The sequence below is a fragment of the Luteolibacter sp. Y139 genome, assembly GCF_038066715.1.
Taxonomy (GTDB): domain Bacteria; phylum Verrucomicrobiota; class Verrucomicrobiia; order Verrucomicrobiales; family Akkermansiaceae; genus Haloferula; species Haloferula soli.
The window spans coordinates 519,043-634,385 of the sequence record NZ_JBBUKT010000004.1 but is presented as its reverse complement, the minus strand read 5'-3'; the positions used below and the strand labels follow the sequence as shown (position 1 = coordinate 634,385).

General features: G+C 63.3%; 94 protein-coding genes, 1 tRNA gene and 1 pseudogene (2 of these 96 only partly in view). 59 read left to right on the top strand and 37 right to left on the bottom strand.

The annotated features are described in order from the left end of the window. Together WKV53_RS13600 and WKV53_RS13595 are read left to right on the top strand one after the other, a co-directional pair. Positions 1 to 398 carry the 3' portion of a hypothetical protein gene (locus WKV53_RS13600; RefSeq protein ID WP_341405160.1) on the top strand. The gene continues 193 nt to the left of window position 1, outside the view, so the window shows 398 of its 591 coding nt (coding positions 194-591); the start codon falls outside the window, past its left edge; the stop codon is at positions 396 to 398. Positions 399 to 414: 16 nt separating this feature from the next. Next, positions 415 to 1,263, top strand: coding sequence for a hypothetical protein (locus WKV53_RS13595; RefSeq protein WP_341405159.1), 849 nt, complete (start codon positions 415 to 417; stop codon positions 1,261 to 1,263). Positions 1,264 to 1,334: 71 nt separating this feature from the next. Here the strand turns inward: WKV53_RS13595 and WKV53_RS13590 are convergent, their stop codons facing one another. After that, positions 1,335 to 5,204 (bottom strand): DUF6242 domain-containing protein, encoded by a 3,870-nt coding sequence (locus WKV53_RS13590; protein WP_341405158.1) that lies wholly within the window; start codon positions 5,202 to 5,204, stop codon positions 1,335 to 1,337. A gap of 317 nt (positions 5,205 to 5,521) precedes the next feature. Further along, positions 5,522 to 6,082, bottom strand: coding sequence for a hypothetical protein (locus WKV53_RS13585; RefSeq protein WP_341405156.1), 561 nt, complete (start codon positions 6,080 to 6,082; stop codon positions 5,522 to 5,524). A 506-nt stretch (positions 6,083 to 6,588) separates the two neighbouring features. Between WKV53_RS13585 and WKV53_RS13580 the strand changes: the two genes are divergently transcribed. Further along, complete coding sequence (locus tag WKV53_RS13580; RefSeq protein ID WP_341405155.1) at positions 6,589 to 7,497, top strand: hypothetical protein; 909 nt, start codon at positions 6,589 to 6,591, stop codon at positions 7,495 to 7,497. Positions 7,498 to 7,794: 297 nt separating this feature from the next. Here WKV53_RS13580 and WKV53_RS13575 read toward each other — a convergent pair whose 3' ends face one another. After that, on the bottom strand, positions 7,795 to 8,298 hold the full coding sequence (locus WKV53_RS13575) for a hypothetical protein (protein ID WP_341405153.1): 504 nt from the start codon (positions 8,296 to 8,298) through the stop codon (positions 7,795 to 7,797). An 18-nt stretch (positions 8,299 to 8,316) separates the two neighbouring features. Beyond that, positions 8,317 to 8,931, bottom strand: a complete 615-nt coding sequence (locus WKV53_RS13570) for a hypothetical protein (protein WP_341405152.1) — start codon at positions 8,929 to 8,931, stop codon at positions 8,317 to 8,319. A 181-nt stretch (positions 8,932 to 9,112) separates the two neighbouring features. Here WKV53_RS13570 and WKV53_RS13565 point away from each other — a divergent pair, with 181 nt between their 5' ends. The 4 genes from WKV53_RS13565 (at position 9,113) to WKV53_RS13550 (ending at position 11,568) form a co-directional block, all read left to right on the top strand. Beyond that, positions 9,113 to 9,595 carry a DUF3592 domain-containing protein gene (locus tag WKV53_RS13565; RefSeq protein ID WP_341405151.1) on the top strand — a complete coding sequence of 161 codons (483 nt, stop codon included), beginning with the start codon at positions 9,113 to 9,115 and terminating at the stop codon, positions 9,593 to 9,595. A 55-nt stretch (positions 9,596 to 9,650) separates the two neighbouring features. Beyond that, entirely contained in the window at positions 9,651 to 10,526 is an 876-nt protein-coding gene (locus WKV53_RS13560; protein WP_341405150.1) for a hypothetical protein, read from the top strand. 233 nt (positions 10,527 to 10,759) lie between these two features. Next, complete coding sequence (locus WKV53_RS13555; protein WP_341405149.1) at positions 10,760 to 11,050, top strand: hypothetical protein; 291 nt, start codon at positions 10,760 to 10,762, stop codon at positions 11,048 to 11,050. A 248-nt stretch (positions 11,051 to 11,298) separates the two neighbouring features. After that, the gene (locus WKV53_RS13550) at positions 11,299 to 11,568 is read left to right on the top strand and encodes a hypothetical protein (RefSeq protein WP_341405147.1); all 270 of its coding nucleotides are present in this window, start codon (positions 11,299 to 11,301) and stop codon (positions 11,566 to 11,568) included. 158 nt (positions 11,569 to 11,726) lie between these two features. Here WKV53_RS13550 and WKV53_RS13545 read toward each other — a convergent pair whose 3' ends face one another. Further along, positions 11,727 to 12,629 carry a fructose bisphosphate aldolase gene (locus WKV53_RS13545; protein WP_341405145.1) on the bottom strand — a complete coding sequence of 301 codons (903 nt, stop codon included), beginning with the start codon at positions 12,627 to 12,629 and terminating at the stop codon, positions 11,727 to 11,729. Positions 12,630 to 12,800: 171 nt separating this feature from the next. Here WKV53_RS13545 and WKV53_RS13540 point away from each other — a divergent pair, with 171 nt between their 5' ends. Next, positions 12,801 to 15,131: a hybrid sensor histidine kinase/response regulator gene (locus WKV53_RS13540; protein WP_341405144.1), complete on the top strand. Its 2,331-nt coding sequence runs from the start codon at positions 12,801 to 12,803 to the stop codon at positions 15,129 to 15,131. Positions 15,132 to 15,657: 526 nt separating this feature from the next. Here the strand turns inward: WKV53_RS13540 and WKV53_RS13535 are convergent. The 5 genes and pseudogenes from WKV53_RS13535 to WKV53_RS13515 all read right to left on the bottom strand — a co-directional run bounded on the left by WKV53_RS13535 (position 15,658) and on the right by WKV53_RS13515 (position 17,913). Further along, positions 15,658 to 15,879 carry a hypothetical protein gene (locus WKV53_RS13535; protein ID WP_341405142.1) on the bottom strand — a complete coding sequence of 74 codons (222 nt, stop codon included), beginning with the start codon at positions 15,877 to 15,879 and terminating at the stop codon, positions 15,658 to 15,660. A gap of 365 nt (positions 15,880 to 16,244) precedes the next feature. After that, positions 16,245 to 16,544, bottom strand: a pseudogene (locus WKV53_RS13530) (DUF1003 domain-containing protein); the annotation flags it as partial. An 18-nt stretch (positions 16,545 to 16,562) separates the two neighbouring features. Next, entirely contained in the window at positions 16,563 to 16,820 is a 258-nt protein-coding gene (locus WKV53_RS13525) for a hypothetical protein (RefSeq protein WP_341405141.1), read from the bottom strand. A gap of 76 nt (positions 16,821 to 16,896) precedes the next feature. After that, the gene (locus WKV53_RS13520; protein ID WP_341405140.1) at positions 16,897 to 17,235 is read right to left on the bottom strand and encodes a hypothetical protein; all 339 of its coding nucleotides are present in this window, start codon (positions 17,233 to 17,235) and stop codon (positions 16,897 to 16,899) included. A 6-nt stretch (positions 17,236 to 17,241) separates the two neighbouring features. After that, positions 17,242 to 17,913 carry a hypothetical protein gene (locus WKV53_RS13515; RefSeq protein WP_341405139.1) on the bottom strand — a complete coding sequence of 224 codons (672 nt, stop codon included), beginning with the start codon at positions 17,911 to 17,913 and terminating at the stop codon, positions 17,242 to 17,244. 217 nt (positions 17,914 to 18,130) lie between these two features. Here WKV53_RS13515 and WKV53_RS13510 point away from each other — a divergent pair, with 217 nt between their 5' ends. The 4 genes from WKV53_RS13510 (at position 18,131) to WKV53_RS13495 (ending at position 21,584) form a co-directional block, all read left to right on the top strand. After that, positions 18,131 to 19,060 carry a hypothetical protein gene (locus WKV53_RS13510; protein ID WP_341405138.1) on the top strand — a complete coding sequence of 310 codons (930 nt, stop codon included), beginning with the start codon at positions 18,131 to 18,133 and terminating at the stop codon, positions 19,058 to 19,060. A 181-nt stretch (positions 19,061 to 19,241) separates the two neighbouring features. Beyond that, complete coding sequence (locus WKV53_RS13505) at positions 19,242 to 19,853, top strand: LysE/ArgO family amino acid transporter (RefSeq protein WP_341405137.1); 612 nt, start codon at positions 19,242 to 19,244, stop codon at positions 19,851 to 19,853. A gap of 89 nt (positions 19,854 to 19,942) precedes the next feature. Then, the gene (locus WKV53_RS13500; RefSeq protein WP_341405136.1) at positions 19,943 to 20,509 is read left to right on the top strand and encodes a TetR/AcrR family transcriptional regulator; all 567 of its coding nucleotides are present in this window, start codon (positions 19,943 to 19,945) and stop codon (positions 20,507 to 20,509) included. A 58-nt stretch (positions 20,510 to 20,567) separates the two neighbouring features. Further along, positions 20,568 to 21,584: an SDR family oxidoreductase gene (locus WKV53_RS13495; protein WP_341405135.1), complete on the top strand. Its 1,017-nt coding sequence runs from the start codon at positions 20,568 to 20,570 to the stop codon at positions 21,582 to 21,584. Between the two features lie 41 nt (positions 21,585 to 21,625). On the opposite strand, the gene WKV53_RS13490 is transcribed toward WKV53_RS13495, so the two are convergent. The 3 genes from WKV53_RS13490 to WKV53_RS13480 all read right to left on the bottom strand — a co-directional run bounded on the left by WKV53_RS13490 (position 21,626) and on the right by WKV53_RS13480 (position 23,850). Next, complete coding sequence (locus tag WKV53_RS13490) at positions 21,626 to 22,747, bottom strand: PAS domain-containing sensor histidine kinase (RefSeq protein ID WP_341405134.1); 1,122 nt, start codon at positions 22,745 to 22,747, stop codon at positions 21,626 to 21,628. Further along, positions 22,744 to 23,538, bottom strand: coding sequence for an alpha/beta fold hydrolase (locus WKV53_RS13485; RefSeq protein WP_345789662.1), 795 nt, complete (start codon positions 23,536 to 23,538; stop codon positions 22,744 to 22,746). Before WKV53_RS13485 ends, WKV53_RS13490 begins: the two co-directional genes overlap by 4 nt. 90 nt (positions 23,539 to 23,628) lie before the next feature. Then, a complete protein-coding gene (locus WKV53_RS13480) occupies positions 23,629 to 23,850 on the bottom strand; it encodes a hypothetical protein (protein ID WP_341405131.1) in 222 nt (73 codons plus the stop codon). 115 nt (positions 23,851 to 23,965) lie between these two features. Between WKV53_RS13480 and WKV53_RS13475 the strand changes: the two genes are divergently transcribed. The 4 genes from WKV53_RS13475 to WKV53_RS13460 all read left to right on the top strand — a co-directional run bounded on the left by WKV53_RS13475 (position 23,966) and on the right by WKV53_RS13460 (position 26,413). Then, entirely contained in the window at positions 23,966 to 24,565 is a 600-nt protein-coding gene (locus WKV53_RS13475) for a hypothetical protein (RefSeq protein ID WP_341405129.1), read from the top strand. A gap of 80 nt (positions 24,566 to 24,645) precedes the next feature. Next, positions 24,646 to 25,353 (top strand): SHOCT domain-containing protein, encoded by a 708-nt coding sequence (locus WKV53_RS13470; protein ID WP_341405128.1) that lies wholly within the window; start codon positions 24,646 to 24,648, stop codon positions 25,351 to 25,353. 204 nt (positions 25,354 to 25,557) lie between these two features. Next, positions 25,558 to 26,061 (top strand): ferritin-like domain-containing protein, encoded by a 504-nt coding sequence (locus tag WKV53_RS13465; RefSeq protein ID WP_341405126.1) that lies wholly within the window; start codon positions 25,558 to 25,560, stop codon positions 26,059 to 26,061. A gap of 67 nt (positions 26,062 to 26,128) precedes the next feature. Then, on the top strand, positions 26,129 to 26,413 hold the full coding sequence (locus tag WKV53_RS13460; protein WP_341405125.1) for a hypothetical protein: 285 nt from the start codon (positions 26,129 to 26,131) through the stop codon (positions 26,411 to 26,413). A gap of 591 nt (positions 26,414 to 27,004) precedes the next feature. Here the strand turns inward: WKV53_RS13460 and WKV53_RS13455 are convergent. The 3 genes from WKV53_RS13455 to WKV53_RS28720 all read right to left on the bottom strand — a co-directional run bounded on the left by WKV53_RS13455 (position 27,005) and on the right by WKV53_RS28720 (position 29,852). Next, a complete protein-coding gene (locus WKV53_RS13455) occupies positions 27,005 to 27,220 on the bottom strand; it encodes a hypothetical protein (protein WP_341405123.1) in 216 nt (71 codons plus the stop codon). A gap of 79 nt (positions 27,221 to 27,299) precedes the next feature. Continuing rightward, positions 27,300 to 28,787, bottom strand: coding sequence for a glycoside hydrolase family protein (locus WKV53_RS13450; RefSeq protein WP_341405122.1), 1,488 nt, complete (start codon positions 28,785 to 28,787; stop codon positions 27,300 to 27,302). Between the two features lie 726 nt (positions 28,788 to 29,513). Further along, entirely contained in the window at positions 29,514 to 29,852 is a 339-nt protein-coding gene (locus WKV53_RS28720) for a DUF5808 domain-containing protein (protein ID WP_341405120.1), read from the bottom strand. 110 nt (positions 29,853 to 29,962) lie between these two features. Here WKV53_RS28720 and WKV53_RS13440 point away from each other — a divergent pair, with 110 nt between their 5' ends. From WKV53_RS13440 to WKV53_RS13420, 5 genes are all read left to right on the top strand, one after another. Beyond that, on the top strand, positions 29,963 to 31,123 hold the full coding sequence (locus WKV53_RS13440) for a hypothetical protein (protein ID WP_341405119.1): 1,161 nt from the start codon (positions 29,963 to 29,965) through the stop codon (positions 31,121 to 31,123). Positions 31,124 to 31,268: 145 nt separating this feature from the next. Beyond that, positions 31,269 to 31,622, top strand: coding sequence for a hypothetical protein (locus tag WKV53_RS13435; protein ID WP_341405118.1), 354 nt, complete (start codon positions 31,269 to 31,271; stop codon positions 31,620 to 31,622). Between the two features lie 96 nt (positions 31,623 to 31,718). Next, a complete protein-coding gene (locus WKV53_RS13430; protein WP_341405117.1) occupies positions 31,719 to 32,375 on the top strand; it encodes a response regulator transcription factor in 657 nt (218 codons plus the stop codon). Then, on the top strand, positions 32,372 to 33,805 hold the full coding sequence (locus WKV53_RS13425; protein ID WP_341405116.1) for a sensor histidine kinase: 1,434 nt from the start codon (positions 32,372 to 32,374) through the stop codon (positions 33,803 to 33,805). Before WKV53_RS13430 ends, WKV53_RS13425 begins: the two co-directional genes overlap by 4 nt. 82 nt (positions 33,806 to 33,887) lie before the next feature. Next, on the top strand, positions 33,888 to 34,409 hold the full coding sequence (locus WKV53_RS13420) for a PEP-CTERM sorting domain-containing protein (RefSeq protein WP_341405115.1): 522 nt from the start codon (positions 33,888 to 33,890) through the stop codon (positions 34,407 to 34,409). A gap of 273 nt (positions 34,410 to 34,682) precedes the next feature. Here the strand turns inward: WKV53_RS13420 and WKV53_RS13415 are convergent, their stop codons facing one another. The 3 genes from WKV53_RS13415 to WKV53_RS13405 form a co-directional block, all read right to left on the bottom strand. After that, on the bottom strand, positions 34,683 to 36,086 hold the full coding sequence (locus WKV53_RS13415; protein WP_341405114.1) for a phenylacetate--CoA ligase family protein: 1,404 nt from the start codon (positions 36,084 to 36,086) through the stop codon (positions 34,683 to 34,685). A gap of 122 nt (positions 36,087 to 36,208) precedes the next feature. Continuing rightward, positions 36,209 to 36,793 carry a 3-keto-disaccharide hydrolase gene (locus tag WKV53_RS13410; protein WP_341405113.1) on the bottom strand — a complete coding sequence of 195 codons (585 nt, stop codon included), beginning with the start codon at positions 36,791 to 36,793 and terminating at the stop codon, positions 36,209 to 36,211. A gap of 150 nt (positions 36,794 to 36,943) precedes the next feature. Then, a complete protein-coding gene (locus WKV53_RS13405) occupies positions 36,944 to 37,345 on the bottom strand; it encodes a hypothetical protein (protein ID WP_341405112.1) in 402 nt (133 codons plus the stop codon). A 380-nt stretch (positions 37,346 to 37,725) separates the two neighbouring features. Here WKV53_RS13405 and WKV53_RS13400 point away from each other — a divergent pair, with 380 nt between their 5' ends. After that, positions 37,726 to 44,370, top strand: a complete 6,645-nt coding sequence (locus tag WKV53_RS13400) for a lamin tail domain-containing protein (protein WP_341405111.1) — start codon at positions 37,726 to 37,728, stop codon at positions 44,368 to 44,370. After that, positions 44,367 to 47,195 (top strand): hypothetical protein, encoded by a 2,829-nt coding sequence (locus tag WKV53_RS13395; RefSeq protein WP_341405110.1) that lies wholly within the window; start codon positions 44,367 to 44,369, stop codon positions 47,193 to 47,195. The genes WKV53_RS13400 and WKV53_RS13395 overlap by 4 nt, the downstream gene beginning before the upstream one ends. Before the next feature lie 105 nt (positions 47,196 to 47,300). Here WKV53_RS13395 and WKV53_RS13390 read toward each other — a convergent pair. Further along, positions 47,301 to 47,384 (bottom strand) — tRNA-Leu (locus WKV53_RS13390). Positions 47,385 to 47,615: 231 nt separating this feature from the next. On the opposite strand from WKV53_RS13390, the gene WKV53_RS13385 reads away from it, so the two are divergent. From WKV53_RS13385 to WKV53_RS13375, 3 genes are all read left to right on the top strand, one after another. Beyond that, on the top strand, positions 47,616 to 50,666 hold the full coding sequence (locus WKV53_RS13385; protein WP_341405109.1) for a M16 family metallopeptidase: 3,051 nt from the start codon (positions 47,616 to 47,618) through the stop codon (positions 50,664 to 50,666). 385 nt (positions 50,667 to 51,051) lie between these two features. Then, positions 51,052 to 51,264 (top strand): hypothetical protein, encoded by a 213-nt coding sequence (locus WKV53_RS13380; RefSeq protein ID WP_341405108.1) that lies wholly within the window; start codon positions 51,052 to 51,054, stop codon positions 51,262 to 51,264. A gap of 10 nt (positions 51,265 to 51,274) precedes the next feature. Next, positions 51,275 to 52,051, top strand: coding sequence for an SMI1/KNR4 family protein (locus WKV53_RS13375; protein ID WP_341405107.1), 777 nt, complete (start codon positions 51,275 to 51,277; stop codon positions 52,049 to 52,051). A gap of 400 nt (positions 52,052 to 52,451) precedes the next feature. Here WKV53_RS13375 and WKV53_RS13370 read toward each other — a convergent pair whose 3' ends face one another. The 3 genes from WKV53_RS13370 to WKV53_RS13360 are packed head-to-tail and all read right to left on the bottom strand — an operon-like array spanning position 52,452 to position 54,288. Beyond that, positions 52,452 to 53,045 (bottom strand): hypothetical protein, encoded by a 594-nt coding sequence (locus WKV53_RS13370; RefSeq protein ID WP_341405106.1) that lies wholly within the window; start codon positions 53,043 to 53,045, stop codon positions 52,452 to 52,454. A 30-nt stretch (positions 53,046 to 53,075) separates the two neighbouring features. Continuing rightward, positions 53,076 to 53,528, bottom strand: coding sequence for a hypothetical protein (locus tag WKV53_RS13365; RefSeq protein WP_341405105.1), 453 nt, complete (start codon positions 53,526 to 53,528; stop codon positions 53,076 to 53,078). Then, positions 53,518 to 54,288 carry a YegJ family protein gene (locus WKV53_RS13360; RefSeq protein ID WP_341405104.1) on the bottom strand — a complete coding sequence of 257 codons (771 nt, stop codon included), beginning with the start codon at positions 54,286 to 54,288 and terminating at the stop codon, positions 53,518 to 53,520. The genes WKV53_RS13365 and WKV53_RS13360 overlap by 11 nt, the downstream gene beginning before the upstream one ends. Positions 54,289 to 54,841: 553 nt before the next feature. Between WKV53_RS13360 and WKV53_RS13355 the strand changes: the two genes are divergently transcribed. From WKV53_RS13355 to WKV53_RS13335, 5 genes are all read left to right on the top strand, one after another. Next, positions 54,842 to 55,246 carry a hypothetical protein gene (locus WKV53_RS13355; protein ID WP_341405103.1) on the top strand — a complete coding sequence of 135 codons (405 nt, stop codon included), beginning with the start codon at positions 54,842 to 54,844 and terminating at the stop codon, positions 55,244 to 55,246. Positions 55,247 to 55,356: 110 nt separating this feature from the next. After that, positions 55,357 to 55,650 carry an Asp-tRNA(Asn)/Glu-tRNA(Gln) amidotransferase subunit GatC gene (gene gatC / locus WKV53_RS13350; protein ID WP_341405102.1) on the top strand — a complete coding sequence of 98 codons (294 nt, stop codon included), beginning with the start codon at positions 55,357 to 55,359 and terminating at the stop codon, positions 55,648 to 55,650. A gap of 213 nt (positions 55,651 to 55,863) precedes the next feature. Next, complete coding sequence (gene gatA, locus WKV53_RS13345; RefSeq protein ID WP_341405101.1) at positions 55,864 to 57,285, top strand: Asp-tRNA(Asn)/Glu-tRNA(Gln) amidotransferase subunit GatA; 1,422 nt, start codon at positions 55,864 to 55,866, stop codon at positions 57,283 to 57,285. A gap of 276 nt (positions 57,286 to 57,561) precedes the next feature. Next, complete coding sequence (rplI, locus tag WKV53_RS13340; RefSeq protein WP_341405100.1) at positions 57,562 to 58,035, top strand: 50S ribosomal protein L9; 474 nt, start codon at positions 57,562 to 57,564, stop codon at positions 58,033 to 58,035. A gap of 279 nt (positions 58,036 to 58,314) precedes the next feature. After that, the gene (locus WKV53_RS13335) at positions 58,315 to 58,878 is read left to right on the top strand and encodes a hypothetical protein (protein WP_341405099.1); all 564 of its coding nucleotides are present in this window, start codon (positions 58,315 to 58,317) and stop codon (positions 58,876 to 58,878) included. A 140-nt stretch (positions 58,879 to 59,018) separates the two neighbouring features. Here WKV53_RS13335 and WKV53_RS13330 read toward each other — a convergent pair whose 3' ends face one another. The 3 genes from WKV53_RS13330 to WKV53_RS13320 all read right to left on the bottom strand — a co-directional run bounded on the left by WKV53_RS13330 (position 59,019) and on the right by WKV53_RS13320 (position 63,381). After that, positions 59,019 to 59,693 (bottom strand): 3-keto-disaccharide hydrolase, encoded by a 675-nt coding sequence (locus tag WKV53_RS13330; RefSeq protein ID WP_341405098.1) that lies wholly within the window; start codon positions 59,691 to 59,693, stop codon positions 59,019 to 59,021. Positions 59,694 to 59,758: 65 nt separating this feature from the next. Further along, complete coding sequence (locus WKV53_RS13325; RefSeq protein ID WP_341405097.1) at positions 59,759 to 59,995, bottom strand: hypothetical protein; 237 nt, start codon at positions 59,993 to 59,995, stop codon at positions 59,759 to 59,761. A gap of 26 nt (positions 59,996 to 60,021) precedes the next feature. Beyond that, positions 60,022 to 63,381, bottom strand: coding sequence for a hypothetical protein (locus tag WKV53_RS13320; protein ID WP_341405096.1), 3,360 nt, complete (start codon positions 63,379 to 63,381; stop codon positions 60,022 to 60,024). A gap of 108 nt (positions 63,382 to 63,489) precedes the next feature. On the opposite strand from WKV53_RS13320, the gene WKV53_RS13315 reads away from it, so the two are divergent. The 5 genes from WKV53_RS13315 to WKV53_RS13295 all read left to right on the top strand — a co-directional run bounded on the left by WKV53_RS13315 (position 63,490) and on the right by WKV53_RS13295 (position 68,132). Continuing rightward, positions 63,490 to 63,768: a hypothetical protein gene (locus WKV53_RS13315; protein ID WP_341405095.1), complete on the top strand. Its 279-nt coding sequence runs from the start codon at positions 63,490 to 63,492 to the stop codon at positions 63,766 to 63,768. Next, entirely contained in the window at positions 63,765 to 64,211 is a 447-nt protein-coding gene (locus tag WKV53_RS13310) for a periplasmic heavy metal sensor (RefSeq protein WP_341405094.1), read from the top strand. The genes WKV53_RS13315 and WKV53_RS13310 overlap by 4 nt, the downstream gene beginning before the upstream one ends. Beyond that, positions 64,189 to 64,800, top strand: a complete 612-nt coding sequence (locus tag WKV53_RS13305; RefSeq protein ID WP_341405093.1) for an RNA polymerase sigma factor — start codon at positions 64,189 to 64,191, stop codon at positions 64,798 to 64,800. The genes WKV53_RS13310 and WKV53_RS13305 overlap by 23 nt, the downstream gene beginning before the upstream one ends. A 163-nt stretch (positions 64,801 to 64,963) precedes the next feature. Further along, positions 64,964 to 67,015, top strand: coding sequence for a TonB-dependent receptor (locus WKV53_RS13300; RefSeq protein WP_341405092.1), 2,052 nt, complete (start codon positions 64,964 to 64,966; stop codon positions 67,013 to 67,015). 76 nt (positions 67,016 to 67,091) lie between these two features. After that, positions 67,092 to 68,132 (top strand): glycoside hydrolase family 43 protein, encoded by a 1,041-nt coding sequence (locus WKV53_RS13295; RefSeq protein ID WP_341405091.1) that lies wholly within the window; start codon positions 67,092 to 67,094, stop codon positions 68,130 to 68,132. Positions 68,133 to 68,308: 176 nt separating this feature from the next. Here the strand turns inward: WKV53_RS13295 and WKV53_RS13290 are convergent, their stop codons facing one another. Further along, positions 68,309 to 68,824 carry a DUF7716 domain-containing protein gene (locus WKV53_RS13290; RefSeq protein ID WP_341405090.1) on the bottom strand — a complete coding sequence of 172 codons (516 nt, stop codon included), beginning with the start codon at positions 68,822 to 68,824 and terminating at the stop codon, positions 68,309 to 68,311. A 571-nt stretch (positions 68,825 to 69,395) separates the two neighbouring features. On the opposite strand from WKV53_RS13290, the gene WKV53_RS13285 reads away from it, so the two are divergent. The 13 genes from WKV53_RS13285 to pelA all read left to right on the top strand — a co-directional run bounded on the left by WKV53_RS13285 (position 69,396) and on the right by pelA (position 93,764). Continuing rightward, positions 69,396 to 71,612 carry a GDSL-type esterase/lipase family protein gene (locus tag WKV53_RS13285; RefSeq protein ID WP_341405089.1) on the top strand — a complete coding sequence of 739 codons (2,217 nt, stop codon included), beginning with the start codon at positions 69,396 to 69,398 and terminating at the stop codon, positions 71,610 to 71,612. 22 nt (positions 71,613 to 71,634) lie between these two features. Further along, entirely contained in the window at positions 71,635 to 76,596 is a 4,962-nt protein-coding gene (locus tag WKV53_RS13280) for an autotransporter-associated beta strand repeat-containing protein (RefSeq protein WP_341405088.1), read from the top strand. Between the two features lie 293 nt (positions 76,597 to 76,889). Then, entirely contained in the window at positions 76,890 to 79,601 is a 2,712-nt protein-coding gene (locus WKV53_RS13275) for a beta strand repeat-containing protein (protein ID WP_341405087.1), read from the top strand. An 82-nt stretch (positions 79,602 to 79,683) separates the two neighbouring features. Beyond that, complete coding sequence (locus WKV53_RS13270; protein ID WP_341405086.1) at positions 79,684 to 80,400, top strand: hypothetical protein; 717 nt, start codon at positions 79,684 to 79,686, stop codon at positions 80,398 to 80,400. 300 nt (positions 80,401 to 80,700) lie between these two features. After that, entirely contained in the window at positions 80,701 to 86,655 is a 5,955-nt protein-coding gene (locus tag WKV53_RS13265) for a rhamnogalacturonan lyase family protein (RefSeq protein WP_341405085.1), read from the top strand. A gap of 152 nt (positions 86,656 to 86,807) precedes the next feature. After that, positions 86,808 to 88,343: an alpha-L-fucosidase gene (locus WKV53_RS13260; RefSeq protein ID WP_341405084.1), complete on the top strand. Its 1,536-nt coding sequence runs from the start codon at positions 86,808 to 86,810 to the stop codon at positions 88,341 to 88,343. A gap of 177 nt (positions 88,344 to 88,520) precedes the next feature. Continuing rightward, positions 88,521 to 88,865, top strand: coding sequence for a hypothetical protein (locus WKV53_RS13255; RefSeq protein ID WP_341405083.1), 345 nt, complete (start codon positions 88,521 to 88,523; stop codon positions 88,863 to 88,865). A gap of 45 nt (positions 88,866 to 88,910) precedes the next feature. Then, positions 88,911 to 89,375 (top strand): hypothetical protein, encoded by a 465-nt coding sequence (locus tag WKV53_RS13250; RefSeq protein ID WP_341405082.1) that lies wholly within the window; start codon positions 88,911 to 88,913, stop codon positions 89,373 to 89,375. A gap of 88 nt (positions 89,376 to 89,463) precedes the next feature. Further along, complete coding sequence (locus WKV53_RS13245) at positions 89,464 to 90,276, top strand: sialate O-acetylesterase (RefSeq protein WP_341405081.1); 813 nt, start codon at positions 89,464 to 89,466, stop codon at positions 90,274 to 90,276. A gap of 15 nt (positions 90,277 to 90,291) precedes the next feature. Next, positions 90,292 to 91,032, top strand: coding sequence for an SGNH/GDSL hydrolase family protein (locus tag WKV53_RS13240; RefSeq protein WP_341405080.1), 741 nt, complete (start codon positions 90,292 to 90,294; stop codon positions 91,030 to 91,032). Continuing rightward, entirely contained in the window at positions 91,029 to 91,739 is a 711-nt protein-coding gene (locus tag WKV53_RS13235) for a rhamnogalacturonan acetylesterase (protein WP_341405079.1), read from the top strand. The genes WKV53_RS13240 and WKV53_RS13235 overlap by 4 nt, the downstream gene beginning before the upstream one ends. Continuing rightward, positions 91,736 to 92,593 (top strand): alpha/beta hydrolase, encoded by an 858-nt coding sequence (locus WKV53_RS13230; RefSeq protein ID WP_341405078.1) that lies wholly within the window; start codon positions 91,736 to 91,738, stop codon positions 92,591 to 92,593. The genes WKV53_RS13235 and WKV53_RS13230 overlap by 4 nt, the downstream gene beginning before the upstream one ends. Positions 92,594 to 92,774: 181 nt before the next feature. Further along, positions 92,775 to 93,764 (top strand): pectate lyase, encoded by a 990-nt coding sequence (gene pelA, locus WKV53_RS13225; RefSeq protein WP_341405077.1) that lies wholly within the window; start codon positions 92,775 to 92,777, stop codon positions 93,762 to 93,764. Between the two features lie 34 nt (positions 93,765 to 93,798). Here the strand turns inward: pelA and WKV53_RS13220 are convergent, their stop codons facing one another. Beyond that, positions 93,799 to 94,398 carry a DinB family protein gene (locus WKV53_RS13220; RefSeq protein WP_341405076.1) on the bottom strand — a complete coding sequence of 200 codons (600 nt, stop codon included), beginning with the start codon at positions 94,396 to 94,398 and terminating at the stop codon, positions 93,799 to 93,801. Between the two features lie 82 nt (positions 94,399 to 94,480). On the opposite strand from WKV53_RS13220, the gene WKV53_RS13215 reads away from it, so the two are divergent. From WKV53_RS13215 to WKV53_RS13205, 3 genes are all read left to right on the top strand, one after another. Continuing rightward, complete coding sequence (locus tag WKV53_RS13215) at positions 94,481 to 94,855, top strand: winged helix-turn-helix transcriptional regulator (RefSeq protein ID WP_341405075.1); 375 nt, start codon at positions 94,481 to 94,483, stop codon at positions 94,853 to 94,855. Positions 94,856 to 95,012: 157 nt separating this feature from the next. After that, positions 95,013 to 96,527: a S10 family peptidase gene (locus tag WKV53_RS13210; RefSeq protein WP_341405074.1), complete on the top strand. Its 1,515-nt coding sequence runs from the start codon at positions 95,013 to 95,015 to the stop codon at positions 96,525 to 96,527. Positions 96,528 to 96,865: 338 nt separating this feature from the next. Then, entirely contained in the window at positions 96,866 to 98,092 is a 1,227-nt protein-coding gene (locus tag WKV53_RS13205) for an alginate export family protein (protein WP_341405073.1), read from the top strand. A gap of 146 nt (positions 98,093 to 98,238) precedes the next feature. Here the strand turns inward: WKV53_RS13205 and WKV53_RS28630 are convergent, their stop codons facing one another. Beyond that, the gene (locus WKV53_RS28630) at positions 98,239 to 98,406 is read right to left on the bottom strand and encodes an SEC-C metal-binding domain-containing protein (protein ID WP_345789656.1); all 168 of its coding nucleotides are present in this window, start codon (positions 98,404 to 98,406) and stop codon (positions 98,239 to 98,241) included. A gap of 199 nt (positions 98,407 to 98,605) precedes the next feature. Here WKV53_RS28630 and WKV53_RS13200 point away from each other — a divergent pair, with 199 nt between their 5' ends. Next, positions 98,606 to 98,893 (top strand): DUF6922 domain-containing protein, encoded by a 288-nt coding sequence (locus tag WKV53_RS13200; RefSeq protein WP_341405072.1) that lies wholly within the window; start codon positions 98,606 to 98,608, stop codon positions 98,891 to 98,893. Then, positions 98,848 to 99,267 (top strand): nucleotidyl transferase AbiEii/AbiGii toxin family protein, encoded by a 420-nt coding sequence (locus WKV53_RS13195; protein WP_341405071.1) that lies wholly within the window; start codon positions 98,848 to 98,850, stop codon positions 99,265 to 99,267. The genes WKV53_RS13200 and WKV53_RS13195 overlap by 46 nt, the downstream gene beginning before the upstream one ends. A 40-nt stretch (positions 99,268 to 99,307) precedes the next feature. Here WKV53_RS13195 and WKV53_RS13190 read toward each other — a convergent pair whose 3' ends face one another. Continuing rightward, positions 99,308 to 100,285 carry an archaemetzincin gene (locus tag WKV53_RS13190; protein WP_341405070.1) on the bottom strand — a complete coding sequence of 326 codons (978 nt, stop codon included), beginning with the start codon at positions 100,283 to 100,285 and terminating at the stop codon, positions 99,308 to 99,310. Between the two features lie 97 nt (positions 100,286 to 100,382). Beyond that, complete coding sequence (locus tag WKV53_RS13185) at positions 100,383 to 100,784, bottom strand: hypothetical protein (RefSeq protein ID WP_341405069.1); 402 nt, start codon at positions 100,782 to 100,784, stop codon at positions 100,383 to 100,385. 171 nt (positions 100,785 to 100,955) lie between these two features. On the opposite strand from WKV53_RS13185, the gene WKV53_RS13180 reads away from it, so the two are divergent. The 3 genes from WKV53_RS13180 to WKV53_RS13170 all read left to right on the top strand — a co-directional run bounded on the left by WKV53_RS13180 (position 100,956) and on the right by WKV53_RS13170 (position 103,460). Further along, entirely contained in the window at positions 100,956 to 101,114 is a 159-nt protein-coding gene (locus WKV53_RS13180; RefSeq protein WP_341405068.1) for a hypothetical protein, read from the top strand. A 19-nt stretch (positions 101,115 to 101,133) separates the two neighbouring features. After that, positions 101,134 to 102,411 carry an MFS transporter gene (locus WKV53_RS13175; RefSeq protein ID WP_341405067.1) on the top strand — a complete coding sequence of 426 codons (1,278 nt, stop codon included), beginning with the start codon at positions 101,134 to 101,136 and terminating at the stop codon, positions 102,409 to 102,411. Between the two features lie 62 nt (positions 102,412 to 102,473). Next, complete coding sequence (locus WKV53_RS13170) at positions 102,474 to 103,460, top strand: metallophosphoesterase family protein (RefSeq protein ID WP_341405066.1); 987 nt, start codon at positions 102,474 to 102,476, stop codon at positions 103,458 to 103,460. 124 nt (positions 103,461 to 103,584) lie between these two features. Here the strand turns inward: WKV53_RS13170 and WKV53_RS13165 are convergent, their stop codons facing one another. From WKV53_RS13165 to WKV53_RS13145, 5 genes are all read right to left on the bottom strand, one after another. Beyond that, a complete protein-coding gene (locus tag WKV53_RS13165) occupies positions 103,585 to 104,748 on the bottom strand; it encodes an AGE family epimerase/isomerase (protein WP_341405065.1) in 1,164 nt (387 codons plus the stop codon). 4 nt (positions 104,749 to 104,752) lie between these two features. Continuing rightward, entirely contained in the window at positions 104,753 to 105,688 is a 936-nt protein-coding gene (locus tag WKV53_RS13160) for a dihydrodipicolinate synthase family protein (RefSeq protein ID WP_341405064.1), read from the bottom strand. Positions 105,689 to 105,696: 8 nt separating this feature from the next. After that, positions 105,697 to 106,947, bottom strand: a complete 1,251-nt coding sequence (locus WKV53_RS13155) for an MFS transporter (RefSeq protein WP_341405063.1) — start codon at positions 106,945 to 106,947, stop codon at positions 105,697 to 105,699. Next, complete coding sequence (locus WKV53_RS13150) at positions 106,944 to 107,996, bottom strand: hypothetical protein (RefSeq protein ID WP_341405062.1); 1,053 nt, start codon at positions 107,994 to 107,996, stop codon at positions 106,944 to 106,946. The genes WKV53_RS13155 and WKV53_RS13150 overlap by 4 nt, the downstream gene beginning before the upstream one ends. Positions 107,997 to 108,103: 107 nt before the next feature. Continuing rightward, positions 108,104 to 109,648 carry a sialidase family protein gene (locus tag WKV53_RS13145; protein ID WP_341405061.1) on the bottom strand — a complete coding sequence of 515 codons (1,545 nt, stop codon included), beginning with the start codon at positions 109,646 to 109,648 and terminating at the stop codon, positions 108,104 to 108,106. A 127-nt stretch (positions 109,649 to 109,775) separates the two neighbouring features. Between WKV53_RS13145 and WKV53_RS13140 the strand changes: the two genes are divergently transcribed. Then, entirely contained in the window at positions 109,776 to 111,389 is a 1,614-nt protein-coding gene (locus WKV53_RS13140) for a GDSL-type esterase/lipase family protein (protein ID WP_341405060.1), read from the top strand. 104 nt (positions 111,390 to 111,493) lie between these two features. Further along, positions 111,494 to 112,576 carry a substrate-binding domain-containing protein gene (locus WKV53_RS13135; protein ID WP_341405059.1) on the top strand — a complete coding sequence of 361 codons (1,083 nt, stop codon included), beginning with the start codon at positions 111,494 to 111,496 and terminating at the stop codon, positions 112,574 to 112,576. Positions 112,577 to 112,843: 267 nt separating this feature from the next. Here WKV53_RS13135 and WKV53_RS13130 read toward each other — a convergent pair whose 3' ends face one another. Next, positions 112,844 to 115,343 carry the 3' portion of a beta strand repeat-containing protein gene (locus WKV53_RS13130; RefSeq protein ID WP_341405058.1) on the bottom strand. It continues 1,079 nt past the right edge of the window, so 2,500 of the gene's 3,579 nt are visible here — the last part of the coding sequence; its start codon lies beyond the right edge, outside the window; the stop codon is at positions 112,844 to 112,846.

The following is a 115,343-nucleotide window of genomic DNA, read 5'->3' as shown; positions in this document are numbered from 1 at the left end:
TGGACAAGGTGGAACTCCACACCAGCAGGGCCGTGTTCGATCTCGACGCCGCCTCGAAATGCTTCCTCCTCACCTACCGCTCATCTCTCTTTGGAGGAAACAGCAATCATTGCACCGTTCGCTTTGGAAAGTGGCGCAATCCCTCTTCCTCTCGGGGTCTCGACCTCACCGAAAACGTCGATCAGCACGAGGAAACCTATACGCCGAATGCGACCACCATCGTGCGCCACATCGACGGCGGCAACTATCGGATCGATTACATGGTCGAAGAAGTCTCCCGCGAAGAACTGAAAGCCATCGCCGGAGACGCACCAGAAGGTCAAAACGGTGAAAAGCTCGGAACCGATGATCTGAAGGAACCCCGCCCGGTCCCACCCGATCCCGAGCCCAGGAAATAGATGACATAGCCCCTCCATGCGTCCCCCTTGGTATCGCTCCCGCCTCTTCCTGTTAGGCCTCTTCGGCCTCGCCTTGTGGACGGGCGCATGGATGCAGTCCTACGCCCGCGGCAGAGGCGACGTGTGGAATTGGAATGGCCCCACCCGATTCTACTTCGTCTCCCATGGCGGCGGCTGGATGGGCCTCGGCACCGGTGAATCCATCTCCGTCCGCTATCCCGCCATCCTCCCGACGAACCGATGGGATCACCGGAAATGGGATCTCAAATACTCCGACCGGACCAGCTGGTTCCCTCCGGTCCAGACCAGGTTCGACCGTGAGGAGAAGAACCTGTGGATCCACTACAGCTTCTGGATCACCGCATGGTCCGTGGCATGGCTCATACCACTCGCCGCCCGCTACCTTCCCCGCCGCGCCCGACCTCCCCGCTTCCCTGGCACCCCACGCCGCTGGTTCACTTCGCCCTGGCTCTGGGGCGGACTCCCCGGAGCGATCGTATTGATCGCCCTCTGGATCGACTCCGCCACCTACCGCAGTTACGCCAGCATGCGGTGGACCCGCGCAGCCGAACCCGACTACGTCGGCCTCGGCGTCGAATCAAGCGCCGGCCACCTCGCCGCCTGGGCTGGCCGGCCCACGCAAGGCCTCTTCTCCCGCACCAAGCAAACCGGCTACTCCGGCTTCCGCCAAAAATCGCAGACACTCACCCCACCGCCCGCCACCGCTTCCAAGCCCGGCATCCGCCGCTTCCACACCACCTGGCTCACCCTCGCCTCCACCTACTTCATCCTCTGGCTCGCCCTCGCCGCCACCTGGCAATACCGCCAGTCCAAGCAACGCCCATCTGTTAGAGACACCTGTTAGAACAACCGGCGAAGCCCTGAGGAGGGGGGACACTCCTGTCCCCCCGTATCCAGATTACATCCGCCCCCTCCTCACGGCAAAACCGCCCTCACCCTGAAGAACCAGCTCCCCCCCAACCCAACCCCGGGAAAACCCGACACCGTCACCCGCACCCCACCACCCGCCAGCGGCGACTCACTCACCACCGCACGACCCGCCCCCGTCGCCCAACCCGCCGAATACTGCTGCAGCGTCATCCAAGACCCCGCCTCCAGATCCGGCGAAACCTCCACCGCATACGTCATCCCCGGTCGATACGACTCACGCAGCTCGAAGCTGAGCACCGGCCCCGCCTCACCATCCATCGACACCACCGGCAGCGCTCCACGATCCACCGTCGTCGCGACATCCACCGCCGGAATGCCAAACACATAGGCCATCAGATTGTCGATCCCATCTCCGTTCGCATCCTGCGCCGGCGCAGCACTCCCGCTCCCTGCACCTTCACCCGCGATCCACGCCTGATAGTCCCCCGCCGCCGCACTCAGGCCATCCGACACCACGATCTGCCCGTCGCTACCCACCGCCACCAGCAGCTGGTCATCGCCCGCGATGCCCGTCACGCCCCCCGGATTCACCGCGCTGTTGCCGATGCTCGTCCAGCTCGCACCATCCGCGCCGCACTGGAGCAGCGTGCTCCCTACGCCCATCGCCAGGAAGCGCGAACCCGTCCACACCACATCAGTCAGCGCGTAGCTCGCACCCGCTGCAAAGGGCGTCGCCGACGCTTGCCACGTCACCCCATCCAGCGACCACTGCATTTGGCTCGCGCCCGCCGCAGCCAGCCGGCTGCCATTCCAAGCCACCCCGTTGTAAAGCACATCCCGCCCGCCCTGCACCGTCTGCCACGCACTGCCATTCCGCGACAGCACGATCGTCCCATACTGCCCCACCGCCACGAATTCATTTCCGTTCGCCACGATGTTATCCAGCCACGGGCAATCATACACCCGCGAGGACTTCCAGCTATTCGCAGCAGTACCCGGCTGGATCCGGTGCACCCCGTCCGACGTCGCCGCGAAGGTCAGGAGACTCGCGTTCGTGTCCATGTCGTAAATCGACCCCAAGACGCTAGGCGATCCCGCAAAGGCCCACGCCGCCGTCCCCGTCGTGGAAAAGAAATTCACGCCCGCCGCCACGAATCGCGTGCCGATCTTCTCCACCGTCAGATTCGACCCCGGTGTTCCCGAGATGCTCTGCCAGGTGATGCCATCCGTCGAAGTCGCGGACGCATCGTTGCCTCCCGCCGCCACATACCGGCCATCCGCCCACGCCACATCCTCGAAGTCACGGCTAAAGCCCCCCGGCGGCGTCCCCTTCGTCCACGTGATCCCATCCGGTGAGTAGAGCACCGTGCTCCCGTGACCCACCGCCACCACCCGCGGCCCATTCGAGTTCACCGCCTGGATCCACGTCGTCGCCCCGCTCGTCCGCGGCGTCCACGTGATCCCATCCGGAGAAGTCAGGATCGCCCCGCTCTGCCCGCACGCCACCCACAGCGATCCCGTCCAGCAGATGCCCGTGAAGAAAGTCGTGCTGCCCATCGAATACCGCGTCCACGTCAGCCCGTCCGCGCTCGATACATTCGCATACGCCCCGCCCGTCCCGCTGGACAGCGCCACATAGTAGCTCCCGTTGAAAGCCACATCCGTATACGGCTGCGGCGTCACCAGCGTCCACGTCACCCCGTCCGGCGACTCCAGATAGGAGCTCCCGGAAAGCAGCGCTCGGAAGGTCGTTCCCATCGCCACCACGTTCCCGATCGTCACCGTCGTCGTGCCCGTCGCCTTCACCGACCAGCTCACGCCATCCTCGGAAGTCAGCAGCGTCCCGTTCGCCCCCACCACCGCGAAGCGCAGGCCATTGCACGCGAGATCTAGCAGATTGTTAGACGTCCCGCTCGTCCGCAGCGTCCACGTCACCCCGTCCGGCGAAGTCACGATCGTCCCGCTCGCCCCAGCCGCCACCCACAGCCCCCGCCCCTGCTTCACCACGCTCAGGGTGTTGGTCGTCGGGCTTACAACCGCATGCCACGCGTAGCCATCCGGCGATTGCCAGATCGCACCCCCGCTCCCCACCGCCACATAGCCGCCCGGCCCCTTCGCCACCGCGCCGAAGTCCGGTGCGGAAATCGCCATCGGCAGCTGCGTCCAGCTCACCCCGTCCGCCGTCTTCGCCTCCAGGCCGCTGCACGCCAGCTCGCTGCCGGTCCACACCAGCTCTGCCGCATTCGCGTTGATCGAAGTCGATTCCTTCACCCCCGGCACCACGCTCCACGCAATGCCATCCACGGATTCATACATCCCCTTGCTCGTCGCGATGAACCACTTGCCAAAGCGATACTCCACCGCGCTCACCGTCACCGCCGCGAAGCTCCGCGGCGTCCACGTCACACCATCCGGCGATCCCAGCAGCACCCCGCCATTCCCGCCCACCAGGAATTCATTCGCCGACGCACCCAGCGCATACAGCGCGCTCGTCGTCCCGCTCACCCGCTGCGTCCACGTGATCCCATCCGGCGACGTATGAATCATCCCCGTCGAGCCCACATTCAGGAACATCCCGCGCAGCCACTTCACCCGGTCCAGATGCGATGCCACCGTGGCAGTGATCGGCGTCCATGACGTCCCGTTCGTCGACACATGCACCCCGCTGCTGCTGAAGGCATACACCTGCGAGCCCGTCCACACCAGCCGCACCGTCCCCGTGAAAGTCGCCTGGCCCACCCGCGTCCACGTCACCCCGTCCGTCGACTTCAGCACCACCCCGTCTGCCCCCGCTCCCCCCGCTGCCAGCGCGAAGGACCCCGTCCACACCACGTTCGTGAGATTCGGGTAAAGGTTGATATCCCGCGTGCTCCACGTCTCGAAGTCGGCTGAGGTCGCCACATATCCATAGTAACCCACCGCGATGTAGCGGCTGCCGGCCCACACCGTCGCGGTGCCGATCGTGCGTCCACGGGTCTTCGTCCATTCGCGCCCGTCGGACGAAGTCTGCACCGTCCTCACGCCATCGCCCGCCACGAATTCCCCATTCAGCCACTTCACATACTTCGCACCATCCACGACCGAGTGCTCCGTCGTCCACGACTGCCCGTCCAGCGATCGCCATACCCGGTTCGACGCGCCGATCGCCACATAGCTGGACCCATTCCACTCCACATCCACCATGTCCTGCGGAGGAAAGGTCACACCCGTCAGCGTCGCCGGCGTCCACGTGATCCCATCCAGCGAGGAATAGATCTCATTGCTCGGCCCCACGCTGATCAGCCTCCCATTGCACTTCCGCACCGCCGCTGGCAGATGGTTGTTAGAGAGCGCGAGCACCTGCGTCCACGTCGTCAGATCCGTCGACCGCGCGATGCCGAAGGTATTCCGCAAATACGTCGCCCCGTCGTAGTACTCGATTCCGTAACTCAAGGCCTGGACCGGGGTCACCGCGAATCGGCTCCACACCAGCCCGTCCGCCGACGTCGAAAGATAGAACCCGCTGTCCAGCGCGATGAACTGGCTCCCCGTCCACGTCACGCCCTTGTAATCGTACTCCACCGGCATCTCCACCCGTTGCCAATCCAGCCCGTTCGTCGAGCGCAGCATCGCACCTGACGACCCCACCGCTACGTAGTGCGTCCCGCTCCACACCACGCTCTTCAAATCCGCCTGGATCCCATGGAAGTGCTTCACCCACGACTTCCCATCCGTGGAAGTGCTGATCTGCCCGCCCGATCCCACACCCACCATCAGCGGCCCATTCCACGATACCGCAGCCATCTGCTCCCCATCCCCTGCATCCACCCGCCGCCACGAGTTCCCCACCACATCAGCGGTCGCCACCGCAGCCAGCCCCAGCCAAGCCGGAGCCATCGCCACCACCACCTTCATCCATGTCCAGGCCTTCATCATCCGATCGAAATTGAGGGGGAGTTATCAGCACCGGATCACCCGTCCACCGGATGAATCAACTCGTGCACCCCATCAGACTGACTCCCACCCACCCCTCTGACGAGTGGAATCACCCGCCCAATCTGGAAAGCACTGGCCCCCACCCTTTCGTGACACCTCCGTCACCATCCCCGCCCAAGCAGTCGAAGACCCGGACTGCGCGCAGCCCTGCTGCCGCTCAATGCCAGCAGCCCTGCTGCGGGGAAGCACCCCTGTGGCCTCGATTCGCCACCAAGAGCCCGAAGAAAAACGAAACCGAAAGCGCACCCCACGGAACATCAATCCTCCACCGTCACTTCTGTTAGATCCCTCTGCCTCCTCCACCGCCACCCGAGAAACAAAGCCCAAGGAACAGCGTACAAAAGCACCACAAACCACCACGCGAAGATCCAAGTCATACTATCAAGGCCCGCATTCCTCAAGATCTTCACCTCTACCTCGCGTTCTTCCACGGAAAGCTCTCTCCCCACCATGCGGGCAATCTCAGCCAGCGGATCCGCCCGCACGATCTCCGGCGGAAACCATCGCCGGTCAAACTCGACACGTTCTTCTGAACTGAACTCGAAGTGATGAAGCATTCTGCCGGAGAATGACTTCAGCGACGTTCGTTCGATCCCCATGCGTCCTCCGCTCAAATAAACGGTCCAGTACTTCGAGCCAATCCCCAGCTTCATCGTGTCGACATGATTCATCGACCTCACCCACGCCCACCCCAGGAACACCAACACCACCACCCCCAGCCAAAACGACTTCCACCGGTAAATCCGCCGCGCATTCATAAAGCAGATTCTGTTAGACGATTCATCCTTCTCCACCGCCACCCCAGAAACCCCGCCCACGGCACCAACATCCCCGGAAAAAACAGCCAATACGGCACGAACACCATCAGCTCTCCTCCATCCGCCACGATCACCGGACTGGCCACCGGAGACAGGGTTTCAGATGAAACGAAAGAGAGTCCCCGATGCGGCGCTACACCCGCGCCATGGACGATGCCCACATGGAGTCTCTGTGGCCTTTCGTCGTTGTAAGTCGTCCATCCAGCCGTCTTGAAGTGGTCAAAGCCGAGCACGAACCCACCTGCAGCCTGGATGCCGCCAAAATACGGCCCTCGCACCATCCGAAGAGCCCTCACCGAATTCCACCACCCGTAGCCCAAAAAAAACAACACCACCACCCCCAGCCAAAACGACTTCCACTTGTAAATCGCCCGCGGCCTCATTCCCGGAAATCATGCATGGCCGTCCCCTGGTAGGAAACACCTGAGTTATCGCCAAAGGAACGCCACCCATCGCACCCACTCCTCCACGCTTGCCTCCACGCTCCCTTTTCCCCAGCCTGTGCCATGATCCACCTCCGCCCACTCGTCACAACCGCAGCGCTGCTCCTCTCCGCGCCCATCGTCTCCGCGCAGGATAAGAACAAGGACAAGTCCGAGGCCATCCCCATGGACACCCACGTCCTCGCCACCCAGGGCGCAGCACCCGCACTCGGCACCACCTTCACCATCACCCGCATCATCGCCAGCGATGGCATGAGCATGAAGATGAGCTCCGGCGGCAAGCTCACCGAAGGCACCGTCGTCAAAAAGGAAACCACCGTCGAAACCCTCGAAGGCCTCGGCCCCGGGAAAATGCGCCGCACCCTCATGAGCACCGGCGATGAAGGCACCGTCACCTTCAATGGCCAGGCCAGCCGCCCGCCCCGCCGGCTCGATAGCCTGTTAGAGACACCCGTCATCCTCACCCGCGCCAAGGGCAGCTGGATCGCCGACCTCGAAAAAGGCCCCGCCTTCGAAAACCAGAAGCGCGCCCTCCAGCTCCTCGAACAAACCGTCAACCGCGACTTCGCCTTCACCGGCTACGGCAGCGCCCCGCACAAGCCCGGCGACAAATGGAATGCCAGCCTTGAAGCCTTCGGCCCCGAGCTCTTCGGCGAATTCGCCAATGCCAAGGACGTCAAAGGCACCTTCACCCTCGAGCTCACCGGCATCAAGCAACAGCTCGATACCCCCTGCGCCCAGCTCAAGGCCACCTTCGACCTCAAGGGCACCCCCAAGGGCGACCCCACCGGCACCTTCACCTTCAAGGGCGAGGGCGACATCCTCCGCTCCCTCCGCGACCAAGTCGACCTCGGCTGGAAATACACCGCCGTCATCGACGTCTCCGCCAAAGGCGCAGCCCCCGGCCAACCCTCCATGCAAGTCTCCGGCCCCCTCATCATCACCGGCACCACCACCGTCAAGCGCCCCTGACCCATCGTGGTCCGCACGCGCCGCGTGCGGAAACCGAAGCACCTCGCAACTCCACCGCACCACCCACCGCCGCGCCACCCTCACGCCCTGAGGAGGATGACACTCCTGTCATCCCGTTTCTTCCAAACTCCGCAAACGGACAAGCACACCTTCACCTCCCGCCACATCCCTTCCCCAAAGCACCAACGGTGCGCCATCCCTCAGCCCAGCCCATCGGGCTGGGTTTTTCATGCACCAAGCCCGGCGGCCTGAAGGGCCGCGATACGTGAAGGGAAACAACCCACCCACCACCTTCCATCACACGCCCACTGCCCGACCTGTTAGACGCCTAATCCTCCGCCACCGCCACGCCATCAGCAAACCCCACGGCACCAGAACCAGGAGCATGAAAAACCAGCAAGCAAAGCTCCACATCGCGCCGAAAATATTCCGCGTCTCAATGATCCGGATCATCTCCCTGCGTTGAGCCTCGGACAGCCTCTCATCCTCCTTTATCGCGGGAATAAGCTTTGTCTCCCGATCCATACGCTCGATCGCCGGCGGAAACCACGGATCGTCGGACCAACTGCGGTCATACGACTCATGGCTAACGCCATGAACCCAATCCGGGGAACTCTCCAATTCACATCCCGCCAAAGTGACCTTCCCCGACTCCAGTTCGATGCTCCAGCCGCTTCCACCCATCCCCACAATCGTCCTGTCGAAATACCCCATCGACCTCACCCACGCCCACCCCAAAAACCCCAGCACCATCACCACCAGCCAAAAGCTCTTCCAGCGATAAATCGGACGCGCACTCATCGCAGTAAAAACCCAACCCTACCTCTCCACCTTCGGCCCATACAGCCCCACCGCCTTCTCCGAAAAATCCGGCAACGCCCCCAAATCTAACAGCGCCTCATAATACCTCACCTTCCTGTCATCCCCCGACACCCTCACCCGCGCCCGCACACCCTCCTTCTCCTTCGCGATCAACTTCAGCACCGATAGCTTCCCGGCAATTTGATTCGCCATCACCAGCCGGTGCTTGATGCCACCCTCCGCATCCACCGTCACCGATAGCACATACCGCAGCCACAGCCCCACCCCGCGCGTATTCCACACCACCAGCGCCACCGAATCATTCGAAGTCCACACCACCGACCCCACGAAGTCCCCCGGTCTCAGCTGGAAATTCACCGGCTTCCCACCCGCATCCACCGTCACCTTCTCATTCCCCACGATCACCGCCGCCTTCACCGCTCGCGACCCCGCATCCACCGCCGCCTCGAAGCGCCCCGTCACCGGCTGTTCCCGCCCCGCCGCCTCGCTCCAGTTCTCCATCACCACCGCATCCTTCAGCACGATCTCTCCCACCGTCAGCTTCTCACCCTCCCCACGCGCACTCCACCCGACGCACATCCATCCAAGCACAGCGCACACCACGAATCTCATCGGCCACAAACCTATCCACCCGCCGCCCTTAATCAATCACCCAGTGCCTGTCGCCCCTCCCATCACCATGAAGCAGCGATCCTTCACCACGCAGCGACCATCGAGGTAAAATGGCATACCTTTTCCAACAGACAGCCACACCCCCGCGCCTCACCCTCTCGCCAAGAAAAGACAGGACCCCATGCCTCGCAGGAAAAGAAGCATAGGAGGAAGAAGAAGATGGGAATGGCTCTACATCATCCCCCTCGCATTCATCTCCATCACCCTCATCGGCACCGGCGTCTTCACCCTTCCTCGCACCATCGCCCTCGACCGCAGCCAGTCCGTCGTCACCGCCAAGGTCATCGCCGAGCAGAAGCGACCCGACTCCCGCACCGGCCCGTCGTATGACGTGAAGTACATCTTCTCTCCCGCACCCGGCCTCCCCGAAATCGGCCCATCGGATTTCCTCGGCCGCTCCCTCGTCTGGGTCTCGCTTCCCGAAGCAGCCTGGAACGAAGCGACAACCACCAAGACCCTCCAGGTCAAATTCGATCCCGCCAACCCGGCGAACAATGCCCCCGTCGCCAACCGCCGCGGCATCTGGGACAATATCGGCATGATCACTCTCGGCGGCCTCCTGCTGCTCATCACCATTTTCGCCGGACGCTCCGTCCCACCGTAGCCACACCCGAAAATCTCATCGCATCTCCCCGCCCCATGAGATAATCCACCCTCTAATGAAAACCCTCCTCCTTTCACTACTAACAGCCCTGGCCACCTCCAGCCTCGCGCAGACCGCCGCAACCTTTCCCACCCCGCTCCCCTGCGAAAAGGAAGGCAAGGTCATCCCCCAGTTCATCACCCGCGAGAACTACACCTTCACCAATTCCACCCTGCTCGCGAAGTACGCAGACGGCCTCCTCTTCCAGGTCGACAAGGCCGCACCGCCCGTCAATCAACCCTATGGCGGCATGGAAAACTGCCTGCTCATGATCCCCGAGCACTGCCTCCCGGATAACCTCCGCACCGCCGTCGGCGGCTTCACCACCGCCGCCGCCAAAGCCGCCACCGAACAACGCGTCGCCGCCCTCCAAACCCTCAGCAGGGAAGAGCAATTCCCCAAGCGCGACTCCGGCCACTGGAACGCCACCTGGTACGATGCCGATCAGGACCCCTTCCACGCCAAGCCCGGCCGCACCCAGACCTGGGAAGAATCCCAAGCCCTCCTCGCCAAGCTCAAAGCCGAGAATGGCGACGACAAGAACCCCAAGCCTGACGGCCCCGGCAAACCCATCAAGCCCGCCAAGCCGGACAAGGTCGTCATCATCGAAGACCTCGCCGGCACCAAATGGGACTGGGGCAGCGGCGGCGAACTCGAACTCCGCAAGGACGGCACCGCCCGCCACTCCCGCTGGAAGAACCCCGGCACCTGGGAAAAGCAAGCCGACGGAACCATCAAGCTCACCGACGCAAAAGGCGGCCTCTTCACCATCACCCTCTCTAACAACGGCACCGGCAAAGTCATCGCCTCCGGCGGCGCCCAAACCACCATCACCCTCACCCGCGGCGGAAAAAAACAGGAAGACCCCAAACCCACCGGCAAGCCCAAGTAAGCCAGGGAGCGCTCATCCTCTTCTTCGTAGCGGGACGACTGCGTCGTTCCGGCTGGGGAGAGCCCGCACCTTAAATCCGAAGCCCGGCTCATCACCCGCCTACCTTCCCCATGTAGCGGCGTGTCTATGACCGTCGCTGACTAGCGGCCACAAGCCGCATCCCTGTGAACCCGCTCCATCACATCTTCCCTCCCACCTTGGCAAGCCCACCGCTTTCACCTACACACCACCATGTGATCGCCCCTTGGAATATCCTCCGCCTGTTCTCCCTCATCGCCGCAATCCTCGGCATCTCCTTCCTCGCGCTCATCCTCTCCCGTGCCCACGTCCCCTACCAAGACCAAGGCACCTACAGTTGGACCACCCAAGACGGCACCACCACCACGGTCGCCCACATGGATGCCCCACTCGTCCACACCCTCCTCTCCACCTTCGCGTTCGTCACCTCCGGAGCCGCCTGGCTCCTATCACTCCGCGGCAGACCCACGAAGCACGCCGAAGCAACTGGCGACATCAAAATGTAGCGGCGTGTCTACCTGTCCTCCGTCGTGGCCGATCCTCTTGTAGCCTTGGCGACCGAGTGATGGCTAAGGAGGACCAACAACGGAAGCCGACGGCAACAAGCCGCATCGTGAGACTCCCGCTTCGTCTCCGCAGGAATACCGCAGATGCCGCCAACCTGCGACGACCTCCCCAACCCTGCAAATTTTTCGAGCCCCCGCTTCCTCCTTGAGCCCCCATTGCAAATAGCATCATCTGGGTTCCCCCCCACATGAAGATCCTTGCGGTTATCGAATTCTCCCCCGGCACCGGACCCAAGAAACGCGGCAGCTTCAGCACTGCCATGGCCGACTCCGGCTTCACCAGGCTCCCCGGCGTCTCCTCCTGCTGGATCGCCGATCGCAAATTCTCCGCCGTCGACCCCGCTCGCGAAGCCCTCGCCCAAGTCGCCGCCACCACCGAGGTCCGCGTCCACAAGGCCTACCTCGTCGAATACGGCGAGTTCCTCACCTTCCCGCCCACCCCGGCGCGCCGCGCTTAAAAAGACGAACGCGAGGCCCCGCGACAAATTTGTTAGGTCAGGATCTCTCCTGCCTTTCAAATTTCGCGTCTATTCGCGTTCTTTCGCGATTAAATAAAAACGTCGAAGCCACCCCAAGGCCCTCCTCATCAAAGGCGCCCCAATCGCCACGACATACCCTAAGTATTGGACGCCTCAAAGATACTCTCGATCGACTCCCCGATCACCGCATCAAATTCCGCATCGGACTGCTGCGCCGAGAGCCCCTCCGCCAGCGCCCGCGAAAAGCTCGCGATCACCCCGTGATTCCTCCGCAGCCGGTCGTTCGCTTCATCCCGCGAATACCCACCCGACAGCGCCACCACTCGCAAGACCTTCGGGTGCTTCACGAAGTCCGCGTAGAAATCATCCTGCTCCGGCAGCGTCAGCTTCAGCATCACCATCTGCCCCGCAGGCAGCAGCTCCAGCTGCCCTAGGATCGCCGCCTTCAGCAGCTCCTCCGCCTTGCCCTTCTCCGGGCAATGAATGTCCACCTCCGGCTCCACGATCGGCATCAGCCCCGCAGCCAGGATCTGCCCCGCCACCTCGAATTGCTGGCTCACCACCGCCTCGATTCCCACCGCGTTCGCCTGCTTGATGAGCGACCGCATCTTCGTGCCGAAGACATGCTTCGCCTTCGCCCGCTCCAGCAGCGCCCCCAGCCCCGGCATCGGCTTCATCACCTGCACGCCGTCGTTCTCCGCGGCCAGCCCCTGATCCACTTTCAAGAACGGCACGATCCGTTTCACATTCCACAGATAGTCCGCCGTCGCCTGCCCCTCGATCTCCTTGTCCATCGTGTTCTCGAACAGGATCGCGCCTAACAGCCGCTCCCCCGTGAAGCTCGGACTCGTGATCATCCGCGTCCGCATCTCGTGCACCAGCTTCAGCATCTCCTCCTCACTCGACCACGCTCCCTCCTGGATCCCGTACTGCGCCAGAGCCTTCGGCGTGCTGCCACCACTCTGGTCCAGCGCCGCGATGAAGCCCGGATCGCACTTCATCTTCCGCAGCTGTTCTTCGTTCAATCCGATCGGGTTCATAACATCACTCCTTCCACTCGCGATTTCACTCTGACGTAACCACGCCCTCCCGGAGGTGACGATTGGAAAATCGCCCTCCACCCTCACCCCGCGCGACGACAGCACCCTGCCGAGCTTTTACCTCGCGCCATCCGCCCTCTCCGCTTTAATGGCCAGCTGTCTGACGCACCCATGCCTCCCACCACGGCTTCCACCTCCCCGGATCGCCTGAAGGATCCCGAGGATCCCGGCCGCACCATCCCGCGGCGTCCCCCGATCCGGGCCCACCGGCCCGGACCCGCCGCCTCCATCGCCCTTGCCTTTGGCGCCGTCTTCTTCGCCACCATGTGCCGCTGGGCACTCGATCACCTGGTCGGGGACATGTTTCCCTTCCTCACCTTCTACGTCGCCGTCGCCCTGGTCACATGGTACGCGGGCCGCCTCCCGGGCTTCCTCGCGCTCACCCTTGCCGGTGCCTCCGTCCTCTATTTCTTCCTCCCGCCGCGCTTCTCCTTCGCCCTCACCTTCCCGGGCGTGGCGCAGGGCATGGTGCTCTACTTCATCTGCGGCGCCGTCCTCATCCTTCTCTTCGATACCCGGCGCCAGGCATGGCTCCACGCCGTCACCCAGACCGAGCTCCTCCAGGTCACCCTCGGCAGCATCGGGGATGGCATCATCACCACCGACCAGCGCGGCCTCATCACCCACATGAATTCCCTCGCCGCCCACCTCACCGGCTGGGATTGCGATGAAGCCGTCGGCCAGCCGCTCGAAAAAATCCTCTCCCTCATCGACGCGAACTCCCGCCAGCCCCTCGCCGGCACTTCTCTAACAACCGGCACGCCCATTCTCCTCCTCCATCGCGATGGCGGCCAGCACTGGATCGAAAGCAGCACCGCCACCCTCCCCTCCAAGTCCTCCCCCGCCGGCCACGTCATCGCCTTCCGCGATGTCACCGCGCGCCATCACGCCGAGCTCGAAGCCGAGACCTCGCTGAAGAAAGCACAGCTCCTCGCCGATGCCGTTCCGTCCCTCATCTCCTACATCTCGCGCGACTTCCGCTACCAGCTCACCAATCAAACTTACGAGATCTGGTTCGAGCGCCCCCGCCGCGAAATCAATGGCCGCACCATGGAGGAAGTGCTCGGCCCCGCCGCATGGGAAACCCTCCGCCCCTTTGTCGAGAAAGCCATCGCCGGCGAGCATGTCACCTACGAGACCGAGATCCCCTACCGCAGCCAGCGTGGCACCCGCTGGATCTCCGCCAGCTACACCCCGGACATCGGCGAGGATGGCACCACCCGCGGCTTCGTCGCCCACGTCACCGACATCACCGCCCACAAGCACGCCGAACAAGCCCTCCGCGAAAGCGAGGAACGCCTCCTCGAAACCGACCGCCGCAAGGACGAGTTCCTCGCCACCCTCGCCCACGAACTCCGCAATCCCCTCGCCCCCGTCCGCAATGCCCTCGCACTCCTCGATCGCGCCGACAGCAGCCACAGCGAACTCGCCATCAAAGCCCGCGCCACTCTCGGTCGCCAGGTCGATCACATGGTCCGTCTCATCGATGACCTCCTCGATGTCAGCCGCATTAATACGGGACGCCTAGTACTTCGCCGCGAGCGCACCGATCTCCGCGAGGCCGTCCGCCACGCCGTCGATGCCAGCCGCATCTTCATCGATCAACACCACCACGCCTTCCAGCTCCACCTTCCCGTCGAACCCGTCTGGGTCGATGCCGACTCCGTCCGCATCGCCCAGATCTTCAGCAATCTCCTCAACAACGCCGCCAAATACACCAACCCCGGCGGTGCCATCTCTCTCACCATGGAGCGCGAGCGCGATGGCTCCGAGGTCATCGTGAAAGTCCGCGACACCGGCATCGGCATCCCGCAAGAGAAGCTCGCCCACATCTTCGACCTCTTCGCCCAGCTCGATTCCTCCCTTGAGAAATCCGCCGGCGGCCTCGGCATCGGCCTCTCCCTCGTGAAGCGCCTCATCGAGCTCCACGGCGGCACCGTCACCGCCGAAAGCACCGGCCACGGCCACGGCAGCGAATTCACCTGCCGCCTCCCCTTAGCAGAGAAAGCCGCCATCCCCGCTTCCATCGCCCAGCCCGCCCCCGCATCCACCGCACCCCTCCGCGTCCTCGTCGTCGATGACAATCGCGACAGCGCCGACTCCCTCGCCATGGTCCTCACCCTCGATGGCCATGAAACCCGCTGCGCCTACGATGGCCTGCAAGCCCTCGATGAAATCGCCGACTTCGCTCCCCGCCTCATCCTGTTAGACATCGGCCTCCCCCGCATGAATGGCCATGACGTCTGCCGCACCGCCCGCCAGGCGAATGGCGGCCATGCCCTCTCCATCGTCGCCCTCACCGGCTGGGGCCAGGAAGACGACCGCCAGGAAACCCGCGCCGCCGGCTTCGACGCCCACTTCGTCAAGCCCGTCGACCTCACCGAGCTCAAGCAATTCATCGCCACCCTCGCGACCAACCAGACCCCGCCCACCCCTTCGTAAAAACCGATGGGACCCTTTGAAAATTCGTCTCTTGCGGGCGCTTGAAATGGGACGAGCTTCTAGCTGACCCAGACCATCTGGCGCGCACTGTCTCCGAACCCAAGACCCCGACCCAAACCCAACAGAGACAGAAGCGGGCTGGGCACTCCATCCAAGTGATGGAGTGCTCCATTTTTTGTACGCCTCCAGCATCTTCCAACTCGGAAGCGTCTCCCACTCGGAGTGCCTTCCACTGGGAGCGCCTTCCACTGGGAGCGCCTTCCACTGGGAGCGCCTTCCACTGGGAGCGCGGAATTCATTCCGCCCGAACGGTCCCTTACTGCTCGCCCCCAAGCGTACGTAGTCCCGCCTTCAGGCGGACTCGAACCACCCACCAACCCCGCTCCACCAAACACGCCCGCATCGCCTCCCCTGAGGAGGGGCGAGACTCCTGTCGCCCCGTCATCCCCGACCTCTCCCGAAACACTCAATCAATAGACCAAGGTCCCCACAACCGAAGTTCACATCGCCAGGATCAACACCGCATTCACCTCTCCACCATCTCCGTCCCCACCTCCACCGCCGGCCTCTCCACCGCCGCACCCCCCATCGCCCTCTCACTCATCCCTCGCAATAAAATCACCCCCACCGCAATCAGCGGCAATAAGGCCAGAGCGAAGATCAAAGCCATGCGAATGCAAATCCACAACAAGTGGGCTTGGCTACCATTCGCAGGACGCGGCGGCGACGACACGCGGGCGAGATTCATGGGTTACGTAACCTTGGCGGGAATCACTCCCCGCGTCTATCCAATTTGCGCACAAGCTTTAGCGCCGCCTTATCTGACCTCGCCAGCGACCAGCGCCCGGCGCTCACCAGCCCCAAAGGGGCGAAATCCCTAAGCCCAGGGCATCGCCCTGGGTTGGTATGTCCACATCACCCGGCGGCCTGAAGGGCCGCGAGAAGATCGAGCCCGCACCCCCCAAAAAGCTCTCCTCCCCTCGCACTCCGCCCAAGCGAAAGCCATCCACTCTTCACCCACTTCGATTGGTGATTGGAAGATTGGTGATTGGAAGATTGATGATTGGTGATTGGTGATTGGTGATTGGTGATTGGTGATTGGCCATCTCACCCTCACCCCACCCCATTCCTCCTCTTGATTTCCTCCAGCACCTCCGTCGGCTGCACATCCTTCATCAGCTCCTCCACATCCCCATCATCCACCGCCGGAACCCCGAGCCGCTCCGCCATCCCCACCACCATCTGCATCACCCGCGTCGACTCCCGCTCCGCCAGCAAGCTGATGTGCAGGTGCAGCTCCGCCCGCTCATCCGCGATCTCCCGGTTCCGGTTCTGGTTGAAAAGGATGCACGCCGAAAGGAACAGCGACTCCAGCGCCGCACACACCGACATCATTTCAAGATGCGGATCGAACCGCGAACGGAAGAACCATCACGCGCCATAAAACAACAGGTGCAGGTAAATGAAGCTCACACTCCCCACGAAGTCCGCGATCCTCCTCACCACCACCTGCGCCCTCGACCCCTTGTCCAGATCCCTCCGGTGCTGGTCCAGCAGCACCCGGATATTCTCCGCCAGCACCCCTGGCAGCGGCCCGCCACCGCTCTTCGCTTCTGATGATGACTCGCCCTCGCCCATCGCTTTCCAATCGTTAGCCGCAAACGATTCACCGGATCCCTCCTTCGGCAAGCGACGGAATCACCTCCCTCCCACGAGCTGTGCTCGAACACAAACACTGCCACCTCGTCGCGCTCTGGCGGCGGCCTCATCCCTCGGTGATCCGATAATACACGAGCGTACAGACGAGGCCAAAGCACAAGAGAACCATCGGAATCGTGCTGAAGCACCACGCCCACTCGCCCAGTTTCCGTATCCCTCGTTTTGACGAACTGCCTCGAAACGATCGCATCGCCAACGGAGCAAGCATCGTCCAGAACGCCACCCCACAGGTCCCGGTGAGGAGCACGATCGCGATCCACCACCCTCCTTTGTACATCCAGTTCCCGGATACGTAGTCACACCACAGAAGCAAACCCACCACCGCCCAGTAAACCCCGGTCATCACCGAGATCACCTTCGCCACGTTCGATTCCGTGATCGTCATCGTCCTTCACTTCTTCGCCACCACCACCCGGTAAACCGTGCTCCCCGAGTGCGCGTTGTGCACCGTCCCGGAGATCATGAGAAAGTAAGTCCCCCGGATCTCCACGTCATGCGTGTACGGCTTGTCCCGCGTGTGCTTGATGTTCGACTCGATCACCGTCTCCTCTCCCGAGATCGCCTTGTGCAGCAGCTTGATGTTGCACTCCTTCGTCCCCGTCTCATCCGGATTCACCATCGGAGAAGTCGGATACACGTTCCACGTCCCGCAAATATACTGCAGCTGGATGCGATCACCTTCCACCGCGCTGCCGATCTTCGTCAGCCCCGCGCTCGACACGTCCAGCAGCTTGCCTCCCATCAGCACCTCGCCGATCTTCGTCTTGAAGGACTCGTCCAACGTCTTCTTCAGCGCCTCCTCCTTCGCCGCATCCCCCGCCTTCTGCGCCGTCCCGGTCTCCGTGAACATCACCGGCAGATAGCGGGTCTCCAGATCCTGCACCGCCTTGCGATACTCCTTCTTCGTCTTCTCCTTGTCCCCGGCCTTCTTCGCCATCTCCGCCTCATTCTTCACATCCAGCTTCGTCTTCGCAGCCTTGAAGGCCGCGGCCGATTGGTCCGCCGCCGTCGTCTGCGCGTGAACGAGCGTCGCCGAAAGCAAGAGAAGGAGCAGGGATTTCATGGCACCGGGAGGGAAGGGTAGGGAGGGAAAGAAAGAACCAGACGTGTGGGATATTCACCCGCGGAAGACATCCGGAAAGACATCAACATGTCATATCCGACATCCTCACACACCCCCGACCACACCTCATGAAGCCGGAGTGAATTCCCCATGAATCCCTCCGTCAACCACACGCCCCGGCTTGACGCGCCCTCCACTTCTCCCCATCCCATGACCCATGAGGCACCCGTGGATCGTCCTACCCCTCGTCGCCATCGCCGCGTTCCTCACCGGCCGCTGGTCCATGGATCATCCCCCCGCGGATGAAGCCGCCGCTCCTCCCACCGCGACTGCAGCCAAGCCCACCAAGGCCAGCACCAGCGACTCCCGCGACGCCTCGGCCAAGCGCCCTCGCCCCGCCAACGCATCCTCCGACAAGCCATCCCTCCTCCCCACCGACCCACACTTCCAACCCGGCAAGTCCAGGGACTGGCTCCTCCAGCAAATCAAACTCAACGGCTGGGAAGACGATCCCTCCCTCCTCTTTCGCATGGTCCAGACCTACGCCGCCATGGATGAGGAAGAGATCAGCGAAATGGTCGCCACCTATCAGGAGATCATCCGCAACTACCCCTCCGCCAGCGATGCCGAACAAGCCGCCTTCCCCAAGGAATGGCTCTTCAAGCTCGGCCTCTTCCCCGCCCTCTGGCGCTACTCCCAGCTCAATCCCGATGCCGTCCTCGACATCGTCGAGGCCGATCCCAGGCTCAAGGATCAGGACTCCTATCAAATGGCCATCGCCAGCCTCGCCGCCATCGATCCCGATCGCGCGCTCGACCGCTACTCCAGCCTCGAAGGCCGCGCCCTCCAGAATGCCATGGAGCCCATCCTCGGCACCCTCTTCGCCACCGATCCCGATCGCGTCATCCAGATCCTCGATGACCTCCCCAATGACCCTGACCTCGACGGCGAACGCCGCAAGGTCGCCGAACGCCTCGCCGCCGATAACCCGCAAAAGGCCATCGACTACGCCCTCGCAAACATCCGCGCCGGCCGCAATCCCGACGTCCTCAAAGTCGCCTTCCAAACCTGGCGCGAAGCCCATCCCGAAGAAGCCAAACGCTGGGCCGCCACCTACACCGGCCCCGGCGCCGAGACGCTTAAGTAGCCGTCGCATTTCTCTTCAGCCCCAAAGGGGAGACCAGCCCTAAGCCTAGGGCAAGCAAAGCGCCGCCCTGGGTTCCCCCGCCCGACAACCGGTGCCCTGAAGGGGCACTAGACGTGTTGGCTGCTCTCCACCACCCACCATTGCCACCACCCGGATCCCGACTGAAACTCCGGCACGGCCAATGGACCCATCCACCTACATCGCAGGCATGACCATGGGCCTCGGCCTCATCGTCGCCATCGGTGCCCAGAATGTCTTCGTCCTCCGCCAGGGCCTGCGTCACGAACACGTCTTCGCCGTCTGCCTCGCCTGCGCCCTCTCGGATGCCATCCTCATCATCGTCGGCATCACCAGCTTCGCGAAGATCGCGATGATCCTCCCATGGATCAATCCCGCCATGCGCTACGGCGGCGGCGCCTTCCTCACATGGTATGGCGCGAAGAGCCTCCGCTCCGCCCTCCGCTCCCGCGATGCCCTCGTCGTCGAAAACACCAGCACTCCCTCCAGCCTCGCCCGCACCCTCCTCGCCTGCCTCGCCATCACCTGGCTAAATCCCCACGTCTACCTCGATACCGTCGTCCTGTTAGGCACCGTCTCCACCCAATTCCCCGGCAAGCAATTCTCCTTCGGAGCCGGTGCCGCCACCGGATCCTTCCTCTTCTTCTTCGCCCTCGGCTACGCCGCCAAGCAGCTCCGCCCGCTATTCGCCAAACCCTCTGCCTGGCGCATCCTCGAAGGCACCATCGCCCTCGTCATGTGGGGCATCGCCCTGAAACTGGCACTCGGCGCATAGATCGCAGCCCCGCGCCCTCCGAACCCGCCTCCGCACCGCGAAACAAAAATAATTGACTGGTCAGTCATTTAAAGCTCCCTTGTTTCCCGATGGCCCGTCCCAAGAGCAACGACAAGCGCACCGCGATCCTCGAGGCCGCGGTCCGCGTGATCGATCAGGAAGGCCTCAGCGCACCCACCGCCACCATCGCCCGCGAGGCCGGCATTTCCAATGGCTCCCTCTTCACCTACTTCGAGACCAAGACCGAGCTCTTCAATCAGCTCTACCTCGAATTGAAGACCCAGATGGGCACCGCCGCCGTGGAGGGCTTCCCGGCGAAGGCCGCCCTCCGCAAGCAAGCCCACCACGTCTGGTGGAATTGGATGCACTGGGCCGCCGCTCACCCGCCCAAGCGCCGCGCCCTCGCCCAGCTCGCCGTCTCCGAGCAGATCACCCCGGAGACCCGCGCCGCCGTCTACAAGAACATCGCCGGCCTGATCGATGTCCTGGAACGCATGCGCCTCCGCGGCTCACTGCAAAACGGAGCCACCAACTTCGCCAGTTCCATGATGACCTCCCTCGCCGAGACCACCATGGACTACATGATCAATGACCCCGCCAACGCCGACAAACACTGCACCGTCGGCTTCGAAACCTTCTGGCGCGCCACCTCCTAAGGACCCCTTTTTTTCGCTAAATACCTGAGTGACCAGACAGTCAATCCCCTAACAAGCCATGTCCACCATCACCATGAAAACCCTGTCAGCTCCGGAGGCCGCCAAGATCAGCACCCCGTGGACCACCGCCGACATCCCTTCCCAGAAAGGCCGCTCGGCCATCATCACCGGCACCGGCGGCATCGGCCTCGAGACCGCCCTGGAACTCGCCCGCGCCGGTGCCGAAGTCATCATCGCCGGTCGCAATCCCCGCAAGGGCGAGGACGCCATCGCGCGCATCATCGATGAAGCGCCCTCGGCCACCGTCCGCTTCGAGCAGGTCGATCTCGCCAGCCTCCAATCCATCGCCGACTTCGGCGCGCGGCTGCGCGACCAGCGCGACAGCCTCGATCTCCTCATCAACAACGCCGCCGTCATGATGCCACCGAAACGGCAACAAACCCAGGATGGCCTCGAACTCCAGTTCGCCACCAACTACCTCGGCCACTTTGCTCTAACAGCCCAGCTCATGCCCCTCCTCTGCGAGGGCGAAAAGCCACGCGTCATCTCGCTCTCCAGCGTCGCCGCCCGCGACGGCATCATCGACTTCGCCGACCTCCAGTCCGAGCACCACCACAAGCCCATGCGAGCCTACAGCCAATCGAAGCTCGCCTGCCTCATGTTCGCCTTGGAGCTTCAGCGTCGCAGCGCCGCCGGCCAATGGGGCGTCACCAGCATCGCCGCCCATCCCGGCATCGCCCGCACCGATCTCCTGCACAATGCCCCCGGCCGCTGGAGCGCCATCGGCACCGCACGCACTCTCCTCTGGTTCATGTTCCAGCCCGCCTCCCAGGGAGCGCTCCCTTCGCTCTACGCCGCCACCTCACCCACCGCGAAAGGCGGCAGCTACTACGGCCCCGCCAGCTTCAGCGAAACCCGCGGCGCTCCCACCACCGCCACCATCCCGAAACAAGCGCTCGATGCCGAAGCCGCCTCCCGCCTATGGGAAATCTCGGAACACCTCGCCGGAATCACCATCCCCGCACCTCGCGAAGCAAGGGACGTGACCCTCGAAGAGTTGGATGACCCTGAATGAGCCTTCCAAGGTAGCCCGCCTCGCCCATTCAGCCCGCCACCTCAGACCCCCACCACCACCGGCATCCGGAAAACAAACTCCGTCCCCTCCGAGCTCGACGCCGCCGTGAGCGAACCACCATGAGCCTTCGCCACCTCGGAAGCGATGTACAGCCCGAGTCCCAATCCATTCTGGCTCTTCCGCGCTTCCTCCCTCGTGAAGGGCTGGAAGAGCGACTCGATGATCGCCTCCGGAATCACCTCGCCCCGGTTGACCACCTGCAGCACCAGATCGCCTCCTTCCACCGTCGCCGTCACCTGCACCGGCTCATCGGAAGCGCCATGCGTCAGGGCATTGGCTAACAGATTCGAAAGGATCTGCGACAGCCGCGCCGGATCACAATCCACCAGCCCATCGATGGCGATGTCGCACTCGATCTGCCGGCCGAGATGCATCACCTGAAGCTCGGCGACCACCTCACTGAAACTCTTCTGCAAATCGGATGGCCTGCGATTCAGCACCACCCCGCCACCGAGCCGGAAGCGCGCGAAGTCCATCACGTTCTCGATCAGCTCGCTCATCCGCAGCGCACTCGACTCCATCGCCCCCACCAGCTTTCGGTCACGCGGACTCAGCTCGGACTCAGCCAGCAAGGCCGTGCCCATCGTGATCGCGCCCAGCGGATTGCGCAGGTCATGCCCCAGCACCGCGATGAATTGCTCGCGCAGCACTGCCGTCTCCTCGGCATCCATCAGCTTCGTTTCCGCCGTATCGCGCGCCTGTCTCAGGCTCGCCTCATACGCATGCCGCTCCACCGCCAGCAGCACCGTCAGCCGGGTGAAAATCATCCCGCCCTCGTCCGCCTCCTGCCTTCGCATCGCATTTACCAGCACCGGCAAGCGGCTGCCATCCCGGCACACCATCTCCAGCGAGACCTCCGAGTAGTGCCCCTGCATCTTCAGCAGCGGCGCCAGATGAGTCTCATGAAATACCTTCCCACCGATCGATAGCAGCTCGGCGAATCTCCGCCCCTTCAGCTCTTCCACCGTGTGTCCAAGCCAGCGCGCGAGCGGACCATTGCACAGCACGAAGCGATCTTCACCATCCAGGATCGCATATCCGCACAAGCTATTCTCGAAGAAGTCCCCGAAGTCGCGCAGCAGTGGATGATCCTCCCCGCTCATGACAGGAACTCGCGGATCGCGGCAATGGTTTCCTCCGGCGCACTCAGGTTCGGGCAATGCCCCGTCGCCTTCATCACCACCAGTTCGCTGTCCGGCATCTTCTCGTGCATGTAGCTTCCCACCGAAAGAGGAGCGATCACATCGGACGAGCACTGCAGGATCAGCGACGGCAGCACCGCATCATCCAGAATGTCCCGCACATCCGTCAGGAAAGTCGTCCGCGCGAAGTGCTTCGCGATCTCCGGATTGGTCCGGCAGAAACTATTGGCGAGCTCATCGCCCAGCTCCTTGCGATCCGGATTGCCCATGATCACCGGCGCCATGTTCATCGACCAGCCCATGTGATTCTTGTCGAGCGCATCCAGCAGCTCATCCACCTCCGCGCGCGTGAAGCCACCCGTGTAGTCCCCGTCATTCAGATAGCACGGCGACGGAGCCACCAGCACCAGCCTCGCAAACATCCCCGGCGCCATCGCCGCCGCGATCACGCCCATCATCGCGCTCACCGAATGCCCCACGAATACCGCATCCTTCAGCTCCAGCGCCCGCCCAATCTCGACGATATCCAGCGCGTAGCCATCCAGCGTCGCATACTTCTGCCGGTCAAACGCCGCATGATCCGAATGCCCCGCTCCCACATGATCGAACAGCACCACCCGGTGATCCTCCTCAAATGCCGGCGTCACCAGCCGCCACATGTTCTGGTCACAGCCGTAGCCATGAGCGAACAGCATCGTGGGCCCGTCCTCCCTACCTTTAACAATGACGTTGTTTCTCCGTAATACCGGCATGATTTCCACCTTCCACCGCGAGCGCCATCTTCTTCCGGTGTCGCTCCACTTCAAGGTGGATTCGCAAATTCCATCACTTGCTCTTCGCCCTCACTTGAGACCGGGCGAAAGCACCCTTACTGCGCCGACGCCACTCGTGGCCGCGTGGTGGTCGTCCAGCGCCTTCTCATTCGCCGTGCAGGAGGCACGGATGAACTCGACCGCCGCGTCCTCCAGCTTCCCGGAAGTAGGATAGTCCCCGCTGTGAAGCAGGATTCTCCTCCTCAAGCTGGAGCCGCCCGCCTCGTTCACCACCTCGATTGTCACCGTCATAGCGGCGACTCTCCGCCACGAAATTCAAGAAGCAAACGACGTTAGATCGCGACTGCAACCTGCCGCACCCGGATCGAAGATTGATGGCCCGGGATGAACCATGATAGCCCGGCACATGCCCAAAGGCAAAACCACACGCATCGCCGCCATCGCGCTCCTCATCCTCGCGCTTGGCCTCGCGTGGCGGTCTTTTCCAAATGCGGGCACTGCGGCCGACGACAAGAATCCCGACGCAGCCAACAAAACCACGGCGGATCCAGAGCTGCTTGCGGCCAGGAAACAACCGCCCGCTCAGGAGCCAAACGGCATCACCTCTCCATCCGATCTCGCACCTCCGACCAAACTCACCGAGCGCAAGGAAAGCACCAGCATCCGCGATCTCGAGAAATACGGAATCAAGGTGGAAGCCGAGCACGTCGGAAAGAACTCCGCCACCGGCAAGGTCAAGGTTACGGTCCAAGGCGGCATCGTCCTGGAAGCGGACAGCGCGAAGATGAGCTCCAATGGAATGCTCGTGGCAGAGGGAAACCCCACCATGGTGAACGGAGGCACCCGCATCGGCATGGGCCACGGCGAGAACACCGCCATGGCCATCTTCTTCGACGAGGAGAAACAGAGCGTCGTCATGCGGAGCGCTGCCGCCGACAAGGTCACGAAACCCCTCCCACCCGACTCCGAACTCCCCGCCCCCGAACGCAGCGACCCATCAAAGTAGCGAGCCTTCACCCCGTCGCTTCAGGCATCGCTCCGGGAAGGCATCCGGATTCTGGCACCCGTGCTGCGAAAGCATCTCCCATGCACTCTCTCACTCCACGCGGCCAAGCCTTCGTCGATCAATTCGCAGGCCGTCATGAACTCAGCCGCGAGTCCGTCATCCACCTTCTCGAAGCTCTCAACCAGGGCGGAGGAACGATGGCGCAGTTCCATTGCGCTGAGTTCGGCAGCGGCCAATGGATGCGGGGAGGCATGACCATGGTCGGCGACATGTTCAATCACTCGCTCAAGGCCCGCGTGAATGACGTGTGCTCCGCACTCTCCAGTGCCATGGGAAAGACGGAGTTCTTCTCACCCGTCACGGAAGCTAGCGGATCGGGCGTTCCATGGTGGCCGGCTGGCTTGGGCACTCCTTCGAGCACCGGCTCGCAGAATCGAATCCGCTACGCCATTTTCCCCCAGTCGAAGCGGCTGGCCATTGAGGAAGGTGGCAAGCTGACCATCTATGACACCGGCGATCACCGGATCGGCGGCATCAGCCAGCAGCAAGGCGGAGCCACGGCCGTTCAGTTCACCAGCCAGCACGGAAGCTTCCTCGCCCAGGGCTTGCCCGTCGTGAGGGAAAAAGCGGACTCGCCCGCTGAGGTTGCGGAGTCGTCACCGCCCCCCTCCTCTTCTGCGGTTGATGCAGCGCGCCTGATCAAGCAACTGGCGAGTCTCCACGCTGAAGGCATTCTCACCGATGAGGAATTCACAGCGAAGAAGGGCGAAATCTTGCGCCGCGTCTAACAGCTCATTGGAATTTCACACCGCAGTGCATTCCGTCCGCTTCTCGTGAAACTCCATGCAATGTGACCGCGCATCTTCTGAAGAAGATCATAGGACCTAGCCGCATTTCAGCCACCAGCCGTGATTCCAACTGCACGACATGCACGGCATCCTTCCTGCGAAGAGGCGGGCGGGCAATCACGCCCCCTCAACGCAACTCATCCCATGTCCAAACTCACGTCACTCGATGTCCTCCTGGTTCAAGAAATCAAGGACCTCTATAGCGCCGAAACCCAACTCGTGAAGGCCCTGCCGAAGATGGCGAAGGCAGCCGCGAATCCAAAGCTCAAGGAAGGCTTCACCAAGCACCTTGAGGAAACCAAGGGCCATGTCGCCCGCTTGGAAGAAGTTGCCGAACTCCTCGGCGCCTCCCCGAAAGGCAAGGTCTGCAAGGCCATGAAAGGTCTCGTCGAAGAAGGCGGGGAAACGATCGAAGAAGACGGCGATCCCACCATCAAGGATCTCGCCCTGATCACCGCCGCGCAAAAGGTGGAGCACTACGAAATCTCCGGCTACGGCTCCGCCCGCGCCTTGGCCGAAGCCCTCGGCCATGACGAGGTTGTTGCCCTGCTCCAGGCGACTCTCGATGAGGAAGGCACCACCGACAAAGCCCTGACGTCGATCGCGGAGAAATTGATCCCTCAAGCCTCCGCCGCAGCAGCCAAGTAACATCAGGCAAGATCGAATGGAGGACGCGTCCCGCTTGCCGGGGCCGTCCTTCCTTACACGAGAATCCATGATTCCATCCCCAGACCCGGCCTCTTCCTGGCCCTCCGACGGAGAAGCCACGCCGCCCCTTTCCGAGCATACTGCCGAGGTGCAGCGCGAGCCGGCAGATGAGGCGCTTCATCGCGCCCGCCAGCCACGCCCCTTCCCCGATCCCCTTCGCGGCGTCGCCGTGGAGGACCTCCAATCGGCCGTCGAAGGCTGGATCATCCGCCACCCTTACGTGGCGGTTGCGGTCTTCTTCGGTGCCGGATGCCTGGCGGGCCTATGCAGTGCCCGCAGCATCCGCGACTGACATCCTACCTTCCGCAAACTCACAACGAGCCGCATCTCCCTACGCGAGCCAAGCACTGACAAGCACAGCCTATTCTCAACCCCTGCAGAACTCCCCTTGCATTGTCAAAACCCGCCCGCAAGCTGGCGGCGTGTCTGTCGCTGCCATTGCCAATCATCCCCCCCTCTGCAGGTCGGTTCTGGTGGCGACAGTATCACGGGAAAGCGTAGCCCATCGCCGGAAAAAGGGAATGAACGGCTGGCTCCATCTCAGGCAGGCAAGCTCGCTTGAGTATTTGCCCTGATATTCACGAGCACCGCGCCCACGCCTTCACGTAGCCGCCGTAGAACTCGGCCGTGACCCGCTCAAACGCCCATGAAGGCTTCGCCGGATCCAGATCTTCCGGCCGGAACGGTTGCTCCCCATGGACCAGCTTCCACTCCGGAAGCCGTGCCGCGCAAACAAAGTCACCCAACTTGCAATCTTCCCTGCACTGGCGCCTCGCTAAAAATCGACCGTAAGCCATCCCGCAGGCTCATCGCGATCGCGCCTCATTCAATGGATATATTTTTATTTCGAGCGGCAGATCCCTCCTGCCGGACCTCGCGGTCTTCATGTGACCGGAGGCTCAAGACGCAAGGACCACCACTGGCCTGTGAAAGGCGTCTTGGGATCATCCCCACATTGGTAGTCCCGGTCATCCTCGGTATGGCAATAAAGCTCCCCCTCATCATGATGGACTTCCACCACCTTCCAGCTGTCGAACTCATGCTGGCGCCACCAGTACCAGCCGCAGCCGGGAGGCTGCTTCACGATGCTGCTCTCCATAAGACATCCTCCGTTTGCGTGGGATGAAAACAAGCGATGCTTCCCCGGTTGCAGGCACCCCTTGCTGTTTCGCTTCTCTTCACTGCACTTCACTTTCCACGAGCATGCTCAGGAGCGAATCGAGTTCGAACTGCGCGATTTCGATTTCCCGCCCTTGGACGGTGTAAGCGACAAGGAGGCGTTCGCGATGAATGAGCGCCCCATAGGACTGGAGTGCCACCGACAAAGCATTGGCCGCCGAGCTCGATGGGGATTCCATCAAGGGTTGCTTGAGGGCGCCGAGGATCTTGGACGGATCGTCGCGGTGGAGCAGCATGGCTCCGATCGCTTCGCGTCCCATCTCGCCACAGGCACGGTAGAGCACCAGCCAGCCGGCCACCGTGGCCATTGGAGCGCCGCAGGGCTGGATGCCCAGCGCTTCCCATGGTTCCTCCGGCGACTTCACCGGAAAGGCGGTTTCCCAGATCCCCGGATTCTTTGAATACATCAGGTAGAGCGAGTCATCACTGCGTCCGCAGATGGCGGCATGCCGCCCTGCGAACCTCTGGGGAAAGATCGCCATGCCATGGCTGCGGCTTGCTCCCCCGCTTAACAAGCTGACCTTGAAATTGACCAGATCGCGGCTCTCAAGCAGTAGCGGCAGGTCGCGGTAGCCATTGCAGGAGGTACAGGCGGCAAGATAGACAGGCTGGTCGCCATCGGCAGCTGTTAGAAGCGTGAAACAGCCCTTGTGAAGCCCCCCCGCCCCGGCCACCCCCAGCGGAAGAAGCACACGGTCGGAAAGGTCGGAGAGGGGATCGAATTCTATTTCATAGTTCGCACCCGCGAGCCACCTGAGGCACTTCATGCTTGCCTTGCTGTCATTGGAGAAGGTGCGTGTGGCCCCGCTCGCGGTGCCCATCGCGGATTCGAGGTCGGCGCGCGTGAATTCATCTCTCAGCGACTGCATCAGGCCGCGGGTCCACGCATTGTCGAACCCCAGGTCATGCAGTTGGCGAAAGATCAGGCCTCTGCTCATCACGGCATTCGTGACGGGCTCTGCGCCATTCGGTCGGCATCCCGACCCATGGAGATGGATGTGATAGTCACTGTCGATGACTGCCTCCCGAAAGATCATCGAGGACGTACGGTCCCCTCCCAGCCCGTCCACCACCAGCAGGAAGCGCGTGCTGCCCGCCGTCAATCGCGACTGGTCCGCATGAACACACAAGCCGGGGTTCAGGAGGCCGCCACTTTCAGTCGGAAACTCCTGGGAAAATAGCGATCCTATGTAGAGTTTCCTTTGTTCCGGCAGGCCGGAGCCATTCTCTGCGTGGAGCGCGACCTGGGAATAACTTCGCTTCCACGCCGCATTCATGGTGTTGCCACGACCCCCGAAATGCCCACGCAGGTACTTCAGCCGCTCCTCGACTTCTTCCTCGGAAAGCGCACAAGCCCACTTGATGATTCGCTGGAAGGAAGCCCGGTCCTCCGGCACCACGCACCGGGTGACCGAACGCGCGGGATTGGCCCTGAGAACGCCGCGGCTGATCGCAGCGGCGGACGATACTTGGAAAAAGGAATTCATGACTTGCGAACGAGCCCGGCTCTTGAGTTCGCGCATCAGGCCAAGGAAATCCCGCAAGGGACCTCATCAGGCGGGCAAACGTTGGAAGGCCGCCTACGAAAACATGGCACCCTATACCGGATATTCGCCGTGTCGAGGCAGAGAATCCCTACGGTGGCGGCCCCCGCGATAACGCCAAGCACGATACCTGATCGCAGGCCACCACCATGTAGAGGAAGAGCTACGCCCCTCTCCAACGTCGCAGCACGCGACGGCATCATCGACTTCGCCGACCTCCAGTCCGAGCACCACCACAAGCCGATGCGAGCCTACAGCCAATCGAAGGTTCACAACGACGTGAAACCCGCGGTCAATCAGATCGAGACCCATCCTTTCCATCAACAGGTAGAAACCCAGCGGCTCAAAACGCACGATCACCCCGCCACACATCATTCATCTTCCATCGTCCCTCTCACTGTCCTCTCATTCTCGGCGTGATAGCGTTCACCTGTCATGAGCACTTCCCTGCAGGGGAGATAAGGGCACCTTTCCGTCCCGCCAGGAAGGAAAGGTGCCCCAACCCCGCGGGAGTTCCGGCCGGCAGCTTCATCATGCGGTATCTTCAATGACACCGCATCCTTTGAGACCACGGAAAGTAAAACCACCACCCTCCGATGGCGTGCCCCGCGAAACACTCGAGCATCACGCCACCCCTTGGGATCCCTGGCGTCTCCAGCACGACCTCGATCACGGATCAACAGGGCGCCCCGACCTCGCCACCCACGCCCAGATCGCCAGCGTCACGAACAGAACCACTGAAGTGACCACCCATTTCACCGACTTGGAGACATCCAATTCAGCAAGCGTCGCAAGAGACACCCAGATGAACCCCAGCGTCCCCAATAGGAACGGGATCGCCAGCGGCCGCGCGAAGTTCAATGTCCAGCCCAGCGACCCGATTCTTTTTCGGACCACAAGCCGCGGATCGCGGCGCGAAAAATAGATCACACCGAGAACCCAGCTCTCGGGAGAATCGTGGATCCTTTCAAGATCACTCAGCTTCATGGCATTCAGACGCGCCTTCACCTTATCGCGGAATCGCCCGCGCCCAAGTGGGATCCGTGTCAGGCTGCCAGCGCGAATGAAAATGGCAAAGCGTCACGCTAGGGTCATCTTCGATCTGTAAGCATGATCCGATGAACCGGTCACTTTCCCTTTCCCTCGCAGCCGTCCTTCTCGCCGCGATCGCCTTCCTCGCCGGACGCGCCAGCATCAGCAAGGATGCCGCTGCGCCGGATGCCGCACCGAAAATCACCTCCGCTCCCTCCACCCGAAGCACCGTATCCAGCGAGCCCACCAAGTCCTTCCGCCCCGCCACCCCACCCGACGAGAGCGCGCAGGCCCTGCTGGACCAGCTCGCCCGCCTCTCCGCCACCGAGGGCGCCTCGCGCTCCATGCGTCCGATCCTGATGCTGCTGGAGCAGCTCGATCGCCTGGGCCCGAAGGCCCTGCCTCCCATCCACAAGTTCCTCCTCTCCGGCGAAGACGTAGCCTACGCTCCCGCCGGCGGACAACGCCTGCGCGACGTGGATGCCATCCTCAAGGCCCTCGTCCCGCCATCCCTCCGGATCGCCCTGTTCGACATCGTCGCCCATTCCGGCGGCAAGGATGCCGAGGCCATCCTCGCGGAAAATCTCACCCTCGCCCGCTCCGGCCTCGAAGTCGCCTGCCTCTCCGCGCTGCTGGAGCAGATCGCTCCCGGCACCTACAATGACGCCACCGTTGCCGCCGCCACCGCCATCCTCTCGAAGGGAAACACCGCCGACCGCAATCTCCTCTTCGAAATCATGCGCAAGCTCGGCGACACCTCCTTCGTCGCGAAGGCCCAGCAGCAGATGATCCAGCCCGATGGCAAGGTGGATCGCAACGCCGTCAACTATCTCCGCCAGGCCATGGGCGAAAAGAGCCTCGCCCTCGCCGCCCGCACCTATCAGGACCCGCGCCTCACCGAGCCCGGTGCCAAGGAACCCCTCGCCCGCCTCGCCCTCTCCTACGTCGGCGCAAATCCCCAGGCCCTCGAGCTGTATCACACCGCTCTGTTAGACCCATCCATCACGCCCGATCAAAAGCACGACCTCGTCGAAGACCTCAACCAGGACGGCATCATCGACCGCAAGAATCCCACGCCCGACGACCTCCAGGTCATCGCCAAACGCTACGAGCTCACCCAAGCCTATCTCCAGGAGCCCTACGTCCAAGGCGACAAAACCCTCAACGCCGCCTTCCACGAAGCCGACAAGGACCTCCGCAACATGCTCGACCGCGCAGCGGCAGCAGCAGCCACCCCGGCCCGCTAAGGCATGATCGGCCCCCATCAAATCTAACAGAAACACTTTTCTCCGCGCCGTCAGCATCCCGTCATCTTGCCTCTGCCACATTCGACACGTTGGCTGCCACGGTGGCAGTCACCAGACCTGAATCAAATCACCAAGCAAGCAACTCATGAAACATTATCCAATGCTGGCGATCGCCGCGCTGCTGCCCGCCATGGCCTTCGCGAAGGAACACGAGGAAGAAAGCAAGCTCACCCTGAACGACCTCCCCGCTCCGGTCGCCGCAGCCGTGCGCGCCGTGGCCGGACAAGCGGAAGTCGAACTCGAGAAGACCGACGCCAAGGCAGAAGCCCCCGCCACTTACGAAGCGGAATTCGCCACCGCCGAAGGCAAGCTCGAGGTCAAGTTCGACGCCAGCGGCAAGGAACTCTCCCGCAAGCTCGATAAGAAGGGCGACAAGGAAGAAGACGATGACGATGAGGAGGAGGACGACGATGATGCCCAGGGCGGCCAAGAGGACTGATCCATCACTGCCGCTTCGTTGACCCTGCCGCCATGTCCCGCATTGCCGGGCACATGGCGGCCACTGTATTGACGAGACGAGACCACTCACCAGCCCATGCGAATCCTGGTCGCGGAAGATTCCAAGAGCCTGCGCAATTCCCTGCGCCGGGCGCTCCAGCATGCGGGCCACGCCGTCGACCTCGCGGCCAATGGCATGGAAGGCCTCGCTGCCGTCGCGCTCCATGCTTACGACGTGATCATCTTGGACATCATGATGCCCGAGATCGACGGCCTCGCGATGTTGGCCGAATTGCGCGAACAACAAAACCCCGTCCACGTCCTGCTCCTCACCGCACGCGACACCTTGGACGATAAGATCGCCGGCTTCCGCGCGGGCGCGGACGATTATCTCGTGAAGCCATTCGCGCTCGATGAATTGCTCCTCCGCGTCACCGCACTCGGTCGCCGCGCCCACGGCATCAAGCAGCCTCTCCTCTCCATCGGCCCGCTCGAACTCGACCTCGGCGCCCGCATCGTCACGCGGTCCGGCACCCCGCTCGATCTAACAGCTCGCGAGTGGCGTCTCCTGGAATGCCTCGCCCGCCGCGTCGGAAAAGTCGTCCCCCGCTCCGAGATCGAGGAATGCATCTACGATGAACTCGTCGAGCCCATGAGCAATGTCGTGGACGCCGCAGTCTACGGCCTCCGCCGGAAAATCGGCCGCGACCTCATCCAAACCCGCCGCGGTCTCGGCTACGTCCTCTCACCATGAGATCCCTGCGATCCGCCCTCACGATTCGACTTCTGTTAGGAGGCACACTCCTCCTCGGCATGGCCGGCATGGGCTTCCAGTGGCGCTTGCGAAAGTCCCTCGTCACCGAGTTCGACTCCGGCCTGCTGGTCACCGCCCATTCACTCCAGGTCCTCATCGAAAACGAGAATGGCAAGATCCGCATGGAAACCGAAGCCGAGGGCATGCCCGAGTTCAGCCATCGCGGCGGCGCATCGGTTTACCTGCTCCACTACCCCGATGGCCGCGAAATCCAGCGCTCGCCATCTCTCGAAGACTTCAAGCTGGAAGCCCCTGCCCCCACCTCTTCCACCCCCGCATTCTCAGAAGTCACCCTGCCCGATCACCGGCGCATGCGCTGCGTCTCCCTGATCGCCCGCGTCGACGGCGGCGATCACAAGGGACGTGAAAAGCCCGACACCCTCATCCCCGTTACTCTCTCGGTAGGCCGCGACATCCAACCGCTCGAACACACCCTCCGCGAAATCCGGAATGCCCTCGCCGCCACCGGCGCACTCACCCTCGGTGCGCTTGTCCTCCTCCTCCTCTGGGGCGTCCGCCGCGGCCTCGCTCCCGTTGGAAAGCTCGTCGGCGACATTTCGAAAATCGACGGCCGCTCGCTCTCCACTCGCCTCGACCCCGGTCGCACGCCCTCCGAATTGGTCCCGGTCGTTGATCGCCTGAATGAATTGCTCGCCCGCCTCGAGCGCACCTTCGAACGCGAGAAGCGCTTCACCGCCGACGTCTCGCACGAGCTCCGCACCCCGCTCGCCGAGCTCCGCGCCCTCGCCGAAGTCAATCTCCTCGCACCGCCCGCCAGCGCGCACGAAAACTCCGACTGTTGGAGCGAAGTCCAGTCGATCGCCCTCCGCATGGAGTCCCTCTCCATCCACCTTCTCGATCTCGCCCGCGCCGAGCAACCGTACCGCATTCCACTCCGCGAAGCCGTGGACATGAATGCCCTGCTCACCCGCACCCTCGAGCGCCACGCCACCTCCGCCGCAGCCCACGACATCACCTTCGACGTCCACGCCCGCGAACCGGTCACACAGGAAAGCGACCCCGTGCTGATGGAACTCATCCTCTCGAACTTGATCGGGAATGTCACCCATCACGCCGTCCCCGGCAGCACCTGCACCATCGCCTTGGAACGCGGCACACTGAAGGTCTGCAACGCCGTCTCAGGCCTCTCCCCCGCCGACCTCCCGCATCTCTTCGACCGCTACTGGAAGAGCGATCGCTCGCGCACCGATGGACGCCGCCTCGGCCTCGGCCTCACCTTGGCAATGCAAGCCGCCACCCTCCTCGGCGGCACCCTCGAGCCCGCCTTCGATCCACAGCGATCCATCCTCACCTTCATCCTCCATTTCCAACACCCGGCCTCTCACCGCGACCCGAATCCGCTTGTCTGACCGCCGCCAGACCGCTATCTAACGTCCGGCTTCCTCCGTTGCGGAAGCACCGGAAACATCGGTGCCCGAACGCCCACACCCCATGAAATCGAAATTCCGCGCGGCAGCAACCCTCGGCCTCCTCCTCACCGCCAACAAGCCCGAGGTCAGCCAGGCAGCCACCACCGTCATCTCGGCGGGCCCGCAGGCAGCCAGCAGCAGCTTCGACCTCCTGTTTGCCACGCCGCTCACCAGCGTCCAGCAACTCGTTTCCATCGATCAAGGCTCGGTCAATACCGGCGAAGGCGCGGCCTTCACCATTAGCGCGATCCTCACCAGCAATCAGCTCGTGACCGTCTTCTCAAGCGGCACCGTTGCTCCCTTCCAAAACATCACGCTCGCTGCTCTGACCGGCAATACCTTCACCGCCTTCGGCTCACCACAGGATATCAAGGGCCTGCATTTCGAGTCGTTCAAGGTCGGGGGCTCCGGCTTCGCCGGCACCGTCGCCCTCCCCGCCGCGACCAACTTCACCTTCACTGTCGTCCCCGAACCGGCCACCTCCACCGGCCTCGCCCTAGGCGCCGCCGCCCTCGCCTTCGCCTGGCGCCGCCGGACAGCCTGAAGGCCGCAGACGAGGCGGATTCCTCTCAAACTCCGCCCAAGTCGTCGGAGACCCGGACTGCGTGCAGCCCTGCTGCCGCTCAAAGCCAGCAGCCCTGCTGCGGGGCAGCACCACTGTGCATTCCCCCCAAACCCACACCCTCTGCCCAGCCCACCACTGGGAGCGCGGGATTCATCCCGCCCGTCTTCCCATGTAGCGGCGCGTCTATGACCGTCGCCAACTAGCGGCAACAAGCCGCATCGTGAGACCCCGCCCCCATCAACACCAGCCCCTCTAACAACGCCTCTCAAACTCCGCAAACTTCCCCCCGGCCCCGCGCACAATCTCCTCCACATACTCAATCTCCACCACAAACCCCGCCCCCAGCGCATCCCCCGCGCTCTTCAGCACATGCGCCTCCTCCTCACCGGTCAGGGGCTGCACCACCACCAGCCGGAGACACACCCGATCCCGCGCCGTCTGGATCACCTGATGCTGCCGGATCGACCGCACCTGCATCACCGCGTTGTGCCCATAATAAGGCGGCCGCAATTCCCCTGACGGCAGCATCAGCAAGTCACGCGCCCTCCCGGGAATCGCCTCCAGCACCGGCAGCGTCCGACCACACACGCACGGCCCCTCACCCACCGTCGCCAGATCGCCGATCTCATACCGCAGCAGCGGCATCGCGAAATTGTGCAGCGGCGTCACGATCACCCGCCCCGTCTGCCCCGGCCCACACGCCCGTCCCTCCGCATCGATCACCTCGATGAATGACTTCTCCGCCTGCACGTGCCACCGGCCACCCTCCCGGCACTGATACGCCATCGCCCCCGTCTCCGCCGCCGTGTAGGTGCTGCACAGCGGCGCACCCCACACCTCCCGGCACAGCCCCGCCAGCTCCGGCGGACTCGCCTCACCCACACCGATCGCCTCCTTCAGCGGCGGCAGCTCGATCCCTTCCCCACGCGCATGCCGCAGGATCTCTAACAGCAGCGAGGGAAACGTGCACAGGTAGTCCGGCCGCACCTCACAGATCGTCTCCACCAGCCGCCGCACCGGCGCCCGATAGTCTAACAGAAAGCTCTTCCCCGTCGCCCACACCACCGACGCCGGCGGCCCCCAGTCCGCCATGCTCCGCAGGTGGACACTCTCATCGATCACCTTCCGGCTCTCATCCCGCGAGATCGTCAGGAACGTCCCCGCCACATCGCGCCCGCGCCACACATGCTCGCGCAGTTGGAACGCCTGCCAATAGAAGTAATCCAGCGTGCTCCGCGCGATCCGCACCGGCCGCCCCGATGAGCCCGAGGTCACGCTCTCGCCCACCACCCCATGCCCGTCCGGCAGCTTCGCCACCCGCAGCTGCGCCTCCAGCGATTGCACCTCCGCACGCGTCAGCACCGGCAGCGATGCCCACCGCGCATTCCACTCCGCCAGGCTCAGCCCCGCATTCTTGCCCGCCTCCACCTCAAATCCCGCCGCCTCCAAGCGCTTCCTCCAAAACGGCAACTGCCCCGCCGCATGAGCCATCAGCGCCTCCAGCTGCGGCCGCCGCGCCATCGCCAGCTCATCCGCCTCCATGCACTGGCTCTCCGCCAACTGCCCCAGCACCGCCAGCAACGCCGCCGCCGGCGTCGGCGGAATCGCCGGCCACACCGCCCCCGGAAATGCAGCATGAGGCGTCGGCAAAGGCATGCCCGACCTTACCCACCGCTTCTAACGGACACGATATTCTTTTCGGACACCGAAAGCCCGATCAACACATCGATGTCGATGAAAGGCGCGCTCCTCACGCGCCTCCCCATCCTCGGATCACCTCACTTCCCCGCCGCCTCGGTCTTCACCTCCAGCTTCCGGAATTCCACCGTCATCACCACCCCGGGATGCACCTGGAAGCCGATCGGCCCCTCCTCAAGCGCCGTCTCGGAAGTGTAATCCAGCACCTGCTTCCCATTCAGCGTCACCACGTAGTGCGGCCCCTTCGCCGTGATCACGAACTTGTTCCACTCCCCATCCTTGAAGATGTCCTTCACGTTCGCCTCCACTGGATACTTGCCCGTCTTCGCGATATACGGCGAGCACGTCATGTCCCGCTTCAGCGACCCGGAAATGCCGAATTGGATCTGGTCATTCTCATGCCGGATGAAGACCCCCGAATCAATCGGATTGGTGTAGCGGAACTCGCCCTCCAGCGTGAAGTCCTTGTACTTCGCCTTCGTCCACAGGATCGAGCCCTTCTTCTCCGGCACATTCTTCCCGGTGATCACCCCGTCCTGGATCGACCAGCATTCCTTCGGCCCCTTGATCTCGAAGAGATCCAGCTTGCCCTCCGGAGTGAGCGGTTCAGCGATGGCGAGCGAAGCGGAAACAATCAGCAGGATCGAGGATACGAGGGCTTTCATAAATCGAGGTTAGAGAAGCCAACCCTACTTCGCCAGAAAAAGGAATATTGCGAAAATCCAGCCACCTACCCGATTGTGTTACCACAGCCCAAGATCTCCCGGTCCCATCCTCTCCCATCGCCCCTCACTGGCACCGCCGTCATGGTGATGTCATCCATCCACTTTGGCAGGCTTGATGCCGCGAGCCGCCACCTCGTTCGGAAAGGTATCGAAGTAGAGCTTGCGCTTCCGCCCGTTCGATTGCTGGAAGGTCACCTTGTCGTGCATTCCCACCCGCTCCCGGTTCAGCACAAAGTCCGGCGCCACCGGGAACTTCGCCTTGATGTAGTCTCGTTCAAACCGGTCGATCCCCTTCAAGTTCTGTTCTCCCAGATAAGGAACGGCATTGAACATCGAGAACCCATCCTTCCCATGATAGCTGCGAGGATCCATCGCGATCAACGGAACCACCACCGGCGAAATCAGGACCATCGTCAGCTTCGAAGGCGCCGTACACGGCCCCATGCACCCACTCGCCAGCAGGCTCGAAAGCAGTAGCAGAAGCTTCTTCATACCGTGAGCCCGCCTACCCGTCGCAGGCGATCAATCGGGCCGCATCCTGAATGGATCCATCCGATTGACAACCCAACGCACACCATCTGCGAATCATCCGCTGCCCACGCCGCAACGGCGGTCTCCACGCTCCCAATCCTCCGCACCCTTTTCCTGCAGGAAGGCGAGCCCCAGCAAGAAACCCTCTCTTCGATTTCTTGCATTTTGCATCACCCCGCCTGATTACGGTCATCCTCATCATTTCTTAATCAGGCGACCGGTTTATTCGCAAACAGTCCCATTCCGACACGGGCCTCGGACCTTCTCATTTCCTTATCGGATCAAAATTCCCTGACCGGGCCGTAGCAACGTCCGCCTTCACACCCATTCCCTACGTATTGATGAAATTCCAGGCCCTTTGCCTCGCCTCGGCCTTGACGACCTCGCTCCCGGCTAACGTCGTGATCTCGGAAGTCATGTATCATCCCGCGTCCCATCGGGCCGATGAAGAATTCATCGAACTCTTCAATGATGGTGCCGCACCGGTCTCCCTGGCGGGATGGTCATTCACCAGCGGAGTGGACTTCACCTTTCCTGCCGGAACCACGATTCCCTCCGGCGGACGGCTGGTAGTTGCAGCGGATCTTTCCGCCTTCTCCGCGAAATACCCCACGGTGACCGGCGTCCAAGGCGGCTGGACCGGCAGGCTTTCGAATAGCGCGAATCACCTTGTCCTGGCCGACGCAGCGGGCGTCATGGTCGATGAAATCGAGTATGCCGACGACGGTGATTGGGGAACGCGGGTCAAGGACACGACTTCGGATTTCGGGCACTTCGGCTGGCATTGGGACAGCGCAGCCGATGGCGGGGGATCATCACTGGAACTGATCCAGACTCAGGCGGACAATTCAAGCGGTCAGAACTGGGCGCCCAGCACCATCGCCGGCGGCACCCCGGGAGCCGCCAATTCCGTGGCCACGGCTGACATTGCTCCATTCATCCGCGAGGTCGCCCACTTTCCCGTGGTTCCGTCTTCCAGTGACCCGGTCCATGTCACCGCGCGAATTACCGATGACCATGCAGCGCTTGCGCAAGCCACGGTGCAGTGGCGGGTGGACGGCGCTCCGGCCTTCCAAGCGATCACCATGGTGGATGACGGACTGCACGGCGATAGCTTGGCCTCGGATGGAATCTTCGGGGCCACCTTGCCGGTGCAGCCGCAGGGCACCATCATCGAGTTCTACGTCACCGCAGCGGATGGAGCATCGCATGTGCGCACGTGGCCGGCACCCGCACTGGGTCAGGGCGGAGTGCCCGAGCAGACGATGAACTGCCTCTATCAGGTGGACGATGCTCCCTACGCGGGCGCGATGCCCATCTACCGCATGATCCTGCGAGCGGTGGACCGCCAGGAGCTCACGCGGATCAATACCAATTCCCCCTCCATCCCCGGCATCGATCAGACGCAAAGCGAGGTCCAGATGAATGCGACCTTCATCAGCGCCGACGGCACTGGCAGCGAACTCCGCTACCGCTGCGGTCTGCGCAATCGCGGAAACAGCAGCCGCTCCGCCCAGCCCCAGAGCTTCCGCATCAATTTCCTCAATGCCGAACCCTGGGACGATGTCACCGCGCTGAATCTGAATACCCAGAACACACCCTACCAGTTGCTGGGCAGTTCGGTCTTTCGCAAGGCAGGGGCCACCATGGCAGCTTCCCGTGCCGTCCAAGTCCGCGTGAATGCCGTCAATCCCACGTCGCCGGGAGCGCCCTCGCACGGATTCTATGCCGCGAATGAAGTGATCAACTCGGAGTTCGCCGACACCCATTTTCCGCTCGATTCATCCGGAAACGCCTACCGGGTCGTCGATCCCGTCCACAGCTCGACCGACCCCGGCGGAGACCTCGGCGACCGCAGCAATCATGCCGACCCCGCACTGGCCGACCCCACGCCCTATCGCACGAACTATTCAAAGCTCACCAACACCGCGGAGGACAAGTGGGCCGATCTCATCGGGCTGACCCAGACCCTCGCAAAAGGTCACGGCCCTCTCGATACTCCCGCCTATGACACCGGCTACGCCTCCCTCGTCCGCGACAGGGTGGATGTGCGGCAGTGGATGAGCTACTTCGCGATGAACACCATCGCGGACAATACCGAGACCAATCTGAGCAACGGCTACGGGGATGACTTCTCAATCTATTTCGGCGTGACCGATCCACGCGCGAAACTCATCCCCTATGACCTGGACAGCATCTTCGGCCGCAGTGCCAGCAGCTCTGTTAGCCACGGCTTGTTCCTGATGTGCCAGGCTCCGGCCCTGACGGGAAGTCCACCCACGCCGCTGAATCCTTTCATGAAGCAGGCGGAGTTCGCTCCGGTTTACTATGCCGAGTTGAAACGGATGCTGGATGGTGTCTTCGCGCCCGCGAACTTCGATGCCGCGGCCAGCGAGGTGCTCGGAGGACTGGTCGATCCGGCGGTGATCAGTTCGATCAAATCCTTCAATACCCAGCGAACCGCCTGGATCGCCACCCAGATCCCGCTGGCACTCTCCGTCACCACCGCCCCGCCCGACCAGAGCGGCTATCCTCACTCCACCCTCGCTACCACCGCCCTCGGCGGCCGGGCAAATGCCATCACCACCCGCAGCGTGAAGGTGAATGGAGCTCCCGTTGCCTGGACCGCATGGACCGCGAGCTGGAGCGCACCCGCCGTGACCTTGCGGCCCGGGATCAATCGCGTCCTCATTCAAGCCTTCGACAGCGATGGCGTGGAAACGGAGCGGCTCACGAAGGAAGTATGGTTCGATGACGGCAGCCTCGCCTCCGCCTCCGGAACCATCTCCACCGATACCACCTGGTCCGCCGCGGGCGGCCCATGGCAGATCACCGCATCCCTCAGCGTCGCCTCGGGAGCCACGCTCACCATCGATCCGGGAGCTTCCGTCTACGTCGCGAGTGGAGCATCCATCACCGTGGCCTCCGGAGGTCGTATCCTCGCCCACGGCACCGAGGCCCTGCCGATCCGCATCGGCCCCGCTCCGGGCAGCGGCGCGACTTGGCCGGGCATCGTGATCAATGGCGCGGCAGGATCTCCTCGCACCATCATCTCCCATGTGAAGATCGACGGGAATACCAGCACCGCGATCGATGTGAATGCGGGCGACGTCGCCTTCGATCACCTGCAATTCGGCAACTCCGCCGCCCAATACCTTTCCTTCGATGGTGCCTCCTTCGCGGTGAGCGATTGCGTCTTCCCCGCCGCCACCGCTCCCTTCGAACTGGTCCATGGCACCCTCGGCGTCAAAGCCGGCGGCCGTGCCATCATCCGCCACTGCTACTTCGGCTCACCGATCGGTTACAATGACACCGTCGACTTCACCGGCGGGCAGCGCCCGGCACCGATCATCCAGCTGATCAATAACGTCTTCGCCGGCAGCGGGGACGACATGCTGGATCTCGATGGAACGGACGCCTGGGTCGAGGGGAATATCTTCCTCCACTGCCACAAGAACGGTGCCCCGGACTCCTCCGCCGCCATCTCGGGCGGCAGCGATGGCAGCGCCACCTCGGAGGTCACCATCGTCGGCAATATCTTTTACGACGTGGATCACGCGGTCACCGCGAAGCAAGGCAACTACTATACCTTCATCAATAACACCGTGGTCCACCAGACGATCACGGGCGGCACCGATATCGAAGGCGCCGTTCTTAACCTGCAGGATGCGATCCCTTCACCTCCCACCACCTACGCCGCAGGCCTCTACGCGGAGGCGAACGTCCTCGCGGACTGCGAACAGCTCCTGCGGAACTACAATTCAGCCTCCACCGCCGTCACCATCAGGGATAACCTGATGAACTTCCCCTGGACCGGATCGGGCACGGGCAATGCCGACCTCGAACCGCTCTTCGTCCACCTGCCGGAAATGGGAGAGACGAACTTCACTTCCTGGGAAGAAGCACAGGCAATGAAGGAGTGGCTCAGCCTGAAGCCCGGCTCTCCCGCCCGCCACTCCGGCCCGAATGGCCGCGACAAGGGCGGCGTCATCCCGGTCGGCGTTTGTTTGTCAGCAAATGTCCCCTCGATCACACCGCTGGCTTCCATCCAGGCAACCGTCGGCGCGCAGCCTTCGGCGACACCTTCATGGGCATCCGGCTACACGCACTATCGTTGGCGGCTTGATGGCGGCGCCTGGAGCGCGGTCACTCCGATCGCCACTCCCATTTCCCTAAGCGGACTTGCAGCGGGCGACCACACCTTGCAAGTGGCAGGAAGAAACGACGCCTTGTTCTTCCAGGATGACCCGGAGTTCGGGGAAGATGGCGTGATCGCGTCCTTCATCTGGACCATCAATCCCGCTTACGTCCCGCCAGCCGGTGGCTCGCCGGTGAAGATCCACGAAGTGCTCGCGAAGAACCTCGAAACCCGTGGCTTTGGCGGAACTTTCCCGGACATCATCGAGCTGCACAATGACAGTGCTTCCACCGTCAATATCTCCAACTGGGGCCTCAGCGATGACCCGCTCGATCCCTACCGCTATAGCATCCCCGCAGGCACCACCATCGCGGCCGGAGCCTACAAGGTCATCTACGCTTCATCGGCAGCGACCGTCCCAAATCCGAAGACCGACTTCGGACTATCCGATGGAGGCGAGATCCTTACCCTGACCCGCTCGCCCTCTGCGGGTGGCACCGTCGCGGACTCGGTCACCTTCGGCCTGCAGCTCGCCGACTACTCGATCGGCAGGCGTGAATCGGATGGCGAGTGGGACCTCTGCCGGCCCACTTTCGGAGATCCCAATGTCGTCGCCACGCAGGGAGATCTCGCAGACCTGTGTCTCAATGAATGGCTGGCCAGCGCGGGTGCCCTCGCGACGAATGACTTCATCGAGATCCGCAATCGTGGAAGCCTGCCCGTCCATCTCGGAGGCTGCCATCTCACCGACAATCCGGTCGAATGGCCCGGCCGCTCCACGATCCAGCCGTTGACCTACATCGCCGGCAATGGCTACGCCGTCTTCAAGGCGGACGGCGATCCCCAGGACGGAGCCGATCATGTCTCCTTCAAGCTCTCCGCTTCCCAAGGCGAGATCGGCCTCTTCGATCCGGATCTCGGCTTGATCGATCAAGTGATCTACGGCCCTCAGACCACGGACATCTCGCAAGGACGCACTCCCGACGGCGCGACCCAGATCGCCTTCTTCACCCAGCCCACTCCGGGCGGCCCGAATCCCGGCAGCACCGCGGTCAATGAAGTCCAGACCATGAACCTCATCCCGGTGAATGCCGCATGGAAATTCCGCTCCACGGCCACCAGCTTCGCCGGAACCTTCGAGGCGCCCGCCTTCAATGACTCGGCATGGGTAAGCGGCGGGCAAACTCTCTACATCGAGAATGCCACGCTCACCTCACCCACCGGCTTCGTCAAAACCACCGCGCTGCCCGCGAACGCCGGCAAGCCCTTCGCCTCCACCTATTTCCGGACTCACTTCAACTGGAGCGGCTCCACCGATGGCGTCGTGCTCGAAGCCAAGGTCATGATGGACGATGGCGTGGTCATCTACCTGAACGGCCAGGAAGCCAAGCGCGTCCGCATGAATGCCGGCACGGTCAGCTACAGCACCACCGCAAACGCCACCGTCGATGATGCCACCGAGGAGACCATCTCCCTGCCCGCCTCGATGCTGGTTCAAGGCGACAATGTGATCGCCGTCGAAGTTCATCAGGTCAATACCGGCAGCACCGACGTGGTGTGGGCGATGAAGCTTGATGCCCTCGTCCCCGTGCCATCGACCGTCCCGCCAGTGCGGATCAATGAAGTGCTGGTGAGGAACCAATCGCTGCCGAATCCGGACAGCTCGCTCGCCTCATGGATCGAACTCTTCAATCCCGCCGATCAAGCGCTGAGCATCGCCGACATGAGCCTCAGCACCCAGGTGACCAGCCCGCGTGCGTGGGTAGTCCCGGCAGGCACCACCATCCCCGCTGGCGGGCACTGGATCGTGCAGTGCGATCCCACTCTGCCGGCATCCGCCACCAATACCGGCTTCGCCCTGAACCGCGACGGCGGCGGGATCTTCCTCTTCCACGCGCCGGTCATCGGCGGCGGCTTGCGGGATTCCATTTCCTTCGGTCACCAGCTTTCCGATCTCGCAATCGGCCGCATGCCGGATGGCAGCGGCCCCTTCGTCCTGACCGTTCCCACCCGCGGCGCGATGAATGCAACCGCAGCCACCGGGCCGGTCTCCGCGGTGAGCATCAATGAATGGCTCGCGGTGCCCGCCAGCGGACCGGATCGCTTCGAACTTTTCAATTCGTCCTCCTCGCCCGTTCCCATCGGCGGCAGCTATCTGACCGACCTGCTCACGGACAAGAGGAAGCAACTGGTCCCGCCTCTCAGCTACATCGGCACCGGCGATGAGAGCTGGCTGGATTACATCGCCGATGACAATGGAGCACTCCCCGGCCACGTGAACTTCTCCCTCGCTAACAACGGCGAGTCGCTCGGCCTCTTCACGTCCGCTGGCGCACAAGTGGCAGCGGTCGCCTTCGGAAAACAAGATCCCGGCATCAGCCAGGGACACTATCCGGATGGCAGCGTCACCACCATCGTCATGCCGCCGACGCCCGGTGCCGCCAATCAGCAGATGGAGCCGGACAGCGATAGCGACGGCATGCCGGACGCATGGGAAATCTCTCACGGCTTCAACCGGCTATCGGCTGCGGATGCCATCCTGGATGCAGACCGCGATGGCATGACCAATCTCGATGAATACCTCGCCGACACCGATCCACGGAATGGGGCGAGCCGCTTCACCGGCACCCTGGGCATGGATGCCGGCGTTTCCACCATTCGCTTCATGGCCAGCGCGGGGCGCACTTATACCATTCAGTTTTCGGACTCGCTCTCTCCCACCGTCTGGCAAACGCTGGTCGATCTGGAAGCCCGCCCGACAAGCGGCGAGATCTCCGTGGCGGATCCCGCCGCGAGTGGTCAGCCGAGGCGCTTCTATCGGATCATCACTCCTGCCCTTGCGCCATGAAGTTGCCGCTCTCCCTGCTCGCGGGACTTTCACTCGCCGCCCATGCCGCCATCACGGTCAATGGCGTGGCCGACAACAGCTACTACAATGACACCGCCACCTTCACCGTGGTGGCCGATCCGGGCTTCAACTTCACCGCTGCACTCGACGGCACCTCCGTCATCGTAGGCAGCCCGGTGACGACTCAAGCAGTGGGATATCACGAACTCGAAATCACCAGGACCCCTTCGGCCGGGGGAACGACGGAGCTTCTATCGCTCCAGTTCATCATCCGCGCTTCCACCCGCGGCAGCACGGAAAGCGGCCTGCCCGCCTGGACACCGCATCGCATCGTCGAGGACGCCTCTTCCGCCTTCGCCGGAGCCACGCTGGATCTGATCACTCCATCAGCCTGGCCAAAGGACCTCGCTCTGCCGGTCGTCGCGAAGCTGTCAAATCCCGCGGGAGAAGTCGTCCGCCTGAACGGCCGCGTTTCACTCGGCGGATCATCCGGCCGCCAATTCTGGCTGCGCCGCGGCTGGGGATCACGGGTGCTCCCGCCTCTGACATCCGCAGCCATCGTCGAGCTCGATGGCTCGGCCGGCGGTCTCTCCGCCGAAGCCCCCGTCACGATCGAAGACACCACCTCATGGACGCCCGTGACGGGCACCCTCAGCGGAAATCAATCCTGGCCCGCCAACTCCCGCATGCATGTCACCGGCACACTGACCATCGCGGCAGGTGCCACTCTCACCATCGGCGCCGGCTCCGTCATCAAGCTGGATCCCGGCGTCGAGATCATCGCCAATGGAACGCTCGACGCGCAGGGAACCATCACCGCCCCGGTGACCTTCACCCCGCGCAGCACCACCGAACCCTGGGGCGGCATCGAGTTGAACGTCGCCACCTCGCGCGTCCAGGCAGCGGGCACCATCTTCACCGGAGCCGGCGCGGACCCCACGTGGTTCAGCACCCACTCGGGCTATGCCTCGCACCGTAGCGAACAGGCGCTCTTCCTCGTCGCCGCAGCCGGTGCCGAGCTTCATACGAATAACGTCTGGATGATCGACCTCCACGGCCAGGCGATGAACAGCCGTGCAGGTGCCGTGATCGATCTCCAGCGGACCTTGATCCAGCGCTGCATCACCGGTGGCGAATTGAATGGCAGCACGATCACCATTGATCGCTCCGCCGTGATCGAGATCCCCGCGGATACGCCTGACTTCGTCGATGGAGACAATGACGGCCTCTACTTCACCAGCGGCACGCAGACGGTCAGCCGCAGCGTGATCGGCTGGACCAAGGACGACGGCATCGACTCCGGCGGCGACGGCGGTGCTGGAACGGTCACCACGCTGTTAGACAATTGGTATGAGTCCACCTTCCACGAAGGCCACTCCCTCTCGGGCCGCCGCACCGTTTCCTACAGCGGCTGCGTCTTCACCGACTGCGGCCAAGGCGTGGAGTGCGGCTACGGCGCGAGCGCGGGCGGCCCGCTCACCCTCGTTGAAAATTGCGCCTTCGTGGGAAACCTCAACGGTGCCCGCTTTGGCGACAACTACGACTGGACCTACAATGGCAGCCTGGAAGTGCGGAACTCCATCCTTACAGGAAACCACTACCACGACGTCTGGGGCTATGACTGGACCAGCTGGACCTACAACGGACCAGCCAAGCTCAACGTCCACGACAATCTCATCGGGATGCCCGACCCGCTGCATCACCCGGCCAACGCGACGTGGGATCCGGCCTCGCATGCCAGCTCTCTGGGATCCTTCATGCCCGTCCCCGGATCGGACGTCGGCATCGCCATCACCACACCCGCCTTGCCACCCGATACCGGTGCCTATTCCGGGAGTTTCCAGGTTCGGCTGAGCACCTTCAGTTCCCGGCCGGTCACGGCAACATGGACGATATCGGGTGCAATGGACGACAGCTCCCCGCTGACACCTGTCCTCACGGGCAACGTGAACTTTCTTCCCGGCGAGACCGTGAAAACGATTGCCGCGCCCATGGCCAGCCCTGCTTCCTATCGCAAGCTGGTCATCGCGCTCGGCTCACCGCAGGCAGCCGAGGTCACAGGGCCCGATGCCTGGTTTCTTCACACCACACCTTCGCCCGATCCGGTGATCATCGCCAAGGGCAGCAGCGGCTGGCGGGTCCGCAGCACACCCAGCGAGCCACCCGCCACTTGGAAGAACATCGGTTTCGACGATTCAAGCCCCGCAGCCACCGAGTGGAGCCCGGCCACCCTGCCTGCCGGCTTCGGCAGCATCAGCGGCGTCACCTTCGCCACCATCGTCCCGTCCGGCCCGGGTTCCGATCGCACGCGCACCTTCTACTTCCGCAAGGGCTTCACGGTCACCGATCCCGCCAAGGTGTCCTCGATCACCCTCGGCATCCGGCGCGACGATGGCGTCCTGGCATGGCTGAACGGAGCCTCCCAGCCGGTGGCGAACAGCACCGACGGCGCTCCACTGCCCGTCCCCTCCACCTACGCCACCTTGGCACCGAACGCGACCAATACCGCCAGCTACCACAGCTTCCAAATCCCGGGAACGATGCTGGTCCCCGGAACGAATACCCTCGCGCTCGAGCTCCACCAGTCGTCCACGACTTCCAGCGACGTGATGGTGGATGTCGAACTCCTCGTCACCTACTTGAAGCCGCTGGCGCTTCAACAAGGCCGCGTGGGAAATCGCCACGTCCTGCTCTGGGAAGCGACCGATGCCACACTCGAAATGAGCGAGGATCTGGAAACCTGGCAAAGCCTTCCCGACGCCTCCGGGATCCTCGAGTTCTCGCCAGTCGATCCCTCGCGCGGATTCTTCCGGCTGCGACGCTAACAGCGGGTCCCATCACGGCGAGCCAATCGCCGGTGTCCCGACCCGACACAAAAAATCCCGGAGCCTTTCGACCTCGGGACCTTCATGTTTTCTGACAAACCATCGTGCGCGCGAGAGGACTCGAACCTCCACGGGGTTGCCCCCACTAGAACCTGAATCTAGCGCGTCTACCAATTCCGCCACGCGCGCGATTCGATGGTGTTTCCACCGGCTTTTGGACCGGCGGGCCGCGAAACCATCACGGCGGCCCGGGTTTTGCAATCCCGATTCTACGAAAAAATTCAAGCCCCTCCCGACCGCCATACGCCCTACCCGGCCCATCCGTCCGATACCTCCCACCAACAAGCCCTCCCCCCAATCCGCAATCCCCCGCCCCGCTTTCCCGTTGCCAACCTTCAGACCTCCGCCAAGCTTTCCCCCATGCGTAATCCGGCACCCTTGGTCCTCAGCCTGATCCTCGCCGCGGTGGCGGCGTTCTTCATGATCAAAAAACCGGCCCCGCCGGCTCCCGCCGCGCCACCGGCCCAGACCACCGCCGCCACCGATTCCGCCCATAAGCCCGAGGCCGTCCCCGCCAAGGGCGGCACCATCCCCGTCGCCGCACCCGCCGCCGCCAAATCCGACACCCCGGCCCCCGTCACCGATGGCCCGAAAACCTGGCCCCAGGACCAGAGCGACATCGCCGCCGACCCCAAGGCCGTCTTCGGCAAGCTGGAGAATGGCATGCGCTATCTCATCTACCCGAATGCCGAGCCACCCGCCCGCGTCTCCCTCCGCATGCACATCGCCGCCGGCTCCCTCATGGAAGCAGAGGACCAGCGCGGCATCGCCCATTTCCTGGAGCACATGGTCTTCAATGGCACCAAGCACTTCACCCCCGAGGAGCTCATCCCGAAGATGCAACACCTCGGCATCGGCTTCGGCGCCCACGTCAATGCCTTCACCTCCTTTGACGAGACCGTCTACATGCTCGATCTCCCCGACCTCTCCAAGGACACCATGGACCTCGGCTTCACCGTCATGCGCGACTTCGGCGATGGCGCCAAGCTCGACGCCGCCGAGATCGATAAGGAACGCGGCGTCATCCTCTCCGAAAAAACCAGCCGCGATACCGTCCAGTTCCGCCTCATGGAGCAGCAGTTCTCCGAGCTCCTCCCCGGCTCCCTCGTCTCCCGGCGCTTCCCCATCGGCCTCGAGGACGTCATCGAGAAGGCCCCGCGCGAGAAGTTCGTCGACCTCTACTCCCGCTTCTATGTTCCCGAGCGCATGACCTTCATCGTCGTCGGCGATGTGAAGCCGGATGAAATCGAAGCCCGCATCAAGGAAGCCTTCGGCGATCTCAAGAACCCCGAGAACCCCGGCAAGAATCCCGACCTTGGCGAAATCAAGAAGGTCGAGGGCGTCCGCGCCGCCGTCTTCTCGGATAAGGAAGTCACCTCCACGGATCTCTCCCTCGTCTCCGTCCGCCCCTTCAGCCGCGTCCCGGACAGCAGCACCCGCCGGCTCTCCATGCTGCCCCTCAGCCTCGCCCACGCCGCCATCGCCCGCCGCTTCGAGCGCATCGCGAAGCAGGATGGCTCCGCCATCGCCAATGGCAGCGCCACCCGCGATGAACTCTTCAACTACGCCGAGCTCGGCTCCTTCGATGTCACCGTCACTGACGATCGCTGGCAGGAGGCCCTCCCCATCCTCGAGCAGGAATACCGCCGCGCCCTCGAGTTCGGCTTCACCGATGCCGAGATCGCCGAGGCCAAGGCCAATGTCCTCAATGCCTACCAGCAGGCCGTGAAGACCGCCCCGAGCCGCAAGTCCGAGTCTCTCGCCACCGGTCTCGCCAAGTCCATCAATGATGGCACCGTCTTCTCCACCCCGGAGACCGATCTCGAGATCATCCAGAAGGGCCTCGACACCGCCACCGCGGAGACCTGCCACGCCGCCTTCCGCGAGTTCTGGGCAGACCAAGGGTTGCACCTCGTCCTCACCACCAAGGTCGAGCCCGAGAAAGCCCGCGAAACCCTCCTCTCCATCTACGAGGAATCTCGTACCAAGAAAGTCGAAGCCCCCGAGCAAAAGTCCGCCGCCGCCTTCGCCTACACCGACTTCGGCGCACCCGCCACCGTCAAGTCCGAGAAGAAAGTCGATGGCCTCGAGTTCTCCCAGATCGTCCTCTCGAATGGCGTCCGCCTGAATCTCAAGAAGACTGACTTCGAGAAGGGCACCATCCGCCTCACCACCCGCATCGGCGCCGGCAAGCTCACCCAGCCGAAGGACATGCCCGGCCTCGATTTCTTCGCCACCGCCGTCTTCGATGGCGGCGGCCTCGGCAAGCACTCCGTGGATGATCTCCAGCAGATCCTCGCCGGCCGCAATGTCGGCACCGCCTTCGCCATCGCCGATGACGCCTTCACCCTCGGCGGCAAGACCACCCCGGAAGACCTCGAGCTCCAGCTCCAGCTCATGTGCGCCTCCCTCACCGATCCCGGCTATCGCGAGGAAGCCCTGGCCCAGTTCAAGAAGGCCATCCCCATGATCATGCAGCAGCTCCGCCACACTCCCGCCGGCCCGCAGGCCGCCATGGAGTCCTGGCTCCACGGCGATGACTCGCGCTGGGGCGTCCCCACCGAGGCCAAGCTCGCCGCCTTCACCATCGATGACGCCCGCAAGTGGCTCACCCCTGCTCTAACAAAGGACTACCTCGAGCTCAGCATCGTCGGCGACTTCGATGAGAGCACGCTCATGCCGCTCGTCCTGAAAACCTTCGGCGCCCTGCCCGCCCGCGCCGACAAGAAGCCCGACCTCTCCAAGCTCCGCAAGGTCACCATCCCCTCTGCCGCCATCGAGAAAACCTTCGCCTACGATAGCAAGATCCCGCAGGGCACCGCCCTCGTCATCTGGAAGACCGAAGGCCTCCGCGGAAACACCAAGCTCTTCCGCCGCCTCAATCTCCTCGGTGATATCCTCAGCGATCGCCTCCGCGATGAGATCCGCGAAAAGCTCGGCGCCTCCTACAGCCCGAATGCCGGCCCCGGCGGCTCCGATGGCCTCGATGGCTTCGGCTACCTCATGGCCGAGTGCGTCGGCAAGGCCGCCGACACCAAGAAGCTCGCCGACACCGCCACCGAGATCGCCAACCTCCTCGCCCGCAACGGCACCACCGACGACGAACTCGACCGCGCTCGCAAGCCCCTCCAATCCCAGATGCAAAAAGCCAAGCGCGACAACAGCTTCTGGCTCGGCACCGTCCTCGCCCAATCCCAGGAAGACCCCGCCCGCCTCGAACTCATCAAGGGCCGCGACGCCGACTACGCCTCCATCACCGCCGACGAACTCCACGACGTCGCCATCAAATACCTCGGCCAGAAGCACGCCATGAAAGTCCTCATCCACCCCGAGGGAACCGCTCAGGCTGCCGAAGAACCAAAGGACCAGGACGAAGGACAAGGCCAAGGACACCGACCAGGAAAAGGATAAGGACAAAGAGAAAGCCAAGGACAAGGACTCCAAGGACTCGAAGGAAGAAAGCGACTCCAAGAAAAAGAAGAAGGACTCCGACGACCAATAAGGCCCACAGGGACCAGCAAGCCCCATAAGGAGTGTCGACTTTCAGTCGACACAGCGCGGCCCAAGCCCGCACCCGCCAAGGAGCGGCGACACTCATGTCGCCGCTTTTTTCTTTCGTAGCGGAAGGACTGCGTCCTTCCGGCTTCTCGCGCTCCGTCAAAAATCACCACCCCGCCTCACCCCAAACTCCTCCCCAACCGCCGCCAGACAAAACCCGCCCCCAACTCACCGTAAAAGCCCTGAGGAGTGACGACACTCCTGTCGTCACACCAACATCCACCTCCCTCAATCCCCCATGCCCCCTCCCGAAATCCCCCACCACCTAACCACCCAAATCGACCACCACCTCTCCCGCAGCGAAGTGCTCTCCGCCATCTCCTTCCTTCGCGAAACCACCGGCTGCAACATCGCCGACGCAAAGGAAGCGATCGGCACACGACTCCGCGAACGCTTCCCCGATCAGTTCTCCTCGTATCGAAATCTAGGCGACGAAGATCACGCCCCCTGAATCCAAACCCGTGGACCACACCGCCCAACTCCAACGCATCACCACGAAACTCGCCGCAGCCCGCAAGGCCGACAGCGACCTCAAGGTCTTCGGCGCGACCCACCACCAATACCGCATCAACCCACCCGCCTCCGAACAAGACGTCCTCGCCTTCGAGCAGCGCTACTCGATACAACTCCCCGCCTGCTATCGCGCCTTCATCACCAGCGTCGGAAACGGTGGCACTTCCTTTGACGCCGCCGCCGCCGGCCCCTTCTACGGCATCTTCCTGCTAGGCGAGAATCTCAACGAGCTCGTCCAAAGGCCCGAGCTCTTCCTCAGCCAACCCGCCATCCTCCAACCGGAGATGACCAGCGAGGAATGGGCAGCCCAGATCAAGCGCCTGAATGAAGACGGGACCCCTGATCAGGAATACGAAGAGGAACTCGGCAGAATCTACTCCGGCATCCTCCCCATCGGATCACAGGGCTGCTCCAGCCTCCACGCCCTCGTCCTGAATGGCCCCCACGCAGGCAAGGTCGTGAACCTCAACACCGATCGCGACAAACCCAAGTTCGCCTTCGAGCAAAACTTCCTCGATTGGTATGAGCGATGGCTGGACGAAGTCATCTCCGGTTACCTCTCCCGAAACGACACAGTCTGGTTCGGATACGCCAAGCCCGCAGACAGCGCACAGCCAGCACCACCCGCTGCCTCCCCGCAAACAACCCCCGCCCCCCACGAAAGCCCCCACAGCACCCCCCGCGAAAGCTTCCTCGCAAAACTCCTCAAGCGCTTCACCCGCTAAGCCCATAAGGAGTGTCGACTTTCAGTCGACACAGCGCGGACAAACTCCGCGCCCCTGAGGAGCGGCGACACTCCTGTCGCCGCTTTTTTTCTTCGTAGCGGAAGGACTGCGTCCTTCCGGCGTCTCGCGCCCTGTTAGAAAATCGCCACCCGCGATTCACCCTCCATCGCACATCCCACCGCCCTCCCAAATGTAGCGGCGCGTCTATGACCGTCGCTGACTAGCGGCCACAAGCCGCATCGTGAGACTCCCAATCCGTCTCCACAAAACGTAGCGGAAGGACTGCGTCCTTCCGGCGTCTCCCGCTCCGCCAAAAATCGTCACTCCCGATCACCAATCCAGCTCGCCCCATCAAATCTAGCGGCGGCTCTATGACCATCTCCGCCTGGCGGTCACAAGCTCACCTCCCCCCACCATTCGCCTTCGCATGCCTCGCCACCCACTTCGTCTCCGCCTCACTACATTCCGTGCAGACCCAATCGAGCCCCGAATAAGTCGGGCTACAACAAGCAGCATACAGGAATCTGGAATTGGGAAAACTCCGCGCCTTCGCCCGGTCAAAGCCCCGCGGCAGATCCTCCGCCTCACCGAGCTCTTCACTGCTCTCCCGCTGCATCACCCGATGATGCACCCGGCAAAATGACGCATCATAAATCAGCCGCTGACCATCACGCACCTGCCAGACCTCGGTGCTCTCATGCTTCGTGCCCCGATAGTCCACGACCTTCCCTTCCAGCAGCTTGAATTCATAGCGCCGCTTGGGATCGATGCGCCGGCGGTCCAGCACATCGTTGTCCCACGAGACCTGCTGGTTCGTCACAGGACTACCCTCCTTGATCCACAGGCTCATGAAGCGCTCATCCGCCACCCCCGGAGATTTGTGAAAACTAGGCCTGCCGACCACGTCGACTTCCTCATAGCTCATGACGCTCCGCTTCGGCGCACACGCCGGAATTGCCAGACAAGCAAACGCGAGCAGTAAGGATCGAATCACAACGCGAGGATATCCATTCATCGAAGCAGATTACAAATCCCCCGTCTTCCTCCCCCGCCTCCTCATCCACCATCCCCACCCCACCAGAAACCCCACCCACGACACCAGAAACCCCAGCCCCACCACCCAATACGCCACCGAAACATTCCGTCCCCCTCCCGAATCAAACGGCGTCACCACCACCGCAGGCCGCTCAAACCAGACTTTATGAAGGTCGTAGGGAAACGTTGCCCTCATGAAACCCGACGCATAGGGCAAGCTGCCAGCCGACCTCCGCCCCGTCACCTCCACCATCACCCGGGCTTCCTGGCAGCGAAGCGTGATCGCCTCATCCCTCGCACCCGAAGTCCAGATCAGCATGTCCAGCCGCGTCATCGACCTCACCCAAGCCCAGTCGATGAAGAAGAGCACCAGCACCCCCAGCCAAAAGCTCTTCCACCGGTACAGCGGCCGGCGAAGCACCACCTCGCTCTCACTCCTCATCCCAATTCACTCCCGTCCCCTCGTTGTGCTCCTTCTTCTCCGCCGGCGACATCCGCTTGTGGATCAGCTTCTCCGTGAATCCCCCTTTGATCTTCTCATCCTCGAAATAGATCCAGTCCCGCAGATCCGCCAGCGGCACGCTCACCTTCTGCCCGATCTTCACCGACTTCAGGTGATCCGGCGGATTCCCCAGAGTGCCAGTGATCGTCTTCGCCTTCTCATCGAAGCTGAAGTTCATCACCCACATGTTCTCGGCATCGTCGTCAGCCGCGCCCGGATCGCGGAAGGACGCCTTCACCATCACCATGTCCAACACCGGGCTCGGCCGCTTCGCATCCGCCTGGATCACCGCCCACGCCGCCGGGAAAGTCCTCACCGCCTCCGCGATCGCCTTCGTCATCTCCGGATCTTCGCTGTCCACAACCGTGATCTTTCCGTCCTTGCCTTGCCCCGCGCGCTGGGTCTTGCAGCGTGAGAAGAACGCCTGATCCTCCGCACTGAAATTTGTAAACGGCACTCCTTCCGACTTCTTCCCGGCCTCGGTCTCCAGCGTCACCGTCTTCTTCTCATGATCCACCGCCAGCACCCTGCCCTTGAACTTCTGGCCACCCGCTGAAGTCCACTCGCGCGCATCCGTCGGCAGCAGCACGGCCCCGCCAAAATCCCTGTCCTCCGCCCACGCCACCGCCGCGAATGCGAATGACATCACCACAGTCATCATCACCACCCACCCGCTCATCCAGCGCTGCATGAAACTCATCCATCTCATGCCCTCCACCCTCCCCGGAATCCATCCCTCCGTCAATTCCGCTGCCACATAAGGGGTGTCGACTTTCAGTCGACACGGCGTGGACCGCACGTCCACGCTCCTTATCATGTCCACAACTACAAGCCCCACCTAATCATTCTCCCATGCCCCCTCGCCCGCCCTACCGCTGGAAAAGCTTCTGGCTAGGGCTCTTCGTCCTCGGGTTCCTCAGTTGGGCGTGGATGAGATCGATGAACGAAGCCTTGTTCTGGACACCTTTTGACCGGCCGCAAGTAACGTTTGTTAGCGGCAATGGAACAGTGCGGGCCTCGACCGGCCTCCCTCCGTTCGGAAGGAAATCAGGCATTGTTCACCTTGCTCTCGAACGGGATTGGCTGGTTTCGTTCCCTAGCCCTGCGTCTGCGCGCCCTCTTACAACTGGCCGGATTGTGTCGGTCGCCTACTGGTTCGTCATCTTGGTCGTCTTCAGCCTCTGGTTCATCTTCCTCCTCACGCGCTGGCGGCGCATGCGCATCAAGAGCAAGACCAACATTCCGCTCACCCCATGACCCCGCGCCCTCCCTACCAGTGGAAGAGCTTCTGGCTCGGCGTCCTCGTCATCTCCTTCCTCGGCTGGGGGTGGATCGATTCGTTCCAGCATCCCTTCCACGTCGTGTATGCCCGGTCGGTGTCTTACTATCAGGTCTTCCACGTTAAAGGAGAGCTCGTGTTCCGTCACGGCGGCGGTGGAACTCCAGGTAGCGGGGCGAGATATTGGATCGGCGTAGTCTCCCCCTCCGTTTCGATGGCGGCGATGAAATCCCAGTGGGCCCGCAACGGCCAGTCGACCTATTGCGCGATTTCCTATCCCGCCATCATCGGTCTGACGGCGCTCTGCCTCGGCGGTCTCGTCTCCTGGCGTTCCCGCCGCTGGAAAAACCTGGAGGCCAACAACACCCAGTCGCCCTGAGGAGCGGCGACCCTCCCGTCGCCCCATTTCCCAAACCCCGCCCAAATCCCCAATCCCAAACCCCAAAATCGCTTCCCCCCGCCCCACCTTTCCTCTCCAATCCGCCCGCGATGGCCTCCGAGCACATTAAAGTTAGCCATGTCGCCGGCCTCGCCCGGCTCGAATTGACCGATGCCGAATGCGCCGTCTTCCAGACGCAGCTCGATGCCATCCTCGGCCACGCCGAATCCCTCGCCGCCCTCGACGTCACCGGCATCGAGCCCACCTCCTACCCCGCGCCCGTCTACGACGTCATGCGCGAAGACGAGCCCCGCCCCAGCATCCCGCCCGAAGCCGTCCTCGCCAACGCCCCCGACCAGGCCCAAGGCCAAATCCGCGTCCCCAAAGTCATCGCCGACGCCTGACCAAACTCCCGGGTCCCTCTCTTTTCCGCATCTCCATCATCCGCGCCATCCGCGTAATCCGCGGTTAAAATTCCCCGCCCTCAGCCACTCTCCTGTCTCACCTCTGCGTCCCTCCGCGACCTCCGCGCCTCCGCGGTAAATCCATCAGTCCCGTGCCTTTCCACTGATCACCGATCACTGATCACTCGGCACTTTTCCCGACCTCCGGTCCCCATGTCCCTCGCCACGGCCACCATCTCCGCCCTTCGCAAGCAGCTCGTCGCCCGCGAAATCACCCCCGTCGACATCATCGACGCCCTAGCCGCCACCATCTCCGCCAAAAACGAAGACATCGGCGCCTACCTCGCCACCAATCTCGACGACGCCCGCGCCCAGGCCGCCACCGCCGACCTCACCCGGCCCCTCGGCGGCATCCCCATCGCCATCAAGGACAACATCAACGTCCTCGGCGAACAATGCACCTGCGGCTCCAAGTTCCTCGCGAAAGGCTACACCGCCCCCTACGACGCCCACGTCACCGGCCTCCTCCGCGACTCCGGCGCCATCCTCTTCGGCCGGACCAATATGGACGAGTTCGCCATGGGCTCCGCCACCGAAAACTCAGCGCTGCAGGTCACCCGGAATCCCCACGACCTCTCCCGCATCCCCGGTGGCTCCTCCGGTGGCTCCGCCGCCGCCGTCGCCGCAGATCTCGCCATCGCCGCCCTCGGCTCGGACACCGGCGGCTCCATCCGCCAGCCCGCCTCCCACTGCGGCATCGTCGGCCTGAAGCCCTCCTACGGCCGCGTCTCCCGCTACGGACTCGTCGCCTTCGCCTCCTCCCTCGACCAGATCGGCCCCATGACCAAGTCCGTCGAGGACGCCGCCCTGCTCCTCCAGGCCATCGCCGGCCCCGACCACCGCGACTCCACCTGCCTGAATCTCCCCGTCCCTGACTACACCGCCGACCTCCACAAGGGCGTCGCCGGCATGAAACTCGGCATCCCGAAGGAATACTTCGGCGAGGGCATCCACCCCGAAGTCCGCGCCCGCGTCGAAGCCTCCGTGAAGCGCCTCGAAGCCGCCGGTGCCGAGATCGTCGAAATCTCCCTCCCCCACACCGAGCACGCCGTCGCCACCTACTACATCATCGCCCCCGCCGAGGCCTCGTCGAATCTCTCCCGCTTCGATGGCATCCGCTACGGCCAGCGCGCCGCCGCCCCTGCCGACCTCCTCGATCTCTACAAGCGCTCCCGCGAAGAAGGCTTCGGCCCCGAAGTGAAGCGCCGCATCATCCTCGGCACCTACGTCCTCTCCTCCGGCTACTACGACGCCTACTACACCCGCGCCCAAAAAGTCCGCACCCTCATCCGCCGCGACTTCGAAAACGCCTTCCAGCACGTCGACGCCATCCTCACCCCCGTAGCCCCGGCCCCCGCCCGGAAGATCGGCGAATTCGCCGACGATCCCCTCCACGAGTACCTCTCCGACATCTGCACCCTCGGCCCGAATCTCGCCGGCCTCTGCGCCATCTCCGTCCCCGCCGGCACCGTGGCGTCGGACACCGGCACCCAACTCCCCGTCGGCCTCCAAATCCTCGCCCCCCACATGGCCGAATCCACCCTCCTCCGCGTCGCCAAAGCCGCTGAACTCTAATCGGCCGTAGCGGAACGACTGCGTCGTTCCGGCTTCTCACGCCCCGTCAGAAAATCGCCCCTCCGATTCGCCCCAAGGCCGTACGCCCTGTGAGCCCTCAGATTTTCCGATATTCCGCCCTCCTAGGCATATCGGAATATCGGAATCCGGCCACCAGCCCTCCTTTAAAAATTTTCCGCCCAAATTAGCCCGGAATCCCCCAAAACCGAATCTTTCCTTGACTGAAAGCGGCCCGGGCCCTACCTCCGCCGCCCCAACTAACGACCCGCGACGCTCATGGCCAACGCTCAAGTCATTCTCAAAGAAAAAATCGAAGGTCTCGGTGCCGAGGCTGATGTCGTCAAGGTGCGTGCCGGTTACGCCCGTAACTTCCTGATCCCTCAGGGCAAGGCCTACGAAGCAACCCGCGCCAACCTCCGCCACGTCGAGAACCTCAAGGCCGCCCGCGCCCAGCGCGAAGCCGTCGAGCTCGAAGGTGCCAAGGAACTCGCCAACAAGATCTCCAAGCTCCGTCCCAAGTTCACCCTCGAACTCGGTCAGGGCGGCAAGGCCTTCGGCTCCGTCACCTCCCTCGACATCCACAAGGAACTCGAAGCCGCTGGCATCAAGATCGATCGCCACGCCATCGAGCTCGAAAAGCCGATCAAGAAGTCCGGCAAGTCCGACGTCGTCGTCCGCGTCCACCCGGAAGTCACCACCATCCTCACCATCAACGTCGAAGCAAACGGCGAAGAGGAAGCGGAAGGCTGATCGCCCGACAAAAAGCAAATTTCCCCAAAGCGCGGTCCCCGAAAGGGCACCGCGCTTTTTCTTTTCCCCACGGAGAGCCCCCTCTAAAGCCCCAAAGGGGCGGCCAGCCCTAAGCCCAGGGCAACGCCCTGGGTTTGCGGCCCTAGCGAATGGCGTCCTGTAGGGCCGCGAGACGTGCCCGGCCCCACTCATCTCCCGGCACCCCTCCCACCCAAAAACATTTCACCACCCCTTCATCACCCTTTCACCCCGCGGCCCCATCCAAAAAACCGCCCCGCCATGAACCCCTCCCTCCCACACAATCCCTTCAAAAGCCTCCTCACCCTCTGCTCCCGCGTCAACGCCTCCGCCCCGTGGTGCAAGGGCACAATCATCGCCGGCGGCTACGCCACAGGCCTCGTCATCGCCGCCATCGCCGTCCTCTGCAACTACGCCCTCCACGGCTGGTATCGCGACATCGACTGCGCCGGCCCCGAGATCATCGGGAATGCCCTCGTCTTCATGGCCGTCTTCATCCTCGCCACCATCCCCTCCGCCTGCGGCGGCTTCTACTTCCTCCGCCCCGCCAGAACCTTCTGGAACCTCTTCTCCCCCGTCTGCCTCCTCTACTCCCTCACCGGCCTCGCCGCCGCCATCCTCACCGTCACAGCCCCCGCCAGCCCCGCCGGCGCCATCGGCTTCCTCCGCATCGCCCTCACCCCCATCGGCGGCATCGGCTTCTTCATCGCCGGCATCTTCGCCCCCACCATGCCCCACCGCATCGCCCTCCTCACCGCCACCGCCCTCGAAGCCCTCACCCTCATCGGCTGGATCCTCGCCCCCTTCCTCCTCCGCATCGCCTGATCCCCAAGAGCACCGCCCTTCAAGTGCCTCTTCAGCCCCAAAGGGGCGGCCATCCCTCAGCCCAGCCCATCGGGCTGGGTTTTTATGCGCCGGGCAGGGCGGCCTGAAGGGCAGCGATACGTGAACCGCCACCCACACCCTCAAGGCAACCTCCTCACCCTTACATCCTTGAAATAAAACACACTCGCCGGGTCATGCGCCTGCAGCGCGATCCCGCCCCCATCCTTCTTATCTAACAACCTCCCCGCCCGCTCCGGCGGCCGCTTCACATCCGCCGGCTCCGTGTAATCCACCACCTGCTTGTCGTTCAAAAACACCGTGATCCGCGAATCCTTCACCACGATCCTCACCTTGAACCACTGGCTCTCATCCACCGGCGATTTGTCCAGATCCACCACCGCATAAAGGCTCCCCGTCTTCCGCTTCTCCTTCTCGGACGAATTCAGCTGCACCTCATACCCCTTCGCCAGGTGCAACGCCGCATCCCGCGTCGTCATGTCCGTGTGAATGAAGATCCCCGAATTCGCCCCCGCCTCCCCACGGCACGTCGCCTCGAACTCGAAGTTCTTAAATCGCACAAACCCCTCCTTCAAATCCCCCACATAGAAAAGATGCGCACTCTCCTTCGGCGCATGCACCCGGATCGCCCCATCCACCACCGAGAACGCCTCCGGCATCACATTCCCCCGCCACCCCGTCAGATCCTTCCCATTGAAAAGCGTCTGCCACTCCTCCTCCGCGAACGCGGAACAAGCACCACAAAGCGAAACGAACAGCGCAGCCAAAACCCGCACGCGGAATCCCAGTCGTATCATGTCTCAAGTGAGACCAGCTTTCCGCAAATACGAAAGCTCCCGCACCGTCATCAGCGTGCCTTCCGTTAAAGGCCGCGAAAGTCGGCCTGACACTCGTGGCACGGACAATCGATACTCCATGCGCAGACGAAAGGTTCGCCAAGTCCCTTTACCACGATCAGCCCTCCACAGGTCACACAGAGCTGATCCACCGGGAATCCATTCTGAAACTCAGCCAAGGCGATGAGCACCCGGTTCCCGCGTTCGTCGAAGCGCTCATCGGGAGTTTTGATCTTCGCCAGGAGTTCCGCTCTCTCGTCCATGGTGTCGTTCTTCGCTCGCAACGTTCCTAGCGAGAAGCCTCCACCCTCTCCACCACCAACCCCGTCACCCGCGTGTTCGTCGCATTGTGCCAATCCGGCATCAGCGGCAACAACACCAGCTCATGCCCCGCTGTTAGATCCACCTTCACATCCAGATCCACCTCCTCCCCCGACCGCGGTAATGCAATCACCGCCTGCTGCGCCGACCGCTGCGTATCCTTCTTGAACACCCCCAGCGCAAACGTCTTCGCCTCACCCGTCCACGGCTTCGAACTCGCCTTGCCCCTGATCCGCCACGTCCCGCTCTCCGGCACCACGAATGCCAGCGCCGCCACCCGCTGCCCCGGCATCCCCGTCCACGGCCCGCGCACCGAAAACTCCACGCCACCGTCCGCCACACTCACCGCCGGCTGGCCACCCGCCTCGTGCTCCTTGTCGAACCACCGCGTGCCATCCCACTTCATCGGCAGATAGTTCGCCACCATCACCGGATCATCCGGCCACAGCGCATCGATCCGCCACACCGGCTTGCCACCCGCCACCAGCGGATTCCCCTCGGCGCTCCCCGCCTGCTTGCCCTCCCACACCATCGGCAAGCGATACCCCGCCTTCGCCACCCCCATCTTCCCATCACCGAACGAAATCGAAAACTCCCTCAACACCGCATCGCCCCCCGCAAACATCCCATCGATCTGCGGCAGCAACGTCAGCTGATCCCCCGCCGCCAACTCCACCGACTTCGCTTCCAACAAAGCCTCACCCCCATTCGCAATCTCCACCGCACCCACCTTCTCCACACCACCACCCGTGCGCTTCAGCAAGTGCAGCGTCGTCTTGTTCCCGCTATCCCACATCCGCGTCGTCACCTTCCCATGCAGCTGATAGACGCCATCCCGCGGCGCCACAAAGGTCAGCCCCGCCGTCCGCAGGTAACGGTCATTCTCCGGCCCATGCGGCGCACGCGTGCCAAAGGTCAGCGCCCCATCCTTCAAGCCCGCCCCCGGCTGACCACCGAAGCCGCCCTCCTTCACATTCCAATCCGTCCCCGTCCAAGTCATCGCCCGGAAATTCTCCGCCCGCTTCATGTCCGCAGGCCACAGCTGCTCCAGCTTCCACACCGGCTTGCCATCGGCCATCACCACGCTGCCCTCGCTCTCGCCCTTCTTCGTCCCCTCCCACACCGGCGGCAAGGCCCACGCCGGAGCCTCCCCCTCCGCCTGCACCACGAATCCCGCATGCTTCCGGTCCAGCGGCTCCAGCTTTGTTAGAAACACTTTCCCCGCCGTCTTCTTCGACGTGTAGAGAATCACCGGCCTCCCTGTCTTCGACAGCACCAGCGTCCGCGGCGCAGCTGCACGATTCCCCATGATGTCCTCCGCCACCATCTCCGCACCGAAGTCCGGCAGCGCCACCGTCACATCGCTCTTCGCCCCGCGATCCGCATAAGCGATCATCACGCCCTTCCCATTCCGCTCGTCCTGGAAGATCGCGAAGTTCGCCCCCGGCGGACGCACGAACCCCACCTCATCGCTAATGCCGATGTGGTAATTGTACACATTCCACATCGCCACCAGCGGCAGCGGATACCCATACCAATCCCACAGCAGCGTCCCCGGCCCGCTGTAGTCCCAGAAGCTCTGTCCATGATCCTCATACCCCGTGTGAAACAGGATCGTCTTCTCCTGCCCCGCGATCGTCATCTCCGCCACGCTGCACGCCTGCGCATTCGTGCTTTCCGCCGCTGTTAGATTCGTGCACGCGATCGGCTCGTCCACCGCCGTGTTCGTGTAGGCCCAGCCTTCATTGAACCACAGCTCCACCTTCTCGCCGCCGGCCTCCGCCATCGCCTGCTTCATCTTCCGGATCCCCTGCGCGTCGGTCAGCCAGCCATCGTGGTAGTCGTGCCACGAAATCACATCCACGTACTTCAGCCCGCCCGCCTTGAAGAAAGCCGCATTCACCGGGCTCGGCACCCCATAGACATTGTTCACCATCACCTTCGCCCCCGGATCCGTCGCCCGGATCTGCTTCGCCGTGCGAATCGTGAAGGCCGCATACTCCGCATGGTGGCTCTCCCAGATGTCGAATTCCGGCTCGTTCTCGATCTCGAAGATCACCGACTTCCCCTTATAGTGGCTCACCGCCGCCTTCACGTAGCGATCCCACGCCGTGTCGATCGTCAGGTCATTCCACCGCGGATCATCGCCCTTCCACTGCATGTCCAGCGGCAGCGGCTGCCCGCTATGCTCCTTGTCCATCAGCCCCGGCGGCCAGCCATACAGCACGATATGCTGCGAAACGCCATGCCGCTGCGCCAGATCGAACTCCGCATCGAACCACTGGAACGCCGCCCCCTTCTCCTTCTGGAAACTGTGCCACTTCCCCTCCGGAAACCAACGCGTCCACCCGAAACCCAGCCGCTGGTATTTCTCCAGCATCATCTTCCCACCCGCAAAGGACCCGCCGAAGCGCTCCCGATAGTCCGGCTTCGTCGCCTTCGCCGGATACGGAATCGAAGTCAGCGGAAAGTCCGATGAATCTAGTACTTCCCCCTTCTCACCCAGCACCGACAGCCGCGCATACACAAAGCCCTCCCTCGTCAACTTCATCGGCCGCGGCGCACTCCATGTCTTCCCCGCCGCCAGCGAGATCTTCTTGTCCACCGCCTCCCCCGCGGCAGCGACACCCTCATAGTCGATGAATTGCCACCTTACCGTCACCTCGCGCGGCTTCGACCCCGGATTGGAAACATGCGCCACCATCTGCGCCGTCGCCCCTTGGTCGAAGGCATTGCCCGCCGCGCCATCCCACCCGGGAAGATTCACACACTCCGCCACGCACTCCACCTCCCGCCGCGGCACATAGTCCGCCGTGCCCTCCTTCCCCACCGTGACCGTCACCCCGTCGATCACGATCGGCTGATCATAGCCACCGATCTGCACCAGATAGTGCGGGTTCGGCCAAAACCCATCCGCCGGCACATCCGCCGGCCACGTGAACGAAACCCGCCGCCACTCCGTCCCCACCTCCGCGCTCTGCTCCGCCTCGCCCGTCCACAACCGCTTCGCCTTCGTCCCCACCTCCCGCGCACTCGGCGGCATCTGCACACCCACGCGACCGGGCTTCTCCCCCTTCACGAAAAACGACACCGTCATCATCGCCCCGCGCTCCGCCACGAAGGGCGCGCTCATGATATTCCCCTTCGCGATCCGCAGCGCCTGCTCCCCCACCTTCGCATCCTTCACCAGCGTATCCTGCGCCGGATCGATCTGATGCCAGTAAAGAGTGCCTCCCTCAAAGCTCCCGTTGCGCAACAGATTCGCCGGAGCCGAAAAAGCAAGCAGCGGGCACACCGACGCCGCCACCACCAGGGAGAAGGGTTTCACGGCACCCGATACGCACTACCCTCAAACATGTTTCACCAGCCACCATTCCCCACCCGACTTCGTCATTTGATCTCGCCCGCCGCTCCTTACCCACTAGCCTCCACCGTCATGACAAGGTCCCTCGAAGACACCCTCGCACAGGCCCGGCGCTCACGCCCTGACTCGCTGCCCACCACCTTCGCAGATGACCTCATGGCGCGCCTCCAAGCCTCCGCACCAGCCATTCCCATCTTCCGCCCCCGCGATTTCGCCGCACTCGCCGCCGTCGCTGTGCTCGTCGCGGGAACCATCAGCTTCCTCGGCGAATCCACCGCCTCACGGCAAGCCGCGGCCACGCCTCCGCCGCTCACCATGTTCTCGGATTCCTCCCTCTTCGCCACCCGATGACCCCCGGCGCACAGAGGCTCGCACTCTCGCTGGCCACCGTGGTGCTCGCAGGCCTGACCGCCTGGCTGGTCACACTCTCCGCCCAACGCGATGCCGCGATCCGTGCCCGCGCCGCGAAGGATTTCCACCACTGGATGCACGAGCAACTCGCCCTAACAGATGCCCAGCACGAGGCCCTCAACCCCATCGAGCAGGCCTACCAGCAGGAAAAGGAGCAGCTGCAAAAGGAGATCACCGCCGCCGGTGGCGAACTGGCAGCCGCAGTGCGCGCCGGCAAATCCGGTTCCCCCGAAATCGAAGCCGCCCTTACCCGCCTCAACAGCGCCCAAGCCCGCCTCCAACACGCGACGCTCGCTCACTTTTTCGCCATGAAGGAACACTTGGACCCCGCGCAGTCCGAGAAACTCTTGCAGTGGACTCATGATAGCATCCTCGCTCAATAGCGCCGCCGCCGGCCTCCCGCTGCCAGCGGTCGAGACGCCAGACGAGGCCGCCGAGCTCGCGCTGATCCACTCGGCGCAGGCCGGATGCCCACAGGCATTCCGCGCGCTCGTCGAGCGTCACCAGCAGCGCGTCTATCACTTCTGCTTCCACTACCTCCGCGACGCCGGCGATGCGCGCGAAGCCTGCCAAGACACCTTCATCCGCGCCCACGGAGCCCTCGCCCGCTTCAAGCCGAAGGCCAGGCTCAGCACCTGGCTCTTCCAGATCGCCCTCAATCTCTGCCGCGATCGCAAGCGCTCCACCGCCAAATCCCGGCCCCACCTCGCCCTCCACGAGCACGCCCCGGAGCTGACCTGTCACCGCCCCGCTCCCGACGAAGCCGCCATGCGCGATGCCGACCTCGCCAAGCTCGACCGCGGCCTCGCCACCCTCCCGGAAAAATTCCGCGAGGTCCTCGTCCTCTCCTGCCTCGAAGGCCTCGACCACGCCGAGTGCGCCGCCATCCTCAAATGCTCCCCCCGCGCCATCGAAGGCCGCCTCTACCGCGCCCGCCAGCAACTCTCCGCCTGGTGGGACCGCGAGCCCTGAAAATGTAGCGTCGGTCTATGACCGTCGCTGACTAGCGGCCACAAGCCGCATCGTGAGACTCTGTTTTCCAGGCCCACAAGGATGCGGGCCGTGCGGCTACGGACCTCCGCTACATTCCGAAAAAAATCCCGTGGGCTTTCCCCACCGATCTCGTTTCACCCACGTGATCCCCTCTCATCCACTGCTCCGCCACTCCCTCGCCGCCCTCTCTCTCCTCACCGCAGCAGCCTCCGCCCAAGACGTCCTCGAACCCCTCCTCGTCACCGGCAAAGCCGAAAACCTCCTCGGTGAAGCCGACTCCGCCTCGAAAGGCCAGTCCGACCGCGAGGAGCTGTTAGATCGCCCGTACTTGCGCCGCGGCGAACTCCTCGAAGTCGTTCCCGGCATGATCGTCACCCAGCACGCCGGCGGTGGTAAGGCGAACCAGTACTTCGTCCGCGGCTACAATCTCGACCACGGCACCGACTTCGGGATCTTCGTCGACGGCATGCCCGCGAATTACCGCTCCCACGGCCATGGCCAGGGCTACGCGGACATGAATTTCCTCATCCCCGAGTTCGTCCAGCGCCTCGATTACGAGAAAGGCCCCTTCGACTCGCGCATGGGCGACCTCACCACCGCCGGCTCCGCCGAGTTCTCCCTCGTGAATTCCCTCGACCGCGGTTTCGCCAGCTTCGCCTTCGGGGAGGACGAGTATCTCCGCGCCGTCTTCGGCGACTCCGTGAAAGCAGGCATCGGCACCCTCACCTTCGGCGGCGAGGCGACCTACTACAATGGCCCCTGGCTGCTGGAGGAAAACGCCCACCGCTTCAATGGCCTGCTCCGCTGGCACACCGGCGACGATGACAACTTCCTCAACTTCACCCTGCTCGGCTACCAGGCCGAGTGGACCTCCAGCGACCAGATCCCCGAGCGCGCCATCCTCAGCGGTCAGATCGACCGCTTCGGCTACCTCGATCCCACCAATGGCGGCCAGTCGCAGCGCTACTCGCTCTCCATGAATTGGGGCCACCTCGCCAATGATGTCCGTTGGCGCGGCAATGCCTACGTCGGCTACTACGACCTCGATCTCTACTCGAACTTCACCTACTTCCTCGATGACCCGGTGAATGGCGACCAGTTCCGCCAGTCCGACCAACGCATCTTCTTCGGCGGCGAAGTCTCCGCCACGCTCGAGAACCGCAGCCTCTTCGGCGCACCCACCGATTACACCTTCGGCTTCCAGACCCGGAATGATGTCATCTGGGATCTCGAACTCGCCCGCACCAAGGCTCGCGCCGATGTAAATCCCATCCGCTCGGATGACGTCATCACCGGCAGCTACTCCGTCTTCGCCATGGCCAAGACCAAGTGGAACGATGGATTCCGCACCGAAGCCGGCGTCCGCGCGGATGCCTTCTACTTCGATGTCGATAGCGACAATCCCGCCAACAGCGGCAACGAATGGGACGCCATCGCCGTGCCAAAGCTGAACCTCATCTTCGGCCCCTGGCATGACACCGAGTACTACCTGAACCTCGGCGGCGGCTTCCACAGCAATGACGCCCGCGGCGTCTTCACCCGCATCGATCCGAATGACGGCGTTACTCCCGTCATGCCCGTCGATCCACTCGTCCACACCTGGGGCTCCGAGCTCGGCGTCCGCCACCAGTGGGGCGATTGCCTCACCACCACCGCTGCACTCTGGTATCTCTACAGCGAGTCCGAGCTGATCTACGTGGGCGACGCCGGCAATGTCGAAGCCGGCCCCTCCACCGATCGCTACGGCCTTGAGCTCACCGGTTACTGGCGCCCGAACAGTTGGTTCTCGCTTGATGCCGAGATCGCACTTTCAAAAGGCCGCTACACCGACACCTCCGCCGGCCCATGGGTGGAGAACCAAGTCCCTCTCGTCATCGCAAGCGGCATCACCGTCGGCGAAAAACTCGGCCCCTATGGTGCCCTGCGCGTCCGCTATTTCTCCGAGCGCCCTCTAACAGCCAACAAGGGCGTCCAGTCCGAGGACTCGCTGCAGGTGAACCTCCGCACCGGCTACCGCCTGGAGAATTGGGACTTCGCCATCGATGTCCTCAACCTCCTCGACCGCAAGGACAACGACATCGAATACTACTACACCTCCCGCCTTCCCGGCGAACCCGCCGCAGGCATCGATGACGTCCACCTCCACCCCACCGAGCCCCGCACCATCCGCGCCTCGGTCACCTATTACTGGTAGCGCTCACTCCACCAGCCAACGAAACACCCGACAAACCCCAGCCTCCCGAGCGTATCCTCCGTCATTCCTTTCTTCGATGACGCTTCGCCCACGGATCCTTCTTCTCCTCTCCTTCATCCCATCGCTCACCCACGCTGCCGAGCCACCCTTCACCGGCACCAACCCCATCCCCTACACCTACCAATCGCAGGGAGCCGAGCACCGCGAAGTCCGTGACCCCTGCATCATCCGCGAGGGCGATGCCTGGTATCTCATCCACACCATGTGGCCCTTCGCCAATCGCGAACCCGACCGCATGAACCTCCCCGACAACGGCTCCTCGCCCGGCATCGCCCTCTACCGCTCCACCGATCTCAAGGACTGGAAATTCCAATCCTGGCTCGTCCGCTCCGCCGATCTCCCCGACGACTGCCCCTACAAGCACCGCTTCTGGGCCCCCGAGATCCACAAGCTGAATGGCAAGTTCTACCTCATCTTCACCGCCGACAACTGGACCAAGAAGGAGATCAATCCCCACCAGGAATTCGCCAGCGCCGGCCGGGCCTTCGTCGGCGTCGCCGATCACATCGGCGGCCCCTATCAGCACATCTCCCTCATCCCCGACGGCGCCTGCGATACCACCCTCTTCGCCGACACCACCGGCAAGACCTACGCCGTCATGCCAAAGCACGATCTCTTCATCCGCCCCATCGACCTCACCGGCCTCACCCGCGGCGAAGGCATCAGCTGGCTCGGCCCCGAGAAGAAAATCGTCACCTGCGACCCCGCCGGCACCAAGCTCGACTCCGCCCCCGAATACCTCGAAGGCCCCTGGGTCGAGCACATCGGCGGCCGCTATCACCTCTTCTACGCCGAGTTCTTCCGGAACGGAAAGGACACCAGCTACTGGACCGGCGTCGCCTCCGCCGACACCCCCGACGGCCCCTGGCAACGCGACGACCGCGGCAAGGTCTTCGAAGCCGGCCACATCGCCATCTTCGACGGCCCCTCTAACAGTAAATGGGTCTCCTACCGCATCGAAAACCGCGACCACGACCGCGGCCTCCTCGCCATCGACCCCGTCACCATCACCCCCCAAGGCCAAGTCCAAGTGGAGATCACCGCCGGCAAACGCTGATCAACGCGAGGTGCAGCTTCGATCAACGGGGGGCCAGTCGCAGCACTTCCCTCACCCGTCGCGATTCCGGAAAGTAGCTCAATCCCGTGCCGCTCCGAACGATCTCAGACACAACTCCGGTAACTCCGCTATCCTATACATACCGGAATAGCGGAGTCCGGCTCGGCCGCTCCCAATCAATCCGCAAACGGACAAGGCCGCTTCTTCACGTTCTCAAACTGGTGAACACGGCAGAACGCGCTGAACACCACCGCTCCCCCGCTGCATCCCTCGCGGCGGCATTGGGTCCCCGGACGTTCCTGCCCCAGGGAGTCGTAGAACTCCCGGTCCAGCCGAGCTTGAGTCTCCTCCCATGGCGGCGGATCCGGAGCACCGAGCCGGTCCGGCCACGCATCGAACCGGATGTAGTAGCGGATCACCTCACAAGCCGCAGCCTCATCGGGGCAACCTGCCAATCGGTCCGCCCATTGGATACAATCCTGCAGCGTTTGGTAATCGACGGTCGAATAAAGGCCACGTTCTTTGAATCCGGGCGGATAGACCTCTTCGTCGAGATCCTCGTCGAAATCCATCTTGGCCAATTCGCATTCCGTCTCGCCAGAGAGATTCTTCGCATCTCCCACGATCAGCAGCCACTGGCTTTCGGAGCCTTCTCCCGCACGGACCGCAGTGATGATTTGAAACAACGTCATTTTTCCCGATTTCACCGGCCTCGAAGCATTACGTCACGCCATGTTTCAACCACGAGCCAGCAAGTCCATCACGACCTCAAATCCAATTCCTCCTTTCCCGTTTCCTATACACACGGGAAAGGAGGAATCCATCGCCTCCAGGTCATCCCTCCATCCAGATGGAATTCACGGCCCATCCTGCCTTTTCATCCGCGCCATCCGCGTAATCCGTGGTGAAGAATCTCCCCTCCCAAACCAAACCCCGGCACCAGTCCAGTAAGTCCAGTATCCTATCCATTCTGGAATACTGGACCTCACCGTGGCCAATCACCTTCAGCATTCGGCATCCACGGCCCACCCAGCCACCCATTACCGGCTTCAGAAACCACTCCAATAATTCCACTCCTATACTTATTGGATTATTGGAGTCCACCCGCCCTTGGCAGTCCTACCGCGCCTCGCCGACCGGCGCCTTCACGACCAGCTTCCTATCCCACTCCCTCGGCGGTAGGATTCCCGATGACGCTACCGCCATTCCCTCACCCATTGGGGTAACGCGACAACCCGCCGATCCACCTCCATTCTGCGTTTCATGCGAATCCCACTCCGCCTGCTCCTCACGGCCTGCCTCGGCATGGCCGCCAGCGCCTGGGCGAAACCCACCCTCTACATCATCGGCGACTCCACCGTGCGGAATCAGACCGCAGGCCAGCGCGGCTGGGGCGATCCCCTCGTGGCTCATTTCGACCCCGCCAAGATCGACGTCATCAACCGCGCCATCGGCGGCCGCAGCAGCCGCACCTTCGTCACCGAGGGCCGTTGGGATGCCGTCATGGCGAACCTCAAGGCCGGCGACTACGTCGTCATGCAGTTCGGCCACAATGACGGCGGCCCGCTCAATGACGAACGCTGCCGCGCCTCCATCAAGGGCACCGGCGAGGAAACCGAGGACATCGTCCGCAAGACCGACCAACAGCCCGAAACCGTCCACACCTACGGCTGGTATCTCCGCAAATTCGTCACCGACACCAAGTCAAAGGGCGCCACGCCCATCGTCCTCTCCCTCATCCCGCGGAACATCTGGAAAGACGGCCGCGTCGGTCGCAGCACCAGTGACTACGGCCTCTGGGCCAAGCAAGTCGCCGACCAAGCCGGCGCTCCCTTCATCGACTTCAATAACCTCCTCGCCGACCGCTACGACACCCTCGGCGAGGAAAAGACCACCGCCATCTTCGCGAATGGCGACCACACCCACCCGAATCCCGAAGGCGCCGAACTCAACGCCACCGTCCTGACCGAAGCACTCCGCAAGACCGACCTCGCGAACTACCTCCTCCCCGCCGATCTCTGGCTCCCTCACGTCTTCAGCGACCACATGGTCCTCCAGCGCGACACCGCGAATCCACTCTGGGGCACCACCCGAGCCGGCTCACCCGTCACCGCCACCATCGCTGGAAAGACCGCCACCACCACCGCCTCTGCCGATGGCAAATTCCGCCTCGATCTTCCCGCCCTGCCCGCAGGCGGCCCATTCACCATCGAGGTGAAAACCTCCGATGCCTCTCGTACGTTCTCCGATGTCCTCGTCGGCGAGGTCTGGCTCTGCTCCGGCCAGTCGAACATGGACTTCAGCGTCGCCAAGACCGCCAAGCGCTACTTCGCCGGCACCACCAATTGGGAACAGGAAGTCGCCCAGGCGAACCACCCGCAGATCCGCGAGTTCAAGGCCGAGTTCACCCCGCGCGAAGACCCGCAGCCGGACGTGGAAGGCGCATGGAAACCCTGCACTCCCGAGACCGCCGGCGACTTCTCCGCCGTCGCCTACTTCTTCGCCCGCGAGCTCCAGAAGGAACTCAATATTCCCATCGGCCTCGTCACCACCTCCTACGGCGCCAGCACCGCCGAAGCCTGGATCAGCAAGGACAAGCTCGTCGCCGATTCCACCCTCAAGCCACTTCAGGAAACCTTCTGGAAGAAGTTCATCGCCTACCGCGACAATGCGAAACTCTTCGAAGACTACGGCAATGCGATGACCAAGTGGGCAGCCTCCGACAAAAAGAAAAAAGGCCCCGGCCATCCCGATCCCATCCGCGACCAGCACAATCCCGCCGTGCTCTACAATGGCATGATCGCCCCGCTCGTCCCCTACGGCATCCGCGGCGCCATCTGGTATCAAGGCGAGTCGAACGTGAACGTCCGCCAGCTCTACCCCGCCCTCCAACGCACCCTCATCGAGGACTGGCGCGCCCGCTGGAACCGCGGCGATTTCCCCTTCCTCTTCGTCCAGCTCGCCGCGAACAAAGCCCCGGGCCCCGACCCCGCCTCCAGCAGCCTCGCCTCCATGCGCGAGGCCCAGGCCACCTCGCTCACCCTGCCCCACACCGGCATGGCCGTCACCATCGACATCGGCGATGAAAAGGACGTCCACCCGCGCAATAAGCAGGACGTCGGCGCACGCCTCGCCCGCCTCGCGTTGCACGATACCTACTGCAAGAAGGACGTCATCCCCTGCGGCCCCGTCTTCAAGATGTCCGAGATCGAAGACGGCCGCGTCGTCCTCCACTTCGACCACGTCGGCACCGGCCTCGTCGCCAAGGACGGCGCCCTCAAGCAATTCGCCATCGCCGGCGACGACCGCAAGTTCGTCTGGGCCGATGCCGAGATCGATGACGAGGACAAGGTCATCGTCTCCAGCCCCACCATCCCCCGCCCCGCCTACGTCCGCTACGCCTGGGCCGACAACCCCGCCGGCGCCAATCTCTTCAACTCCGCCGGGCTCCCCGCCGCGCCTTTCCGCACCGATCCCTGATCAAGGGCAGCCCCAAGCGTCCATGTTCAAACCCAGCTTGTCTTTCCTCGCCGCAGGGATCCTTCCCGCGGCAGCCATCCCCGCCTTCCCCGGTGCCGAAGGCTACGGCGCGAATGCCAACGGCGGCCGCGGCGGCGACGTCTACCACGTCACCAACCTCAATGCCTCCGGTGCAGGCTCCTTCGCTGAAGCCATCGGCACCGTGCCCGCCGCCGGCCGCACCATCGTCTTCGATGTCAGCGGCTACATCCGCCTGCCTAGCGGCTCCGATGGCACCCGCCTCACCTCGTCAAAGGTCACCATCGCCGGCCAAACCGCACCGGGTGACGGCATCGGCTTCTACAACAACTTCTTCCGCATCTCCGGCGACGACATCATCGTCCGCCACGTCCGTTTCCGCCATGGCTACTACGGTTCCGGCGGCGATTGCATCGACCTCGACAGCGGCTGCCTGAATGCCGTCCTCGATCACGTCTCCATGCAGTTCAGCACGGACGAAAACATGTCCAGCTTCGGCAGCCCGCCAGAGAATCTCACCCTCCAGTATTCGCTGAATGCCTGGGGCCTTGAGAGCCACTCCTGCGGCGGCCTCTGGGATCAGAACCACGCCACCTCCCACCACAATCTCTGGGCCCACAATCACACCCGCAATCCCAAGGCCCGCCCCGGCGGCCTGCTCGAGTGGGTGAACAATGTCACCTACGATTGGGACATCGGCTTCATCATGGGCGACTCGCAGTCGAACCAGAACTGGAAGTCGAACGTCATCAACAACTACTTCATCGGCCCGCCCGGCAATACCCATTCGAAGGCGCTCGTGAAAGGCACCGTCGGCGACAACGGCAAGCCGAACTTCACCGTTTTCCTTGGCGGCAATCTCTCCGATACCGATGGCGATGGCCTCCTCAATGGCACCGACAAGGGCTACGGCATCGTCGAGGGCACCTCCTACGCCCCCGGCACCACCGGCCTCACGCCCGGTGCCCTCGGCTACTATCAATCTAGTACCGCCATCGCGGGATCGACCGCCGGCGTCTCCACGGACGCACCGCTGCTCGCCTACAAGAAGATCGTCTCGAATGCCGGTGCCCTCCGCCTCGATGCGAACTACCCCGGATCCATCCGCGACGAGGTAGACACCATCCTCATCGGCAAGCTCACCACCCAGACCCCTTTCCACGTTCACAAGGAAAGCGACACCGGCGCCAGCAATGCCGGCTTCGGAGTCCTCGCCTCCACCATCGCCCCCGTCGATACCGACCTCGATGGCATGCCGGACTACTACGAGTCCGCCCTCGGCTGGGCTCCCGCCGTGCAGGATCACAATACCGGCCTGCCGAATAGCGGCGGCGTCCTCACCGGCACCACCTTCATGCCCGCCGGCACCGCAGCCGGCTACACCCGTCTGGAGGAATACCTGCACTTCCTCGCCATTCCCCACGGCACCGTGGCGAAGAACACCGCCAGCGAGCCCACCAGCGTGCAGGTCGACCTGAAGCGCTTCACCTCCGGCTTCTCCGCCTCGCCCGTCTTCACCGTCTCTAACATTGCCAGCGGCACCATCGTCCAAAGCGGTCCCGGCAACTCCCTCGTCACCTTCACCCCCACCGTCAACTTCGTCGGCCGCGCCCGCTTCGACTTCACCGTCACCGATGCCTCCGGCCTGCCGTGGACGCAGACCTTCGCCCTGCTCGTGACCAATGCAGGCCTCCCACGCGACCTCGAATGGCAAGGCGGCCTCGCCTCGAACGCATGGGACAGCGCCACCAACAACTGGCTTCGCAATGGCAACCCCACCGCCTTCCAATTCGGCGACCGCGTCGCCTTCGATGACAGCGGCTCGAAAACACCGTCGCTCAATCTAACCGAATCCGTCGCGCCCGGCACCGTCGATTTCGATGCCACCGGCAACTACACCATCGCCGGCACCGGAGCCATCACCAGCACCGGTGCACTCACCAAGCGCGGCACCGGCACGCTGACGATTTCCAATACCGCCGCGAACTCCTTCTCGAATGCCATCCTCGACGCGGGCACCCTCTCGCTCGGCAATGAAACCGCGAACGCATCGGGCCTCGGCACCGGTCCGCTCACGATGAACAGCGGCACGCTGAATCTCTACAATACCGGCCCCGGCGGCAGCTTCACCGGCACCCTGCCAAATCCCCTCATCGTGAATGGCGAGGTCGCCGTGAATGCCGGTGCCCGCTGCGGCTTCTCCGGTGCGCTCTCCGGCGCAGGCACGCTGAATCTTTTCATCCCCTACATCCGCACCGACTGGGGCGGCAATCCCGCCTCCTTCACCGGCACCCTGAATGTCCTCACGGATGCCGATGGCGGTGAGTTCCGCATCAACAGCGGCGGCACCGGCAACATCACCAACTACGGCGCCGCCCGCCTCCGCCTGCCGAATAACATCAACGCCTACTACCTGCCGAATCCACCCAGCAGCGGCGACAAGACGCAGACCATCCAGATCGGCGAACTCTCCACCAGCGGCACCGGCGCGGGCGTCATCCTCGGCGGCGCGAATGGCGCGGCGGATCGCAGCGTCCATTGGAAGGTCGGCGCATTGAATACGGACGCCACCTTCGGCGGTTCCATCCAGAATCGCACCGGCCCCGCCCTCTTCACCAAGCTCGGCAGCGGCACCCTCACCCTCACCGGCGCCAGCACCGCCACCGGTGCCACCACCGTCAGCTCCGGCACCCTGCTCATCGATGGCAGCCTCGGAAATACGACGGTCACCGTAGCCAGCAAGACCGCGCTCGGCGGCAGCGGCAGCGTGGCCGGCCCCATCATCGCGAGCGCTGACGCGAGCATCTCTCCCGGCTCCGGGCCGACCGGAGCGACTTTCACGGCGAATGGCGGCCTCACCCTCAGTGGCAACAACACGCTCATTTACGACATGGCGAACACACCCGCCGGCGCGAATGACCGCATCGCCATGAATGGCACCCTCGCCATGACCGGCGCCCTGAACTTCTGGTTCAAGCTCCGCCAGGGCCCTCTCCAGGCCGGCACCTACGATCTCATCACCGGCGCGACCAATAGCACCGTCACAGGCGTCACCCTTACCCACGATCTGCCAACCAACTCCCGCCAGACCTTCGCCCTCGGCCGCAGCGCAGCGGGATCGAATCCCTCCAAGGTCTGGCTCACCGTCACCGGCAATCCCGCCGTCCTCACCTGGACCGGCGCCGCCAATGGCACCTGGGATACCGTCACCCCGGGCAATTGGACCGGAGCCTCGCCCGACACGTTCTTCAACAACGACGACGTGGTATTGGACGACTCCGCCACCACCCGCACCGTCACGCTCTCCGGCACCGTCTCGCCCCGCACCGCCACCATCACCACCACCGCCGGCTACAATCTCACCGGCACCGGATCGCTGGGTGGCAATGCCGCCCTCATCAAGAATGGCAGCGGCACCCTCACCCTCTCCAATACCGGCGCGAACACCCACACCGGCGGCCTCATCCTCAATGCCGGCGAAGTGGCACTGGCCAATGACGTCGCGAACAACAACGGAGTGGGCAGCGGCACCGTGACCCTCAATGGCGGCGTGCTCTCGATGTACGACAATGACAGTACTTACAGCGTTTTCGGCGCGATCTTCAACGTCCCCGCCGGAGCCACCGCGCGGCTCAATGCCGACTCGCGCGTCGACCTCTACGGCTTTCTCTCCGGCGCAGGCACCTTGAACTACTACGTCCCCTGGGTGCGCACCACCATGCTCTGCGATTGGTCCGCCTTCACCGGCACCATCAATGTGCTCACCGACGCCAGCGGCGGCGACCTCCGCATGGGGACCAACTACAATTTCCCCGGCTTCCCCCAGGCCAGCGTCGCGCTCACCGATAGGGTTTACGCCTACTACATCGGCACGCTCGCGCAAGGCGCCGGCACCACTATCCCCATCGGCGCTCTTTCCGGCACGGCCCTTTCCACGCTCCAGGGCGGAGCCACCGGCGGCCGCGCCCTGACCTACCGTATCGGCGGGAAGAACACCGACACCACCTTCGCCGGCACCATCTCCGAGCAAAACACCGGCACCGCCACCACCTACGTCAAAACCGGCACCGGCACCTGGACCCTCAGCGGCAGCGGCGCATGGAATGGCGGCACCACCGTCGAACAGGGCACCCTCAGGCTCACCGGCCCTTTCAGCAGCGCCACCGCCGCACAGGTCATGCCCGGAGCCACCCTGAAGATCGAAGGCGGCAGCCTCGCCACTGACGCGACGAAGATCGCCAGCGGCGCATCCTGTTCCGGCTACGGCACCCTCGCCTCCGACTTCGTCCACGATGGCACCTTCGACGGCCGCGGCTATCTCACCGGCACGCCTGGCATTCTAACAGTTCAAGGCAGTGCCTTCCTCGGCAGCACCTCGCTCACCCGCCTTCGCAGCGGTGCTTCCTCCGACCTCATCGCCATCACCGGCGACCTCACCCTCGGCGGCACCGTCCAGGTCGCGCTCGCTCCCGGCACCGCCTTCGGCCGCTATCCTCTCTTCACCTACGGCGGTACCCTCAGCGGCAGCGCCACTCTAGCAGGCATCCCAGTCGGGACCACCGCCCACCTCTCCACCACCACCGCCGGACAAGTCACCCTCGTCATCGATGACACCGACGAAGACGGCCTGCCGGATTCATGGGAACAAGCCAACTTCGGCAACCTCACCCAAACCGCAAACGGCGATAAAGACGGCGACGGCACCTCGAACCTCGCCGAGTATCGCCTCGGCCTGAATCCCTCCAGCGGCACCAGCTCCTTCAAGTCCACCGTCTCCCCCAACGGCCGCACCATCACCTGGCCCAGCGCCAACGGCATCGTCTTCACCGTGAAGCGCAGCCTCACCCTCGGCGAAGCCTCCTGGCAAACCCTAGGTACCGTCACCGGCACCGCCGCCACCACCGCCTCCTTCACCGACCCCACTTCCTTCGGCAAAGCCTTCTACAAGGTCGAGTTCACGCCGTAGGAATTCGCCTTCTTTGCGGACTATCTTCGTAGCGGAACGACTGCGTCGTTCCGGCTGGGTTCGGACCGCGCCGTCACAGCGCCCCTACCCACTCGTTATGTCCTCGCCCGCAATGGCAACAACGCCGGCGAAACCAACACCCACTATGTAATCCATCCGGGTTACTCCGTTCGGGTCAATGGCACAAAGTGCCTCACCCCGCTGCAATCCCCACGCACGCGAACCCTGTCGGCCTCCTCCCTGACCGCGCGCGAAAAACCCCTGCCCCGTCGCTCGCGGCAAAACCCTCCTGAATGAAATCCCATTTCTCCCTCGCCCTCGGCCTCTCCATCTCCGGGCTCACCTTCCCCATCGCCCAAGCCGCCGACGGCACCTGGACGAACACCGCCACCGGCGGCCTCTGGAGCGATAGCGCGAACTGGAGCAGCACCACCATCGCCGACGGCTCCGGCTCCACCGCCAACTTCAGCACCATCGATCTCACCGCCGACAATACCGTCCAACTCGACTCGGCCCGCACCATCGGCAACCTCACCTTCGGCGATACCGCCACCGCTACCGCAGGCAGCTGGACCCTCGCGAACAACGGCAACGCCGCCAACATCCTCACCCTCGGCGTCGCCAGCGGCTCACCGGTCATCACGGTCAATACCCTCGGCACCAACAAGCTCGCCACCATCACCGCCGAACTCTCAGGCTCCCAAGGCTTCACCAAAGCCGGCGCAGGCGAACTCGCCCTCAGCGGCACCAATACCTACTCCGGCAGCACCATCGTCAATGCCGGCACACTCCGCTTGATCGGCGCCGCGGGCACCGGTGGCACCATCCTCAATTCCACCGGCATCACCGTCGCCGCAGGTGCCACCTTCGCGATCACGAATGACCTCACCAACGGCAATTCCACCAACCGCATTGCCGACACCGCGTCCATCACGCTGAGCGGCGGCACCTTCACCTTCAATCCCAGCACCGCCGGCAGCACGGTCTTCTCCGAAACCGTCGGGCAACTCAACATCAGCTCCGGAGCCAACCGCATCACCGGCACTTCCGCCACCGGCAGCGGCAGCTCCTCCACGCTCACCTTCGCGTCCCTGAACCGCACTCCCGGGGCCACGGTGAACTTCGCCAATGCCACCGGCGCCGCGTCTAACAAGATCCTCTTCACTACCGCTCCCACCCTCGACGCTGGCAATCTCATCGGCGGCTACGCCCTCGCTGGCAGCGCCGACTTCGCCACCTACGGTGCCAATGGCATCGCCATCGCCACCTCGAGCGGCGGCGCGGAGACTGGCTGGACCACCACCCAGAACGTCAAGTTCACCCTCGCTGCTGCAGGAGCCACCACGCTCACCGGCAATCGCGACATCAATTCCTTGTCCTACGCTCAGAGCGGCAGCAGCACCAGCACCTCGCTGAATCTCGGCGGCTTCGCCCTGCGCGTCCGCAGCGGTGGCGTCCTCGTCAGCGGTGGCACTTCCAGCGCCACCATCTTGAATGGCTCCCTCACCGCCGGCTATGCCGACGATACTGCGGGCGAGCTCGTCCTCATGTCCTCGCAGGCAAGCAGCCGCTTCCTCACCGTTTCCGCAAACATCGTCGACAACGGCTCCGGCGTCGTCTCCGTGGTCCTCAATGGCAACGCGAACGGCAATGGCGGCCAGGTCGCACTCAGCGGCATCAACACCTACACCGGCACCACCACCATCGCCGGCAATGCGGCACTCGGCTCCTCCACCGCCATCAACAACTCCAGGGCCCTCACCATTGCCGCGGGCGCCACCATGCAGCTCGGAGGATTCACCGCCACTGTCGACGGCCTGTCAGGATCAGGAGCCTTCAGCACGAACAACGCGAGCGGCTCCGGCACCTTCAATAGCGCCCTGAGCCTCGGCAACAACAACGGCAGCGCCACCTTCAACGGCACCTTCAACGTCAGCAGCAGCACCCGCGACCTGGACATCATCAAGAACGGCACCGGCACCCAGATCATGGCCGGCACCGACAATCGCGACATCAACACCACCACCAGCGTCAGCACCACCACCATCAATGGCGGCACTTACCAGGCCGCCAAGCAGGTCTCGCTCTACAACAACGTCAGCGCCCGCTGGAACGCCACCAACCTCATCATCAACAACGGCGGCACCCTCGCTTTGAACGTCGGCGGCACCGGCGAATTCACCAGTGCCAACGTCGACACCATCAAGGCACTCGGCACCGCCACCGGCGGCTTCCAGAGCGGCTCGAAGCTCGGCCTAGACACCACCAATGCCACCGGCGGCAATTTCACCTACGCCAGCGCCATCGCGAATACTAACAGCGGCGCGAATAGCGTGGGCCTCACCAAGCTCGGCACCGGCACCCTCACCCTGACAGCCAATAGCACCTACACCGGTGCCACCATCGTTTCCGCCGGCACGCTGCTCGTGAATGGCTCACTCGGTGCCTCTGCCGTCACAGCGAATGGCGGCACCTTCGGCGGCACCGGCACCGTCGGCAGCAATGTCACCATCAATGCCGCCACCTACGCCGCAGGCGCCAGCGCGGGCTCCCTGGAAATCGCCGGCGATCTCGGACTCAGCGCAAGCTCCAGCACCGCCATCGAACTCGGCGGCGTCGCCTTCACGCTGAATGGCACCGAGGAATACGACCGCACCAAGCTCACCGGCGCCACCTCCGCGCTCAATCTCGGCGGCGGCACCCTCGGCGTCTCGCTCATCAGTGGCTTCACCCTCACCGCGGGCCAGGCCTTCGGCATCTTCCAGCTTGAGAATACCGCCACCCGCACCGGCACCTTCGCCGGCCTCGGTAGCGATGGCTCGCTCGTCGGCACCTTCGGCGGCGTCAATCTCTTCATCACCTACTCCGGCAATTTCAGCGACACCGGCACCATCGACCTCAGCGGCGGCAATGACATCGTCCTCTACACCGTCCCCGAGCCCGCCGCCGCTGGCATCGGCGCCATCGGCCTGCTCCTCATCCTGCGCCGCCGCCGGATGAAGTGAGAGGGTAGATTGCAGATCGCAGATCAACGGCCGCCAATTCAGCAGCCTTCCCATCTGCCATCCACGATCTACGATCTCTCCCATGCGCCTCCTCTTCCAAGCCCTCTCCGCCGCGCTTGTCCTCCTCACCGGCGGACTCGCCCACGCCCACGGCGGCTACGAGACCGAGGCCACCGTCCGCATCTACCCGGACCGCATGCGCATCGCCATGACCACCGCGCTGCCCTTCGCCTGGAAAATCATGGGCGATCAGGCACCCGGCACCGCCGACGCAGACGGACAGGCCGAAGCCAAGCCCCTGCTCGCCGCCATGGCCAAGACCCTCTTCAAGGTCACCGCCGACGGCACCCCGATGACTCCCGTCAAAAGCGACTGCGTCTTCGAGGTCGAAGGCATCGACGCCCACGCCTCCTTCAGCTTGGACTTCGCTCGTCCCACCGCCTCGCCCGTCGTCGTCGAGGAAACCTTCTTCCCTTACCTCGACGAACTCGACACCGGCTACATCGAGATCTTCGACCACACCTCCGCTCCCCTCCAGCGCGACATCCCGCCCCAGCAGGAGCGCTACCTCTCCCTCCAGAATCCCTCCGTCACCTTCGTCCTCAGCACACCTGCAGCAGCCAATACCGCCACAACCCCGGCACCTTCGCCCGCGCCTTTACCTGGTCCCACGCCAGTAGCACCTCCACCCGCTGCCGAGCGCCCCTTCCCTCTCCCAATCTTCGTCGCGGTCCTGCTCCTCATGGCCGGCGTCATCCGCGGCATGTGGAAGCGAAATCAAAAGCCTCCCGCAGCCTGACCCTCCAGGCCCGATCCAAGTTGTAAGTAGTCCCGCCTTCAGGCGGACGAAGCACGCGCGGCACCCATCTCACGAAGAAGACCGAATCGCCCCTTCTTCCCCGTGATCCCGTTTCCTTGGAAACGAAATCACCCATACGCCGGACCCTGATATACCTCGCGTAACCCGTTCATGGCATCGACGCCGTGCGTCGACATCGCCGACACTGGTGCATCCTGCGACAGACTCGCCGAACCCCGCGTCGCAGCGAAAAAGCCCATGTCCCGCTCGCGCCTTCTCCCGGTCGTCGTCTGCTCTCTCATGTCAGCGCTCTGCGTTGGCACCGCCCATGCCCAGCGCCAGATGGAGCGCCTCGGCCGCGGCCTCACCGCCATGCGCAGCAGCAGCACGCAGGTGTACATCGGCTGGCGTCTCTTGGGAAATGACCCGCGCGATATCGCCTTCAATCTCTACCGCTCCGGCAATGGCGGCAGCGCAGTCAAACTGAATACCTCGCCCATCACCGCCACCACCGATTACGTCGATACCCCGCCGACCCTCGCCTCCATCGCCTACACCTATTCGGTCAAGCCCGTTATCGGCGGCGTCGAAGTCCCGGACACCTGGGCCCATGCCCTGAGCGCACCCTTCGCACTGCCCGCAAATCCACCCACCCGCCAATACGTTCCCGTCCCCATCCAGCCCACACCCGATGGCGCACTCGATGTGAAGTTCGTCTGGGTCGGCGATCTCGATGGCAATGGCGAATACGACTTCGTCATCGATCGCCAATCCGCCGAAGGCGCACGCCAATTCCTCGAAGCCTACAAGCGCGATGGCACCTTCCTCTGGCGCATCGATCTCGGGCCTAACAGCTTCTACAAATACAACATCGAGCCCGGCTCCTCCGCCATCAGCATCGGCCACGGCGACAATGTCACCGTCTACGACATGGACGGCGACGGCAAGGCCGAGGTCCTGCTCCGCACCGCGAATAACGTCGTCCTCGGCAATGGCGCTGTCGTCAGCGGCGGCGCTTCGGACAATGTCCAGTTCCTCTCCGTCCTCGACGGCATGACCGGCACCGAGCTCGCCCGCGCCACCGCCCCGAATCCCCGCCTCAGCGATGGCCCCATGAATGGCCACATGGGCATCCTCTACCTCGATGGCCAGCGCCCTTCCGTCATCTGGGCCGCCAAGAACCGCGCTGCCGATGAGAGCTTCCACGGCGTGATCACCGCATGGGATTGGCGAAACAATAGCCTCACCCAGCGTTGGTCATGGGTCGATGACGGCGCCATCCACTCGCCCGAGGGCCACCAGATCCGCATTGCCGACGTCGATAACGACGGCAAGGACGAGTTCGTCGACATCGGCTACGTGCTCGATGACAATGGCACCCAGCTTTTCAATATCCCCGAAGTCGTCCACGGCGACCGCTTCCACCTGACGGACATCGATCCCGATCGCCCCGGCCTGGAGAACTTCATCATCCAGCAGAACAATGGCACCGGCCTCGCCACCGAACTCTACAGTGCCGGCACCGGCGCCATCATCAAGAAGTGGTACGCCGGCGGCGTGGTCGATGTCGGCCGCGGCGTGGCCGGTGACTTCGATCCCAATGTAAAGGGCTGCGAGTTCTTCTCCACCCAAGCCGGCGTCTACGACTGCAAGGGCAATAACCTGGGCTACGCCAACCAGCCCTTCCCGCCCGAGGCCATCTGGTGGGACGGCGATCTCGTCCGCGAGTTCGTTTCCACCATCGGCAGCTCCGCCACCAGCCCCGGCATCGACAAGTTCAATACCGCCAATGGCACCAGCGGCCGCGTCATCAGCCTCTACAGCGACGCGAACGCTCCGAACTCGCCCTACAACAACTACATCGCCTACGGCGGCCGCCCGCAATTCTGGGGCGACATCCTCGGCGACTGGCGCGAAGAACTGCTCTGCGTCGCCACCGACAATAGCGAGCTCCGCATCTACTCGGTGAGAAGCGCCGACACCGCCAAGACCAGCAATGGCACCGGCTTCCGCATCCCCACCCTGATGCACAATCCGCAGTATCGCCTCCAAGCCACCACCAAGGGCTACGTGCAGGCCAGCTACGTCGACTACTACCTCGGCACCGGCATGACCGCGCCGCCACCCGCACCCATGGTCGATACCGATCTCGTGTGGCGCGGCGGCTCCGGCACCACCACTTGGGACAACGGTGTTTCTAGTAGTTGGACCGAAAGTGGTGCCAATGCCACCTTCACCGCCGGGAAAGCCGTCCGCTTCGACATCGGCGCGGATGCCACCACGCCGGTCGCACTATCCGGCACGCTCTCGCCGAAGGACCTCACCGTCTATTCGCCGAAGGACCTGACCTTCGATGGCACAGCGGGCTCGCTCTCCGGCACCATGAAGCTCATGAAGTCCGGCAAGGGCTCACTCACCCTCTCCGGCAGCCACACCTTCACCGGCACCACCACCATCTGGGACGGCGCGCTCACTCTGAATGGCACCCTCTCCAGCAGCCCCGTCACCGTCTGGGGCGGTACCTGGGGCGGAGCAGCCGCCGCGGGCCTCACAGGCGGACGCATCGGCGGCACCGGCACCTTCAGCCAGCCCGTCACCCTCGGCTATCGCGGCGCGATCACTCCCGGCTCCGGCATGGGAAATGCCGGCACCCTCACCCTCGGCAGCGGCCTCACCGCCCAAGATGGCTCCGCTCTCGCCTTCGATCTCTCGAACAACCCCGCTAATCCCGCCACCAGCGACCGCATTGCCGTCACCGGAAATCTTTCCGTCACCGGCAAGGTCGGCATCGTCATCAAGGCGCTCAATGGCTCCATCCCCGCCGGCACTTACACGCTGCTCACCTACACCGGCACCCTCACCGGCAGCGCCTCGAATTTCGACGTCTCCGTCCCGCCCGGCACGCCCTACTCGCTCACCGCTGCCTCCGGCGCCGTCACTCTAACAGTCCCCATCACCCGCGCCCCCGCCGCCATCGTCTGGCGCGGCTCCGGCGCAGCATGGGATCTCGCCACCACCTCGAACTGGCTCAATGGCGGCTCACCCGACATCTTCGTCGCCGGCGACACCGTCACCTTCGATTCCACCGGTGCCGCTGCCACCACCGCCACCCTCACCACCGCCCTGCCCGTCGCGGGCGTCACGGTCAATACCTCCACCGACTACACCCTCTCCGGCACCGGCTTCATCAGCGGCACCGGCGGCCTCACCAAGTCCGGCACCGGCACCCTCACCATCAATACCGCCAACGACTACACCGGCCCCACCACCGTGACTGGCGGCGTTCTCGCCATCGCCTCGCTCGCCGATGGCGGCACTCCCAGCTCCCTCGGCGCAGCCAGCGTCGGTGCCAGCAATCTCGTCATCAATGGCGGCACTCTCCGCCTCACCGGCTCACAGACGAATACCAACCGCAGCATGACCATCGGCGCTTCCGGCGGCACCCTCGATGTCGCCAGCAATGGCAGCTCCATGCAAATCAGCGGCACCCTCACCGGCAGCGGCCTCCTGACAAAAACCGGCGTCGGCACCCTCATCCTCGCGAAGAACAACACCTACACCGGCGGCACCGTCATCAATCAGGGCACCATCTACCTCGCCGGTAGCACCCCGAATGTCTCTGGCCTCGGCACCGGCAGCGTCACCTTCAACAACGGCCGTCTCACCATGGCCAATGTCCAGGCCAGCGAAACCGCCGCATGGAACATGATCGTCCCCGCCGGCATGACCGGCCGCCTCGATGCCGATGGCCGTTGCTCGCTCACCGGCTCGCTCACCGGCTCCGGCACCTTCAATTACTACTCGCCCTACGTCCGCTCCGACATGAAGGGCAACTGGTCCGCCTTCACCGGCCAGATCAATCTCGTCACCGATTCCGACGGCTCCGAGATGCGCGTCTCCAACAGCTCCGGCTTTGGCACCGCCGCCCTCAATATCGGCGCGGAAAGCATCGTCTACTACAATGTTAGTAGCAGCACCGCCACCCTCGACATCGGCGAGCTCACCGGCGACACCACCACCGGCCTCGGCGGCGGCCCCACCTCCGGCCGCACCGTCACCTGGCGCGTCGGCGGCCGGAATACCGACGCCATCTTCTCCGGCACCATCGCCAATGGCACCGGCACCACCGCCATCACCAAGAACGGCACCGGCATCTGGACCCTCGGCGGCGCATCCACCTACACCGGCGCCACCACCGTTTCCACCGGCACCCTCCGCATCAATGGCAGCACCACCGGCAGCGCCGTCACCGTGCAGACCGGCGCAGCCCTCGGCGGCAGCGGCGCCATCACCGGCAATGTGACTTACCAAGCCGGCGCCATCCTCGAGCACGGCGCGATCGGCTCCACACCACTCGCCATCACCGGCAATCTCACCTTCGGCGCGAATGCCGTCGTCCGCCCGGTCACCGGCACTACCCTCGGCCCCGGCACCTACACCCTGCTGACCTACACCGGCATTCGCACCGGCACGCCCATCCTTTCCTGGCAGGCGCCCGCAGGCTCCACCCTCACGGCCTCGTTCGATTTCGCCACCGCGGGCGTCATCACCATGACCCTCGCCAGCCAACCCGGCGCTTCGAATCTCATCTGGACGGGTAGCAGCAGCTCCGTCTGGGATACCGCCACTGCCAACTGGACCAATGGCTCCGGCAACGTCGTCTTCGCCACCGGCTCCACCGTCTCCTTCACCGACGCGGGTAATTCGACCAGCCCCATCGGCATCTCGCTCGATGTCGAGCCGGAGGAAGTCTTCGTCTCTACTACCAAAAACTACACGCTGAATGGAGCGGGCAAGATCATCGGTGACACGACTCTAACAAAGAGCGGCACCGGCACCCTCACCCTCTCCACCGCCAATACCTTCACCGGCGGCACCTCCATCTCCGGCGGCACTCTTTCCATCACGAATGCCGCCGCCCTCGGCACCGGCACCGTCACCCTCTCCGGCGGCACCTGGGCCACCAATAACCTCGCGCCGCAGAATTCCATCCTCGTCACCTCCGCCTCCACCATCTCCGGCGGCGATGGCGGCGGTGCACATGGCCTGAGAAACATCTCCGGCTCCGGCATCCTCACCCTGAATGCCACCAATATCTTCGACCTCGAGGGCGACATGTCCGGCTTCTCCGGCACCTTCGCCTTCGCCGGCACCAGCTCGTTCCGCCTCTTCACCTCCGCCTTCAATGGCAGCGCTGCCGCCACCTTCGACCTCGGCACCCGCGGCCTCTCCGCCCGCCAGGGCAGCGCCTACAATCTCGGCGCGCTCAAGGGCCTCGCCGGCAGCTTCCTCGGCATGGCCAGCAATAGCAACGCCACCAGCTGCACCTACACCATCGGCGCGGCGAACATCGACACCACCTTCGCCGGCGTCATCGCCAATGGCAGCGCGACCAAGCCCGTCGGCATCATTAAGAGCGGCACCGGCAGCCTCACCCTCGGCGGCGTCAATACCTACACCGGAGCCACCACGGTCAACACCGGCAAGCTCCTCATCACCGGCTCGATCGCAACTACGACAAGCACCGTAGCTCCCACCGGCGGCCTCGGCGGCAATGGAACCATCGGCGGCGCCGTCACCTGCAATGGCATCCTCGATCCCGCCGGCACCCTCACCCTCGGCGCAGGCCTCACCCTCTCGTCCACCGCCGTGCTCCCCTATGAGCTCGGCACCACTTCCGACCGCGTCAATGTCACCGGCAATCTCATCCTCGCCGGCACCCTGAACGTCACCGCCGGCCCCGGCTTCGCCCCGGGCACCTACACCCTCCTCACCTACACCGGCACCCTCGATGACGAAACCGGCCTCGCCACCGGCACCATCCCCGCCGGCTACGAGGCCACCGTCAGCACCGCCACTCCCGGCCAGGTCCGCCTCATCGTCACACAAACGCTCACACCCTTCGAGCAGTGGCAGATCCAATACTTCGGCAGCACCAGCAATCCCGACGCCGCACCCACCGCCGATCCCGATGCCGACGGCACCGACAACGCCACCGAGTTCCTGTTAGGCCTCGACCCCAAGAACGGCAGATCCTCCTTCAAGGCCACCGGCACCCGCACCGGCGATAACTTCACCCTCACCTGGCCCTCCGCCGATGGCGTCCAGTTCGAGATCGAACGCAGCACCGCCCTCGACACCGGCTGGCAACCCATCGCCACCGTCACCGGCGGCGCAGGCAACACCGCCTCCTTCACCGACACCTCACCGCCTGTCGGCAAGGCCTTCTACAAGATCGCCATCATCGTCGAGTAGCCCACTGGGAGCGCGGAATTCATTCCGCCCGAATGGTCCCACGACGGCTCTCCACCACAGGCTCGCCCCCAACCCTCCGTAGGCGCATTCGTGAGAATGCGGAAGCCAGTGCAGAGCCCGCTCCGCCACCCGCCCATCATCACCAGCCAGCCATGATCTCCCGCCTCCTTCTCCTCACCCTCACCACCCCTCTCCTCGCCCTCCCCAAACCCGACCCCGCCGGCGTCACTAACACCGGCCCCTACGACTACGGCGTGATGGGCCCGCCCGCCACACCATCCATCGTCGCGAACGCCAACAAACTCTCATCCACCCCGCTCCCACCCGGCCCCTTCAAGCCCGACTGGGACTCCATCCGCACCAACTACGAAACCCCATCATGGTTCGCCGACGCCAAGTTCGGCATCTTCATGCACTGGGGCCTCTACTCCGTCTCCGCTCATCGCAATGAGTGGTATGAGAAGCACCTCTACGCCGCCGACCTCAAGTGGCACACCGACAAATTCGGCCCGCCGGAGAAGTTCGGCTACAAGGACTTCATCCCGCTCTTCACCGCGGAAAAATTCAACGCCACCGACTGGGCCGACCTCTTCTACAAGTCCGGCGCCAAAGTCGTCCTTCCCTGCGCCCAGCATCACGACAACTTCGCCCTCTGGGACAGCAAGATCACTCCCTTCAACGCCAAGGCCATGGGCCCCAAGCGCGACCTCATCGGCGAACTCGCCGCCGCCTCCCGCGCCAAGGGCCTCAAGTTCGGCGTCTCCAATCACGGCATCGAGAACTTCACCTTCATCGATCCCTCGAAAGAAGTCCTCGCTCGCCTCGACAAGGCCAAGGCCGACCTCTTCGACCCCAAGTGGAAAGGCTTCTACCACGTCGCCGACCGCAGCGATGAAGCGCAGTCTGCTTTCCTCGCCGATTGGATGGAGCGGAACTTCGAGCTCATCGACAAGTATCAGCCCGACCTCCTCTGGTTCGACAATGGCGTGAACCTCCGCCTCCTCGATCCCCTCAAGCTCCGCGTCGCCGCCTACTACTACAACCGTGCGACTTCATGGAAAAAGGAAGTCTCCCTCTCCACCAAGTTCGTCGCCTACGCCCCATCGAACAAGGACACCGAGCAAGTCGGTTCCATCATCGACTTCGAGAAAGTCGGCGGCCGCTCCCCCTCGAACATCCGCCCCGGCGCATGGATGGTCGATGACCCCATCGGCACCTCCTGGGGCTACACCGAGGACATGCGGGTCTTCGGCCCCGATGCCATCCTCGGCAAGCTCGTCGACACCGTCAGCAAGGGCGGCTTCTACCTCCTCAATCTCGCCCCCAAGGCCGACGGCACCATCCCCAAGGAACAACAGGACACCCTCCTCGCCATCGGCAAGTGGCTCGGCAAACACGGCGAAGCCATCTACGGCACCCGCCCTTGGACCCAACCAGCCGACGGCAAAGCCCGCTTCACCATCAAGGGCGACACCCTCTACGCCATCCTCCCCGGCAAGCCCGCCAAAAACATCACCCTCCCTTCCCTCGCCGAAAAACCCGGCGCTCCCACCATCTCAAAAATCGAACTCCTCGGCGACAACGGCTCCCTCAAATTCAAGCGTGACACCAAGGCCCTCGAAATCGAACTGCCTAACAGCGCTAACGACCCCTTGGCCCAAGTGCTGAAGATTACCTTCGGCAAGTAATCCCTCTCAAAGTCCGCCCCAGGCCATCGTGGTCCGCACTCTCCGAGTGCGGTTGCCCGAAGCACCTTGCAACTTCCCCTTCGTCCTTTGATCGGCTACGCCATCCGCGCGCGGATGCTTCACTTCGATTCGTTGGATCCAAAGGAAAGGTGGAGCGATCGGTGAACAAGCCACCCAATGGAACGACAGGAACTCCTCACCGTTGAGCAGGTCTTCTACATCGACAGGCCGGGCGCGCACATGCTCATTTTGTCGCCCCATTTCCACATGCCGAAAACTTGGAAGGAGAACGGCTGGAGAGAGCGGCAGGAGCAGGTCACCGTTGTCAGACCGGATGGGAGTGAGCTGCCAGCCACTGCTCAGATCAACGTGACTCATCTGAATATCCGCGATCCCAAGGTCCCGATAGAAGCCCGCTGGCCGATCACCGTTTGGCTAACGGATCGCACCCCTGACGAAGTGCCCATCGGTAGCAAGATCCTTGTGAATCCTTCCGTCCGCGCAGCCATTCTTGGACAGTAGAGTTTCCTCGCCAGACAAAACAACTGGGCGGAGAATGATCGACGCATGAAAGCACTTTGGTTTTCGATCCTTGCGACCCTCGTAGCCGGACTCGCTCACGCCGTGGAGTTGAAGCCAATCGAGCACAAGGTCATCCACGACCAGCGCACCTTCCTCCGCGACGCCACCGATCGCCGCCTCAATGTCTGGACGAATGATCCGGCCAAGGCAGCACCCTTGCTCAAGGAGTTCGAATTCGCCGTTCCCGATCCAAAGCTCCAGAAGGGCCAAGTCCTCGCGATCTTCTTCAATGACACGATCACCGAGGACCTGACCGCGATCACTCATAACAAGACCGCGAACCATACCTTCGCCGACTACGCGGACTCAGGGATCCGCTTTAAGCTCAAGGCCCCGCCGGAAGGAAAGAAATACAGCCACGCCACCGCGGTGATCTTCACTCCCGCCGATGCACTCAGCAATCTGGGGCTGCGAGGCATGGCAACCGGAGGCCTCTCCGAGAAGCGCTGAAACCCGGAGCGGAAAGTAGGGCCGCCCTCCTTCAATAAGGTTAGTTGTCATACAGCATCCGATCCGCTCTAGTAGGCCTCGAAACCCTATGCGCCGGATTCTCGCCATCGTCCTCGCCTGCCTTTTCACAGGCCCCACCCACGCTCAATCCAAGCCCGCCACAACGCCGCTCCCAGCGAAGGAGAACTTCCACCTCTACCTCCTCATGGGCCAGTCGAACATGGTCGGCCGGGATCGGAAGGGCATGGACACCTCGGCGGAAAACCCGCGCATTCTCTCGCTGAATCCCGAGGGCCAGTGGGTCATAGCAAAGGACCCGCTGCATCCCAAGATCGGTGCCATCGAGCCCGGCATCGGCCCCGGCCTCTCCTTCGCCACCGAGATGCTCAAGGATGAGAAGAACCCCAAGGTCACCATCGGCCTCATCCCCTGCGCCGTCGGCGGCACGCCCCTCAAGCGCTGGGTGAAAGACGGCGACCTCTACAAACAAGCCATCGAGCGTGCCAAGGCCGCCTCGAAGGACGGCGTGATCAAAGGCGTCCTCTGGCACCAGGGCGAGTCCGACACCGAGAAGCCCGAGAATGCCGACACCTACGGCACCCGCCTCACCGGCATGCTCAAGGACCTGCGGAAAGACCTCTCCCAACCCGACCTCCCCATCGTCGTCGGCCAGCTCGGCGAGTTCCTCGCGCTCACACCCGAGAAGTTCCCCTGCGCCGCCACTGTTCAAGCCGCCATCAAGAAGATCCCCGATACCGTCCCACACACCGGTTACGCCGACTCCGCCGGCCTCGGCCACAAGGGCGACAAGCTCCACTTCAACACCGAAGGCGCCAAGGAATTCGGCACCCGCTTCGCCACTGCCATGAAGGACCTGCAGAAGCCAAAGAAGAAACCCTAACACCCGCTACTCTCCATGATCCGCTCCCTTCTCAAACGCTTGCGCGCCCTCCTGCTGCCGCTCCTCCTAACAGTCGCCGCATACGCCACCGCCGAAGAAACCCCACTACCCGCCACCGTCTTCAAGAACCTCCAGTCCGGCAAAAAACAAACCGTCGTCATCTACGGCACCAGCCTCTCCATCAATGGCGCATGGGCAAAAGCCGTGCAGGAATACTTCGACAAGGAATTCCCCGGCCAAGTCACCTTCACCAATGCCGCCAAGGCCGGCATGCACTCGAACTGGGGCGTCGAGAACCTCCAGAAGCGCGTCCTCGACCGCCACCCGGACCTCGTCTTCATCGAGTTCTCCGCCAACGACGCCGCCACCAAGCACAACATCTCCCGCGAAAAGTCAGAGGCCAATCTCGACCAGATGGTGCAGGCCCTCCGGAAACAAAATCCCGAGATCAACCTCATCCTCCAGACCATGAATCCCGCCTGGGACTCCCCCTCGAACCCCGCCAAAAAATACGGCACCGACCGCCCCGAGCTCGAGTCCTACTACGACGTTTATCGTAGCTACGCCCAAAAGAACCACCTCCCCCTCGCCGACCACTATCCGAACTGGGCCAAGATCAAGAAGGACGACCCCCAGCGCTACGAAAAGAATGTCGCCGATGGTATCCACCCGCAAAGCGAGCCCAGCCTCGCCGTCACCTGGCCGACCATTCGCGACCTGCTGGAGAAAGCCCGTACCGAGGCCAAGAAGAAATGAGTCTCCTCCGCCTCACCTTCCTCCGATGCGTCGCCGCGGTGATCACGCTTCCCGCGCTAGCCTTCGCTGAGGAATCCATCGCCATCGTCGGCGACTCCACCGTCTGCGACTACGCCCCGGAGCGTCCCGACCGCGGCTGGGGCCAATTCATCGCCGAGCATTTCCGCCCCGGCACCGTCGCCGTCACCAATCTCGCCAAGGCCGGCCGCAGCACCAGGACCTTCATCAAGGAAGGCCTCTGGGAAAAAGCCCTCGCCGCAAAGCCCGCCTACGTCCTCATCCAGTTCGGCCACAATGACTCGCACGCGCCGGACAAACCCGAGTCCACCGACGCTGCCACCACCTACAAGGACTTCCTCCGCCGCTACATCGATGATTCCCGCGCCATCTCAGCGACGCCCATTCTCATCACCCCCGTGGCCCGCCGAACTTTCGCCGCCGATGGCACCTTGGAAGACACCCTCCAACCCTACGCCGACGCCATGAAGGAAGTCGCGAAGGAAAAGACCGTCTCCGTCATCGACCTCCACGCCTCCAGCAAGCAACTCGTCACCCAACTCGGCCCCGAGAAGAGCGCCGCGATGGCCAACAAGAAAGGCGACACCACCCACTTCAATGAACAAGGCGCCCGCACCATGGCCGACCTGCTCATCAAAGACCTCCCTACCGCCGCACCCTCCCTGAAGGAACTCCTCATCACCCCATGAAGCTCGCCTGCCTCATCCTCACACTCCTCGCCGCCGCGGCCTCTGCCCAAGACGTCCCCGCCTTGAAAGCCGCGAAGCTCACCGTCGACCTCTGGCCGGAAGGAAAGATGCCCGGCAAAGGCGCAAACGAACCCCAGACCCTTCATTCCCCCGAGCGCACCGACGCCACCCGCGTCACCAATGTCAGCCGCCCCACCCTCAGCTTCTTCCCCGTCGAAAAACCGGACGCCCCCGCCATGATCGTCAGCCCCGGCGGCGGCTACACCTACACCGTCGTCGACAAGGAAGGCACCGAGATCGCCGCATGGTTGAACAAGAACGGCATCGCCGCCTTCGTCCTCAAATACCGCACGCCTAACAACCGCGATGGCGCCCTCCAGGACATCCAGCGCGCCCTCAGCCTCACCCGCTCCCGCGCCGCCGAGTGGCACATCGATCCCAAGCGCCTCGGCGTCATCGGCTTCTCCGCCGGCGGCCACCTCTCCGCCCGCGCCAGCAATCGCTTCGACGAACGCGCCTATCCCGCCATCGATGACATCGATCAACAAAGCTGCCGCCCCGACTTCGCCGTGCTCGTCTACCCCGCCTATCTCGACAATGGCAAAGGCGCCCTCTCCCCCAACCTCAATCCCCAGGCAAACATCCCGCCCACCCTCATCGTCCACAGCGAGGACGACGCGAAATTCGTCGCTGGCAGCAAGCTCTACGATACCGCTCTAACAGAAGCCAAGCACCCTCACCAATTCCTCCTCTATAAGACCGGCGGCCACGGCTACGCCCTCCACTGCGAACGCGAAGCCAAAGCCTGGCCCGATGCCGCCATCACTTGGCTCACCAAAATCACAGGCCCATAAGGAGTGTCGACTTTCAGTCGACACGGGGGTGGACGCCACGTCCACCACCCCTACTACCAGAAGTCCTCTCGTCCCTTCAAAGAACTGCACCGCCAGGATCACAAGAATCACACCAAGCTTGGATTCCCTGCATCTTTTCCCCTCCCCGCAAGTCCATCCATCCGGGCACGTAACGATTCCCATGACCTCCCGACTCTTGCTCCTCGCCGCCGTGCTTCTCCCCGGCCAGCTCTTCGCCGACGCCGACGCACTCGCCACCAAGCCCGACGATTGGTTCCGCTCCGACGAAGGCCACCGCACCCTCGCCACCGTTCTCTCCTGGCAATCCCCGCAAGGCAGCTGGCCGAAGAACAAGGACACCGCCGCCAAGCCCTACACCGGCGACCGCGAAAAGCTCGAAGGCACCTTCGACAACAAGGCCACCACCGGCGAACTCCGCCTTCTCGCCCACGCCTTCCAGGCCACCAAGGACGCCACCTATCGCGACGCCTTCCTCAAAGGCTACGACCACATCCTCGAAGCCCAGTATCCCAACGGCGGCTGGCCCCAATACTTTCCGCCCGGCAAAGGCTACCCGCGCCACATCACCTTCAACGATGGCTCCATGGTCCGCCTGTTAGACTTCCTTCGCGACTCACAGGGCTACGATTTCCTCGACGCCCCTCGCAAACAAAAGGCCACCGACGCCTTCGACCGCGGCATCGCCTGCATCCTGAAATGCCAGATCACCATCGCTGGCAAACTCACCGTCTGGTGCGCCCAGCACGATGAAGTCACCTTCGAGCCTGCCAAGGCCCGCGCCTACGAACTCCCCTCCCTCAGCGGCGGCGAAAGCGCCGGCATCCTCCGCTTCCTCATGACCCTGGAGAAGCCCTCACCCGAAATCATCCGTGCAGTCGAAGCCGGCGTCGCCTGGTTCGACTCCGCAAAGATCACCGGCATCCGCTTCGAGCGCACCAATGGTGGCCGCATCGTCGAGGACCCCTCCGCCAAGCCCCTCTGGGCCCGCTTCTACGACCTCGAAACCGGCAAGCCCTTCTTCTGCGACCGCGATGGCATCAAGAAAGCCACCCTCGCCGAGATCGGCGAAGAACGCCGCAGCGGCTACGCCTGGTATGTCACCTCGGGCGAATCCGTCGCCACCGACTTCAAGAAGTGGCCCCACCACTGATCACCTCGCCACTTCTCCTCTGGTTTCTGGCCTCTTACCTCTGGTCTCTCAATACTGCTTCCATCTGCCTCCGGTGAATCCCGTGATGCAACCCCGCCACACAGGACCACCCATGGGCATCCAATGGCCCAAACCACGGATGCGGATGCCGCGAGCCACTTCGCAAGTCCGGGATCCCTGAAAGCGTCTCCTGCCAACGCACCAGCAGTTCTCGAAATTCATCGAGCGCCTCCGGTCCTGCATCCGGCGATGGCTTCACATCAGCCGTACTCGACTTGCGATCCGTCGTCTTACCCGCGGAAAGCATCCGGATCATCATCAGCATCGCCTTGTCCACGATCACCAGATGCTGGACGATCATATAGGGCGACCAATAGCGACTGCTGTCCTCCATCCCCCGCAAGCGCTTCACCAGCACCGCCCGCCTGCCTTCTTCCTCACTGAGCGGAGTTGCCAGCGATAGCACGCTCTCCGCCTCCCCCAGAAAGCGCTCCATCGCCCGCTCGCGGTCCGTCACCTTGGAATACAACCCCAAGCCATAGCCCAGCATTTTCTTTTCCAGCCACGGCAAGCCCGCACCTGGAGGTGCCAGGGCCACAGGAGATTGCGGGGAAGCATTGTCAGTCGTTTTCATGGCCCGGCTATTTAACTTTCAAATCGCAAGCGACCCATCACCCATGCTTGCCTCACTTGCCCTTTGCAAGTTAATTTACCGCGTGCCCGCGAAACCGAAATCGCAATCCCTGCCCCGCCGTTCCCCCTGCCCGGTCGCCTGCGCCCTCGATCTCCTCGGCGACCGCTGGACCATGCTCGTCATCCGCGACCTCTTCCTCGGCAAGCAGCGCTTCGATGAATTCCTCGCCTCCCCCGAAGGCATCGCCACCAATATCCTCGCCGACCGCCTCAAGCACCTCCACGAGCAAGGCCTAGTCACCAAGACCCCCGACGACCAAGACCGCCGCCGCTTCCACTACCAGCTCACCCCCACCGGCAAATCCCTCCACGAAGTCATCATCCCCCTCGCCCGCTGGGGCCTCGCCAACCTCCCAAAGACCAAGCTCCACCCCGCCGCCGCCAAAGCCCTGCGCTAAACAACGTGGTACGCACACGCCGTGTGCGGGACCCAAGGCACCGGGTGCATAGATTCCCCTCCGATCGCTCCTCCTGATAGAAACCGACACCAACCCCCGTCCCCCTGTCGCTTCTCCCATCGACAAGCCCCCCGAACCACCTAGCTTCACGTCCCGTATGCGCCCGTCCCTGCTGCTCCTCGCCCTTTCCACCGTCCTCGCCACCGCCCAGGAAAAGCCCGCCGGCCCACCGCCCGATGCCAAACCGGACGCCGCCAAGGACGAGAAAAAGCCCGCCGAGCCCGTGACCAAAGACGGCTCCGTCACCATCGCCGGCAAGAAAATCGACTATCAGGTCACCACCTCCAAGCTCGTCATCCAGAAGGACGATGGCTCCCCGCGCGCCTCCATCTTCCACGTCAGCTATCTGAAAAAAGACGCCGGCGATCTCACCAAGCGCCCCGTCCTTTTCGCCTTCAATGGCGGCCCCGGCTCCTCCGCCGTCTGGCTCCACCTCGGCACCCTCGGACCGAAGCGCGTCGATCTCCCCGGCGACGGCACCCAGGCACCCGTCCCGCCGGCCCGCCTCGTTTCGAATGAATTCTCCATCCTCGATGTCGCCGACCTCGTCTTCGTCGACCCCGTCACCACCGGCTACAGCCGCGCCGAGAAGGACGTGAAGCCGGAGGAATTCCACGGCGTCGAGGGCGATATCGAGTCGCTCAGCGACTTCATCCGCCGCTGGGTCACCGAGCACCAACGCTGGTCCTCGCCCAAGTTCATCCTCGGCGAATCCTACGGCGGCATCCGCGTCGCCGGCCTCTCCTCGCAGCTCCAGTCCCGCTTCGGCATGTCGCTCAATGGCGTGGTGCTGCTTTCTTCGCTGCTCGATTTCCGCACGCTCTCTCCCGGACCCGGTGACGATCTCTCTTATGAGATCTACCTACCGCAATACACCTCCATCGCCCACTTCCACGGCAAGCTGAAGGGCGATCGCGATGCCCTCGTGAAGGAGGCCCGCGAGTTCACCAATGGCGAATACGCCCTCGCCCTCCTCGCCGGCAACAAGCTCGAGCCCGCCAAGCGCCAGGCCATCGCCGAGAAAATCTCTGCCCTCACCTCGCTGCCCGTCGACCTCATCCTCGAAGCCAACCTCCGCATCGACCCCACCCGCTTCCGTGGCGAACTCCTGCGCAAGGAAGGCAAGGTCCTCGGCCGCTTCGATGCCCGCGTCGCCTGGCCCACCACCGATCCTTCGTCAGACGTCCCGGAGTACGATCCCTCCTTCTCCCTGGCCCTCGGCGCCTACTCCACCACCATGCTCTCCTACCTCGGCAGCGACCTCGGTTGGAAGGAAGACTCTCCCTACGAGATCCTCACCGGAAAGGTCCAGCCATGGAAGATGGGCAATGGCAATGGCCAGGTAAACATGGCCGGCCGCCTCGCCACCGCCATGCGGGACAATCCTCACCTCCGCGTCATGGTCATGGGCGGCATGGCCGACCTCGCCACCCCGCCCGATGGCATCCTCTACTCCATCTCCCACCTGCTGGAGCTACCAGAGGCCGCCCGGAAGAACGTCTCCTTCGCCCAGTTCGAAGCCGGCCACATGTTCTACCTGAATCCACCCGACCTCGCCAAAGGCCGCAAGGATCTCGTCGACTTCATCACCACCGCCAGCGGAGCCAAGTAAGGCGACCACAAGGCACAAGCTGGGAGCCTGTTAGAGCCAGGGACCTTTCTCCGGAAGGTCCCGTTGATGGCGGCGTGCGTCGATGTTCGACCAGCGCGCGAACTTGAAGCGATGTCCATCACGAGCATGGCTCGGAGAGCCGTGTTCGCGCTCTCTCTCCATCCGTGCATCCCACTCATCCATTCACCGCATTTCCATGAATGCCGCTTATTTCTGCCAAAAATGAGCCCTATTCATCCCTGACCCCCGGAAATCCGCACGTTCAAACCCCCGCGCTTGGCATGCCTTGGCAGACGACCGGCTTCGTTGGGACCCGCCTAACGAACGTCACCGTCACGATGAAAAACCGTTACCTCACGACCTCCCTGCTCCTCCTCGCCACCACCACCGCCATCACCCACGCCGGCTCGCCGACTCCCTCACCGGAGATCGCCACCGCCAAGGAAGCGCCATGGCTCATCCCGCTCCTCGACGTCCGCGCGCGCTATGAATTCGCCGATGTCGATGGCCTGGATCCCGCTCACGCCCTCACCATTCGCGAGCGCGTCGGCCTCAAGACCAAGGCCTGGTACGGCCTCTCCGCCCTCGTCGAAGGCGAGTTCACCCAGGCCATCATCGATGACTACTACGGCGGCGCCCCCGGCGTGGATCCGGACGATATCCGGAACTCCTTCATCAACGATCCGGAGAACGCCGAGCTCAACCAAGCCTACCTCCAATACACCGGCTTCGATACCACCGTGAAGGTCGGCCGCCAGCGTATCATCTATGACAATGCCGCCTTCGTCGGCAACGTCGGCTGGCGTCAGAACGAGCAGACCTACGACGCCATCTCGCTCCAGAACACTTCCATCAAGGGCCTCACCCTGAACCTCGCCTACATCGATCAGGTGAACCGCGTCTTCGGCGAGGACGCCACCGGCATCTTCGAAAACGCACCCGGCGACATCTACCTCTTCAATGCCTCCTACACCGGCATCAAGGGCGTCACCCTAGGCGGCTACATCTATGACATGAGCTTCGACGACGGCGTCACGAAGGGCTGGGACAACCAGACCTACGGCGTCAGCGCGAAGGGCGCCCTCGCAGGCGTCACCCTCTACGGCGAACTCGCCTATCAGGACGAAGCCGGCCCCGCCAATGACAAGGAAGGCCTCTACGCCCACTTCAATGCCACCAAGACCCTCTTCGATACGCATGCACTGATGGTCGGCATCGAGCACCTCGACGCCGGCGTGCAAACCCCGCTCGCCACCGTCCACGCCTTCAATGGCTACGCCGATGCCACCGACGCCCGCCGTATCAACGGCACGCACGGCGGCCTCACCGATACCTACGTCAGCTACATGATGCCCATCTTCTGCGGCATCAAGTGGACCAATGTCGGCCACATCTTCGGCGACAACTCCATCAGCGACAACTTCGGCCTCGGCTTCGACTCCGTGCTCTCGAAGAAGTTCGACGACCACTTCACCGCCATCGGCAAGCTCGGATACTTCGACAGCAACGACAAGCTCTACAAGTCCACCACCCGCGTCAGCGTCGAGCTGGATTACACCTTCTGAGGAGGAGAACCTCGGAAACGAGTGCCGCACACGCAACGTCACGGCACGAGGAAACCAAAGCGCCGCGGGGAAACCCGCGGCGCTTTTTACTAAGGGGTGTCGACGTCCCGTCGACACGACACGCCCGGGCCTCTACATCGCCGCATTCAGCTACTCCCTAAAAGTAGTCGTCCCGCGGCGATCCATCGTAACGCCCCGTCTGCATGCAACAGTTCTTGAAACCGGCGTGCCGATCCACACGGACAGGGATCATTCCTGCCAAGCCGCTCGTGGAGTTCCTTTCCTCCGTGAACGACCCGGAATCCACGCTTCACGCGCGTCTCGGAAGGGAACCCGTTCCGCCTCTTACTGCTCGGCTCGAAAAAAGGAGCCGTCTTGATGGTGGTGCTTTGCCATAGTTACCTCCTTGTTGGATTGGCAACCGCTTCCTACCCGCTCCCTCGATCATGTCGAGCCTCGAGGGAACCAAGATTTCTCATTTCAGTCCTCCCGCCTTTCAGTATCCTCGCCGCCGTGCCTCCACTTTCCGACCACCTCTTCTGGGACGTCGATCGCGCCACGGTTGATCCCGGCCACCACGCCCCGTGGCTGGTCAAGCGGGTCCTGGAGCAAGGCCGCTGGCGGGACTGGCAGGCACTTGTCGCCTTCTACGGAAAGCCTCGCCTGGAAGAAATCGTCACCGGCCTTCGCAGCTTGGAACCTCGCGCCTTTGCCTTCTGTCGCGTATGGTTCGATCGTCCAGCCTCTTCATTCCGATGCTCCGCTTCGACGCCATTCCCACATCAGTCCGCGAGCTGCTAGAGCGACTCTCGGCCGCTCCGGCGTTGCAATCCTTCGCCCTCGCGGGAGGAACCTCCCTCGCTTTGCGATTCGGCCATCGCCTCTCGGTCGACCTCGATTTCTTCACGAGAGAACCATTCGATCCCGAATCGCTTCTCGCCGCTTTGCCGTTGCCGGACGCCACCATCGTCGGCCGTAGCGAGAACACCCTCACGTTGGATGCCCATGGTACCAAGCTCGACTTCCTCCGCCACGCTTACCCTTTATTAGAGCCCGTCGAATCGATCGATGGCGTCCACTTGCTTTCCATCTCCGACGTGGCCGCCATGAAGCTCAATGCCATCGCCAACCGCGGCTCCCAATCAGCCTGTCCGGACAATCCTGGAGCAGCGTAAAACACGAGATTGCCTCGCTCGTCCGTGCCCTCGGATGAATTCACCTCGCCGCCCCGATCGACGCCGCTTCCACCGCCGCCCACTTCTCCTCCTCCTTGAACCCATTCTCCCGGTAGAACTTCGCCAGCCCCTCATACCGCGACGCCGGATCGAACCGCACTGCGTAGTACAACTTCCGCAGGCACACCGGGCACAGGTGCATCGGCGCCGCATCCGCCTCGGCCAGGTGATTCACCCCGCCCATGATGCACTCGTAGTGCACGCAGTGCCGGATCCCGAACATGTGCCCCATCTCGTGCGTCAGCACCTTCGCCGCACGGCCTAGCACCAGCTTCTCCGTCCCCTCGTCCACCGGATCGAAGGTCCACGAGGGATGATAACGCGCGAAGCTGAAGACGCCCACGCGCTCCCTGTAGGACGCTTGGCCGAAAACGAAGTTCCAGCTCTCCTCCGGATAAAGATCCGTCATCGTCACCGCCAGCATCGCATAGGCATCCCCCGGTAGCTTGCCGGGCAACCAGTCCAGGATATCCGTGCTCAGCCACTGCTTCTTCTTGGTCAGCGAATTCTCGCGCACCTTCGCCGGCACCTCCGCATCCGCCACCACCGGCAGCATCTCCACCGGCATCGGATGGAAATACGCCGCCGTATACGCTTTCAGCTTCTCCAAATCAGGCGCCACTCCTTTCGCGAACGTCCCGATCGGCAGCACATACAGCTTCTTTCTAACAGGCCCCGGCAAGTTCGGCCGCGAACCCACATACTGGCCGAATGTCTGCCCCGGCTCCTCATGAGCCCCGAGCCAATCGAAGGGCTTCGGCTCCTTCTTCGCCGCAAACTGCCCCACATCCGTGAACGCCCGCCGTAGCCCCGGCTTCAATCCCGACACCGGGCCCACCGAAGCATCCCGTTGCTCCTTCGTGAACCCCTTGAACTCCCCCACCGCCACCCCCGCTACCGCGATCAAAAGCGGCATCACCCACGGCACGATCCTCACCTTCGAAAACGACAATCGCATCTCACCACTTCACACCAAGCCTGCCACCCAATCGAGGCAAATCCCTAAGGGGTGTCGACGTCCCGTCGACACGAAACATACGGCACATCCACCCAACTCACTCCCCGATCACATCCTTCAAAAACTCATCCCGCCACGTCTCCTCCTCCGCCGTCCCCTTTCGGAACGTCCCATTCTCCTTCACCCACAGCTCCAGACTCCCTCCATTCTCTCGCAGCTCCGCCACCCGCGGCGTCGCACTCCCCGTCTCTTCCAGCTTCACCAGCGCCCCTTTCGGAAAAGACGTGATCTTTCCCTTCTCCATCTTCACGTCCGCCGTCGTCTCTAGCTTCCGCGCCAGACCATTGACCTTCTTCGTGATCGTCCGGTGATTGTTTATAGTTGAATCCGTCCGCAAAGAGCTCGAAGAGAAAACGGCAGATTTATTGCAGCTCGTCAGCCCGGCTGAAGCCACGACGAGAGCGGAGAGGCCAGCAAGGGTCGCAAGTTTCAAGTGCATGATGTCCTTCTTTTGGGGATAGCGACGATCCTGTGACCGATCGTCGGATGACATTGCTAGTGGCTCAAATCCCGGGAGGTAAGTGCAAAGCCCGGTCGATTGTATAACGCTCGGAGAAAGCCACCTGCCAACGATTCTCAAAGGCCTCCCTACCGGCCCAGCCACTTTGGCTTGAGTAGCGCTATCGTCACCAACAACCTGTCGCTTGCCATGCAGGCCTGCAAGCAACTCAAGACCGGCACCACGGACGCCAACTCGCTATCCGGAGATCGCCTGGACCTGGCGCCCTTCGGAGACACCCGCGAAAAAACCTCGTCGCACCCCTGGTAACCGACCCGCCCTGATACCGATGCGCACGACGAGGACCGATCACCCTGCGGAGAACCCGGCCGCCCCGCCGCCTCCGCTGTCGCTCCAGTCGCGGATGGTGATCCTCTCCTACCTCGCGTACTTCTTCTACTACTTCACCCGGAAGCATCTCAGCGTCGCCACCGGCCCCTTGGTCGAGCAGGGCTTCAGCCTCGAAACCATCGGCTACGTCAATTCCGCCTACGCCGTCTGCTATGCCATCGGCCAGTTCCTCAGCGGCGCGCTCGGCGACCGCAGCGGCCCACGGATCGCCCTCTGCGCCGGCATGTGCCTCTCCGGCATCGCCACCCTCGCCTTCGGGCTTTTCCCCTTCGTCGCGGTCCTCGCGATCGGATTCACCGCGAATGGCCTCTTCCAGGCCACCGGCTGGCCCGCCTCCTGCAAGCTCATCACCCTCTGGGTGAGCGATGCCCGACGCGGCCGCGTCATGGGCTTCTGGCTCTCCTGCTACATCCTCGGCAGCCTCGCCGCCACCGCCTTCTCCGGCTTCATCCTGAAGGAATACGGCTGGAAGGAGATCTTCCTCGTCAATGGCGTGGTAGTCACCGTCATCGGCATCATCCAGGGCCTCTTCCTCATCAATCGCCCGGAAGACCGTGGCTATTCCTTCGAGACATCCACGGCGAAAAGCGAAACCGCCTCCGGAGAAAGACACGGCTTCCTCGCCATGCTGGTGAACCCCTCGGTGCTGCTCCTAGGGTTATCGTACTTCGGCCTGAAGTACACCCGCTACACGCTCTTCGCCTGGCTTCCCTTCTATCTGGAAAAGGTCGTCGGCCTCACACGGGACGCACCCGCCTACGTCTCGAATGGCTTCGAGGCTGGCGGCGTCGTGGGCCTCATCCTCGGCGGCTTTTTCGCCGACCGCTTCTTCCCGCGCAATCGCTGCCGGCTCGCGCTCCTGGCACTGCTCGGCATGATCGTCGTGGTCTACATCTATCGGCTCGCCAGCACCGGCTTGGAAATCACCGGCAATGTCGCCGGCCTCGCCGCCATCGGCTTCTTCCTCTACATCGCGGACTCCATCATCTCCGGCACCGCCGCCCAGGACCTCGGTGGTACCGCCTCCACCGCCTCCGCTTGCGGCATCATCAATGGCATCGGCTCCCTCGGCCAAATCCTCGCCGGCATCGTCCCCGTGAAGCTCGCCGAGTGGTACGGGTGGAACTCTGTGTTCATCTCCTTCATCGTCTTCGGCTTGATTTCCTGCCTAGCCGTCCTCCCCGTGGCCCTGAGGAAAAAGCTCGTGGAAACCTGATTTTGGCACTTTAACGGCGTTTTTGTGAAATAAATGACCGGATTCCTGCGTCATTTCCTCCCATGCCCGCGACTAGCCGCCGCCAATTTCTCGCCACCCTCCCGCTTGCCAGCGCCGCCATCGCCGCCGCCCGGGCACAGGAACCCGCCTCCGCCACCGGCGCGGTCACCTTCGGCTTCATCACCGATGTCCACCACGGCACCCATGGCAAGGACCAAGTCGGACGCCTGAAGCCCTTCATCGATGCTGCCATCGCCCGCAAGCCGGACTTCATCCTCCAGTGCGGCGACTTCTGCTGCATGAAGGGCGGCATTACCACCGCCAAGGACTTCCTCGCCGAATGGAACCGCTTTCCGGGCGCCAAGCACCACGTCATCGGCAATCACGACTGCGACTTCCAGACCAAGGATGACCTGTTAGGCGCATGGCAAATCCCGCACCCCTACTACTCCTTCGACACCGGCGGCTTCCACTTCATCGTCCTCGATCGCAATCACTTCATCGATGACGAGGGCAAGATGACCCCCTACGCGAAGGGCAACTGGTATCCCATCCACAAGAAAGGCGGCCCCGGCCACCTCGCCCGCGTCAGCTGCATCGACAAGGAACAGCTCGCATGGCTGGCAAAGGATCTTGCCGCCACCGACAAGCCCGTCGTCATCTTCCAGCACCAGCCCTCCGGCGTCGGCAGCCACGATGGCAATTGGGACGATCTCAATTTCGTCATCGACTCCCACAATGCGAAGCGCGGCAAGGTCCAGGTCGTGGCCGTCCTCGCCGGCCACGATCACGATGAAGAGCACTCCATCCGCCACGGCGTCCATCACCTCACCCTGACCAGCGCCACCTTCGGCATGCCGCCCAATGGCAGCACCACCTACTACGATCCCGGCAAGCCACCTTTCACCTTCATCACCCTCGACGCCACCCGCCGCGAACTCCGCATCGAGGAATCCCTCTCCACCTACGAAGGCCAGGCCCAGATGAAGCCCGAACACATCTGGCTCGATCCCCCGCTCATCCGCGCCCGCACACTCCCCTTCGGCTGATCTTGCGGCCCACAACGCACGTAGCGGAACGACTGCGTCGTTCCGGCGTCTCGCGCTCCGTCGAAAGATCGCCGCCCCGATTCAAAGTGCGGACCGAACCCAGCGCAACGACTTGGTCACCCTGCTACGCTTGCCCGATCTCCTTCGCCAGCAAGTAACACCGCCACAACGCCCGCGGGTGATGAAAAAAGGACTTCCATAGCGATCCCTTCAGCGTGCTCGAAGGCACCCCATCCCGCCGCAAGTATCCGAACCATTCCCCGCATTCCGGATCCCCGAAGCGCTCGAAACTCCACTCCCGCAGCTTCTCGTGCCACGCGAGATACTTCGCGTCGCCGCTCATCCGGTAAGCCATCAGAGTCGCGATCAGCGCCTCATCGTGCGGCCACCAGAATTTCATATCCTGCCAATACTCCTGCACCGGCTTGCCATGCACATCACGGAAATAGAAGAGCCCGCCGAACTCCTCGTCCCACCCGCGCTCCCACATCCAGTCCAGCATCTCACATCCGAGCTTCTGCAAGCGGCTATCCTTCCGATGCGCCGCTTCCTCCAGCACGAACCACGCGGCCTCAATCGCATGCCCGGGGTTCAGCGTGCGTCCATCGAAGTGATCCACGATCGATCCATCCGGTGCCACCGACTCCATCACCACCTTCAACTCCGGCTTCACGAATAGCCGCTCGATGTCATCCAGGCATCGGTCGATCCACATCGTCAGCAAGCGATCTTCGCCCGTGTGCCGCCTCAACTCCTGCGCCGTCACCAGCGTGATCATCCGCGTCCCGATCCCCTCCATCGGCCGCGCCCCCGTGAACTTCGGCGGAATCCTCCCCGGCGTGAAATTCCAGTCCGTGAACCGCTCGAACCACGTCCTCGCCTTGTCCGCCGAGTCACCGTCATTCGCCGCAGCCGCATGCGCCGCGAAGGCGATCGCCGCGAAACTCTCGCTATACGCATAGCGCCGCTTCCGGATCGGCGTCCCGTCCTGCGCCACATGGAAGAACATCCGCCCATCTGAAGCGTCGACACACTTCTCCTCCAAAAACTTCAACCCGCTCTCCGCCCAAGCCAGCCACTCCGGCCGTCGCTCATATCCGGTGTAAAGTGTCAGCAGCATCCAGCTCATGCGCCCCTGCGCCCACACCGACTTGTCGCTATCGACCAGCGTCCCATCTCGATCGAAGCAATGGACGAATCCCCCATTCACTTCATCCACCGCCCGCGGAAACCAGAACGGCAAACAGTCATTGAAAAGCTGGTCGTGATAAAACGCGGCGAGATCCATGGCATCAGACTTGCGCCATCTCTACCGCCTTCGCCCCCCACGTCGCAAAGCCAAGCTCGCCCAGCTTCTCCATCAGCGCATCCACTTGCGCTGTCGTCGGATTCCCCAGCGGCAATCTCGCCGGCCCCACCGGCACTCCCAGCCGCCCCATCAGCGCCTTCGCCGTCCCGAGGAAACCCGTCGCCGCAATCGCATCCACCATCGCGATCGAGAGCGATTGCAACCGCTGCGCCTCCGCCAGGTCACCCCGGCCATGCGCCGCCATCAGCTGCCGATAAAGCTCCGGCGCCCAGTTGTAAGTAGATCCCACCCCGCCCTTCGCTCCAGCCGCCAGCGCGGAGAGCATCGTCTCATCCACACCCCACGGAAGGTCAAGTCGTCCCGCCACTTCAAGCGAGCGACGATACGAAACCAGGTCCGGATTCGTGAACTTGATTCCCGCCAGCGTGGGAATTCTGGCCGGAGCCTCCACCAGGAAGCGCTCCATCGGAAACGTCACCCCCGTCAGCGCCGGAATGTCGTAATAATAAAACGGCGTCGCCGGAGCCGCCGCCGCCACCGCCGCACAGCAGTCGATCAGGGCACTCAAACTACCAGGCTTATAGTAGGACGGAGCCAGCGCACTGATCCCGGCAAATCCCAGCTTCTCCGCCCGCCGCGCCAGCACCTTCGCATCCTCCAGGCAATTGCTCCCCACATGCGCGATCACCCGCAGCCCCTGCTCCGGCGCGGCATTCGCCCACGCATCGTAGAGCGCCAGCCGCTCCGCACACGTCAGCGAATGCGACTCACCCGTAGAGCCCGTGATGAAGACCGCGCGAATGCCATTCGCCGCGAGAAATGCGGCCTGGACGGAAACGATCTCCGGAGCCAGCGACCCGTCCACATGAAACGGCGAGTGGGTGGCGACTACGAGTTCGTGAAGCGGTTGCAGATTCATAAGGAAAATTAGTGAGCCAGCGATTCATTACCGGCATTCGCCTCCGGCGAGCGGGGACGGATCAGAAGGACAAGGACCACCGCCACCAGCGCGGCAGCAGCACAAAGCGTGAAGATCACCGAGGGCTGGGCACCCGCATCACGCATCGCGCCCACCTTCTTCACCGCGAAGCCGCCGATGGTGATGCTCGCCAGATTCATCAGACCGTAGCCAGTTGCCCGCAGCCGCGCCGGCACGATCTGGCACAGGATCGGCATGTTATTCGTGTCGAAGAATCCCCAGCCCAGCCCGAACAAAATCAGAAACCCAATCGCGACAGGCAGCGTCGGCGCATAGCCGATCCCGAACAGCGCCGGAATACACAGCACCATCCCGATCGCACTCACCAGAATATGCCCGCGCGCGCTGCGCTGCATCCACCGGTCCGAGAGCGCACCGCCGATCAGCACGCCCGCCAGCGAAGCCAGCGTCACCCACAAGGTCGCCGAGATCCCCGCCTGACCCTGCCCGAGGTGAAACGTCTCCGCCAGCAACGCCGGCATCCAGCTCTTCACCACCCACCCCGGCATCGCCGGCAGCGTGAAATAGAGAACTAACAGAACGAACGCACTCGTCCCGAACAACAAGCGAAGCGAACTCCCGATCGGCGTGCTTCCATCCCCATCATCCCGCTTCGGACGCGGCGCATTCTTCAGCAAAAACAGCAGCACCACCGCATAGGCAACACCCGCCAGCCCGAACCACGTGAATCCAGCCCGCCACCCATGGCTCGAGTCCGCGATATAGCCCCCAGCACCACCGAGGATGATGCCCGCATAGATCCCGGACTGATGAATCCCGACCGCTCGCGAACGCGTCCCGCCATGATGAAAATCCGCGATCAGCGCCAACCCCGCCGGAATGTAACAGGCCTCACTCAGCCCCATCAGCGCCCGAGCCCACCACAGCTGCTCATAGTTCTGCGCATGCCCGGTCAACCACGTCACCGCTGACCAAACCGCCAGACTCGCGATGATCACGCGTCGCCGATCAAAGCGATCCGCGATGTATCCGCCGACCGGACTGAAAATCCCATAGACGAAAAGGAACACCGCCATCAGCTCACCAAACCGCGCATCATTCATGATGTCCGGCACCCCTCCCATGATCGACGACTTCATCGTCGAAAAGATCTGCCGGTCCAGGTAGTTCAGCACCGCCACCGGCCACAGCAGCATCACCGCCATCCAGGCACTCCGCATGGAAGAATCCCCATTCATGGCTTCGGCTCAGGTGGGGTAAAATATAGCACCTGCGGCGTGCGCACGCCCGGCTTCACCTCGCCATTGAAAAGAATGAAGCCATCCCGCCACGGCACTGCCGGCAATGTCACCGGCGCCGGCACATCAAGTTGCTCCGCCACCGACCATTCATTCGCCGGGACATCGTAGCGGAGCACTTCCCGCGAAAATCCACGATGCTCCTTCGGCGGACCCACATGCGTTCCATCATCACCGGACACCACGAAGAACGCATCACCCCTCACCGGTGCAGGCGTGGCCGCCGCCACCGACCCGCGCGGCAGATCAGCGATACGCTGCCATTTCCCTTCATCAAACTTCCACGCCTCACGCAGATACGTCCGCACCGGCTTCCCCGTCGCATCCGCAGCAAGCGAACAACCACCCGCGATAAAGAATGCATCCCCAATCCCCGCCGCCGTCGCAAGAATCCTCCCCTCGCCCGGCAGCGACGGCATCGTCTGCCAGCCCCTGTCCATAGCATCCAGATCGAGCATCCAGTGACCATTGCTCGCAGCAGTCGCATCCGGCTTCTCGATCCCACCGCACACATGCACCCGACGCCCCGTCACCGCTCCCACCATCTGCGCCAGCGGCACCGGCAGCCCCGCCAACTCACGGAAGGCTGGCCTCCCATCTACCAATGTCAGCAATCGCACCTCGCGGAAGTTCTCCTTCGCATCACCGCCACCAATCACCAGCACCCCCTCCGGCACCGTCAGCGAGACCCCATAGCCATTCGCCACCGGCAGCTTCCCCACCTCGCGCCACGCCGCACCGGCCTCCTTCAGATCCAGCGCGAACAAGCGATCATGCCACACCTTCTTCCCGCCATCCCACGGCATCGTCCCGTCCGGAAAATTCGCCCCGCCACCCGCGATCAGCTGCCCCTCATGAACACCCGCGAAGGCACCCGCAAAACCAATCGCATCCGGCACCGGCGGCAGCATCGTCACCCCTCCGCGCGCAGGCACGACAGCGAGCGCGGCGGCAGCGACAAGAGGTCCGGCAAGGTTCGGTGGGTTCATTCCTAAAAAGCAGCCCCGGCGGGAGCGGATAAAAGAATCTTTAACCGCAGCGAGCTGTCGGACAGCTGCGGCGACTGGTAGGGTGAGCCAACCGGATCGTTGCAAGTTCATGGCCGCACAATGTCTGCGAGTGGGACCTTCATGAAGATCATGTCCGCCACCGAGGATTCGAAGAGAATGCCCACCGTCGAGTCATCCACCATCACCAGCGAAGAGTAGCCGTATCCGGTCCCGTCATCCAGCAGCACCCGCTGCTCCGCAGGCCAGGTCTTCCCGCCATCAAGACTCGCCTGGATCGTCAGGTTCCGCCGCTTCTCCTTGTCGCGCGGATTCGAGAACAGCAGCACCGTCCGCCCATCCGGCAGGCGATGCGAGATCAAGCTCGCCATGCACACCGGCTCCGGCAGCGCCCCATGATCCGCCGGATGAATTTCCCACGTCTTTCCCAAGTCGCGCGTCACCGACACCGCACGCCCGTTCGTCTCCCCCTTGTCCGTTAGATTCCGATTGTCCCGCATCGAAAAGACCAGCGACCCATCGCCCGCCTCCGCCACCGCACACTCCGTCGTGTCGTGGCGCGCCGGCGGCGAGACGAACCACGTCTTCCCATGATCCTTGCTGGAAATCACATTCGAGAACGGCAGCCCGCTTTCGTCCCTCCCCTGCGTCGGCATCACCAGCGTCCCATCGCGCATCGTGATCCCATTCCCCGGAGCCGGGGCAAATAGCCACCACTCGGGCCGCTTGAGCGCACTTGTTAGATTCACCGGCTCGCTCCACGTCACCCCGTTGTCATCGGAGTGCACGCACATGAATTGGCTCGTCTCCTCAATCCCCAGCCCCGGCTCCGAACCCTTGCCCCTCCACTGATGCGTCCCCGGCCGCCCATGCGTCCACAGCGAGGAAACGAAAACCCGGCCGCCATTCGCATCCACCAGGATGTTCGCATCGGAGCACCCGTTCTCACGCTGCGGCTTCCCTCCATACTCGCCCATGTCCAGCACCGGCCGCGGCACCGACCAAGTCTTCCCACCATCGGTCGAGCGCGATAGCCCGATGTCCATGTGCCCCTGCAAATCATGCGCACTCTCATAGCGCATGTCATAAATCGCCAGCAGCGAGCCATCCTTCGCACGCGCCAGCCCGGGAATCCGGAACGTATCGCATCCATGTTCACCCTTGCGATGAATCCGATAGGCCACCCGCGAAGGCTGGAAATCCGCCGGCTTCTCCACCCGCTCCACAGTGCCATCCTCAAACTCGATCGACTCCACGCGAACGCCGATCCGATGACTCGGATCCACACCCGGCCGGGTCTTCACCATCAGCCGGTAGCCGTAGTGATTGGCCATCGGCCGCCGCTCCATCCTCGACGTCATCCTCGCCTCAAAACCAATCGATCCCGCGATCAATTCATCGCCCTTGATCCCCACAAGCTTCATCCTCACCCCCGCGATATCTCCCAAATCCGTCGTCCCCTCGCTGGTCAGCTGCACCGACTTCACCACCCGCGGCACAGCCGTCTCATACTCATACTCCGCCACCAGCGACTCCGTCCCATCATTGAACACCGGCACCACCGCGCGCGACACCTTGATCCCGGCGTGCACGTGAACACCTAGCATGAAAAGGACAGTGAAAATTCGGGACATTTCTAGCTCAATACATAAAGCTCACCGATCCGCCTACGCCTCGGCAAGCTTTCCAATCTGGTTTGCCCTGCCAACCAGCGGGAAGATTGCTAGAAAGCACCCCCTGCCCACGTTCCCGTCAGTCCCGATGAAACGCCTGCTCGCCGCCCTCCTCCTGCTTCCCGCCCTGCTCCGCGCCGCGGAGCCACGGATCCTCTTCCTCGGCGACAGCATCACTTACGACGGCCGCTGGACCACACTCGTCGAGTCCGCCCTGCGATCCACGGAGGAGTTCAAGAACGCTGACATCGTCAATATGGGCCTCCCCAGCGAGACCGTCTCCGGCCTCTCCGAGGAAGGCCACGCCGGCGGCAAGTTCCCCCGCCCGGACCTTCACGAGCGACTCGGCCGCATCCTCCCGGCCTTCAAGCCCACGCTCGTCATCGCCTGCTACGGCATGAATGACGGCATCTACCTGCCACCCGATCCCGCCCGCGAAGCTGCCTACCAGAAAGGGATCGCTCGCCTGAAGGACGACGCCACAAAGACAGGCGCCCGCGTGATCTTCCTCACCCCGCCACTCTATCAAGCGGACAAGCCCTCATCAGACCCGGCGCGCTACGATGCCGCTCTGGGCCGCTTCGCCGGATGGCTCGCTTCGCAAAAATCACAAGGCTGGGAAACCATCGACATCCGCCCCGCCCTGCGTGCCTCCATCACCGCCGCGAAGCAGAAAGATCCCGCCTTCACCTACGCCGCCGATGACATCCATCCCGGCGACCAAGGCCACCATTTCATCGCCGAAGCCACCTGCGCCAGCCTCTGGCCGCTCCTTAAAATTCCCGGCAAACCGGAGTTCGCCGAAGGCAATGCCTTCCGTGTCCTGAAAGAACGACAGGACCTGTTGAAGCACGCTTGGCTCAGCGCCACCAAACACGAACGCCCCGGCATCCCCGAAGGCCAGCCCCTGCAGACCGCCAATGCCCTCGCGGAAACACTGCTCAAAGATTATCAAGCCCTCTCCTCTACAAAGCTCTCCGATTGGAACGGCTATCAACGCCTCGATTTCCAGCTCGCCGGCCGACCCGCTCTCCTCGTCCGCCCGAAGACACCGGCTCACGGCAACCCCTGGATCTGGCGCACCGAGTTCTTCGGCCATGAACCACAGGGAGACGTCGGCCTGTTAGAGAACGGCTTTCACGTCGCTTACATTGACGTGCAGAATCTCTACGGTGCCCCCGTCGCCTTGGAAGCCATGGACCACCTCCACGCCTTCCTGACCAAGTATTATTCCCTCTCAAAAAAGACCACCCTCGAAGGCTTCAGCCGCGGCGGCCTCTTCGCCTTCAATTGGGCCGCACTCCATCCCGACCAGACCGCCGCGCTCTACGTCGATGCCCCCGTCTGCGACTTCAAGAGCTGGCCCGGCGGCAAAGGCCTCGCTCCCGGCTCTCCCGAAGACTGGCAGCGCCTCATCAAGGTCTACAACTTCCCCGACGAAGCCGCCGCCCTCGCCTGGAAAGGCAATCCCGTCGACAACCTCGCCCCCATCGCCAAGGCCCGCATTCCCATCCTCGCCGTCATCGGCGACGCCGACGAAGCCGTGCCCATCAGCGAGAACATCGACCTCGTCGAAAAGCGCTACCAAGACCTCGGCGGCCACATCGAAGTCATCCGCAAGCCCGGCGGCAAACACCACCCCCACAGCCTCCCCGACCCCAAGCCCATCGTCGACTTCGTGCTAAAGGCCGTCTCGCCATAGAAACTGGGAGCGCGGGATTCATCCCGCCCGAAGCCGCGCCAAGTGGTCGCCCCCACCCACCAGTCCAAACTTGCCCTCTCCCCCAATCAGGAAACACTCCCCCCATGACCAGCGCCCCGATGCCATCCCGCGGCAATCTCGTCGCCGAATGCGTGCGCGTCATGCACCTCCGCATCTCCGCCGGCGAATGGCCCCGCCTCCTCCCCGGTGAACGCCGCCTCGCCGAAACCCTCCAAGTCGGCCGCGATACCATCCGCCTCGCCCTCCAGCAGCTTGAGCGCGATGGCGTCCTAGCCCCCGCCGATGCCGGTGCCCGCCGCCGCGTCATCCATTCCGGCGGTGAAGCGGTGCGCGAAAAAAACCTCACCCTGAAGATCGGCGTGCTCGCCCACCGCCGTCTTGAGCTACTCCCACAGCCCATGCTGTTAGAGATCGATCAGGTGCGCGAGGCTCTCTCCAGCAAGGGCGCCTCCCTCGAGGTCTTCGCACCCGCTTGGTATGAGCAGAAGAATCCCGCCAAGCGACTCGAAGACTTCATCGGCGAGCACCCCTGCACCGCATGGATGCTCCTCCGCTCCAGCGCCGCCGTGCAAGGCTGGTTCATGAAGGCCCGCATCCCGGTCCTCATCCGCGGCTATCCGCATCCTGGCATCACGTTGCCCCACCTCGATATCGATTGGCAGGCCACCGCCCACCATGCCGCGGGCCAACTGTGGCGCATGGGCCACCGCCGCGTCGTCGTGCTCTCACCCGCCGAGACGCTCATGGGCGTCGAGGCCGCCGTCCGCGGCGTCGTCGAGCTCGGCGAACCCGGCTTCGAAGCCACGGCGCTCGTCGAAAACGGCACTTCCGGCGGCGTCGGCCGCGTTCTCGCCCGCGCGCTAAATTTCAAGAGCCCGCCCACCGCCATCATCGCCACCCGCCCGCGCCAGGCTGCCACCGCTCTCACCTGGCTCGCCAGCCAGGGCCTCCAAGTCCCACGCCACCTCAGCCTCATCTCCCTCGGCTGGGAACCCTTCCTCGATCACCTCGTCCCGGAAATCACCGGCTACCGCATCGATCCCGAAGCCGTCGCCAAGCTCGTCGTCCGCCGCCTCGAACGCATCGCCACCGGCGACCCCAATCCCGGCGGCAATGCCTGGATTACCCCGGAGACAGTCAAAGGCGCCTCAGTGGGAAAAGTATAGCCACTCCTTTACGACCGCGTAGCGGTCAAGGACGGTAGCCACGGGCTTCAGCCGTGGTTCAAACGCCGCCACCATGGTGTCGCGTAGCGACACCGGAACCCCACCAAGCCGCAACCGATTCACCAATCCACCTCACCCCGCGTGGACCGGTAACGCCACCTCCATGCGCAAAAACGCGCACCCCGTCTCCGGGATGCGCGTCTTTGGATTCGGCTGCGATGAAAGAGTTGTTAGACCTCGAACCCCTCACGCCTGCCGCTTGTCCGCTCACGGGACCTCGATCCGCAAGCGGGCAAAGAGTTTCCCACCAACAGCGAGCGACCGCGGAATGCTCACCGTCACCCGGTCCGTATTGGCACCATAGAAGTTGTTGTCCTCAGTGATCACCACCCCATTGACGCCGGCCTGTGCCGTCGTCCAACCACTGAGAGTCGAACCATACTCGGCGAAAGGATTGTAGCTCGCCGAATCATCCGTGCGACGGAAGACAAAGACCAGCTTCGTCGCATCCGCGCTCACCGTCGGCAGCAGCGCAGTGGAAGGCGAGTTCGATGGATCACCACCGATCACGAACTCAATCCCGTTCGGAATTCCATCCTTGTCCGAATCAACATTCGCACCCGCCCCCGCAATCCCATTCGCCGTCTCCCAAGCACCATACCCACCAGCACCGCCCGGCGTGTACGACAGTCGCAGTAGATTCCCGCTCGTCGTCACCGCCCAAGTGCCCGTGCCCGGGAAAGCCGTGGCATCCACCGTGATATCACCGGCATCCAGCCCGCTGATCCCACCCGTCGTCGTGGCCAGCGTGAAGGTCTTCGCCTCCTCCGTGAAGTTCACCAGCGACGAGGGCGTGATTACCACCACCGCAGGAGTAGCCCCCACCGCATTCACCGTGATCGAGCCCGCGTTGATCGTGTCGTAGCCACTTCCCGCGCCGCCATTCCAGTTCGAGATCTCCCACGCGATGTGCGAGCCATTCTCCAGCGAGATCCCCGCCGTCGAGCTGAGCATGCCCACGGAAGCACCAGGAGCAATCGTCCCCGCCACCGTCGCCGCCGCACCCAGTGTGCCCGTGCCACCCAGCGTGCCGGCAGCCTCCACCATCACCGGCGAGGCGGGCAAAGCCGTGTTCACCACCAGCTTGCCACTCCGCACCGTAGTACCACCGCTATAGGACTTCGTTCCCGTGTAGGTCACGACCTCACCCGCGGTGCCGGTCGTCAGCCCCACGAATACTTGCCCTGCCCCACTGATCGTGTTCCCCACCGCCAGCGCGTCGGTGCGGGAGAAAGTCAGCGTGCCCTCATTGGCCACGGTCGCATTCCCCAGCGTACCCGCCGCGCCCGCACCACCCTGGCTGACATCCGTATTCCCCGGCACGCCGCCAACCCGCACCGGCACTCCCGTCGGAATCGTGATCGTGCCCGTGAGCGTGTTCTCACCCGTGAGGATGAAGCCCGTCTGGCTGTTCGTCATCGTCCCCGCTACATCCTCAAAGGTCAGGCCGCCACCGCCTGAGATCACACCCTGCAGCTTCATGCTCCGCGGCGGCGTGCTGATGGACCGGTTGATGATCCGGTTATCCGGGCCCGCAAGCGTGATGTTGTTGGTAAAGCTCCAATTGCCCTCGATCTGCGCCAGCTTCCCGCTCGTGGTCGCATCGCCAAGTACGACGCTCCCCGTACCCATCGCCGTCGCACCATTCCGGATCGTCCGGAATTCCGACCCGCCCTTCACCGTCAGCGTTCCGGAAAAGCCCGCCCACGAATTCCCCTCCGCGAAGCCCGTCCCGCTGCCCGTGTAATTGAAAACCGTCCCCCCGCCATCGATCACGATGTTACCATCGCCACCCACCGTGCGGAGCCGCGCATTCGTCTTGTAGTCCAGCAGATCGCTCCGGTTGATCCGCAGCGTCGAACCCGAGAAGACACTCACCGCCCCGCTGCCGATCTCACCGCTCGTCGCACCATCGCCGAAGGTCAGCATGCCCTCATCCAGATACGTCGTGCCCGTGTAGCTCGTCGCCGCCGTCACTGTCGCACTGCCCGGACCCTGCTTTGTGAAGGTCCCACTGCCCGCCAGCGTACCCGTCCCGCCCAGCGTGTAGGCCTTCGTGTCATTCACGATCGTCACACCATTCGGACTCAGCGTGCCGGTCAAGGTCACCGCCCCGGTCGTAGCCGTGTCGTCAAAGAGCACCGCATCACCCGCCAGGAAAGTCGAAGCACTGCCACCCAGATCCCAATTCGCCGTGGCATTCACGTCCCACACCCCATTGCCACCCTTCCACGTCAGCGTGCCGCCCGTGTATTGTAGCTCGATGTTCGTATCCGCGACATTGTTCACCAGCGTGAACCGCGTTCCCGGTGCCAAAGAAAGATTCGCGAAGCCAGTGAACGTGCCCAGGTAGTCGATGATCGGAATCTTGTCCCCCGGATTCAGCCCCGATCCCGGAATCGCAGTGATCACATGCGGACCCGACACCGTAAGCGCATTAGCATCATTCAGCACGATCAGGTCGGAAGCCGAACCCACCCGGAAGGTCGAGGTCGAGCCCCCACCCAGCGTCAGCGACTTCACATAGCCCGTGCCCGGTGTCGCCACCACACCTGCCGCCACCGTCGCGCCGCTCTGCACCACCACCGGGCTGGTGCCCAGGTCACCGGCGATCCGCAGCGTCCCAGCCTCCACGATCGTCGCACCCGTCAGCGTCGAGGCACCACTCAGCACCAGCGTCCCCGCACCCTTCTTCGAAATCGTGCCA

Bases quoted from the DNA above. Each gene is read 5' to 3' on its own strand.
- WKV53_RS13520 (WP_341405140.1), bottom strand. From the start codon at position 17,235: ATGACGATCACGGAATCGAACGTGGCGAAGGTGATCTCGGTGATGACC.
- WKV53_RS13460 (WP_341405125.1), top strand. From the start codon at position 26,129: ATGATTCCATCCCCAGACCCGGCCTCTTCCTGGCCCTCCGACGGAGAA.
- WKV53_RS13270 (WP_341405086.1), top strand. From the start codon at position 79,684: ATGCGCCTCCTCTTCCAAGCCCTCTCCGCCGCGCTTGTCCTCCTCACC.
- WKV53_RS13425 (WP_341405116.1), top strand. From the start codon at position 32,372: ATGAGATCCCTGCGATCCGCCCTCACGATTCGACTTCTGTTAGGAGGC.
- WKV53_RS13405 (WP_341405112.1), bottom strand. From the start codon at position 37,345: ATGAAGAAGCTTCTGCTACTGCTTTCGAGCCTGCTGGCGAGTGGGTGC.
- WKV53_RS13380 (WP_341405108.1), top strand. From the start codon at position 51,052: ATGCCCCCTCCCGAAATCCCCCACCACCTAACCACCCAAATCGACCAC.
- WKV53_RS13310 (WP_341405094.1), top strand. From the start codon at position 63,765: ATGACCCCCGGCGCACAGAGGCTCGCACTCTCGCTGGCCACCGTGGTG.
- WKV53_RS13470 (WP_341405128.1), top strand. From the start codon at position 24,646: ATGCACTCTCTCACTCCACGCGGCCAAGCCTTCGTCGATCAATTCGCA.
- WKV53_RS13500 (WP_341405136.1), top strand. From the start codon at position 19,943: ATGGCCCGTCCCAAGAGCAACGACAAGCGCACCGCGATCCTCGAGGCC.
- WKV53_RS13505 (WP_341405137.1), top strand. From the start codon at position 19,242: ATGGACCCATCCACCTACATCGCAGGCATGACCATGGGCCTCGGCCTC.
- WKV53_RS13595 (WP_341405159.1), top strand. From the start codon at position 415: ATGCGTCCCCCTTGGTATCGCTCCCGCCTCTTCCTGTTAGGCCTCTTC.
- WKV53_RS13450 (WP_341405122.1), bottom strand. From the start codon at position 28,787: ATGAATTCCTTTTTCCAAGTATCGTCCGCCGCTGCGATCAGCCGCGGC.
- WKV53_RS13510 (WP_341405138.1), top strand. From the start codon at position 18,131: ATGAGGCACCCGTGGATCGTCCTACCCCTCGTCGCCATCGCCGCGTTC.
- WKV53_RS13495 (WP_341405135.1), top strand. From the start codon at position 20,568: ATGTCCACCATCACCATGAAAACCCTGTCAGCTCCGGAGGCCGCCAAG.
- WKV53_RS13150 (WP_341405062.1), bottom strand. From the start codon at position 107,996: ATGAACCCACCGAACCTTGCCGGACCTCTTGTCGCTGCCGCCGCGCTC.
- rplI (WP_341405100.1), top strand. From the start codon at position 57,562: ATGGCCAACGCTCAAGTCATTCTCAAAGAAAAAATCGAAGGTCTCGGT.
- WKV53_RS13305 (WP_341405093.1), top strand. From the start codon at position 64,189: ATGATAGCATCCTCGCTCAATAGCGCCGCCGCCGGCCTCCCGCTGCCA.
- WKV53_RS13220 (WP_341405076.1), bottom strand. From the start codon at position 94,398: ATGAAAACGACTGACAATGCTTCCCCGCAATCTCCTGTGGCCCTGGCA.
- WKV53_RS13250 (WP_341405082.1), top strand. From the start codon at position 88,911: ATGAAAGCACTTTGGTTTTCGATCCTTGCGACCCTCGTAGCCGGACTC.
- WKV53_RS13260 (WP_341405084.1), top strand. From the start codon at position 86,808: ATGATCTCCCGCCTCCTTCTCCTCACCCTCACCACCCCTCTCCTCGCC.
- pelA (WP_341405077.1), top strand. From the start codon at position 92,775: ATGACCTCCCGACTCTTGCTCCTCGCCGCCGTGCTTCTCCCCGGCCAG.
- WKV53_RS13275 (WP_341405087.1), top strand. From the start codon at position 76,890: ATGAAATCCCATTTCTCCCTCGCCCTCGGCCTCTCCATCTCCGGGCTC.
- WKV53_RS13280 (WP_341405088.1), top strand. From the start codon at position 71,635: ATGTTCAAACCCAGCTTGTCTTTCCTCGCCGCAGGGATCCTTCCCGCG.
- WKV53_RS13265 (WP_341405085.1), top strand. From the start codon at position 80,701: ATGTCAGCGCTCTGCGTTGGCACCGCCCATGCCCAGCGCCAGATGGAG.
- WKV53_RS13410 (WP_341405113.1), bottom strand. From the start codon at position 36,793: ATGAAAGCCCTCGTATCCTCGATCCTGCTGATTGTTTCCGCTTCGCTC.
- WKV53_RS13160 (WP_341405064.1), bottom strand. From the start codon at position 105,688: ATGAATCTGCAACCGCTTCACGAACTCGTAGTCGCCACCCACTCGCCG.
- WKV53_RS13255 (WP_341405083.1), top strand. From the start codon at position 88,521: ATGGAACGACAGGAACTCCTCACCGTTGAGCAGGTCTTCTACATCGAC.
- WKV53_RS13455 (WP_341405123.1), bottom strand. From the start codon at position 27,220: ATGGAGAGCAGCATCGTGAAGCAGCCTCCCGGCTGCGGCTGGTACTGG.
- WKV53_RS13435 (WP_341405118.1), top strand. From the start codon at position 31,269: ATGAAACATTATCCAATGCTGGCGATCGCCGCGCTGCTGCCCGCCATG.
- WKV53_RS13570 (WP_341405152.1), bottom strand. From the start codon at position 8,931: ATGAGATTCGTGGTGTGCGCTGTGCTTGGATGGATGTGCGTCGGGTGG.
- WKV53_RS13165 (WP_341405065.1), bottom strand. From the start codon at position 104,748: ATGGATCTCGCCGCGTTTTATCACGACCAGCTTTTCAATGACTGTTTG.
- WKV53_RS13195 (WP_341405071.1), top strand. From the start codon at position 98,848: ATGCTCCGCTTCGACGCCATTCCCACATCAGTCCGCGAGCTGCTAGAG.
- WKV53_RS13430 (WP_341405117.1), top strand. From the start codon at position 31,719: ATGCGAATCCTGGTCGCGGAAGATTCCAAGAGCCTGCGCAATTCCCTG.
- WKV53_RS13485 (WP_345789662.1), bottom strand. From the start codon at position 23,538: ATGCCGGTATTACGGAGAAACAACGTCATTGTTAAAGGTAGGGAGGAC.
- WKV53_RS13140 (WP_341405060.1), top strand. From the start codon at position 109,776: ATGAAACGCCTGCTCGCCGCCCTCCTCCTGCTTCCCGCCCTGCTCCGC.
- WKV53_RS13170 (WP_341405066.1), top strand. From the start codon at position 102,474: ATGCCCGCGACTAGCCGCCGCCAATTTCTCGCCACCCTCCCGCTTGCC.
- WKV53_RS13385 (WP_341405109.1), top strand. From the start codon at position 47,616: ATGCGTAATCCGGCACCCTTGGTCCTCAGCCTGATCCTCGCCGCGGTG.
- WKV53_RS13145 (WP_341405061.1), bottom strand. From the start codon at position 109,648: ATGTCCCGAATTTTCACTGTCCTTTTCATGCTAGGTGTTCACGTGCAC.
- WKV53_RS13315 (WP_341405095.1), top strand. From the start codon at position 63,490: ATGACAAGGTCCCTCGAAGACACCCTCGCACAGGCCCGGCGCTCACGC.
- WKV53_RS13465 (WP_341405126.1), top strand. From the start codon at position 25,558: ATGTCCAAACTCACGTCACTCGATGTCCTCCTGGTTCAAGAAATCAAG.
- WKV53_RS13590 (WP_341405158.1), bottom strand. From the start codon at position 5,204: ATGATGAAGGCCTGGACATGGATGAAGGTGGTGGTGGCGATGGCTCCG.
- WKV53_RS13205 (WP_341405073.1), top strand. From the start codon at position 96,866: ATGAAAAACCGTTACCTCACGACCTCCCTGCTCCTCCTCGCCACCACC.
- WKV53_RS13325 (WP_341405097.1), bottom strand. From the start codon at position 59,995: ATGGACGAGAGAGCGGAACTCCTGGCGAAGATCAAAACTCCCGATGAG.
- WKV53_RS13480 (WP_341405131.1), bottom strand. From the start codon at position 23,850: ATGACGGTGACAATCGAGGTGGTGAACGAGGCGGGCGGCTCCAGCTTG.
- WKV53_RS13135 (WP_341405059.1), top strand. From the start codon at position 111,494: ATGACCAGCGCCCCGATGCCATCCCGCGGCAATCTCGTCGCCGAATGC.
- WKV53_RS13230 (WP_341405078.1), top strand. From the start codon at position 91,736: ATGAAGCTCGCCTGCCTCATCCTCACACTCCTCGCCGCCGCGGCCTCT.
- WKV53_RS13535 (WP_341405142.1), bottom strand. From the start codon at position 15,879: ATGAATCTCGCCCGCGTGTCGTCGCCGCCGCGTCCTGCGAATGGTAGC.
- WKV53_RS13415 (WP_341405114.1), bottom strand. From the start codon at position 36,086: ATGCCTTTGCCGACGCCTCATGCTGCATTTCCGGGGGCGGTGTGGCCG.
- WKV53_RS13580 (WP_341405155.1), top strand. From the start codon at position 6,589: ATGATCCACCTCCGCCCACTCGTCACAACCGCAGCGCTGCTCCTCTCC.
- WKV53_RS13210 (WP_341405074.1), top strand. From the start codon at position 95,013: ATGCGCCCGTCCCTGCTGCTCCTCGCCCTTTCCACCGTCCTCGCCACC.
- WKV53_RS13245 (WP_341405081.1), top strand. From the start codon at position 89,464: ATGCGCCGGATTCTCGCCATCGTCCTCGCCTGCCTTTTCACAGGCCCC.
- WKV53_RS13400 (WP_341405111.1), top strand. From the start codon at position 37,726: ATGAAATTCCAGGCCCTTTGCCTCGCCTCGGCCTTGACGACCTCGCTC.
- WKV53_RS13295 (WP_341405091.1), top strand. From the start codon at position 67,092: ATGACGCTTCGCCCACGGATCCTTCTTCTCCTCTCCTTCATCCCATCG.
- WKV53_RS13240 (WP_341405080.1), top strand. From the start codon at position 90,292: ATGATCCGCTCCCTTCTCAAACGCTTGCGCGCCCTCCTGCTGCCGCTC.
- WKV53_RS13190 (WP_341405070.1), bottom strand. From the start codon at position 100,285: ATGCGATTGTCGTTTTCGAAGGTGAGGATCGTGCCGTGGGTGATGCCG.
- WKV53_RS13560 (WP_341405150.1), top strand. From the start codon at position 9,651: ATGAAAACCCTCCTCCTTTCACTACTAACAGCCCTGGCCACCTCCAGC.
- WKV53_RS13235 (WP_341405079.1), top strand. From the start codon at position 91,029: ATGAGTCTCCTCCGCCTCACCTTCCTCCGATGCGTCGCCGCGGTGATC.
- WKV53_RS13515 (WP_341405139.1), bottom strand. From the start codon at position 17,913: ATGAAATCCCTGCTCCTTCTCTTGCTTTCGGCGACGCTCGTTCACGCG.
- WKV53_RS13175 (WP_341405067.1), top strand. From the start codon at position 101,134: ATGCGCACGACGAGGACCGATCACCCTGCGGAGAACCCGGCCGCCCCG.
- WKV53_RS13420 (WP_341405115.1), top strand. From the start codon at position 33,888: ATGAAATCGAAATTCCGCGCGGCAGCAACCCTCGGCCTCCTCCTCACC.
- WKV53_RS13575 (WP_341405153.1), bottom strand. From the start codon at position 8,298: ATGAGTGCGCGTCCGATTTATCGCTGGAAGAGCTTTTGGCTGGTGGTG.
- WKV53_RS13475 (WP_341405129.1), top strand. From the start codon at position 23,966: ATGCCCAAAGGCAAAACCACACGCATCGCCGCCATCGCGCTCCTCATC.
- WKV53_RS13330 (WP_341405098.1), bottom strand. From the start codon at position 59,693: ATGATACGACTGGGATTCCGCGTGCGGGTTTTGGCTGCGCTGTTCGTT.
- WKV53_RS13440 (WP_341405119.1), top strand. From the start codon at position 29,963: ATGAACCGGTCACTTTCCCTTTCCCTCGCAGCCGTCCTTCTCGCCGCG.
- WKV53_RS13550 (WP_341405147.1), top strand. From the start codon at position 11,299: ATGAAGATCCTTGCGGTTATCGAATTCTCCCCCGGCACCGGACCCAAG.
- WKV53_RS13545 (WP_341405145.1), bottom strand. From the start codon at position 12,629: ATGAACCCGATCGGATTGAACGAAGAACAGCTGCGGAAGATGAAGTGC.
- WKV53_RS13565 (WP_341405151.1), top strand. From the start codon at position 9,113: ATGCCTCGCAGGAAAAGAAGCATAGGAGGAAGAAGAAGATGGGAATGG.
- WKV53_RS13395 (WP_341405110.1), top strand. From the start codon at position 44,367: ATGAAGTTGCCGCTCTCCCTGCTCGCGGGACTTTCACTCGCCGCCCAT.
- WKV53_RS13490 (WP_341405134.1), bottom strand. From the start codon at position 22,747: ATGAGCGGGGAGGATCATCCACTGCTGCGCGACTTCGGGGACTTCTTC.
- WKV53_RS13355 (WP_341405103.1), top strand. From the start codon at position 54,842: ATGACCCCGCGCCCTCCCTACCAGTGGAAGAGCTTCTGGCTCGGCGTC.
- gatC (WP_341405102.1), top strand. From the start codon at position 55,357: ATGGCCTCCGAGCACATTAAAGTTAGCCATGTCGCCGGCCTCGCCCGG.
- WKV53_RS13335 (WP_341405099.1), top strand. From the start codon at position 58,315: ATGAACCCCTCCCTCCCACACAATCCCTTCAAAAGCCTCCTCACCCTC.
- WKV53_RS13360 (WP_341405104.1), bottom strand. From the start codon at position 54,288: ATGAGTTTCATGCAGCGCTGGATGAGCGGGTGGGTGGTGATGATGACT.
- WKV53_RS13155 (WP_341405063.1), bottom strand. From the start codon at position 106,947: ATGAATGGGGATTCTTCCATGCGGAGTGCCTGGATGGCGGTGATGCTG.
- WKV53_RS13290 (WP_341405090.1), bottom strand. From the start codon at position 68,824: ATGACGTTGTTTCAAATCATCACTGCGGTCCGTGCGGGAGAAGGCTCC.
- WKV53_RS13540 (WP_341405144.1), top strand. From the start codon at position 12,801: ATGCCTCCCACCACGGCTTCCACCTCCCCGGATCGCCTGAAGGATCCC.
- WKV53_RS13185 (WP_341405069.1), bottom strand. From the start codon at position 100,784: ATGCACTTGAAACTTGCGACCCTTGCTGGCCTCTCCGCTCTCGTCGTG.
- WKV53_RS13285 (WP_341405089.1), top strand. From the start codon at position 69,396: ATGCGAATCCCACTCCGCCTGCTCCTCACGGCCTGCCTCGGCATGGCC.
- WKV53_RS13365 (WP_341405105.1), bottom strand. From the start codon at position 53,528: ATGAGGAGTGAGAGCGAGGTGGTGCTTCGCCGGCCGCTGTACCGGTGG.
- gatA (WP_341405101.1), top strand. From the start codon at position 55,864: ATGTCCCTCGCCACGGCCACCATCTCCGCCCTTCGCAAGCAGCTCGTC.